The following is a 112924-nucleotide window of genomic DNA, read 5'->3' on the forward strand; positions in this document are numbered from 1 at the left end:
ACTTGCATGTGTTAAGCCTGCCGCCAGCGTTCGTTCTGAGCCAGGATCAAACTCTCAAGTTTAATCATGACTATTGTCGCTAGATGCACGTTTGCGTTTTGACGAGGACACACATCAAATTGCGCTAAAAAGCGCTAAAAGAGTGTACCTCTAGAAACGTGCACCCATCGAAGTCTTGTATAACTTCCACCGGAGTAAACCCCAGCTTCCGTTCGCAAGAACCTCGCCGTCCACGTTTCTCTTTCTTCAATCTTCACAATGTCAAAGAGCTGACCCATCGGCTACAAACCGGACACGTCATTTTGGAAGCAAAACTTCCGGAGTTCTTAGAGACAAAGCTTTTTGCGCCGTTACCGGCTAAACTGCCTGATCTTTCAGATATCTGTGCCGCTAGAACTCAGTGCCGGAAGGCGCTGTGCTCTGCAGCGATGACCGGGTTATAGGGGCAGCCCCTTTCCCCGTCAACAGGGTCTACGGAAATTTCGGCAGAAAAATCACCGCCGTGAGAACCCGTTGTGGATTACTCCCGTCAAACCCGCGGCGCATAAGGGCTCGCGGCTATGAGGGATAAATAGGAGATTCCGCGCGGCACGCAAGACCTTATGGTTAATTTTTCTTTGAGACCGCCGCAATCACCACTGCGCAGGCGCTTTCCGGGGTGAAATACTCCTAGTTTGGCCGCATTTAGACATGATGAGTGCTCAAGCATTGATCTCAGGGCCAGCTCTGACTAGGTTAACGCGCGTTAGGGAATGCAAATGCCGGCTCATTGGGCGCGGCTCTCCCCACGCGTTTGAATAAACTAAGGATGGTGCGTTGAACGCAGCGCAAAGACGACGTCAGGTTTCGCTTCTCCGCTCCGCTGGCTTTGAAGACAGCCCGGCCTTAACGGTACAATCGACCGACGGCGACATTCCGCAAGGACGTGAACTCAGCTTTGCCTGGCTGAGCGGCACAGTGCTGACTGGCCTGACCAGCGTCCTCGTCATGGGTGCGGCTTTGTTCGTCTCCTTCCAAGGACAAGATACATTCTCGACGGCCTATGCCGCGCTGAAACTCGCGGCACCGCGCATTAATCAGCCGGTTGCGACCGATTTCGTTTCCAAAACCTCCCGTCAGCGCCCCGTGGCTGCGACGCGTTCGGATAAAGAAGTCATTGAAGCCTCTACCCGCCAAGTGGTGGACGGCCGTGAGGTGATCCGCAATCAGCCGTTCATTCGCATTCGCGCGACCCTGGCCACGACAGCCACGCAGCTGTCTGCCGGTGTCCCCGATTATGATCCAGTGGCTATTCTCAATAAGACCCAGCCCCTGCAGACCGCCGTTCTCGATTTGGCTAAGGACATCTACGGCACCGATATTGAAGGCGAAGTCGCGGTCCAACAGGCCGCCCTACCCGACAATCTGGTCCCCGCACCCGCCATCAGCGATGAACTGGCCGCCGATTTCGTGCGCGGCATCACCCAGTTGAGCGTCAGCGGCGACGACTTTGTCCCCGCCCTCGCCTATGCCTCCATCGCCCCATCGGTGCAGAGCTTGGCAACGCCCGGCGCGACCTCCGAAAACATCGTAACCGGCATTGCCGAAAACGTCACCGCTGTGCCCAAGACTACGCTGGGCAGCGACAGCGAAGCTGGCCGCACCGAGCGTTTCTTGACGGTGCGCGCTGTGGGTCCATTGGCAGACACTCTCGTGCGTAATGGTTTCACCCGCAGCCAAGTGGCCATGGTTGAGCAAACTGTCGCCAATCTCATTCCCTCCGGTGGCCTTCCGGCAGGCATTCGTCTGCGCATTCTTTATGGCCCATTGTCAAACGAAGCTTCCAGCCTCGTGCCCTATCGCATGTCCATCTACATGCCGGATGGTGCGCCGGGCGACCGACACGTCGCCACCGTGGCGCTGTCGGACAATGGAAAATATGTGGTCGGCCTGCAGCCTGACTGGGTGGAGTTCCCCAAGGAAGACGTCGAACAGATCAACGTGGGCAATCTGCCCACCGTTTATCGCTCTATTTGGGAAACCGGCCGCAAACACGATTTGGACGACGAAACCATCGAACGCATCATCGGCATGTATGCCTATGATATCGATATGACCCGTCGCATCACGGCCGGCGATACGATTGAAATCCTCAAAACCGGGGAAACCGCCGAAACCAAGCCAGAGCTGCTGTATGTGGCGCTGAATTTGGGGGGCAGCAAGCGCGAGTTCTATCGCTTCACCTCGCCAGAAGGCGCCAATGATTTCTACGATCCCAATGGCGAAACGGGTAAGCGCTTCCTCAATCGCCGTCCGCTCGAAGGCGGCGGCACGCTACGTTCGCGCTTTGGCTATCGCATCCACCCGATCTTTAAGACCCGCCGTCTGCATACCGGCGTTGACCTCGCCGCGCGGACGGGTACGCCAATTTATGCCGGTGGCGATGGCGTCATCACCTATTACAAATGGCAGTCCGGCTATGGCAATAAGATCGAAATTCAGCACGTTAACGGCTATGAGACCGCTTACGGCCACCTTTCGCGCTTTGTCGATGGGCTTAGTGCCGGCAGCAAGGTGCGTCAGGGGCAGGTCATTGGCTATGTTGGCTCAACCGGTCAGTCGACTGGGCCCCACCTGCACTACGAAATCTCGATCAACGGCAATCTTGTCGATCCTCTGAGCGTGAAACTGCCTAAGGATAATGTTCTGCCAGAACGCAACAAGTCGGACTTTGAGCAGACCATCGCTCAGATCAATGAGCTGATGCTGCGCGAACCAGCTGCCGTGTCAGTGGCGCAAGCCCAATAGTCTTTGGTGTTGAGCGCCGGTTAGAGGCGCTCAACGAACACCGCCAATTCGCAGCCGCCCGGCTCCCGAAAATGAAACCGTCGCCCGCCTGGAAAATCAAACTGCGGTCTGGTGATAACACCACCCGCTGCCAGAACGCGCGCCTGAGCGGCATCCAGATCGTCGGTTTGAACAATTGCCAGCGGCGCTGAAACGCGATCACTCGAAGCATCGATCCCAGTGTCGATCCCAGCCTGATCAAGCCCTTCGTAAGCAGGGCCATAGCTGATCCGCCCCCATCCAAACGCCTGTTCAAAGAACGCCCCGCTCGCATCGCGGTCGGCGCTTGGAAATTCGATATAGGTGATTTTGTCCGGCATTCTCGCCTCCCACTCTCAAGCCCATGTCGGGCGGAAGTGTGCGGTAGCGCAAGACAGAAAAAAGGCCAGCCCCTGCGGACTGGCCTTTTATGGTCACTCGATCGGCGTTTTAGTGCACCGAACCCCCATTGGGGGTGATGACAATGCCGGTGTGGTTCGCGTCAATCAACACGCGCGCCCCGTCGCTGACGGCTCCAGTGAGAATGGCGTCAGCCAGTTCATCCTGAACCGCACGCTGAATGACGCGCTTGAGTGGACGCGCACCATAGGCAGGGTCATACCCTTCGTTCGCCAACCACGTCCGAGCGGCATCGGTCAGCTCGAGGGTAATGTCGCGATCAGTAAGAAGCTTTTCCAAGCGTCCGAACTGAATGTCGACAATCGCGCCCATGTGCTCACGACCAAGGCGATGGAACAGCAAAATCTCGTCGATGCGGTTGAGGAATTCTGGACGGAAGGCAGACTTCACCATGTCCAGAACCTTGCCCCGCGCCAATTCGACAGACTCGCCGTCCTTCAGTTCAACCAGGAACTCAGCCCCAATATTGGAGGTCAGAATGATCACCGTATTGCGGAAATCAACCGTGCGCCCCTGGCCATCGGTCAAACGCCCATCGTCGAGCACCTGCAACAGCACGTTGAAGACATCGGGATGCGCCTTTTCGATTTCGTCGAAAAGGATCACCTGATAGGGCCGACGCCGCACAGCTTCGGTGAGCACGCCGCCTTCATCGTAACCGACATAGCCCGGAGGCGCGCCGATCAGACGAGCGACAGAGTGCTTTTCCATGAACTCCGACATATCGAGGCGGACCATTGCCGTCTCATCGTCGAAGAGGAATTGCGCCAAAGCTTTGGTCAGCTCGGTCTTGCCCACGCCGGTTGGCCCGAGGAACATGAACGAGCCAATTGGACGGTGTGGATCCTGCAGACCGGCGCGCGACCGCCGCACGGCTTTGGAAACCGCCCGCACAGCTTCGGCCTGCCCGATCACACGTCCACCCAGCGAGGCCTCCATGTGCAGCAGTTTTTCCTTTTCGCCCTCGAGCATGCGATCAACAGGAATGCCGGTCCAGCGGCTCACCACGCCAGCAATGTCGCTCGCGTCCACGGTTTCCTTCGCCATCAAGGGCGCAGCGCCGCCATCGCCAGCTTCGGCAGCGCCAAGGCGCTTTTCGAGATCCGGAATAACGCCATAGGCAAGCTCGCCCGCTTTGGCGAGATCGCCCTGTCGCTGAGCAATTTCCAGCTGACCGCGTGCGGTATCGAGCGCTTCCTTGAGCTTGGTCGACCCCTGCAAACGCTCTTTTTCCGCCAGCCATTTGGCCGACAGCGTTTGCGCTTCTTCTTCGAGCCCGGCCAAATCCTGCTCAAGCCGCACAAGGCGGGTCTTCGAGCCGTCATCGGTTTCCTTTTTGAGCGCTTCGCGTTCAATCTTGAGCTGCATGATCTTGCGATCCAGCTCATCGAGCGCTTCCGGCTTGCTATCGACAGCCATACGCAAGCGCGCTGCCGCCTCGTCCATCAGATCGATGGCCTTATCGGGCAGAAAGCGGTCGGTGATATAGCGGTTCGAGAGCGTTGCCGCGCTCACAAGAGCCGAGTCCGAAATGCGGATACCGTGATGCAGCTCGTATTTCTCCTTGAGCCCGCGCAGGATCGAAATCGTATCTTCCACCGTCGGCTCGGAGACGAACACGGGCTGGAAACGACGGGCGAGCGCGGGGTCTTTTTCCACGTGCTTGCGGTATTCGTCGAGCGTCGTCGCGCCAACGCAATGCAGCTCACCGCGCGCCAAGGCTGGCTTGAGCAAGTTGGACGCATCCATTGCCCCCTCGCCCTTACCCGCTCCGACGAGCGTGTGCATTTCGTCGATGAACAAAATGATCTGTCCATCAGCCGCGGTCACTTCGTTGAGCACGCCTTTGAGGCGCTCTTCAAACTCACCACGATATTTCGCGCCCGCGATCAACGAGCCCATGTCCAACGCCAGAAGGCTCTTGTTCTTGAGGCTTTCGGGCACGTCGCCATTGACGATGCGAATAGCCAAGCCTTCGGCGATCGCGGTTTTACCCACGCCAGGCTCACCAATCAGCACCGGATTGTTCTTGGTGCGACGGCTCAGCACTTGGATGGTGCGGCGAATTTCTTCGTCACGACCGATGACCGGATCGAGCTTGCCTTCGCGCACATCGGCGGTCAGATCGCGCGCATATTTCTTAAGCGCATCATAGGCGTTTTCAGCCGAAGCGCTGTCTGCCGTGCGACCCTTGCGAATGTCTTCGATAGCTTGGTTCATGCCAGCAGCGGTGACGCCGGCAGCCGACAGCACCTTGCCCGCATCGGTGTCTTTTTCGATCACCAGTGCCAACAGCAGTCGTTCCACGGTGACGAAACTATCGCCAGCCTTGGTCGCCGCCTGCTCGGCGGTTTCAAAGACGCGCGCCAGTTCGCGGCCCATGTAGAGCTGACCATTGTCGCCCGAAACGACCGGGATCTTTTTAAGAGCAGCTTCAACGCCTGCGCGCGCTTGCTTAGGGTTGCCCCCGGCGCGTTCGATCAGGCCATTGGCCATGCCCTGGTCATCATCGAGCAGAACTTTGAGCAGGTGGAGCGGCGAAAACTGCTGATGGCCCATGCCCAGCGCGCCAGTCTGCGCACTCTGAATGAAGCCGCGCGCACGCTCGGTATATTTTTCAATATTCATTCAACTCTCCTGTTCTCACCCGCACCCCGGCCCAATTGGCACCGCAGCTACGGAGGAAGCGTCGTTTTGTTGGATGCCCATACGCGGCGCACCCTTCGAATGGAGATGTAGGGTGTTTTGATCCGATCAAAAGGGACTGATACGCAATATTTTTAGCCAACCATCAAACCACTGATATTGAGCCAGGCGCGCACCAAACGAAAAATGCCGGACCATCGGCCCGGCATTTCAAAACTCTATTCTGCTGAGAGCCGGAGCTTATTCAGCGCTGGCTGGTGCGCCAGTCAGAAAGGCTGGCAGTTCACTACCATCGGCAACGCCTGCATCCTTCGGCGCAGCATCACCTTCACCGGCAACCGGACGACGGCGACGTGGGCGACGCTCACGCGGCTTGCGCTGTGCGGCTTCCCCGTCCTGCTCAACTGGAGCTGCCGCCGCTTCCGCGGGTGCAGAACCAGCGTCGCCACGAGGCTGTTCGCTCGAGGTGTCAGCAACAGCTTCAGCTTCGCTTTCTGGCTGATGCACGGGCTGAACCGGCTGCGGCGAGGCGAAGCGCGAATTCAATTCGCTGACGTCATCGTCGTAGTCGTTATAGTCGCCGTTCTGCCCGTCACGCGTGCCCTGCAGGGCCTGCTGTGCAGAAGAAACGATGCGGAAATAGTGCTCAGCATGCTGCAGATAATTTTCAGCCATGACGGAGTCACCGGAGGACTGCGCATCGCGGGCCAACTGCAGATACTTTTCGGCGATATGGGCGGCGTTACCGCGCACCTTAACGTCCGGACCGGTGCTTTCGTAATTGCGCGAGAGCGGATTAACGTGCTTGCGTCCGCCGTTACGGCCACGCTGCCGGTTCTTGTTGTTCTGGTTGTTAGGTCTCATCGGGTCGCTATGTCTAACTCTAAAAGTTAAGCGTCACATCATGGGGCGGATTGGCTAACCGCTCTGGCCCCTACCCCACGGTGACAAATAGCGCACCGAACGGGATCAAAACTGGCTTCATGAAGACCGGGCGCTTTCGGCAACGATCCAACGGAAATCCGTAAAACTCCCTCGCGTCGCTCTGATCACCAGAGCCGCGCTGTCTTAAGACAGCTTCGCGTTTTGGAACTTTTGAGATCGCTGCGGCGCCCATGATGCGCCATTGACAGCACGCTCAAACTATCCGGTTCCCGGCGCTTTGGCCAGCAGAAAATCGCATCTCATGCCCAAAGCGCCTGCTTGTTCAGGCTTTATGATGCGCTTCCACAACACGATCCAGCCCACCATAGTCCTTGTGGACCCGCACCTGAGAGAACCCTGCATTGGCAAAAAGTGCGGACACTTCATTGGCTTGGTCGTAGCCGATCTCGACCAGAATCACACCATCTGCCTTCAGATAACCGCCCGCCTGCGCCGCAAGAATACGATAAGGCGCAACACCATCAGGGCCCCCATCGAGCGCTAACATCGGGTCAAAATTCTTCACTTCGTCCGCCAGCGTGTTGATAACTTCGCTCACAATATAGGGCGGATTGGAAACAATGAGGTCAAATCGCGCCGCGCGATCCAGCCCCTCAAGCGCCTCAAACCAACTCCCGGCCGAAAAGCTCAGCCGCTCCGAAACGCCATTGGCACGCGCATTCTCTTGCGCCATCGCCAAGGCCTCAGGATTGATGTCGGAGGCATGTCCACGCCCGTCTGGGCGATTGGCGAGAATGGAGATTGGAATGCAGCCCGTGCCAGTCCCCAAATCGAGCAAACGCCCGCCCTTCGGCAACGCTTTGATCGCCAGATCGACAAGCAGTTCAGTGTCCGGGCGCGGCTCAAGCGTGGCCGCGCTCAGCTTGAAATTGAGCCCGTAAAACTCGCGATAGCCAATAATCCGCGCAACAGATTCCCCGGTCAGGCGACGTGAGATCGTCGCGTTAATCGCCTCGCGCTGCGCCTCGCTGACACCGTCCATCTCGCGCGTCATCAGCCCGAGCGCATCAAGCCCCAGCGCGTGCCCCACAAGCAATTTGGCGTCGAGCGTTGCTGTGGCCACATCATGCTTGGCCAGTACGTCACGACAAGCGCGCCAAACAGCGCCGATGGAAAGCGGCGCTGTCAGTTCGACTGCTCCATAGCCGCCAGCTGTGCCGCCTGATTTTCGGTGATCAGCGCATCGATCAGCTCATCCACAGCTTCCCCGGAGATCACCTTGTCGAGCTTATAAAGCGTCAGATTGATCCGGTGATCGGTCACGCGCCCCTGGGGGAAGTTGTAGGTGCGGATACGCTCGGAACGATCGCCCGACCCCACCTGCCCCTTACGCTCTGCCGAACGGGCGCTGTCGCGCTCTTCGCGCTGCATTTCATAAAGGCGCGAGCGCAGAACAATCATCGCCTGCGCGCGGTTCTGGTGCTGCGATTTCATCGCTGACGTCACCACCAGCCCGCTTGGAATATGGGTAATACGCACCGCCGAGTCGGTCGTATTCACGTGCTGACCACCCGCGCCCGAGGCGCGCATGGTGTCGATACGAATATCCTCATTGCGGATTTCAATATCGATGTCTTCCACTTCAGGCAGCACCGCAACTGTCGCCGCCGACGTGTGGATGCGGCCCGAACCTTCGGTCGCCGGCACACGTTGAACGCGGTGCACGCCGGACTCATACTTCATGCGCGCATAGGCGCCTTTGCCCGAAACATTGGCGATGATTTCTTTAAAGCCGCCCATTTCGCCGGGGCTTTCTTCCATCACCGTGACTTTCCAGCCTCGATTCGCGGCATAGCGCTCATACATGCGGAAAAGGTCACCCGCGAAGAGGGCAGCTTCGTCGCCACCCGTACCGCCACGGATTTCCAGAATAATCGACTTTTCGTCGGCCTCGTCCTTGGGCAGCAGCAGGATACGGATCGACTGCTCATAGGCTTCGATCTTTTCGTCCAGCTCGGAGATTTCCATCTCCGCCATTTCGGCCATTTCCTTGTCGCCGCTTTTCAGCAGCGTTTGAGCTTCGGCTCGGTCGCGCAGCGCTTTTTTATAAGCCGTGATCTCGCCAACGATGGGCGCGAGATCGAAGTGCTCTTTCGAGAGCTTAGCCAACTCGTCAGGGCTCGCTCCTCCGGAGAGCGCAGCTTCAATATATTGAAACCGCGTTTCCAGAACGTCGAGCTTATCCTGGGGCAAAGATGGCATGGGCAAGGTCTTCCGTATGGTCGGTGCAGACAATCATTGGTGCCCTGCCGTACCTGTTGAATGGGGTTTTCGGCAAGAGCCAAGCGCAAATGTGGCAAGGAAACGCACACCCTGCCCGCCCCGATCCGTCCAGACTTAGCCCACTGGGATGTTTTGTCTCTCGACCCAGGCGGTCAAAAGCTGACGCACGGTCAGCCCGTTCGCACCGACACTGAGCGCCTCTGCGATCTCGTCCTGAATAGGCTTGAGATCCAGATTGAGGATCATCTCTTTGATCGGCCCGATCGAGGCCGGGCCCATCGACAAACGATCCATCCCGACCGCCATCAAGGCCAGCGCTTCAATCGGCTTGCCCGCCAACTCCCCACACATAGTCACCGGCTTGCCATGACGCTTACCCGCTTCCACCACAAGGCGAATAGCGCGCAATCGCGGCAGCGCAATTGGATCGTAAGCCTTCGAGACACGCGGGTTGGCGCGGTCCGCTGCGGTCAGGAACTGCACCAGATCGTTCGAACCAATGGAGACGAAATCGGCTTCCGGCAACAGCTGGTCAAGTTCGAACAGCAGCGATGGCACTTCCACCATCGCGCCCACTTCGATCTGTGTCGACACCGGAATACCGGCCCGCTTTACGCGGTCGATTTCCTTGGCGATCACCCGCTTGGTCTGCAAAAACTCAAACGTCTCTGTCACCATTGGCACAAGGATTTTGAGTGGCCGCCCATTGGCCGCCTGCAACAGCGCGCGAACTTGCGTGCGCAACAATCCTGGACGATCCAGCCCCAATCGAATGGAGCGATAGCCCATGGCCGGGTTCTCTTCCACGCTTGAGCGTAGATAGGGCACGACCTTGTCGCCACCGATGTCGAGCAGGCGGAATACGATGGGTCGCTCGCCCGCAATGGCCATGGCCTCTGCGTAAAGCTCAATTTGCTCAGACAAACGCGGCAAGCGGCTCGCAATCATAAACTGCAGCTCGGTCCGGAAGAGACCAACGCCACTGGCTCCCGTGTCGTCGAGCATCGGCAGATCAGCCACCAGCCCCGAATTGTGCAGCAGGGTGATTTCCACCCCGTCCTTGGTCACACTGGCCTTGTTGCGCAGAGCCGCATAGTGCGCGCGACGCCGCGCCGAAACCCGGACCTTGTCGATATAGGTCTGCTCAACTTCGGGCGTGGGGCGCAAATGCACCTGCCCAGCGGGACCATCTATAATGATGTCGTCGCCGGTTTCGCACATCGAGGCGATGGATTCCGCCTGGCCGACAGCCACGATCCCGAGCGAGCGCGCCACGATGGCGACGTGCGCTGTCGCGCCGCCTTCTTCGAGAACAATGCCGCGCAGCTTGTTGCGGTCATATTCCAAGAGTTCGGCCGGACCCATATTGCGCGCCACGAGCACGGCATTGTCCGGCAAGTCACGCTGCGCATGGAGGCCCGAATTGGTTAGCACCCGCAACAACCGGTTCGCCAGATCATCGAGATCATGCAGACGATCACGAATATAGGGGTCGGTCTGGCGCATCATGCGCGCGCGGGTGTCATTCTGAACCCGCTCCACCGCCGCTTCCGCAGAAAGACCATTGTCGATGGCCTCGGTCATCCGGTTCACCCAACCACGGTCGTTGGCGAACATGCGGTAGGTTTCGAGAATTTCGCGATGATCCGACCCGGTGAGCATATCGCCCCGGTCGAGCATGGCGTCGATAGACACGCGCATGCTGGCCAGCGCCGCGTCCAGACGCGCCTTTTCCACCTCGGTGTCTTCAGCAATAAAATTGCTCACGACGACGCGCGGATCGTGGAGCACCACAGTCCCTAAAGCGATACCGTCGGAAAGACTGACACCAGAAAACATACGTGGCCGCCGCAGATCGATATCCGATCCAGGCTTGATCAGATTGTCGAAATCGGAGGTAGCCACCATCTCGGCCAAAATCGTGGCAGTGGTCAGCATCGCCTCGATTTCATCTTCCCCGTAGTGGCGGTGATTGGCGTTTTGCACAACCAAGACGCCCAGCGTCTGGCCCGAGCGCAACACCGGCACCCCAAGAAACGAGCTATAGCGTTCTTCGCCCGTTTCCGGACGGTACGCGAAAGAGGGATGGCTGGGGGCGTCTTCTAGGCTCAGCGGAACAGCTTCCGCAGCGATCAGGCCAACAAGGCCTTCGCCGAGCCGAAGCGTGGTCATGTGGACCGATTCGGCTTTCAGGCCATGGGTGGCGAAAAGTTCGAGCGCGCCGTCGTCGCGCAAAACGTAAAATGAGCAGACGTCGGCCTGCATATTGTCGGCGATGAGGGATACGATTTTGTCTAAGCGATCTTGCGAAGCCAGCGGCTCCGCCATTGTTTCGCGCAACTGCCGCAGCAGCCCACGTGCGCTGCTTGAGATCGTAACCATTGCCTCACCTGGATAGCCCCGGGCTACCCCCCTGCATGGAGGAGCCCGAAGCTTCAGGACAAAGCGATCAGGCTTCCTTCTTGTCCAAACCGTAATATGTGTGCAGAGCGCGAACCGCAAGCTCGGCATACTCTTCATCGATCAGAACCGAAGTCTTGATTTCTGAAGTGGTGATCAGCTGGATGTTGATGCCCTTGTCAGCAAGAGCCTTAAACATGGAGGATGCAACGCCTGCGTGGCTACGCATGCCTACGCCCACGACCGAGACCTTTGCGCCGCCCTTCGAGCCAGAGAGACGGTCATATTCAAAGCGACCGCCGTTATTTTCCAGCGCCTTAACAGCCTTATCATATTCGCTGTCAGGAACGGTGAAGGTGATGTCGGTGGTCGCGCCATCATCGGCGATGTTCTGCACGATCATGTCGACGATAATGCCTTCGTCGGCCAGCGTGCCAAAGATCGAAGCGGCAACGCCTGGGTTGTCCTTGACCTTGCGCAGCGTGATCTTGGCTTCTGCCTTAGCGAGCGTCACGCCCGAAACGATCTGCTTTTCCATGATCTCATCCTCATCGCATACGAGCGTGCCGGGTACACCGACAGAACCGTCAGGCGCGATCTGGGGCGCATTCGGGTCATCAAAACTAGAACGAACGGTCAGGCGCACCTTATGCGCCATCGCCATTTCAACCGAACGGATCATCAGCACCTTGGCGCCGAGCGAAGCCATCTCCAGCATTTCTTCAAAAGAAATTTTGGTCAGGCGCTGCGCCTTTGGCACGATGCGCGGATCGGTCGTGTAAACACCGTCAACGTCGGTGTAGATATCGCAACGGTCGGCGCCAACAGCGGCGGCAACGGCCACTGCCGATGTGTCCGAGCCACCGCGGCCAAGCGTGGTGATGCGGTTATGGGGCGAGATGCCCTGGAAGCCGGTAATGACCGGAACCCAGCCACTGGACATGCGCTCGTTGAGCTCTGTCGGGTCGATTTCGACGATACGCGCAGCGGCATGGGAATCATCGGTGCGGATTGGCACCTGCCAGCCGGCGTAAGAGCGCGACTGAATACCCATTTCCGAAAGCACGACAGCCATCAGGCCAGCGGTCACCTGCTCACCAGACGCCACAACAGCGTCGTATTCACGCGCGTCATGGAATTTTGAGGCTTCATTCACCCAGCCGACCAATTCATTGGTCTTGCCAGACATAGCGGACACGACAACAGCGACTTCGTTCCCTGCTTCCACTTCACGCTTCACATGCAGTGCGGCGTTACGGATGCGTTCTACGGTCGCGACGGAGGTGCCACCAAATTTAACGACGATGCGGGCCAATTGCTTCCCCGGTCATCCGCCGAACCCGGCGGTACGCTTAATGATTGGCCCGGAAATGCCACAAACTACGCTGCGGATCAATGGGAAAGACCCAGGCCCTACCCAAAGCCGAGGCTGAGTGTCCGTACTGCTTCACCTTGCCCACACGGCCCTCTCTGTTGCATAGGTGCTGTAATGGAGTGCCCGATATGACCAACACCACCGTCAACGATGCTGAAATCGCAAAATTCACGGCCATGGCGGAAGAATGGTGGGACCCAACGGGCAAGTTTAAGCCGCTGCACAAATTCAATCCTGTGCGCCTCTCCTATATTCGCGACAAGCTGGTCGCCCGCTTTGGCCGCGATGCAAATTCCATCCGTCCGTTTGAAGGCATCCGCATTCTCGATGTCGGCTGTGGTGGCGGCCTGTTGTGCGAACCGCTCACTCGGCTCGGCGCCACCGTAACCGGGGTCGACGCGGCCGAGCGCAACATTGCCATCGCCAAGATCCACGCCGAGCAAGGCGGCCTCGACATCGATTACCGCGCGACCACATCGGAAGCGCTGGTTGCCGCCGGCGAAAGCTATGACGTGGTCCTCAATATGGAAGTTGTCGAGCACGTCGATAACGTCCCGCTCTATATGAAGAGCTGCGCCGATCTCGTCGCGCCGGGCGGTCTGATGTTCACCGCAACGCTCAACCGCACTGCCCGCGCGCTGGCGCTCGCCGTCATTGGCGCAGAATACGTGCTGCGCTGGTTGCCGCGCGGCACCCATGATTGGAACAAGTTCCTTACGCCCGAGGAAATCATCGCCGAGCTGCGCCGCAACGGCCTCAATGTCACCGACCAATCAGGGGTCAGCTACAATCCATTGAGCGGCGAGTGGCGTCTGTCGCGCGACATGGCCGTCAACTACATGGTTGTCGCTGAACGTCAGAAATAGTGGCCACTATTTCGGTTTCAGTGAACGCGCAATTTGGGGAATTGCTCGGGCCAGTGCGCCCCACGTTCTAGCACCACATAAAGTGTTTCAGGCACCGGCTTAACGCCCATCAGCCGCACAATAACCCGCATTAAGTCATTGGGGTCCGGACGGGGCGAAACACTGCGCTCCATCCGCCCATCATGTCGGCGGGTCAGTGTGCCCGCGCACAAATTTCCATCTTGAACGAAGAGGAGCAACGCAGCGTGTCCGGCTGGCAAGCGGGTCTCACTGACTTGAACATATTCGGTCATTCTGAAAATCACCTAAGAAACCACTAGGTAATTATACGCAGGAGCCAGCACAGAGGTTCCCGGTCTCCCCTGGGCGACCGGATACAATCTCGGCCCTATGCTTAACTCTTCCTCTACCACGCACTGTCGCCCTAACGATCACGCATTCGTGGTCCACTGCAACTTCAGACTTCGCTGTTCATTGATCCGGTGTCGTTCTCCCAACGACCGCCAATGAATTGATGAACTGAAGCAATGCGCGTTAGCTCCAAGCCGAGGCGCAAGAAAGTGCTATGATGCGTCTGCGTACCGTCCTGCCCGTCACCGCCGTGATTATGATCACCGCGTCGCCGCTCAATGCTGCCGAAACTGCAGCTCTCTCGCCGGTACCCGATCAAACAGTCTTCGCTTTTGCCGGCGTCATGCACGCGGGCCATTTCAGCGACAGCTTAGAGTTTTGGAACGGCCCCTATGAAGCCAATGTTGCGATTGGCGCGGGCTACCAAAACTTCTTTTATTCTTATGGCAGTTTCGGCCTCGGCGTCGAAGTTGGCGCTGCCCTCAGAACTGGCGAAAGCACATCCGGAGAAATCTGGGCCGGTGGTGTTGCGCGCCTCACGACCTTCGAAGTTGGTCCCCTCAACATTACGCCATCGCTGACCGCAGGCTTTTCGGTCGTCACTGATCCAATTGGGGTAGAAGCCGTCCGGGCGCGCGAGAATAGCGCCTCGCCCTATTTCCTCTACTACCTGTCCCCCGAGATTGCCGTCTCCCACGACAACGCGCCCGAGATTGAAGTTTTTGGGCGGATCCACCACCGCTCTGGAGGCTTTGGCACGATCGCCCATCTCGATGGCTCAAACGCTGCTGTCGTCGGCATCCGCTATCGCTTCTAATCGCGCTTTCATTACGCTGTCTGTGCGGAATGCCTCGCTATGTGCAACCAAGCGCGTGTAAGAGTATTTCTATCATTTGAGGCGCCTTCCGCCGCACACGCACTGGCACTGGCACTGTGACGCCAATCCTTTTCCGATCCAGCGAGACGCAATGAGCTTAATTTTCGGCCTAATCCTTATCCTTCTGCTCATTGCTATCAGCGTCTACATCGCTCTGTCGGAAATTGCCTTTGCTGCCGCCCGTGAGATCCGCATCCGCGCCCTAGCCGAGGCTGGCGATAAGCGCGCCCTTCGCTTTATTAACTTACGAGCCAAATCCGGAACAGTGATCACGGCGCTCCAGATCAGCACCAACGCTGTCTCCATCCTTGCCGGTATCGTCGGCTCTGGCGCCCTCGGCCCTCTCATCGCCTCGGGTTTGAGCACAGTCCTGCCCACCGACGTCGCCACCATCACCGCTGACATCGTCGCCTTTATTATCATCACCTCGGCCTTCGTCATGTTCGGCGATCTCGTGCCGCGCCGTGTCGCCATGATGATCCCCGAGCGCTCAGCGCTTTTGGTCGTCGGCTTTGTCGAAATGCAAATCCGCCTCCTGCGCCCCATCGTCATGGTGTTTTCGAGCATTTCGGAATGGATCATTTCTTTGCTGCGCATCGAGCCTGATCGCAGTGACGAGATCACGACCGAAGATTTCCGCATGATCCTAGCCGGTGGCGAAGCCTCGGGCGCTTTGATGAAGCGTGAGCATCAGCTCATCAACAATGTTCTGGCCCTAGAGCTGCGCTCCGTCACCTCAGTCATGACCGTGCGTGACGACATCGTCTTTCTCGACATCAACGACAGCCGCGAGACGCAGCGCGAGAAGGTCAAGTACCATCCGTTTTCGCGCTATCCACTATGCGATGGTGGTCTCGACAATGTCATTGGCAGCGTGCGTGCCGAAGACGTCCTTGCCGACGCTTTCGATACCGCCAGCGAGCTCGAACTCAAGAAAATCCGCCGCGAAATGGCCTCCGTCCCAGACAGTCTCAACGTCTGGGAAGTTCTGGCCGAATTCCAGGCACAGGACACCGGCGTGGCGTTGGTGGTTTCCGAATACGCCAATGTTGTCGGCATCGTGACCTTCAAAGACCTCATGGCCCCTCTGGTTTTGGGTCTCGCCAATCCCTTTGAAGAACGCCAAATCATGCAACGCGATGACCAGTCTTGGCTGGTCGATGGCGTCACTCCAATTGTTGACGTTATGTCGGCGCTGAGCCTACATCACATCGGCTTTGAAGGCTCGTTTGAAACCATCGGCGGCTTCGTCGTCCATCGCCTGCGCCGCGCCGCCCGCAAGGGGGATCGCGTTGAGGCCGAAGGCTACCGCTTTGAAGTCGTGGACGCAGACAAGATGCGGCTCAACCAATTGCTGGTGACGAAAATCCCTGCCGCCAAAGCGCACACCAGCTCCAAAACCCCAACAGACGCCTAAGCCGCAGCGCAAACGCCTGACAGTCTATGGTTTTCCACCAAGCAAGCTAGCAAGAAACCCAAGACAAAAATCTGCGCCGCAACCGTACCCATCGGTACGGTTTCTAGTTGTCCGCCGCCGCTAATGGGTTTATTGACAGGGGAGATATCAAACCGGCCCCAACCGGCTTCCCTGTTCGAGGATGTGCCAAATGCCTGCCTATCGTTCCCGTACCAGTACCCATGGCCGTAACATGGCCGGCGCGCGCGGCCTCTGGCGCGCCACCGGTATGAAAGACGGTGACTTCGGCAAGCCGATCATCGCGGTCGTCAACTCCTTCACCCAGTTCGTGCCTGGCCACGTACACCTTAAGGACCTCGGCCAGCTCGTCGCGCGCGAGATCGAGAAGGCTGGCGGCGTCGCCAAGGAATTCAACACTATTGCCGTGGACGATGGCATCGCCATGGGCCACGACGGCATGCTCTATTCGCTTCCAAGTCGCGACATCATCGCTGACTCGGTCGAGTACATGGTCAACGCCCACTGCGCCGACGCCATGGTCTGCATTTCCAACTGCGATAAGATCACCCCCGGCATGCTGAACGCTGCGATGCGTCTCAACATTCCTGTGGTCTTCGTCTCCGGCGGCCCGATGGAAGCTGGCAAGGCCATGATCAAGGGTCAGTTGCAGGCGCTCGATCTCGTCGACGCCATGGTTATGGCGGCTGACGACAATTACACCGACGAAGAAGTCGAACTCGTAGAGCAGAACGCCTGCCCAACCTGTGGCTCGTGCTCGGGCATGTTCACCGCCAATTCGATGAACTGCCTCACCGAAGCCCTCGGCCTATCCCTGCCGGGCAATGGCTCGACCCTTGCCACCCACTCCGATCGCCAGCGCCTCTTTGAGCAGGCCGGTCACGTCGTTGTTGATCTCTGCCGTCGCTATTACGAGCAGGAAGACGAAAGCGTTCTTCCGCGCTCCATCGCCACCAAGGCGGCGTTTGAAAACGCCATGGCGCTCGACATTGCTATGGGCGGCTCGACCAACACGGTTCTGCACATTCTTGCCGCTGCCCACGAAGGCGGCGTCGATTTCACCATGGACGATATCGACGCGCTCTCCCGCCGCGTTCCAGTTCTGTCCAAGGTCGCTCCAGCCAAGAACGACGTCCATATGGAAGACGTTCACCGTGCAGGCGGCATCATGGCCATCCTGGGCCAGCTCGACCGCGCGGGTCTGATCAACCGCGACGAGCCGACCATCCACGCCCCATCCATGGCGCATGCGCTCGACAAGTGGGACATCTCCCGTACCAATTCCGAAGAAGTACGCGAGTTCTTCAAGGCAGCGCCGGGCGGCGTCCGCACCACACAGGCCTTCTCCCAGTCCAACCGCTGGAACGACCTCGACCTCGACCGTCAGAACGGCGTCATCCGTTCAGCCGAAACCCCCTTCTCCAAGGATGGTGGTCTGGCGGTTCTCAAGGGCAATATCGCTCTCGACGGCTGCATCGTCAAAACCGCAGGCGTTGACGAGTCGATCCTGAAATTCAGCGGCCCAGCCCGTGTCTTTGAAAGCCAAGACGCGACCGTTAAGGCCATTCTGTCCAACGAGATCAAGCCTGGCGACGTCCTCGTCATCCGCTACGAAGGCCCACGTGGCGGTCCGGGCATGCAGGAAATGCTCTACCCAACGAGCTACCTCAAGTCCAAGGGCTTGGGCAAATCCTGTGCTCTGCTGACCGACGGTCGCTTCTCGGGCGGCACCTCAGGCCTTTCCATCGGCCACGCCTCGCCGGAAGCGGCCGAAGGCGGCGCTATCGGCTTGGTGCGCGAAGGCGACATCATCGAAATCGACATCCCGAACCGCACCGTCAACGTGTTGGTCAACGATGCCGAAATGGCTGCCCGCCGCGTCGAACAGGACAAGCTCGGCTGGAAGCCAGCTGAAAAGCGCAAGCGCAAGGTCACGACAGCCCTCAAGGCTTACGCCATGCTCGTCACCTCCGCCTCCACCGGCGCCGTCCGCGACGTCAGCAAGCTCGAAGACTAAGTCTTCACGCCATAATGTGACAAAGCCCCGGTCTCACCACCGGGGCTTTTTTTGTGTCTCTGAGCAGGATAAAAGCTGTGTCTAGCTCTCCGGCCTACAGCAAGTCGTTCGTTGGAGCCTGCATTTCCGATCAGATACTGGCAGTGTTCGTGTGAAAATCTACTACATTAACCTCGACCACCGTAGCGACCGGCGCGAGGCTATGGAGCGCAAACTTGCCGCTCTTTGCCTAACAGGCACTCGCATCCAAGCGGTTACGCCCGCTAACATCGCGCACGACCTGGTTATCAGCCATACAAATTTGGCCAATGTCGAGCATGTGCGCATCACCGAGCTGGCCTGCGCGCTCAGCCACCATCGCGCGCTGGAAGCGTTTTTGGCGACCAATGACACCTACGCGCTCATCCTCGAAGATGACGTGTTGCTCTCAAACGCAGTCGCCGATCTGCTGCAAACGCCCCTCTCCGGTTTCGACATACTGCGACTTGAAACCTATTTGGACCCGCAGCACTTCTTCAGCACAAAACCGCTCCAATTAGGCGCGTTCGAGGCCCACGAAATCGCCAGTCGCTGTGCAGGGACCGCGGCCTACATCGTCAATCGCGATGCCGCCAAGGCAATTTTGGCAGAGCGATCGGCGCTATCGCGCCCTTATGACTTTGTGCTGTACTTCCCATTCCGTAAACCCGGTACCATGTTTCGTGCCATGCAACTGGTGCCGGCGCTCGCTATCCAAGAAGATCGCTTCTTTGGCACGCCTTATCAAGGCGATGTTCAAGTTGGTAACGGCAAGATGGGCATGAAGCCGCGTCACCTCGCAGTGCCGCACGCGATCGCTTACTTCTGGCTCAGCGATGCGCAGATCAACCTCATTAAATTCTGGCGACGTCTCTGGGGTAAAACACGTCGTGCCTTTGTGGAACCGGATGCGCTTTTGGCGCGCCAAAAGAACGACTAAAAACTGCCGGGGGGCACATGCTGAGCTACTACATTAACCTCGACCGCCGCACCGACCGGCGCGAGGCGATGGAAAAACGTTTTGCTGATCTAAAGATCAACGCAACCCGCATCTCCGCCTTCACGCTTGACGACATCACTCCAGAACTGGACGCAAAATATTGCGCACCCCATCTGTTTGAGCCCATGTTGCGCGTTGAATTGGCCTGCACCTCAAGCCACTTCCGGGCCATGCGCGCCTTTCTCGCGTCCGACGCCCCTGTCGCCGCCATTTTCGAAGACGACGCCATTCTAGCGCCGCAGCTGAGCGCGCTGTTCGAGCATATCGACGCCCATGGCCTACCTTGCGATCTGCTGCGCTTGGAAACCTTCCTCGACCCCAAAAGCCAGATTTCTGTTACGCCAGTTGGCTCCCTCGGCGGATACACTCTGCATGACATGCAGCACTTTACGTGGGGGGCGGCAGGCTATGTCCTCACCCGCAAAGCCGCCGAGCGCTACCTTGCCAACCACACACTGCATCACACCATCGTTGACCGGGTGATTTGGCGCGACCTGCCTGACACCACCAATTTGACCATACGCCAGCTCGTTCCCGCGCTTGTCGTCCAGGAAGATCGTCTCAATCCGACCTTGCGTGTGGGGTCAGACCTCCACGGCGAACGCGCACATGCCGCCCAGCATATTCACACACAAAAGCGCTCGCTCGCTTACGAACTCCGCCGCTTCTGGCGCTATGAGGTCAAAGTCGCCCTTCCAGCCCTTATCCACCGCACGCTCAAACTGTCGCACCGTACAATTGTGCCTTTCGCCGGTTCAGGGGTTGCGCCGAAGAGCAACAAGGCTTAGACCCACATTCAGCTACTCAACGGCCTGCCAAGGTTGTTGTTTGGTTAGGTTCGATAGCGGGGATTCCACCCTCCCTATCGGACCGACCTAAAAAACCTTCCCAACATCGTCGGTAATGCCCAGCTCCAAGCGTAGCTTCTTGGGCAGCCCTTTGGCGACCAGCGTGTAGGATTGGCGCGCATAAGCGAGCAGATCGTCTTCGCTCAACGGCGCTGTGTCAAAGACCTGCACCCAGGCGCGTTTGGCGAAATACGGCGCTTGGCTGATCCCCTCTAGGCCGGTCAGCATCTCAAAGCTCATCTCGCTCACTTTGACGACGATCCGCGGCGAGCCATCGCTCAACAGGCAAAATACCTTGCCGCCCACCTTGGCGATGTGACTGTCCCACTGATCGACAAAAGTCACGCCCGGCCAAGAGCCCAAAAGCTCATCGAATTTTTCGCGCTGAAACATGGTCATGCCTGCCCTCACTCCGACAAGCCTTAGCACAGTATGGGCCAAAATCTGTCAGCAGCTACACCCCCGCTTCAGCGCGGCAGACAACTACGTTTTCCAGCATCATACACGAAGCGACAGAAACCGCCCTTCAGTCCGCTACAGTTTTGCCGTCCACCACCTTGATCTGGCGTTTGCACGAGGCAGCGATCTTTTCGTCATGCGTTGAGATGAGGAAGGTGGTCTTCTCATTCTCATTGATCTCGTGAATCAGCTCCATCACCTGACTTGCCGATTCCCGATCCAAATTTCCGGTCGGTTCGTCCGCGAGAATAAGCTCGGGCTGGTTCATCAGCGCCCGTGCAATCGCCACGCGCTGCTTCTGCCCGCCAGAAAGCTGGGTGGCCCGGAAATCCATGCGATGGCCGAGACCAACGCGTTCCAGCAGCTCGGCCGCGCGCTTCTTGTCCTTGGCCGTTTCCCGCCCCGCGCCGAGCGCCGCCGGGAACACCACATTCTCCAGCGCCGTGAAATCGGGCAGCAAATGGTGGAACTGAAAGACAAAACCGATGTGCTTGTTGCGAAACTCGGTCAGCTCCGCATCCTTAGCCGTACTGAGGTTCTCCCCCAGCATAAAATGCTCGCCGCTCGTCGGCTGCATCAGCGTGCCCAAAATCGTCAGAAGAGTGCTCTTGCCCGAACCCGATGGGCCTAGCAGCGCCGCTAGATCCCCTTCGGCAAGCTCCATATTGAGCCCCTTGAGCACGCGCGTTTCCGCCTCGCCCTCGCCATAGGTCTTGATCAGATTGCGAATTTCAACCAGCGCACTCATTGGCCAATCACCGAAACAGGGTCCACCTTCGCCGCTGCTCGCGCCGGCAGAATGGACGCCAAAATCGCCCCCAGCGCCGTCAGCGCGATGGCAAGCCCATAGGCCCCCTGCCGCACGTCAATCGGCAGACCGCCCGAGGTGGCCTCTTCCGGAACAGGGAAGGGCGATAGCGTCAAATACCCCAGCCCAGCCCCGATCAACGCACCTAGCACACCAATCAGCGTGCCCTGAATAACAAACACCGCCACCACAAAGCCGCGGCTGGCGCCAAAGGCCCGCATAATCCCGATCTCCGGACGGCGACGATAGGTCGAGAGCAACAGCGCCGATGCCACCCCAATAACGATCGTCACCAGAGCAAAGCCCTTAATCAGATTGCCCGAATTGGCCTGCGCCTTAAGCCCATCGAGCAAGCTGGCATTGCCCTCCGTCCAAGACGTCGCCTTAAGTCCAGTGTCCGCACCCAATTGGCGGGCATAGGCGTCCGCTTGATTGAGATCGAATAGCTTCACCTCAACCTTGCTCACCCCCTGCGGCAGCTCCATCAACACCCGCGCCGTCGCAGTGCTCACATAAGCCGCCCGCGCATCAATCGCCTCAACGCCAAGCTCGAAAATCCCGCCGATCACCAGCGAGCGTTCAACATTGCGGTCCGATTGCAGCCGGATCACCTGCCCGACACTCACCCCGAGGTCGTTGGCGAGGGTCCGTCCCACCAATACGCTGGCGTTGGATAACAGCGTCGTCCCCGCCACCAGTGCCGACTCAATATCGGCGATAGAGGACACCTTGTCCGCATCCAGACCGGTGATGGAAACCGGGGCACGCGATTGCCCCCGAATGACAAAGCCATTGCCCACGATCTGCGGCGACACCGCGCGCACACCCGGCATGGCCTCAATGGAGGGCAAAAACGCGTCAGCGGTGCGCAAGGTCTCGCGCTGCCCCGTCGCCTTTTGCTGCACGACCTGGGCTTGCGCGTCTTCCGGCAGTAGAAGCCCCGCGTCGCGGCTTGGCACTTCCAGCGTCACATGGGCGATATTGCCCACTGTCCGCTGCACCAGATAGCTCCCGAGCCCACCGATCAGCGCACTCATAAAGATGAACACGAAGACGCCAACCGCCACACCGGCGATCAGCAACCCCGTCTGGGTTTTGTTAGAGGTCAGATAGCGCCAGGCGATTTTAAAGCCATAAACCATGGCGCTATTCCGCGACCAATGTGCCAGCCTCAACCTTGGCCGGATCGAGGATCACCACATCGCCCTGGTTCAGCCCGCTGGTGACAATCACCCGCTCCGCTGGCCAATCATTGAACTCAATGGGCCGGGCCTCTGCGACGCCAGCATTGGCCACCATCACATGGCTCTGCGCGCCTTCGGTGATAATCGCGCGGCGCGGCACCGAAAGCGCGCCACTCACCTCTTCAACAATCACATTGGCATTGACCGTCAGCCCAACGGGCAGATCCACCGCCTCATCAAAACCAATCTTGATCGCCCGACCACCGGTGGATGCATCCACAGTCGGCGCTGCGAAGGTAACAGTGCCATGCTGGGCGACGCTCGCCCCCACAGGCTTGAGCAAAACCTTCAGCCCTTCCGCAACGCGCGAGGAATAAAGCTCGTCGACATCGGTCTCAACCACGAGGTCGGAGAGATCGGCGATGCTGAAGAGCTCGCCTTGCGTATCCACCAACTGCCCCAAATCAACACCACGGCTGAGCACCACGCCCGAGATCGGCGCAGTAATCGTATATTGCTTGAGCTGCGCATCGGCCTGTTCCAGCGCTGCCTGCAGGCGCGCCGTCTCAGCAATTGCTGCCGACAATGAAAGTTCGGCGTCTTCGCGCGTCGAGCGCGAGGCATTTTCGCCCAAGGCCTGCGCCCGCTCAGCGGTCGCCTTGGCTTGGCTTTCTTTCACCTTTTGCGCATCGAGCGCAGCCCGGGACTGCTGCCACTGCGCATCGGCCAGTGCCTTATCGAGTTCGACCAGCACCTGGCCCTTTTCCACCGTATCGCCGGTGTCCGCCGCCACAGTCAGCGCCTTAGCCGAAACCGCCGCGCGCACCGTCACCGAGTTTTTTGCCGCGACGCGCCCGTTGACCGCCAACACTTGCGAAATATCCTGCGGCGCGATGGTTTCCAGCGCCACTTGCACACGCTTGGGCTCCCAGGGGCGAGCAATGGCTCCATAAGCCCCAAGCCCCACCAGCGCCACCAAACCGAAAATCAGCATCCCTTTAGGACGCTTCCGCTTCGTCTTCTGTTCCGAGTTGGGCTTGGCCACTGGTCTCATCCTAATGCGGTTTCTGCCTAAACGCCGGCAGAGGCGGAAAGAGTTCAAATAAACGCGAGCATGAATTCAAACGCGCTATTTAACCTTGATATTACGATAAAAGGCCACCAGCAGATCACTGGCGGCCTTTGAAAAATTCAACACGCTGAAGCGTAAAGCCTCAGTTCTCCTCGCCCACATCAGGCAGGGGCAGAAACTCAACACCCTCGTCGACCAGCGCTGCGACCTCATCCTTGGTCGCTTCGCCATAAATCCCGCGCGGTGCAACTTCCTCGAAGTGGATTTTGCGCGCTTCCTCGGCAAATTTATCGCCAACATAGTCCGCTTCGTTGACCACCTTCTGGCGGTACTGGCGCAAAAATTCGCGAACCTTGGCCGCTTCCGGATGAGCAGCGGACAGCGACACACGTTCACTATCCTTGCGCGCCACAGCGGGCGCCATCATCGCTTTTTCTACGGAGCGTCCGCCACAGATCGCGCACAGCACAATGCCACGCGCTTTCTGCTCGTCATAAGCCGCTGCGCTCTTAAACCAAGCGTCGTAGCTATGCCCTTCGGCACAACGCAATGAATACTGGATCACGGTTCAAATCGTTCTTGCAGGGGCAGTTTTGGTGCCATCCCGGTCATATAGGGGGTTTTACCCCTCATGCAAAGCCGGAGCGGCAAAGCTGCGGGCATTGGCCAAGGCCGGCACACGTTGGCGCGCCTCGCCCACCGCCGCCAAATCAATATCAGCGATCAACACGCCGGGCCGATCATGGTCCAACTCCGCAATAACTTTCCCCCAAGGATCGATGATCAGCGAATGCCCATAAGTGGCACGACCATTGGGGTGATGCCCGCCTTGCGCCGCCGCAATCACATAAGAGCCAGTTTCAATCGCCCGCGCGCGCAAAAGCACATGCCAATGCGCCTGCCCTGTCGGCACCGTAAACGCGGCTGGCACAGCCATGAGCTGCGCTCCGGCATTAGCCAGCGTGTTGAACAGTTTTGGGAAGCGCATGTCGTAGCAAATGGCAAGCCCAAGAGTGAACGCATCCACCTGTGCCACCACTGCCTCTTCGCCCGCCTTATAGGTGGCGCTCTCGCGATAGGCGTTGAGCCCGGCAATATCGGCATCGAACAGGTGGATCTTATCGTAGATTTTCACCTGCTGCCCATCGGACCCAAACAGCACCGAGCGATTGGCAAAGCGCCCATCCTCAAGCGGAATCGGGAGCGAACCAATATGCACATACATGCTGTGCTGCTTGGCCAGTTCCCCGACGCGCTGGAGCTGTGGGTGCCCTTCAAAATTCGCCGCCACCGAGCGCAGCTGATCCCGGTTTTCCGGGAACAACAATGCAACCTCCGGGGTCTGCGCATACCGCACCCCAGCGGCCGAAGCCTCCGCCAACATGGGCTCCAGCGCGGCCAGATTGGCCTGCGGATCAAGCCCGGAACACATTTGAATGGCGGCGATCTTCATGGTGAAACGCTCAGCTCGGCTAAATTGGGGTCCGCTTAGTTCGCCAACAGCGGATCGAGCCCGCCCTGGCGATCAAGCGCCGACATATCGTCATAGCCCCCGACATGGGTTTCGCCGATGAAGATTTGCGGCACGGTGCGACGACCATGAGCGCGTTCCATCATCAGCTCGCGCACCGCCGGGTCCACAACACTGATTTCCTCAAAGGCAACGCCCTTTTCAGTGAGCAGCGCCTTAGCGGCGTGGCAGTAGGGGCATGTCGGGGTCGTATAGATTTCGACCTTAGCCATTTGAATTCTCCGTCACTATTGTGCCTCTTATATGGGGTTGTCGTCGCCAATGACAACGCGGGCAAAGCTAAGCACGTCAATCTTCTCAACACCCGCCCGCTTGAGCACGCGCGTCACCGCCTTAACCGTCGCGCCTGTGGTGTAAACATCGTCAACAATCACCACCCCGCGCCCTTTCAACCGCTCCAAAGCATGTGGATGCGTGGCAAAGGCTCCCTGCACATTTCTCAGCCGCCGATCGCCACTGAGCCCAACTTGCTGCGCGGTTTTGCGTTTGCGCCTCACAACGAACGCATCAACTTCTAGCCCCACCAAGCGCGCAATTTCCTGCGCCAGCATCATGGATTGATTGTAGCGCCGAAACCGCAAGCGGCTGGCATGCAGCGGCACCGGCACCAACACCGGTTTTGCGCTCCAAAACTCTCTCCCCGCGCCAACCATCAACCGCGCGCACAGCTTCGCCAGCTCCGGCCGGTCGCCATATTTGAGCTTGGCGACCAGCGCCCCCGCCATCTCATTGTAGTGAACGCTGGCTCGGGCGCGCGCAAAGGGCGGCGGGTCCGCAATCGCCTCAGCGGACAGAAAGTCTCCCCCTTCCGCTTCCACTGGTATGCCCATTACCGAACAGAGCGGGGCGGTGATCGGGCGCAGCTTTGCAAAACACGCCCCACATAACCCTTGAGCCTCGGCCAATGGCGCCCCGCAACCGCCGCAACAGGGCGGATACAACTGGTCGAGCACAGAAGCGCCCGCCCACGCGAGCCCCTCGCGCACACGCCTCAATGCTCCGGCTTTGACTTCGCTTCCGCCCCTCTTCATAAGAGACATTCTGTCACAGCCCCGATTTGGCGAAAGCCCCTCTTATGTCTGCCCCGCCCCGCCTCTTCGACGCCGCCCAGATCGCCCGTAATTTGGCGCGCCGCGCCACAAGCGAAAACTTCGTCCGCGATCTGGTGCTGGAAGATTTGGCGGAACGCCTCAGTGCCTATAAGCGCAACTTTTCCCGCGCCATCATCATCGCGCCCGACGCCTCGACGCTTCCGACAACCCTCTTCACCGCCGATGGCCCCGTCCCTGTCACGCCCATCGAAGCCTATTCTGGGGCCGAATTTCCCGACCTGCCCGAAGGCGAGCAAGACCTCATCATCTCGCTTCTCCATCTCCACACCATTGATGATGTGCCCGGCCACCTCGTTCGTCTCCGCCGCCGTCTCAAACCCGATGGTCTTTTCATGGCGGCCTTTTTGGGCGGCGATACGCTCACCGAACTGCGCGAAGCTTTTCTCTCCGCCGACCTCACAATTTCGGGTGGCTCCTCGCCGCGCGTTGCTCCGATGGCGCAAGTGCGTGATGCGGGCGGTCTTTTGCAACGCGCCGGCTTTGCCCTGCCCGTTGCCGACGTCGAAACCCATCGCGTCCGCTATTCATCTCCCTTCGCGCTCATGGTCGAAGTGAAAGCCTTGGGCGCATCCAACCCCTTGCTCGAGCGCCCCAAACGCTTTGCCACCCGCACGCTCCTCGCCGAGGCGGCACAAGCCTATGCGAACCGCGACGCCGACCCCGACGGCCGCATCCGCGCCACTTTAGAAATCATCTGGCTGGCCGGCTGGGTCCCCCACGAAAGCCAACAAAAACCCCTAAAACCCGGCAGCGCCAAAGTCTCAATGACCCAGCTTTTGGGTGACAAGGCCTAAGCCTTCCCACAGCCCCCCAAAAAACACCGCTCCGCCTCCCTCCCCTTTGAGGGGAGGGATTGAGGGTGGGGGGGCATCACCCAATGTTTACGACCAAATCAAAGCACTTCTTCACCTCTCCCTCCGGAGGAGAGGTCGACGCGCAGCGGCGGGTGAGGAGGCCCTCCCACAGCCCCCTAGCATACCACCCCATACTCTACCCACACCGTCATCCCGCTGGACGGCCGGGCCGATCTCCCAAGCCCCCCAAAAAACACTAGTCCGCCTTCCTCCCCCTCGATGGGAGGGATTGAGGGTGGGGCAACATCCCCAAAGCCAAAACAGCAAAAATCCCAAAACCAAAAAGGGCCGGTGTTACCACCGACCCTTTTAATCTCAATGCGTCGTCGAAACTTACGCGGCAGCTTCTTCGTCGCTATCAGCGTCCGCGGCATCAGCCTTGGTGCGCTTCGGGCTCTTGGCGAGCTGCTTTTCGATCAGCTGCACAGCTTCGGTCAGGGTCAGCTTACGCACCGAACCGATTTCACGGCTCATGCGATCCATTGCCTGTTCAAACAGCTGGCGTTCCGAATAGGACTGCTCTGGCTGTTCTTCAGAACGATAGAGGTCACGAACAACTTCCGAAATAGCGATCAGATCGCCCGAGTTGATCTTGGCTTCGTATTCCTGAGCGCGGCGCGACCACATGGTGCGCTTGACGCGAGCGCGACCGGTAACGGTGTCGAGCGCCTTCTTCACTTCTTCGTCTTCGGCCAGCTTACGCATGCCAACAGACTTGATCTTTGCTGTAGGGACGCGCAGTGTCAGCTTGTCTTGTTCAAAGCTGATAACGAACAGCTCAAGGGTTAGCCCGGCGACTTCCTGCTCTTCGATCGACACGATCACGCCGACGCCATGTGCTGGGTAGACGACAAATTCGCCCGTCTTGAACCCAAGCCGCTGCTGCTGCTTCTTGGCTACCATATGCTGGAACTCCTTGTTGACGCCCCACAATGGCCGGTTCCTTGCGGCAAGGACCTGCCATAGATACTCAATTACTCAAACGCCGAAGCGTTTCAGGCAGCAGAGCTTCACGGTCGCCCGGATCCGCTTTCCGTGCGCCATTCACCAGATGATGTGTGTCAAAAAAATCGTGCCTAAAGGCACGGTGCTGACGGGCTCAACTGCTTATGGGAGTACCATAGCATAAAATTTCGGCAGAATCAAAAGGTACTAATCAAAGCGCGAATACTGCGCAAGCGCGCGCGCGTCACAGTTTAGCCCTTTCCCAACAAACCCTTGCGCCGCCGAGAAAAACCGGCGGCGGCAAGTTGTGTACGCAGCTTTAGTCGCCTTCGCCGGGCGTCTCAGAGAAGTACTTTTCGAGCTTACCTTCTTCGCCATCACGTTCCTTTGCTTCCGCCAAAGGATCGCGACGTTCGGTCAAATTAGGCCAAGCGGCTGCATACTTCCGATTCAGTTCAAGCCATGAGTCGAGGCCTGGCTCGGTATCGGGCTTGATCGCTTCGGCCGGGCATTCTGGTTCACACACACCGCAGTCGATGCACTCGTCCGGGTGAATGACCAGCATGTTCTCGCCTTCGTAGAAGCAGTCTACAGGACAAACTTCAACGCAGTCGGTGTACTTGCAGGAGATGCAGTTGTCGGTGACAATGTAAGTCATATTTGCAGGATTTCCCGTGGGGAAGCGACCCTAGCCTTGGGCAGGACCGGGCCAATCTCAACTGGGTTTGGTGCTAACGTGTTTTTGCCGAGGCCGCAAGGCTAGCAAGGGAGACTGTTTGGCGCAGAACAGCTCTTGGTGAATACGTTATTCTATTCCTCGAACCCATCGCGCAGACGATCGGTGTCGCGCCGCTCTTTTTTCGTCGGACGCCCTGCCCCCGGTGCCCGCTCGGCAATCGCCGCCTCATAGGGGCTTTTCTCGGATTTCGGCAGAGGTGGGGGTGAGAGATCCTCATAGAGCCCTTGGGCTTCGGCTGCCGGTCCCCGCCTTACGCCCGGATCAACAATGCGCCAGACGAGCACGCGATTGTGCAGCGCCATCGTCAGCACATCGCCTGCGCCGACCTTATGGTCACTTTTATCGGTCTTTTCGGAATTGACCCGGATGGCGCCGGTTTCGATGATCTTTTGCGCCAGAGTGCGTGACTTTACGGCACGCGAGAAAAAGAGGAACCGGTCGAGCCGCTCCTTGCGGAGCGGAACCTCGCCCGGTCTCAATTTGTCTTACTCGGACTTGCCGCGCAGCGCGGCAAGCTTTGCGAACGGGCTGTTCGGATCGAAGGCCACCTTGCGCTCTTCGCGCTGAGGAGGACGGCGATTCTCCGGACGTTCGGTCTTTTCTGGGCGAGTCTTGCCAGCCGGACGCGTATTGCGCTCTTCGCCTTCAGGACGACGTGGGCCCTTATTGCGCGGACGCTCGTTCGGACGACGTTCCTGCTGCTGCGCACCTTCGCCTTCTGGGCGACGACCACGGCCTTCAGGACGACGATTCTGGTTGTTCTCATTGTGGCGACGGCCACCTGGGAACCACACTTCGTCAAACTCAGGCTCTGCTGGAGCAGCCGGTGCAGCCACTTCTGCTTCAGCAGCAGGCGCTGCCCCTTCGGTAGCAACCGCGTCAGCAGCATCAGCCGCTGGTGCATCCGCGACGACTTCAACCGGCGCCGCAACCTTTACGGTCTTGCGCAGGCGATAGCCCAGCGATGAGAGAATCGAGGCGAAATCTTCGCCCGAGCAACCCAGCAGCGAGGTCATCTCGACCGTGACGCGGAAGCCATTGGCTTCGGCAGCACCCACTGGCAGCTCACCCTGGTATGGGCGCGATGCGTCGAGCGCGATCAGCGGACGAATGATATCGGCAAGGCGTTCGAGAATATCGATACGCACAGCGCGCTTACCGGCAACCTTAAAGCCTGCAACCTCATAAAGGCGCGTATCGACTTCAGGATCGACGAGGAAGGAGGTGCGGCCCGACAGCACGATGTGCGGAATATCGGTCACGCCTGCCTGACGCACGCCACCGTTCTTCAAAGCGAAGAGAATCAGTGCCAGCTCGCGAGGCGCGGGCTTGAGCGATAGCGGCAGGTAGATGTGGTAAGCACCAAATTTGATGCCCAGCTTACGCAGCTTGCCGCGCTCGTCCTGATCCAAACCCTTTACATCGTCGGCCATTGCCGCGCGTGGCATGACGCCAAGGTTTTCGAACAGGCGATAGGCGATGCCGCGAGCGGTGCCTTCAACGTCGGCCGGCGCTTCCAGGCTCATCACCTGCTCAAGCACGGTGTTGATGTGGTGGCGGAGCCAGAGCGACAGACGATCCTGCACGCGGTCCAAATCAGGACCGGTCAGGCTTTCGTCAGCCAGAGTGATGATACGCGGACGATAGAGGCTATCGCCTTCTGCTAGTTCCGCCACAACTTCACCGCGCCAGCGCAGACGGCCATCGGTCGTCAGCACAAATTCTTCGTTCGGCGCACCCGCGAGCCGGTCGGCTCGGTGGTGAATCTCCGGCGCGACCACAGACTCGGCCGCGGTACGAACGCCCTTGGCGTCAGTGTCGCCTTCTGTTCGGGCAAGGGTGAAGCGGAAGCCTTCGAGCGTGCCGATGAGGTGGCCTTCCAGCCGCACTTCGCCACGTTCATTGATCTCGGGAGATACCATACGTTTGTCTTTCAGATGGCGGAGCAGTACGCTGGTGCGCCTGTCGACGAACCTCTGTGTGAGCCGTTCATGTAGAGCGTCACTCAGTCGATCCTCTATGTCTCGCGTCTTTTCGCGCCAATGAATTGGGTCTTCAAGCCAGTTTTTACGATTTGCGACAAAGGTCCAAGTCCGGATTTGCTTAATCCGGTTGCTCAGAGTGTCAATGTCGCCCTCTGCATTGTCGCAAAAGCGCACCTGCTCGGCAATCCAGTCTGCGTTGACAGAACCTTTTCGCCTTAAGTCCGAGTAAATGCGCGTTACGATCTCACCATGCGCAGCAGGTGAGATGCCCTGATAATCAGGTATCTGACAACATTCCCAGAGGAGTTTGACGCTATTCTGGCCTTTTACGAGGCTTGCCGCCTCATTTCTGGCCAGAAATTCTAGTGCCAATTGGTCTGTAGCCACAGGAACTCTGGTTAAAGTTCTGTCGCTAGGCGCTTTTTCTAGTGATGCATGCAGACGCTCTAGAGATGAAAAATCTAGCGCGCTGTTGCGCCATTGCACCACTTTTATCGGCTCGAAGTCGTGTGTTTCGAGCGCAATAACCAATTCTTCGTCGAATCCCTCGGTCCCACCGGTCACGCCAAACGTGCCGTCACGCTTGTGACGACCGGCGCGGCCCGCGATTTGCCCGAGTTCGGACGGCGTCAATGGACGGCTCTGCCGCCCATCAAATTTGCTATCGTCGGCAAAAGCGACGTGCCCAATATCCAAATTGAGCCCCATGCCGATGGCGTCAGTCGCCACGAGGAAATCCACATCCCCGTTTTGATAGAGCTCCACCTGTGCATTACGCGTGCGGGGCGATAGCGCCCCCATCACCACCGCCGCGCCACCGCGTTCGCGGCGCATCAATTCGGCAATGGCGTAAACCTGCCGCGCCGAAAACGCGACAATGGCCGAACGCGCTGGCAAGCGGCTCATCTTCTTTGAGCCCGAGTAAGTCAGCTGCGAAAAGCGCGAACGCTCGATAATCTCGACATGCGGCACGAGCTTGTAGATCACCCCGGCCATGGTCAGCGACCCCAGCAGCAAGGTTTCCTGCAAGCCGCGCGTATGCAAAATGCGGTCGGTGAACACATGCCCGCGGTCAAAGTCGATCGCGGTTTGGATTTCGTCGATACACACGCAATCGACGTGAATATCGGTGGGCATGGCTTCAACCGTCGCCACCCAATAGCGCGGCTTTTCCGGCACGATGCGTTCTTCGCCCGTTACCAGCGCCACCGCCTGCACGCCCACACGCTCGACCACGCGCTGATAGACCTCGCGCGCCAGCAAGCGCAGCGGCAGACCAATCATCCCGGTGGGATGGGCCAACATGCGTTCGATGGCGAAGTAGGTCTTGCCAGTGTTTGTTGGGCCAAGGATTGCCTTGACCGGGGCGTTAGGACGGAAACTCATTAGGGCCTATGTAGTCCGTCCTTGCGGCAGTTGCGAGTACCTTCCGCACGCGTCTCGGAAAAGCACACTGTCTTCCCTGTGATCGCTGGCATTTTAACGCTCAGAACAAAATTGGAACGAAGCAGCACCGAATCGACGCCAACGCATAAATCCGCTTTTGTTCACGGCTATATATAGCGATTTTATCCCCGCAACACACAAGCGCCTGTCCACAGCGCCCCTCAATCTCCCCGCAATCCCCAAAACCCGTTCAGCTTGGTGAAAACTTCGTTAATCTTTGGGGTTTGGTAAGACTTCTGACCAAGAGGTAAACTGCACAGTCGCCAAACTATTTTAGCCCTTCACACCGTCAAACGAGGGATTGCAGGCGTCTCAGGTTTGAAATTGATAAAACAGCCCATTGACGTTCCAAAACGGGACGCCTCTCCACAGCTCTCCACCAACACCGCTCTTCCTCCCTCCCCCTGGAGGGGAGGGACTGAGGGTGGGGGGCAACAAGCCCAAGCCTCTTCACCTCGCCCCCACGGGGAGAGGTCGACGCGCAGCGTCGGGTGAGGGGGCCTTCCACCAAGCCAGAGTCATTGCCCGCTGAGTGGGGCCACCGCTCAAAACCGACTTACCCCCGGCTTTCAGCCTGCAGTTTCTTCCACCGCTCAAGGCGCTCTGGATCAAGCTCGCCAGCGGCGACTGCCGCCCGCACGGCGCATCCGGGCTCATGGTCATGGCTACAGTTGCGGAATTTGCACGAGGGCGCGAGTTCGGTGATCTCGGCAAAGAGCGTATCGAGGCCCTGCGCCACATCCTTGAGGTGCAAGCTCCGGACGCCCGGCGTGTCGATCACCCAACCACCGCCTGCCATGGCATGGAGTGATCGCGAGGTCGTCGTGTGGCGGCCTTTATCATCGCCCTGCCGGACCGCGCCGGTTAGCTGGGGGTGTCCCCCGTCAGAACCAACAAGGGTATTCACGAGCGTAGACTTGCCCACCCCCGATGAACCGACGAGCGCTACGGTTGCGCCCGGTCCGCACCAGGGGCGCAGCTTGGCCGCGGCGTCTTCTTCGCGCGCATTGAGCGAGATGACAGCCAGGCCACGCTGTAGCGCCGAGGCTTGCTGTTCCAGTGCCGCGACATCCTCTGCCAGATCGGCCTTGGTCAGCACGACGACAGGCTCTGCGCCCGCCTCATTGGCAAAGGCCAAATAGCGTTCGAGGCGCGCGAGGTTAAAGTCCGCATTGCACGAGGCAACGATGAGCAGCGTGTCGACATTGGCCGCCACCAGCTGCATCGGCTTACGCCCTTCAGCGCTGCGCTCCAGCACGGTTTTGCGATCGAGCCTGCGCACGAGGAGAGAGGTAATGGGCTCGGCCAACACCCAATCGCCCACTGCAAAATCACCAGTATTGGTGTGCGGCGGCAGCTCGAGCTGGATCTGACCGGCGGCTGACAACCCCGTCAATCGCCGGCGATGCACGCCATCGATCCGCAATGGCACAAGGTCATGCTCATCGCCCGCGAGCTGATCTTGGAAAAACGCTGACCAGCCCAAGTGGTTCAAGACCTCAGCTCCATCGTTTTCGATCTGGCTCATCATTGCCCCATCCAATGGCAAAACAGCACCAAAACAGCGCACATACTGATTTCGACGCCCTTCACTCTCAAGCGGACGCTTCGTCGGAAGCCACCGTCTCGTCGGCCTCGACCACAGGCTTGAGCTTGGCTTGCGCCTTTTCAGCCTTCTTAAGCGATTTGAGCCGGTCGCGTTCTTGACGTTCGAAATTGTAGTTTGGAGTGCGGGCCATGGGTCCTCGTCTAATGTGAACCCAAGTTCCTGATCCTTTTTGCCTTCAAACGCAAGCCGCTGCGCCGATCTCTCTGCCGCGCACGCCGTCATGCACTGGACCGACAAATTCTCTCCCTACCCAGCGACGGGTCGCCCGGGGCAATCTTTCGATTATAGTTTTAGAATTCGTCGCCTTAATGAAATTTGGACCGTTCAGCGCCGAATTATCCGACAAACGCTAGAAATAAATCCCAAAAAACATTCGTCATTGTGCTTTCTGGGCGTATCTGATATACACCTATTTACTCGTTTTCAGCCCAAGTCGGCTGCCGTTCCCCGGTGTAAACTGGGCCTTGGCTTTCTGATCAACTTTGCGAACGTTTACAACTCCATTGCATGTCGCGATGGGGTAATAGCTCGTTTTGTAGTGATCTCGAGCACTAAGGATATTCCCATGACCCGTTTGAACGGTACCGTAAAATTCTTCAACGCCACCAAGGGCTTTGGCTTCATCACGCCAGACAATGGCGGCAAGGATCATTTCGTACATATCTCCGCAGTTCAGAACTCCGGCGTTGATGGTCTGTATGAAAATGACAAGGTCAGCTACGAAGCTGAAACAGGCCGTGACGGTCGCGAGTCCGCGATCAATCTCGTTCTGGACAAGTAAGCCTTATACGGCACTTGAGGGTCGCCTACGGGCGGCCTTTTTATTTATCTGGCCCACACCAGCGCTGACCATCGGGCTCAAGCAGTCTGCCGATGCAAGCGGCCCCTCTCGCGACCAGCACCAGCGCGCAATGACGGGCAAACGCCGTCACCTAATCTGCCGCGCAGGCGTCCGTCGCCAGGCCGAAGCGTTAAGCCGATGACTGCATAAAATCTTGGAGATCTGCCATGTTGCACCGATATAAAGTCGGCGATTTGCTCGATATGCGAACCGATCTGCGCCGGAGCAATCGCCCCGCCGGAACCTGCGAAGTTTTGACATGCTTGCCGCACGAAAAAGGGCCACTCATGTATCGAGTGAAGTCCGTGAGTGAGCGGAACGAACGTGTGATGGAAGAGGCAGATTTGTCCCCGAGCGACAGCGCCAAGTCCCTCCATGAAGCCAATGAGAGCATCTTCAGCATTGCCGTGTCCAAGCGCTAATCTGAACCCGCGCAAACCCACGTCTTCGCGTCCAAACCGGGCTGATCGAGCTCTCACCAGCCCGAGCCCCCGCGCCGCCTAACGCGCATAGGCGTTAAACGGATTATCGTGCGTCAGAGCCCGCAGCGCCTCCGCGCTCACCCCGTGCTCGCCCAATTGCGGCATCATCACATCGCTCAAATGCGTATAGGGCCGCTGCTTGCCCCCGCGCGGCTGGGCGGGGTCATACCAGCCAAGGTCATGACTGACCAAAAGCTGGTCCCATTGCCCCTTTTCGTGGGCTCGCAAAATGAGCGCTCGCACCGCATCGTCCGGGTCACGCCCGACGTGGTCATATTCAATCCAAGCGCCGCGAGCGACCGCTTCATCATGCAGGCCGAGATCAGCCTCACTCTGCGTATGGATCCAGATAAAGCGATCGGCCGAATACCCTTCCTCCTCGATAATATCGATCTGCTGCAGGGCCACGCGCCCGCGAATAGTGTGGCTGCCAATAATGGCCCCGGTGCGCGCCCCTGCCCGCGCCGCGGCCCGCAAGATCCGCTCTTCGAGTGGCGAAATCCCATCGTCCCCCGCGCTGATCTTAATCCACCCGGCGCGGAAATCGGCTTCCTCCAGCCGAATAGTCAACTCCGCGACCATCCATGCTTCCAGCGCCGCATCATCGGCCGAGGCGACAAAGGGCGTGATCCAGGGCTCGCGATAACTGCCTGTCGGCACCACGATGGGGAATTGGGTCGCCTGTGAAACCGCCAGATCCAAATCCCCGCGACGCCCAACCCCTGTGGTCGAACATTCCACCAAGGCCGTCACGCCACGCTGCTTGATAGCCTCAATTTGCGGGGCCATCACCGCAACGACCTCACCTGCCTCAGCCTGCGCATAGCCCGGTTGATCAGGCGTCCGTAAATCAACAAAGACATGTTCGTGGGGCAAGATCATCCCCAGCTGCTCGCGCCGCATCGGCCCCATGCTCGTATAAAGCAAGCGCTCGCTCTGCGTGTTTCCGTGCGACGATCCGCTCATGTGCTTCTGAACTCCCCCCAAGTGACCCAAGACTAGCCGCCTGCGCCGCTTTACGCCAAATCCGCAAACGGCTCTTTCCAAGCCGGAACATCCAACAGCTGATCATGCCAGCGCCGGATATGGCTATAGTCTTCCAGCGGCAGCTTGCCCTGCACGGCAAAAGGCAGCGCGGAAGCGACGCGAAAATCGGCATAGCTCATGCGTCCGCCCACCAGCCATTCCCGTTGGCTCAGTTCGGCGTCTAAAATCGACGCAAAGCGGTGAAAATCAACCACCAGTTCCTCGACCACCTTAGGGTCGGGCTCCCCCTGCCAAGCCACTGCCGTATAATTGTAAAAGACAATATCGCCCGCAACTCTGGTAAAATGGTGCGCACTCCAGCTCACCCATTTCATCATCTCAACGTTGTGCTCATCCGGCCAGAAATCGCTGCCGGTCAGCTCAATAAGCCGCAACGCAATAGCGTCTGTCTCCCACAGCGCCACGCCATCCTCCACCAAAAGCGGCGCGAGCGAATTGGGATTGAGCCCCAAAAACGCGTCTTTGTCTGCCCCCATTGGCGCATAGCGCTTGTATTGGACCTGTGCATTGAGATGCCGCGCGACAGCCACCGCCACGCGCGGGTTCAAATTCGGCGTATAATACAAAACCCTCTCTGCCATCGTCTCCTCCCAAGGACTATCCGGCGATCCTCACCCCATCTTCCACGAAAAGCAAAACAATGCTTCCCAACGCCCCGTGGCCACCCGCGCGATGAGCCAACGGCCCCACAGTTTTCAAAACTGACCACGAGCCCCTATCCACCCTCCTGTCGTGGCGCTTAAACTGACCGTCCACCGCCCCGCGCGCAGGAGCGCCCAATGCCCACCATCACAGCCTTTAAAAACGCGCCGGATAAGGGCGCAGGATTGGCGCGAGACATGCGGGTGCGCTGGGCCCTCGAAGAGGTCGGGCAGCGCTATGATGTGCGCTTGCTAACCTTCGCCGAATTAAAGCAAGCGCCTCACCTCGCCCTGCAGCCCTTCGGGCAAATCCCGAGCTTTGAAGACGGCGATATTGCCCTTTTTGAAACAGGTGCGATTGTTCTGCACATCGCCCAGCATCACCCCGGCCTGCTGCCCGAAACCCCTGCCGAGCGCGCCAAGGCCATAAGCTGGATGTTTGCGGCATTGAGCACCATAGAGCCGCCCATTCTCGAACGGGAAAGCGCCAAATTCTTTGAGGCAGACAAAGACTGGCAGGCCGAACATTTTGCGCTCATCGACGCCCGCATCACGACGCGCCTTACCCAACTCGCCGCCGCTCTTGGCGATGCCCCGTGGCTGGTGGGCATTTTCAGCGCCGCCGATATTTTAATGGTGCATACCCTTAGCCGCTTAGGCAGCTCGGGCCTGCTCGAAAACCACCCATCTCTGGTTTCCTACATCGCCCGCGCCAAATCCCGCCCAGCTTACCAACGCGCCTTCGCCGCCCAATACGAAGTTTTCGCCAGCCTATCCAATTAACCGGTCCCTCTTCGCCTCCCTCCCCTTGAGGGGAGGGATTGAGGGTGAGGTGACGACCGAGCCCCTATATCGGGCAAAAGCACTCCCCACGCCGCTCTATAGGACATGAGGAAGCCCCCCCCCGATGCGGCAGCGCACTCAGTAAGCAGCGGTGAAGCGCTCGCGGCTGTGCTTGTGCTGTTCGAGTTCATCGACCATCGCAATGGCATAGTCAGCAAAACTGATCTTGCTCACCCCTGCTTCATCCGTGACCAGCGTATTGCCCCCCAGTCGGTAGTGTCCGAGGCGCGGACCGGCGAAAAAGTCCGCCGCCGGGGAGAAGAAGATCCAGTCGATCTCTGTGTCCCCCTTAAGATCCTCAAGGAAGGTAATCCCGCCCTGCACAAAGGGTCTGGCTTCATCAGGAAAGCCGGGGGCATCGATGAGCCGGACCCCTGGCGCAACCTCAAGGCTCCCCGCGCCACCGGTAAACAGAACCCGCCCTATGCCAGCCTGCTTGGCCGCCGCCAACAGCGTGGCTGCGGGCACGTCAAAGCGTAACGCGCTAATCACCACGTCACAGCCTTCAATCAGCTTGGAAAGTGCCGCAGCGTCGAATGCATCCCCCTTAACCGGCGTGACGCCCGGCGCCGTGAGGACGGTGTCGGGATTTGTGTCGACCGCCAGAACAACATGCCCCCGGCGAGCCAGTTCTTTGGTGATTTCCGAGCCAGCGCGGCCGCTCGCGCCCAACATTGCAACTTTCATATTTGATCTCCGATGGTTTCTATGGGAGACCTAGTGCTCGATAGGAACCAACCATGCAAGACGGCACTTTCACCCCACCAGGTTACCCCGAGGGAACCCGCCCCGCACGCGGCCGCGTCTTTGACAGTGATTGCCCGACCCGCAAATTGCTCGATCGGATCGGCGACAAATGGAGCGTGTTGATTCTTCTGGTGCTCGGCGATGAGGACACACGCTTTAATGATCTGAAGCGTCAGATCGGCGGGATTTCGCAAAAAATGCTGAGCCAAACGCTGCAGTCTCTCAAGCGGGACGGCCTTATCACCCGCGCCGTCGAGCCAACGACGCCGGTCACCGTCACCTATTCGATCACGCCCCTAGGACGCGAATTGCTGGCTGCATTGCGCTTCATGATTGATTGGGCCGAAGTTCGGCTGCCGGACGTAGAAAAAGCCCAGCGCCTTCATGACGCTGCCCTAGCCACCGATTGACTGCGCCAAGCTACAAAAATCGCTCTGCCCCATCGTCCCTTGCCTCCCTCCCCTTGAGGGGGAGAGATTGAGGGTGGGGTGACGACCGCGCCCCAACATCGGGCGAAAAGCACTCCACACCCCGCCTCGAGCAGACGTGTACAACCCAACCCGGCACCGCCGCCGTGACATTACGCCATGCGGTTACAGTCGACGACGGCTCACGCCGCAGCCGTATGTGTGATGAACGCAAATGCTTCGCTCGCGGGGAGTGGTTTGGAGACGAAATAGCCCTGAATGGTCTCGCAGCCTGTCTCCAACAAAAACTTCATCTGCGCTTCGGTCTCTACGCCCTCTGCCACGATCTGCAGGCCCAATTTATGGGCGATCGCAATGATCGCCGAAGTTAAGGCCTCACCATCACTATCGTGCGGGATGTCAGCAATGAATGACCGGTCAATCTTAAGCTTCGAAACAGGAAAACGTTTCAGCGCGGTCAAGCCGGAGTAGCCCGTCCCGAAGTCGTCAATGGCTAAGGTGACACCCATGGCCCCAAGTTGCCGCATCAATTCAAGCGCCAGCGGCAAATCTGGCATCATCAGGCTTTCAGTAATCTCGAGTTCGAGATTGTGCGGGCTCAAACCAGCCTCTGCGAGCGCGTCTTGCACGTCACTCAGGACAGTGCGCTCTTTGAACTGTCGTGGAGAGACATTCACGCAGACCTTAAAATCAGGCCCGAGCGTATCGACCCATTGTTTACACTGGCGACACGCCTCGCCGAGCACCCAGCGCCCCAGCGCGACGATCAAACCATTGTCTTCGGCAAGCGGTATAAAATGCGCTGGTGCGATCAAGCCGTGCACTGGGTGGTTCCAGCGGACCAAAGCCTCGACACAATTGATCTGTCCGGTGCGCTGATTGAACTGGGGCTGATAGTGCAAAACGAATTCGTTTTCACGCAAAGCACGCCGCAGTTCCTCGGTTTTTGCGAGCTTTTGCTTACTGCTATCCAGGATGTCTTGGGAAAACACCATCAAGCTGTCGCGACCGGATTCCTTGGCGTGATACATCGCGGCATCAGCATGGGCCAATAGTGTGGTGGCGTCAGACCCGTGTTCCGGATGCATGGCGACACCCACGCTGGACGTCATTTCGAGCATCATGTCATGAACGGGGATCGGCTCCGCGACCGCCGCCCGCAAGGCTTCCAGCCGGTCGATCACATTCTCTTTCAGCTTGCTCATCAGGATGACAAACTCGTCGCCGCCAACGCGAGCGACGATGCCGTCTTCCCCCACTTCGCGCTCAAGCCGCATCGCGATAACCTTGAGCAGCTCATCACCCGTGGCATGACCAAGCGTGTCATTGACGTGCTTAAAATTGTCGAGGTCTAGGAAGGCCAAAGCGAGCTGACCACCGACGTCTTTTGCCGACGCAAGGGTCACCTCAAAGGCTAGCTCCATGGAGCCGCGGTTTAATAGCCCGGTCAATCCGTCATGCGTGGCCAAAAAGCGAACGCGTTCTTCCGTTTGTCGGCGTTCGATGGCGATACCGGCAAGATGGGCCGCGATCCCGATCAATTCGTTGAGTTTAGCGTCAGGGGGGCCGCGCTCTGGCGAGTACAAGGCAAAGGTCCCCAAAACCTCCCCGTGGGAGGAGCGGATTGGGGTAGACCAGCAGGCTTGGTAACTCACGCCTTCAACCAGATGGAGGAAGTTGCTCCACCGGTAATCACTGGCAATATCGGACACGACAACTTGTTCATTGAACCATGCCGCGGTGCCACAGCTGCCAACCTCGGGGCCGATTGGCACGCTTTGGATGCGTTGCTTGTAGATCTCCGGCATGGACGGACCTGACGCCAGCAATAGGCTCTGCCCGTCCTCCGACCGGATCATCACCGAGCCCGAGACATTCACGGTCTGGGTCTCGATCATCAAAATCAGTTCGTCGAGAACTCTGTCGAGTTCAACACCTGTCGCCACGAGTTCAAGGAGGCGCGCCTGCGCCTGCACCAATTGCTCGGCCATTTTGCGAGAAGTGATGTCGCGCGACATGCCAATGACGCCGACCGTGTGACCGTGCTTATCCCGCAAAGGGGCTCGCGACATCATCAACCAACGGTCGCCATTGCCGCCAAGAGAAATCTCCTCGATCCCGAGATCGGGTACTCCCGTCGCGATCACCCGGGTCTCCACATCGGTAATTTTCTTTGCATCAGCGTAGGGATGCAGATCAAAATCTGTTTTCCCAAGGATTTGGTCGATGTTGTCCAGCCCATTAGCGCGAACGACCGCCTCGTTGGCGAAGAGTAAGCGCCCGTCCAGATCCTTTATATAGATGTAATCTGGAAACTGGTTGATCATCGCTTCCAGCCACTCATACCTGCCATGGTCGGTCGACAGTTGAAGCCTTTGACTGGTCCGGCGAAGTTGGTCTGACATGTTCGTTCGGTTCCGACCGAGGCCTTAAGTCGGCCTATTGGGGTCATACTCTCTTGGACTAACCCCAGTATACAACCAGCGACCCGCTAAATCGAAGTTAAGAAGCTCGGCACTTTCTGAACTAGGACCAGTGCCCAACGCCCTCAAAATCCCTGAGCGCCATTGCTTTGGACAGCGCCGGAAACGCCTCGTCGTAACGGGCATTGGAACCAGAGCGGTGCAATTTTTCGTCAACACAACCAAAGTCTTTCGCCCCGACGCCTCGCTCAAATGTCCCCTCCCCGCACCCGCCACTAATCCCCGCACCGGAAACGTCACGCATCATCTCAACAGCCACGCCCGTGCGCGCTTCTCGCCCCTCCCAAAAAAACGCAGCCACCTTTGATGGTGCAAAGTTTTTCGCCCTCGCGTCACGACCCCGCGCCCGAAAAGGCCACGCCCATGCCCACGCTGGCGCCCAAAAGTGCCAGCGTCATGCCCAAGATGGGCCAATCCGCGCCCATAAAAAAAATCGGGGCCAAAGCCCCGATACTTTCGATGATCACAATGCCGTGAGTTTTACGCCTAATCAGGACTGCATCTGAGTGAGAACCATCGACAGATCGCCCATGCTGGTGCCGACGATCACGCGGTAGGGAATAAAGTACCCGCTGTCCGCCAGCGGCGCATACCAGATGATGATGCGCGAGCTGTCAGCTAAATAGCTTGTCATTTCCGAGCTGGTGAAATGGCCGGACACTGGCTGATATTCCAGCGAACAGGCCACCAGCGGCCCCTGATAGCCGGTGCGCGGCGAGGTCGCTTCATCCTGCTTGAGATAGCCGGTCTTGATGTTGAAGCGCTCCACCCCAGTAAAAATGGGGAGCGTCTGGTTACACAAGGATTGATCGAGCGCCGTACCCTTGAGCACGAACGACGACAGAAAGTCTTGCACACCAGTAAGATGGCGGCGCTCTACAGCAACGCGATCATAGCTATCGAGCACAGGTGGCTCGACAGTGAAGGCCGTTACATTGCGATTGGCATAGTCCACATTGACATTAAACCGCTCGCCATTGGCGCGGGTCTCTAGCTGGAAACTGTCGCTCAGCAGACGCTGCCCATTGGACGGGCCACGCGACTGCGCTGTCGCCGTACCGCTGGCGACAACGGAGCCAAGCCCTGTCACATTTGCTGCGAGATCAAGATTATAGCGCGCGCCATCGTCCTTGAGTTTAACGTCGAGCAAGGCCACATTGATCCCGCCAACGGTGATCACATAGCTGGCTTTGGCCTCGACGGGCGCTGCGGAAATTGGCAGTGCCGTCATAGGGATAAGGGCAGCCAGCAGGGCAAAGGCAGGACGGATCATGGGTTTCTCGGCCACACTAACCCGCCGGTAATGCTGCCGGACGGGACGAATCAGGGATATCATCCAACCTGCCGTTCCGATGAGTCCTAAGCAAGGCGCTCACGACGCTTTACCCCGGCCTCGCCTTGACGCAGCCAGACTCTTTGTCTAAAGACCGCGCTATATCTCTTCACAAACGAGGCCCGTTGCAGGCAAGCCTGCCACGAAGGACCTTTACACAAACAGGATATTGAATATGGCACGTCGCTGCGAACTCACCGGTAAGGGCGTTATGGTTGGCAACAGCGTTTCGCACGCTCTCAACCGCACCCGTCGTCGTTTCCTCCCGAACCTGGTCAACGTGACCCTGCTTTCCGACGCGCTGAGCCGCCCGGTTAAGCTGCGCATTTCTGCTGCAGCTCTCCGTACCGTTGAGCACCGCGGTGGTCTCGATGCCTTCCTGCTCAAGCAGGCTGACGCTGACCTCTCCCCACTCGCTCTGGGCATCAAGAAGGAAATCCGCGCCACTCTCGCTGGCTAAGCGGTTTCTGTTCTGACAAGTTTTGACCGCGTGGGGCTCAACCAGTTCCGCGCGGTTTTTTATTCCGCCTCGGCCGATTGCCGATCAGTGGATCACATAAGGATAGTCTGATGCTGTCTCGCTTTTTGGTGGCTATTGCCGCCATGGTGGCCTGTGTGGCCGCCTCGAATATTCTCGTCCAGTTTCCGGTAAACGCCTCTATTGGCAGTGTAAACTTGGGTGACCTCCTCACATGGGGTGCCTTCACCTACCCAATTGCCTTCCTCGTTACCGATCTGTCCAACCGCGCCTTTGGCCCCGAAAAAACCCGGCTCGTCGTGGTCGCCGGCTTCTGCGTTGCGGTTGTTCTCTCCATCTGGCTCGCGACCCCGCGTATTGCTATTGCCTCGGGCTCGGCCTTCCTCGTCGCTCAACTGCTCGACGTCTCGATCTTCCATCGCCTACGCAATAGCGCTTGGTGGAAAGCACCTGTTTTCTCATCGCTTTTCAGCTCGGCGCTCGACACGATCATCTTCTTCTCCCTTGCCATGGCCCCCGCCTTTGCCGGAATTGATGCCTTCTTCGGCATGGAAGATTCCTCGCTCGCCTTCCCGGCCCCTCTCCTCGGTGTCGGTTCCGAGGTCGAGCTCTGGCAGTCGCTGGCTTTAGGCGACTTCCTCGTCAAGCTATTGATGGTTGTACTGCTCCTCGCCCCCTACAAGGCGATCCGCGATCTCGTCTTGCGCCGCATGCCGGTCGCTGCCTAACGAGCGCTAATCTCTCATAAAATGCTTCTGCCGGGGATCACTCCGGCAGAGCAAATTCCAGCAGCAGCGTGCGCTGCCAATCGTTGAAATTATTGTCCGAGCCGATGACAATTCGGGTTTCCCCATTGGGGGCCTGATGGACGAGCAAGCTCTCCATATTGTCGATCTCGCCGCCCTGCGCCGAGAGCAACACCTCGCCCCCCATCAGATTTCCGGCCTGCACATCCTCCGCTTTCACACGCGTTAAGCGCATGACAAAGCTGATCAATTGCACACCCCGCTCAAGCACCAGCAAATCGCCATTGGGCAGGAATTTGCAATCGGTTGGGTTCACGACTGGCGAGTTGACATAGCTCACATCACCCTTGTCGCGATTGCCCAAAATGGTGCCGCGGTGATTACCGTCGCCGTCGAGAACATCTTCCATCAGCCACAGGGTCGAGCCCCCAATCGGGGAGGCTGGAGGAGCCACACAGATGGCCTCCAGCGACCGATTGGTTCGTGCTTGGCTGACCCACTCAGGAACGGCCACTTCCCGTGCGGCCCCGCCCGGACGGCCATCAGTGATAGCAAAATCGGCGACCCGCGTCAGGTTCTCAAAGCCCACCCGAACGGCCGATGGCACACCATCGCGCCAGACCGTGTCGACGCCTTCGGCATCGCGCGCAAACTGGCGCGGCAGCACCTCGCCTTTGGAGTTGCGCATGGGCTCTATGCTCACGCCAATAAAGCCAAAAAGACGATTGCTTTGGTCGTAAGCCAGCTGACCAGAAACGAAATTGCCCCGGTCTGAGACGAAGGCAACGCGCTGGTTCGCGCCCGTCAGCGTCAGGCCCGATAGGCCGCCAAAAGTGTCGTCTTGGCTTTGCAGCGTTACCCCGCCGCGAAAGATCAGCCCATCAACCCATTGGTCAACGTCTACCCCTTTGAACCGCAACACCGGCGCTGCCGAAACCGTCACATCCACTGCGCTGACCGGCATGGTCAAAGCAAGGATAACAGCAGCAGCGCCTAGGCTTCGGATCATCGGCGTGTCCGTCTCCGCGCTTGGGCGGGGAGCTCTTCATCAAACAGCGAGGCCAATTCGTCGGTCAGCGCGCCTGCCAGCTCTTCAGCATCGAGCAGGGTGACCGCCCGGCGATAGTAACGGGTCACATCGTGACCGATACCCACCGCCACCAGCTGAATGGGCGAGCGTGTTTCAATATCTTCAATCACTTGGCGCAAATGCGCTTCGAGGTAATTGCCAGCGTTCACCGACTGGGTGGAGTCATCGACCGGCGCACCGTCTGAAATCACCATCAGAATGCGACGCTGTTCAGGGCGCGCCATCAGCCGCTTGCGGGCCCATTCCAGTGCTTCCCCGTCGATATTTTCCTTGAGCAGGCCTTCGCGCATCATCAGGCCAAGGTTGCGGCGCGCATGACGCCACGGCTCATCGGCCGCCTTGTAGATAATGTGGCGGATGTCGTTGACGCGACCCGGGTTCTGCGGACGATTGGCCTCAAGCCAAGCCTCACGGCTCTTGCCGCCCTTCCAGGCGCGGGTGGTGAAACCAAGGATCTCAACCTTGACGCCGCAACGCTCCAGCGTCCGCGCTAAGATATCACCACAGATCGCCGCAATGGTGATCGGGCGACCGCGCATCGAGCCAGAATTGTCGATGAGCAGAGTGACAACCGTATCGCGGAAGTCAGTGTCGTTTTCGACCTTAAAGCTCAGCGCCTGCATTGGGTCAGTGACAACACGGGTCAGCCGCGCGCTATCCAGCAGGCCTTCTTCGAGGTCAAACTGCCAGGAGCGGTTCTGCTTGGCCATAAGGCGGCGCTGCAGCTTATTGGCGAGGCGCGCAACGGCACCAGCAAGATTTTCCAGCTGTTTGTCGAGCAGCGCCCGTAGCTGATCAAGCTCATCAGGCGGGCACAGCTCGGCCGCCTTGACGATCTCGTCATACTTGGTCGTAAACACCTTGTAATTGAAGGTGTTGGAGAGCTTGGTGTCAGCGTCCTTAGCGGGCGGCGGCATCGGCGCGTCTTCGCCCGACTCCGCTTCGGCGTCTTCGTCCACGTCAGCCATATCGGCTTCCATGCCTTCAACGTCGCCGGTCTCTTCGCTTTCCCCGCTCTGCTGATCCTGATCGGAATTCTGCTCTTCGTTTTCCCCTTCGCCGTCTTCTGGCGATTGGTCTGAACCCTGCGCCTGCTCGGGCTGGTTCTCGTCAGCATTGTCCTCGTCGTTTTCCGAAGGATCGTCCAGCTCGCCCTCGGCCAGCAGGTTGAGATCGCGCAGCACGGAGCGCGCAGCCTTCGAGAACGCGTCTTGGTCTTCGTAGGTGTTCAGCAGCGCCTCAATAGAGGTGCCAGCCTTAGCTTCGATTTCCCCACGCCAGAGATCAACCAGCGCATGGCCTGACGGCGGCACAGGCACGCCCGCAAGCTTTTCACGCAGCATCAGGCCCAAGGCCTCGGCGAGCGGCGCATCGCTTTGCTCGGACACCTCTGCAAAATTGGCACGGAACAGGCGGTCTTCCAACATTTCGTGGATGTTGTGCCCCATCCCCTCCATGCGGATACAGCCTAGAGATTCAACGCGGGCTTGTTCGAGCGCATCAAAAGCGGCGCGGGCCTGCGGGTCCATGGGGACGCGTTTGCGGTGCGTTTCGGGGTTGTGGCTGGCCAGACGCATCGCCATGGCGTCGCCCTGCCCACGGGCAATAGCAATATCGCGCTTGCTCGGCAGTCGCGGCAGATTGGCAATCCGCGCCTTATCCGAAGTCAGAAGGGGACGGTCAGCGGTGAAGGTGACTTCCAGCTCAGCAGTGCCAGCAATGGCGCGCACAGTCGCGCCCATGGCGCTTTTGAACACCTGCGTGTGGTCTGGCTTATTGGCTTTGCTGCGAGGAGGAGTTGCCATGGTTTCATCCGGTGTGCGGACGCCGACGCACCGTTCTATTCCGGCGTCATTCCTGCCAGTGGGCAAGAACCTCGTTCCATGACCTTTTTAGAACACCGCTCTTGAGGAGACCCCCAAGAGCGGCGTTTCAAAAATTAGGCCGACACTGCCAGGTTGGCAGAGCTTTCCGGCAGATCTTCGCCGAAGACGCGCTGATAAAACTCAGCCACAACCGGGCGTTCAAGCTCATCGCACTTGTTGAGGAAGGTGAGACGGAAGGCAAAGCCAACATCGCCACCAAAGATCTGCGCGTTTTCAGCCCAGGTGATCACGCCACGGGGGCTCATCACGGTCGAGATATCGCCATTGATGAAGCCGGAACGGGTGAGATCGGCCAAGCGAACCATGTTCGACACGGTCTTCTTGCCCTTTTCAGTTTCGGCATAGACCTTGTTCTTGGCCAGAACGATGCCGACTTCCTTGTCGTGTGGCAGGTAGTTCAGCGTGGTGACGATCGACCAACGGTCCATCTGACCTTGGTTGATCTGCTGCGTGCCGTGATAAAGGCCCGAAGTATCGCCCAGACCAATGGTGTTGGTGGTAGAGAACAGGCGGAACGCCGGATGCGGAACAATAACGCGGTTCTGGTCGAGTAGGGTCAAACGACCCGACTGTTCCAGAACGCGCTGGATCACGAACATCACGTCCGGTCGACCAGCATCGTATTCGTCGAACACCAGAGCGACATTGTTCTGCACCGCCCACGGCAAAATACCGTCGCGGAATTCGGTGATTTGCTTGCCGTCCTTGAGCACGATCGCGTCCTTACCGACGAGATCGATACGCGACACGTGGCTGTCGAGGTTAACGCGCACCAGCGGCCAATTCAGACGCGCTGCAACCTGCTCAACGTGGGTCGACTTACCCGTGCCATGATAGCCCTGCACCATCACGCGGCGGTTGTAGGCAAAGCCTGCAAGGATCGCCAGCGTGGTGTTGCGGTCGAACAGATAATCGGGATCGAGCGGCGGCACATGATCGGTGCGCTCTTTATAGCCCATGACCTTCATATCGGTGTCGATACCGAAGAGTTCCCGCGCGCTGTATTCAGTGTCGGGCAGGTTGGCAAATTCAGTCATGGTCTGGGCTCGTCGATTATCTGAACTGGCAAATTAGGCACAGCGTCTATAGCAGCTTCGTCTCTGGGCGGGTAGGTGTTGGATCACCCCTATTTGCCCCTAGACTTAGCGCACCACCAGACCTGATTTCTTGAGTTGAGAATAGGCTGCAATAACCGCACGAAGACGCTCTTCAGACGAAGAGTCGCCGCCGTTAACGTCCGGGTGGTGCAGCTTTACAAGGTTCTTGTAAGCGGTCTTAATCTCGTCAGAACTTGCACGGGCGGCAAAGCCCATGGTTTCCAGCGCACGACGATCAAGCTCGCTCAGCGGCTTAACGCGTTCCGAGGCTGGCTTCTTGCTCTGCTGATAGCGGTAGCGAGCGAAGACACCAAACGGATCGCCATATTTGTCGCCTGGGCGGCCCGGCATCTGTGTGCTCGCAGCGCGTGCAGCCCCCGGATTGCCTGTAGCAAAGGTCGAACGGCTTTCCGCCTTGGGCGGCGTATGTAGCGCTTCGTCGAGCTCTTCCGGGCTCATGCCAGCAAAATAGTTGAACGCCTTGTTGTAGTGACGGACGTGTTCGAGACAGAAGGTATGGTACTGACCTTCAGAGCGCGGGCCCTTTGGAGCCTTATATTCGCCGGCCTCTTGGCAGCCTTCCCAATCACACGTGATCTCGATCGCGGCAGGCTTGTCATCCTGACGCTTACTAATGCGGATACTATCGAAGAGCTTAGATTGCGGTTTCATTGCACTCATTTGTTGCATCGGGGCGGTTGAAAAGCGGTTTCCCTCTTTCAACCCGATGCTCTAGTTACGTCTTCAAACCAAAGCGGAGCCGACCCAATGTCCATGGTGGACACCATTCGAGCCAAGCTCACAGAACAATTCGACCCCACCCATCTTGAGGTCATCGATGAATCTCACCACCACGCGGGCCACGCCGGCTGGCGCGAAGGCGGTGAAACTCATTTTCGTGTCAGAATCGCGACCCGCAATTTTGACGGGATGACACGCATTGCGCAACACCGCGCTGTTATGGGAGCACTTAACGATGAGTTGAAGACGCAAATCCATGCGCTCAACATCCAAGTGCTGAAATCCGAGTGACGCCTAAGCGCGCATCTCGTTGAGATAATCTCTGACCGCCGTGGGGTCGACATTCTTTTCTATGAAAGAGCGTCCGATCCCGCGGGTCAGAATGAATGTCAGAGCACCCCGGCTCACCTTTTTGTCCTGCGCGATGGCGGCCATCAACGTCTCGGTCGAACCGAGAGGTCCGGGAATATCTGCCAATGTGGTAGGCAAGCCGACGGCCTTCAAGTGCGCCTCTACCCGGGTTTTGTCCTGCCCCGGCGCCAAGCCGAGCTTGGTCGAAAACCCATGAGCCAAGACCATGCCGATGGCAACGCCTTCGCCATGCAGCAGCCGGTCGGAATAGCCAGTGTCCTTTTCCAACGCATGGCCAAAGGTGTGCCCAAGATTGAGCAAGGCGCGCACGCCGATTTCTTTTTCGTCTTCGATGACGACCCGCGCCTTATGCGCACAGCACCGCGCAATGGCTTCGCCACGGGCGACGCCGCCATTGAAAATCTCCACCCGGTTAGCGTCCAACCAATCGAAGAACTCAGGGTCATCGATGAGGCCGTATTTGACCACTTCGGCATAACCCGCCGCGAACTGGCGCGCATCAAGCGTATCGAGTGTCGAGAGATCGGCCAGCACCAGCTTTGGCTGATGGAAAGCGCCGACAAGGTTTTTGCCATGCGGGGAGTTGATCCCGGTCTTGCCGCCCACCGACGAATCGACCTGCGCCAGAAGCGATGTTGGCATCTGGATGAAATCCATGCCGCGACGGGTGATCGAGGCTGCAAAGCCTGCCAGATCACCAATCACGCCGCCACCGAGCGCAATGACGAGGTCGCCGCGTTCCAACTTCGCCGACAGCAATCCCTCGACCACATCTTCGAGCACCGCATAGCACTTGCTGGCTTCCCCGGCAGGAACAACCACTGTGCTGTACGACAGGCCCGCGTCTTCTAGGCTTTTGACGAGACGCGGCAGCTGCGCCCGAGCCACGTTTTCATCGGTGACGATGCCATAGCGACGCCCCGGAAATTTTTCTGCCAGAACAGCACCCGCATCATCCAGAAGGCCCGGCCCGATGAGGATGTCATAGGCGCGCTCGCCCAGCGCGACATGCACGGTGTGGTCGATTTGAGCCATTATTTCTTTGTCCTGAGGTAGTCGAGAACCGCCGACACGATGTCTGTCGCAACAGTTTCTTGCGGCACATCACGGCTCATCACCGTCACGTCAGCCGCTTCATAAATCGGGTAGCGCTCAGCAATGAGCTTCTCAAGCGTTCCTCTTGGGTCCTGCGTCTGCAAAAGCGGACGATTGGAGCGGCGCGAGACGCGCTCAAACAACACATCCGCATCAGCCTTGAGCCAGACAGAAAGGCCTTCATCCTTGATCGCCGCGCGTGTTTCGGGCTGCACAAAAGCACCGCCACCGGTCGCCAGGATAATGTCTTTTTCTTTGAGAAGACGCGAGATAACGCGCAGCTCGCCAGCGCGAAACTCGACTTCGCCCCTTTGAGCGAAAATCTCGGGAATGGTCATTTGCGCCGCGCGTTCGATCTCTTCGTCGCTATCGACAAAGAGGCGCCCCATGCGATTGGCCAAGCGCCGCCCAACGGTCGTTTTGCCCGCGCCCATCATGCCCACGAGCACAATCGGCTTGCCCCCAAGTCTGTTCACCAGGGCCTTCGCCCGGCCTTGCTTCGCACCGCCGCCGTCGCCGTTTTTCACCTGAGGCCCTCTGCATTCACTCTCGCTTTCAACCGATCAGCGCGCAAGCTGTCAAGCGAAGCCTTGGACCAGTTGATTAAACAGCGTGAAATCGGTCAGATTGACCACAGAAACACATCAGCAGATTTTGCGCACTCATCAGGCCGGGCGCGCGGCGCGAAGGACCAAAATGCCTACACTATTCCGGATGCTCATCACGCTGATTTTCCTTGGCGGCTTGGTCTATGCTGGCATGTTCGCCCTCATCAGCTTTGTCGAGCCAACCCCGAAAGAGGTTAGCCAGCGCGTGCCGACGCGTGACCTTCTCGGGCCAACCGGCGCAGGCACAAACGGCGGCACGGGCGCAGGGTCGATGCTGCCGCAGCCCAATGTTACCAGCCAGCCAGCTGCCCAATGAGTGGGACCCATCTCGTCGGCGCTTTTCTTGAAATGATGAGCGCCGAACGCGGCGCGGCGGCCAATACACTCGATGCCTACCGCCGCGATCTCAATGACTATGCCGATTTCGTTGCCGACCGCAGCGAGACCCTACTCACCTGCACGCGCGACAGTGTGACGGCCTATCTCGATTGGCTGCATGCCACAGGCCTGTCGGCCTCCTCCGCCGCGCGCCGCCTATCGGCCATTCGCCAGTTCCACAAATTCCTCTGCGCCGACAATCTGCGCGGCGATAATCCAACACGCATTGTCGCCTCTCCGCGCACGGCGCGCGCCTTACCCAAAGTGCTCTCTGTGGAAGAAGTGGATAAACTGCTCTCGCTCGCCGAAGAGGAAGCAAACGCCTCCCAGGAGCCGGCAAAACAGCTCAATGCCCAGCGCCTTTATGTGCTGCTCGAACTGCTCTACGCCACCGGGCTGCGCGTTTCTGAGCTGGTCAGTCTGCGCCGTGCTGCGGTACTGCGCGAAGCCGCCTACATCACCGTCGTGGGCAAGGGCAAAAAAGAGCGCGTTGTTCCTATGAACGACCGTGCACGAGATGCTGTGCGCTCTTGGCTTACGCAACTGCCGCCCGGTCCTTGGCTTTTTCCAGCCAAGGGTGAGGATGGCTATTTGGCCCGTCAGGTCTTTGGCCGCGATTTGAAAGCGCTGGCGGCCCGATCCGGCATTTCCGCAAACCGAGTCGCACCCCACGTTCTCCGCCACGCCTTCGCCAGCCATCTGCTCGCCGGTGGGGCAGATTTGCGCATTGTCCAAACGCTGCTTGGCCACGCCGATATTTCGACAACCCAGATTTACACCCATGTTCTGGACGAAAAACTGCGCGATCTGGTCGAAACGCATCACCCTTTGGCCAACTCGTGATGCTCCATCCTCACGAAATTGGAACCAATTCTCTCGCTAAGCTTGACTCTGCGTTGCGTCGCCGCCACTTTCCGGCCACTTTAAGGCGCAACAGCAGCGCAGGCGCTTTTGCGTTTAAACAATGACCCCTACGGGCGGTGGGATGCAGTCTTATCTCGATTTCGAAAAGCCAGTCGCCGATCTGGAAGCAAAGATCGCTGAACTCAAATCCTTGGCGCAGACCGATCAGGCTGTCTCCATTGATGAGGAAGTGACGCGACTCTCCCAACGCGCCGACGAAGCGCTGGTGGAGATTTATCGCAAGCTCACCCCTTGGCAGAAGACACAGGTCGCGCGTCACCCACAGCGTCCGCATTTTTCTGACTATGTGCGCACCCTCATTACCGAATGGACCCCGCTCGCCGGAGACCGCAAGTTCGGTGAAGACGCAGCTTTGCAAGCAGGCTTCGGCCGTTTCAACGGTGTTCCCGTGGCCATCCTTGGCCAGGAAAAGGGCAACTCCACCGAGACACGCCTCAAGCACAATTTTGGCATGGCCAATCCGGAAGGCTATCGTAAAGCCGTTCGCATCATGGACATGGCCGATCGTTTCTCGGTTCCGGTTCTGTCCTTCGTTGACACTGCAGGCGCTTATCCTGGCATCGGCGCTGAAGAGCGCGGTCAGGCAGAAGCCATTGCCCGTTCGACCGAAAAGGGCCTTGAGCTGGGCGTTCCAAACCTTGCGATCATCATCGGTGAAGGTGGTTCTGGTGGCGCTATCGCCATTGCCACAGCCAACCGCGTGCTGATGCTCGAAAACGCCATCTATTCGGTCATCTCGCCAGAAGCGGGTGCATCGATTCTGTTCCGCGACGCAGCCCGCGCTCAGGACATGGCAACCGCGCAGAAGATCACCGCACAGGACCTCTTGGGCTTTGGCGTCATCGACGGCATTATCACCGAACCCACTGGCGGCGCCCATCGCCACCATCCGGCGATCATGGAATCGACCCGCCGCGCTATTGCGACCTTCCTCAAGGATTTCGATGGCAAGTCGCGCCTCGAAACCCGCGAACACCGCCGCGAGAAATTCCTCGCCATTGGGACCAACCTCTAAGGTCTGGCACCGATCACGAATTAAAAACGCCTCGGATTTCCGGGGCGTTTTTTTTGTGCCTGTGCCCTCCTACACAGTATCGTGAGCCAAAAGCGAAGCGCGTAGAATTGGCGCCTTGATAAGGCTTCGTTCACCGCGACAAGTCATAATGCGCTAACCTTGTGCGCTGTCTCCGGCGCTTCTAACTAGAGCTGACAATTGTCCACCTTCTTCAACCGTCTTGGCGCTTTCGTTGTCTTGTCGCTTGTGACTTTAGCGCTGGCGGCGTGCTCAAGCTTTGTCAAAGGTGGCGATAATCGCCACAATATTCCGCTCACCGGAGAAATGGTCCAGGCGCTGCGCAACATCAGCTCGTCGCCCAGCGACGGCATGGTCATCCGTATCTTCAAGGAAGAAGAAATTCTTGAGGTTTGGAAGAAGTCTGCCAACGGCACATATCGCCTCTTCAAGACCTATGAGATCTGCTCCTATTCGGGCGATCTCGGCCCGAAATTCAAGGAAGGTGATCGTCAGAGCCCCGAAGGTTTTTACACCATCTCGCCTGGCCTGATGCATCCCAAGTCCAACTATTATCTCGCGTTCAACACCGGTTTCCCGAACAAATTTGACCGCGCCCACGGCCGCACCGGCTCGAACCTGATGGTCCACGGCGATTGTAAATCGGTCGGCTGCTATGCCATGACCGACGAGGGCATCGCTGAAATTTATGCGCTGGCCCGCGAAAGCTTTAAGGGTGGCAACCCCACCTTCCAGCTGCAAATCTATCCGTTCCGCATGACAACGGCCAATATGGCCAAGCATGCCACCAGCCCGCATCTTGAGTTCTGGAAGAACATCAAGGTCGGCTACGAAGCTTTCGACATCAACAAAGTTCCACCCACTTGGGACGTTTGCGAAGGCCGCTACATCTTCAACCCAAAAAGCTCTGGCCCACTCGACGCCATGGGTGCCTGCCCGCCGACAAGCTTGAGCGACGCTGTAAAGTCGAAGGTGGCCGCTGACGAAGCCGCGCTGCAAAAGCTGATGGACGCTCAAATGACCGCCGCCCAACGCGCCGCTGCCACCGAGGCCGCCCTCAAGCAGCGCAGCGAAGCCATCACCGGCTTTGTTTCCGGCATCGGCAGCGCCATTGGTCTTGGCAACCCCGGCCAGAACCCAAACATTCCACCGGTCTTCACCGGCAAGCCTGCTACACTGCCCACCTCTGCAGCCCAACGCCCATAACACGCGTTGGTGCCGCATTCCGGCCCCACTATGCTGCAATGGCAGGGGACCTTAGGAGACAGACGTGGACGAGAAAAAAGCCGATACGCCGGATCGCCGAGACGAGGACATCCGTGTTGAGCCCGATATTTCGTCCACACTGATCGATGAAACCATCGTTCCAGCCGAAGACTTTGCGTCCGAGGATCACCAGCCTCCTGTGGCGCGGCCGTCCAAAATTCCGATTGTTCTCTCGATTGCCAGCATGATCGTGGCCATTGGCGTAGCCGGCGCAGCAGCGACGCTGCACCTCGCCAATCAAAACGAGATTATGCGCCTCTCGACCGAGTTGGCGCAGCTCCGCGTCAGCCTTGATCTTTACGCCCGTGGCAGCAATTCAAATTCCGGCTCCCAGCAGCTCAGCGCCCTCACGGAACGCCTTACCGCTCTCGAAGAGCGCCAAACAAGCGCCCCAGAGCCTACTCCAGCGTCGCCGCTTACAACAGCGCCTGTGCCCGCTCCCCTGACCACCCCAGCGCCCACAGCAGGCGTGAGCGATGATTGCTTACCCGCAGGCATGCGCCTCCTCGTCACCACTGGCGACAGCTACCCCATCTGCGATCAGCCCGCCACGATCGACGTCAGCCTTGTCGACAGCGGCTACATCACCCTTGTGGACGGAACAATTGTCCCCTCTGGCGTCGCGGTCCCACTGCCCAATTCGACCTGCACCGTTTCGGTCACCTCCTCGGGCGACGAAGGCCTCACCGGCTACGCTGAAATACGCGTCACCTGCTAACCCCCCAATAAAAAAGGCCCGGATCGCTCCGGGCCTTTTCAATTCTGGATGCCGTTCGCTTAAGCGAAGGCACCATGGCAGTGCTTGAACTTCTTGCCCGAACCGCATGGGCAATCCGCATTGCGCGAAACGCCGACGAGCAGAGCCGGATCAATTGGCGCCAAGGGTTCGCGAGCCACTTGCGGAGCCAGCGCAGCAGACGCTGCGGCGGCCGCTGCAAGACCCTGCGCAGCCTGCGCTTGCTGCTGCGCAAGAGCCTGTTCTTGTTCAGGCGAGCGCACCTGCAACTCAACGTGGGAGAGCTGCGTCGTCACCAATTCACGCAGGTTCGCCAGCAGCGACTGGAACAGCTCATAGGCTTCCTGCTTGTATTCGGTCAGCGGGTCGCGCTGCGCAATACCGCGCCAGCCGACAACCTTGGAGAGGTGGTCAAGCATCACGAGGTGTTCGCGCCAGAGACCATCGAGCGACTGCAGCAGGATCGTCTTTTCGACCTGCTTCATCACTTCGCCCGAGTATTTCTCGTGCTTGGCCGCAATGACAGCGTCTGCCGCCTCGCGGATACGCTCTTCAACAACCTCGGCTTCAATGCCTTCTTCCGCAGCCCATTCAGCGATAGGCGCGTCAACATTGAGATAGGTCTTGGTCGCAGCGGTCAGCTGCTCAATGTTCCACTGATCGGGATAAGAGCGCGGCGGAATGGCCTTGCCCACCACATTGCTCACCACCTCGTGGCGCATTTCTGTGATGGTTTCAGATACGTCTTCCGCATCCATGAACTCGAGACGCTGTTCGAAGATCACCTTACGCTGATCGTTCATAACGTCGTCGTACTTCAGGATATTCTTACGAATATCGAAGTTGCGGGCTTCAACCTTGCCCTGCGCGCGTTCAATCGCCTTGGTAACCCAAGGGTGCGTGATGCTTTCGCCCTGCTCAAGACCAAGCTTGCCGAGCATGGAATCCATGCTGTCGACAGGGAAAATACGCATCAGATCGTCCTGCAGCGACAGGAAGAACTTTGAGTGACCGGGGTCACCCTGACGGCCCGAACGACCACGCAGCTGATTGTCGATACGACGCGACTCATGGCGTTCCGTGCCGATAACCATCAGCCCGCCTGCCGCCAGTGCCTTGGCCTTGTCATCGGCGATCTTGGCCTTGATCTCTTCGATCTTGGCATCGCGCGCAGCACCCTCAAGACCTTCCGCATCCCGCTGGATGCGCATCTCAAGGTTACCACCGAGCTGAATGTCGGTACCGCGACCAGCCATGTTGGTCGCAATAGTGATGGCGCCCGGCAGACCCGCGTCCGCAACGATAAACGCTTCCTGCTCGTGGTGACGAGCATTGAGCACGTTCATCGTACCAACGTTCTTCTTGCGCAGAAGGTCAGCGAGCATTTCCGACTTTTCAATCGAGGTCGTGCCCACCAGAACCGGCTGACCACGATCCTGACATTCCTTGATCAGGTCGGCGATGGCATTGAACTTTTCGTCTGCCGTACGGAAAATCGCATCGTCTTCGTCGATACGCTGAACCGGCAGATTGGTCGGAACAGTGATCACGCCGAGACGGTAGATGTCCGCAAATTCTTCCGCTTCCGTCGCCGCCGTACCGGTCATGCCAGCAAGCTTCTTGTAGAGACGGAAATAGTTCTGGAAGGTGATCGAGGCCAGCGTCTGGTTTTCTGGCTGGATCTTGACACCTTCCTTGGCTTCAAGCGCCTGATGCAGGCCTTCCGAATACCTGCGGCCCGCCATCATGCGGCCCGAGAACTCGTCGATGATCACGACTTCATCGTTACGAACGATGTAGTCCTTGTCGCGACGGAACATTTTGTGGGCGCGCAGAGCCGAGTTGGCGTGGTGAACCAGCGCCACGTTCTCAACGTCATACATGGACGAGCTCTTGAGCAGGCCTTCGGCCGCCAGTGCTTCTTCCAGCTTTTCCGTGCCCTGATCGGTCAGCGTCACCGAACGCTGCTTTTCATCATGCTCGAAATCGCCCTCGCCGATGATCGCCATCAGCTTGTCGATTTTCACATAAAGATCAGAACGATCTTCCGACGGACCCGAAATGATCAGAGGGGTCCGCGCTTCGTCGACCAGAATCGAGTCCACTTCGTCGACGATCGCAAATTCATGCCCGCGCTGCACCATCTGGGCGCGCGAGTATTTCATGTTGTCGCGAAGATAATCGAACCCGAGCTCATTATTGGTGCCGTAGGTAATATCGGCCGCATAAGCCGCCTTACGCTCGGTGTCCGAAATGCCTGGCACCACAACGCCATAGTTGAGGCCGAGGAAATTATAGAGCTGACCCATCCACTGCGCGTCGCGACGCACAAGGTAGTCGTTCACGGTCACCAGATGCGCGCCCTTACCGGTCAGCGCATTGAGATACATTGGCAAAGTCGCAACCAGCGTCTTGCCTTCACCGGTGCGCATTTCAGCGATAGCGCGGTCATTCATGACCATGCCGCCGATCATCTGCGTATCGAAGTGGCGCATGCCCAAGGCACGCTTACCGGCTTCACGCACGGTCGCAAAAGCGGGGATAAGCAAATCATCGAGCGAAGCGCCCTGCTCAAGCTTTTGCTTGAACTCAGTGGTGCGTGCGCGCAATTGCTCGTCAGTAAGCTTGACCAGTTCCGGTTCCAGCGCGTTGATCGCCGCTACCTTGCTCTGATACCGCTTCACCTGTCGATCGGACGGTGACCCGAAGATTTTCCGGGCAAGAGCAGTAAGTGCCATGTGTTCTGGTCCTTTTTAATTCGGAGTCATAACGAGTTAAGGACAGCGCCTATGGCGTCTCTCAACTCATCGCGACTCATCAGAAAAAGCCTAATCAGCTTCTCTGAGCGAAGTCTTGCATGTCCACTGCGCGATTTTGGTTGGGCGCGACAGCGGGCCCATGCTTTTGGAAAAGCGGGTGAGATGTAAGAGTGAGGGGTGGTCTTGTCAACGTATCCGAAATCAGCCACACCACAGCAAGCCTCTGACTTTCCGGGCGTTGCGATAGATTTATAGTGCCAGACACAACGGAGTGCACGGCACATTTTAGCCGTCATGTCGTGCGAGCCGGAAAGAACAAAGATTCGGTAGTGCCGATCCGACATCGGCAAAGGAGAGACCTAATCCCTATGCAGAACCCTGCCTTGCGCCTGCTGCGCGCTGCTAGCCTCGCGACAGTCCTGCTCGCGGTTCCTGCTCTTGCCACCTACGCGCAAGACGCCGCTCCTGCAGCACCTGATCAGAATGCGGTCGTTGCCACCATTGGCGCGCACTCCATTACCGAAGCTGACCTGACCTTCGCCGCCGAAGACATGGCACAGGATCTGGCACAGCTCCCGCCCGACGAACGTCGCGCGTTTCTCGTGCGCATCCTCATCGACATGAAGGTGATGGCTGAAGCGGCTCGCGAAGCGGGTATGGACAAGACCGAGACCTTCGCTCAGCGCCTTGATTACCTCGAAGAACGCGCTCTGCGTCGCGCCTATTTCAACGAACAGATCGTTGCGAGCGTGACCGAAGAAGCCGCCCGCGCCGAGTACGACAAGTTCGTTGCCGAATACACTCCGGAAGACGAAGTTCACGCCCGCCACATCCTCGTTGAAGAGGAAGCAAAGGCCAATGAACTCAAGGCCGAGCTCGACAAGGGTGCAGATTTCGCCAAGCTCGCGGCTGAAAACTCCATTGATCCAGGTGCCGCCAACGGTGGTGATCTTGGTTTCTTTGGCAAGGGCATGATGGTCGCTCCATTCGAAGAAGCGGCCTTCGCGCTTGAAAACACCGGCGACATTTCGGCGCCAGTTCAGTCCCAGTTCGGCTGGCACATCATCAAGCTTGAAGAAAAGCGCCAGTCGGCTCCGCCAACCTTTGAACAGGTTGCAGGCCAAATCCAGCAGCAGCTGATGATGACCACGTTCAACGACAAGGTCACCACACTGATGGATGGCTTGGACATCACCATTAACGACGAGGCCCTCAAGGCCAAGTTCGACGAACAGGAAGCCGCAGAAGCGGAAGCGGCTACCCCCGCTCAATAATCCTCGTCACACTGTACGAAGAAAGCCCGGTCTCGCACCGGGCTTTTTTTTATCTTGTGGTGCTGTTCAACGCGCCGCGCAGCACGCTATCGACGACGGCCTCGATTGTCCCCATGGCCGCCTCGACCCGCCCAAGCAAAAGCTGGTGCCATGCGTAGGAGACGATGAGATCAACGATCAACTCGGAATTGACCTCGGGCGCGCACTCCCCACGCAGCTTGGCCTTTTCGATGATTTCAATAACCACAGCTTTGCGGCCTTCCTGATACGCATAAAGCGCATCGGCCGCCGCTTGATCGGTCTGCGCCTCGGCAATCAGCGCGCGATAGACCGTGGCGGCGAGGCTGTTGTGCCAGAACCCGAGCAGCTGATTGTCGAGGAATGCGACAAGGTCCGCGCGCAAGCTACCCGTGTCGGGAAACGGGCGTTCGTTTTTAAACCGCCGGTAGACGTCGAGCATTAGCGCGGTCCTGTTTGGCCACCAGCGATAGATGGTTGGCTTACCAGCACGGGCCTTTTTAGCGACCGCTTCAATCGAAAACCCAGCCACGCCGCCTTCTTTTAGCACGGCTTCCGCCGCATCCAGAATGGCTTCTTGGCTCGCCGGATTGCGGCGCGCGCCGATTGATTTTCGCGTCACAGCGCCGGTGGGGTCAGCTTGAGAGTCTTTGTGGTCCATCCCCCGAATATGCCTGAGGCGGCACTCGAAGAAAAGACTTGAACGAAACGGCCCGTTTCATTACATACGAAACGTATCGTTTCATTAGAGATCCCAGACATGCCTATCCCCGCCCGCGTCAGACTGGCCCTCCTCCTCACCATTGCCGTTTATCCCCTCGTCACTCTTGGGCTCTACGCACTTGGCCCGCTGACCCAAACTTGGGAACTTTGGCAAAGAACTTTGATTTTAGTGCCAGTGGTCAGCTCAAGCCTTGCCATACTCATCTCGCCTTTCATCAACCGCCGGTTTGCAAAATTCATCACCGGGCGTAAGCCTATTGGTTAAAAACACCGCACTGCAGTTACACTCCTTCTGCTCTGCCTTGCGTCCGTCACACCTTTGAGGCAAACCGGAAAGCAATCGATTTGCCTTTGAGGTTTCGCCCATGGCCGCAATTCCGGTATCACCGCTCGCGCCGAAGACTTTCCCCGAGCTCCCAGCGATTGAAGGCGTTCGCTTCGCCACTGCCGAAGCTGGCATTAAGTACAAGAACCGCACCGACGTTCTGTTGATGGCGTTTGATGAAGGCACCTCCGTTGCTGGTGTTCTCACGCGCTCGCTGTGCTCGTCGGCCGCTGTCGAGTTGTGCCGCGAAAACCTGCCCGGCGGCATCGCCCGTGGCCTCGTCGTCAACTCGGGCAATTCCAATGCCTTCACCGGCATGAAGGGCCGCGAAAGCGTCAAGCACATCGCCGCAACCGCTGCCAAGGCGCTCGGCTGTTCCCCTTCGGAAGTGTTCATCGCTCAGACCGGCGTTATCGGTGAGCTGATCGATGCGTCCAAGTTTGATGGCGTTCTCGACGAAACCGCGACCCGCATGAACCTCATGCCGTGGATCGAGCCTGCCAAGGCCATCATGACCACGGACACCTATCCAAAGCTCTCCGGCGCTGTCCTGGACATTGACGGCACTGAGATCAAGATCAACGGTATTGCCAAGGGTTCGGGCATGATTGCGCCGGACATGGCGACCATGCTGAGCTTTGTCGTCACCGACATGCCGATCGCAGCACCGGTTCTGCAGGCGCTCCTCAGCCGTCACGTCCAGACCACCTTCAACGCCATCACCGTTGATAGCGACACCTCCACCTCCGATACGCTGCTGGTTTTCGCCACCAATAAGGCCGCTGTCGAGCCGATTGCATCGCTCGATGATCCGCGCGCAGAAATCTTCGGCCAGGCCTTGGCTGACGTGCTGTTCGAATTGGCTATCCTCACTGTCCGCGATGGCGAAGGCGCCACCAAGCAAGTGTCCGTCCACGTCGAAGGCGCAGTCTCTGACGAAAGCGCCTTCCGCATCGGCAAGGCCATTGCTGATAGCCCATTGGTCAAGACCGCCATTGCCGGCGAAGACGCCAATTGGGGCCGCGTGGTTATGGCCGTCGGCAAGGCCGGCGAGCCAGCGGACCGCGATAAGCTCTCCATCCGCTTCGGCGATTTCGTCGTCGCCAAGGATGGCGAGCGCGCTCATGGTTATGATGAAGCCGCCACCAGCGCTTACATGAAGGGCGAAGAGCTTGAGCTCACCGTATCGCTCGGCATGGGCGAAGGCCGCGCCACCATCTACACCTGCGATCTGACCCACGGTTACATCACCATCAACGGCGACTACCGGAGCTAATTCGGTCGTCACGCGGAGTACCACAATGAGCATCCCAGACGTCGAAGCGATTGAACGCGCCGGGCTATCCGCCTGGCCCGGCATCGAAGAAAAATGGGATGGCTCTTGGGTACGACGCGCATCAGGTGGCTACACCAAACGCGCCAACTCAACCCAGTGCTTTGACCCTGATGATTTCGAAGACGCCGATCTTCGCATCATCTCGGCCAGCACGTGGATGATCATTCGCAAAACCAAGCCAGTTTTCCGCATCACCCCGCTCGCGGCTCCTGAAGTGTCCGCCACGCTCGACGAGTCGGGCTGGCAAACCATTGATCTCAGCCATGTCTATGCGATGGACCTAGGCGATCATGAAGCAGACGCCGAGGCGCATTTCCTCAGCGTCACGGACCCCAAATTTGTCGCAGCTCAGCAGCAGCTTCAGTCTTATGACGACACGACGCTGACCGGGTTCACAAATCTGATGGCGGTTTTGAAGGTGCCCGCCACCGGCGTGGTGCTCACGCGTGATGGGCAAGCCGTGGCCTCAGGCCTCATGGCCATTGCCGATGGCATTGTCATCACCGGCAATGTCATCACTGACACCCAACGTCGCCGTCAGGGGCTCGCCAAGTCCATGATGAACTCGGGCCTGGCTTGGGCCAAAAAACAGGGCGCCAAATTTGCCGCCCTCAATGTCCAAGGCGACAATCCGGCCGCTATCGCGCTCTATTCAGAGCTCGGCTACACCCATCAATATGATTATCACTACCGCATCCCCGGAGCCCCCAAGTGAGCGATAAGCCTATTCTCCTTGTTGTCGCCTGCGCTCTTGTCGATGCCGACCGTCGCGTGCTGATCGCCCAGCGCCCCGAGGGCAAGAACATGGCGGGTCTGTGGGAGTTCCCCGGTGGGAAGGTCGAACCCGGCGAAACGCCAGAGGCAGCCCTTATCCGCGAACTGCGCGAAGAACTGGGTATTGAAACCAAGGAGGCCTGCCTCGCACCGGTTTCATTTGCATCCCATTCTTACGATAATATTCACCTGTTGATGCCACTTTACGCCTGTCGGAAGTGGCAAGGCACGCCGCAAACCAACGAGCACCAGGCCCTCAAATGGGTCCGCCCGCAGGCTCTGCGAGATTACCCCATGCCCCCAGCCGATGAACCGCTCATCGCGGCCCTGTGCGATCTGCTTTGAGGAGAGCGGCATAGGGCAAGTTTGGAGGCCCTATGCTGAGCACAACATTTTCGCGCTTTATACGTGACACCAGTGGCGCCACAGCGATCGAATATGTGCTCATTGCCGCGCTTCTCAGCCTGACGGCCCTAGCTTCAGCCTCTGTGCTCGGCCCCAGCATTGAAAATCTGCTCAAATACGGGAACGCGGCCAATATTTTTGCTGAAAAAGCCGCCAACCTCTAAGCGCTACTGCACCGCCACGATTTTATAGCGCTGACCGGCTCTGAGCTCATCGCCCGGATAGAGGTTGTTCAAGATAAAGAACAGGTCGCGTCCGGCCGGAATATTGGCCATCTGCGCTGCCAAATTATTGGCCGTATCCCCAGCCTTAGCCGTCACCAAACGAATAGAGGTTTTCCGGATCGGGGCCAGATCGGCCGCCGTCGTGCGACGGAAGCTTTGGAGCGTTGTATCAAAGCCCTGCGCAAAACGCTGACTGTCAGCCTTGGCCGCAAAGATAAAGCGATACACTTCGCCATCCATACGCATCACCGCCACGCGGAAGAACCACTGGTCCGTCTGCGCGAGGCCCGACGCCATCTCAATGCCGTTGTAATTCAGCGCCTGAACGGTGTCGGCCTTCAGGCCCGCTATCCAGCCGGACTTGAGGTACGCCGTCAGCTCCATATTGCCTTGGACCTGCGCGCTATCAAAGCGCACCGCTTCCCCATCGCCCGCTACGCCCACAACCGCGCTCTGCGCATTTTGCAGCGCATAGTTTTGCGGCACGGCAAAGGTGAACTTGCGCGCCGGATTAACGAAGCGCTGGCCCACAATACTGCCCTGCGCCGGACTATCGCCAAAGGTCATGCCAGAGATGGCCGCCAGATACCCCTCGCGATCGGTCTCACCAACAGCACCCGCACCAAACAAGCGTGCCGAGCTCAACGCGGTCTCAACGCGCGCTGGCGTCGATGGGTGCGATGACAAGAAACCATCGCCCTTAGCAGCACCGGCCGAGAAGGCCGCAAACCGGCTCATAACGCCCAAGAAGCGCGCCGCAGCGGTTGGATCATAGCCAGCCTTACCGGCAAACTTGATCCCTTCACGATCCGCCTCAAGCTCTTGGTTCTGGCTAAAGGCCGCCAAGGATTGACGCGTCCGATCGGCAGCGGCATCGCTCGATTTATCCCCACCGAAAATCCCTGTGACCACGCGGTCCACAATTTGTGTGGTCCGGGTCTTGTCGGTGCGCGCGCGCGCATGGCGCAGCGTCACGTGGGCAATTTCGTGCGCGAGAACGGCCGCCAGCTCGCTCGTATCCGAGGCCAGCGCCAAAATCCCGCGGGTCACATAAATATAGCCGCCCGGGAGCGCAAAAGCGTTCACTTCCGAGGTGTCGAGGATCGTCACTTGGAACTGCACATTGGGCTGGTTTGCGGCAGCCAACAGGCGGCCCACAATCCGCGCAACCATGATCTCGGCTTGGCGGTCTTCATAGACCCCACCATAGGTTGCAACAATGCGCGGATGCTCGCGACGGCCAATGGCATCGTCGCCCGTGAGCGTTTCCTGCGACACTGAAGGCGCAGGATTGTCCCCGGTCCGGCCAACGCTGATGTTGGAGCCCGTAATCGAGGAGCAAGCCGTTATAGCAAACACGCTAACCGCCAAGGCGGAGGCACGAAGGGCAAATTTTTTAGGAAGCGTGGTCATTGCCGCCCAAGTACCTCGATCTGTTCGGGATGGGTCACCTCGATGCGTGGACCGTCCCGATCGTCCACCCATCCACGCACTCGCACCAGCGCACCCTCCAGCGCCAGCAAATCAATACTATCGTCATCAAAGAGCCGTTGAGCCGGCCCCTCGATCACCACAGTGAAGTCTTCTTTATAGAAACGGCCAAAATTGAGATAAACACGTGCTCCGCTCTTTTCGGCGGTTAACACTCTGCCCTCAACCAGTTCGTAGTCGCCGACGCGATCTGTGAGCATCTCGGGCCGGTCTGCTTGTCGCACTCGATAATAGGAGTTGGCCCAAATGCCAAGGCCTTCGACGCGCGCGCGCGCTTCGGCGGCCAAAAGCGGGCCGAGGCATTTGCGATTATCGGGGAAAGAATAGACCCGCGCCAAGCCGTTCGCGACCATATGCAGTTGCGACCAGATCAGCGTCTCGCCGTCTTCGACAAACACATGGGCGAGCGAGCGGTCATAGCGGTCGATCTCTTGCCCACCATAACCCAATTGGACGCGCTTATTGAGCGCTAGTGCTTCAAGCTGCGCCTTCGCCTCTTCGGCGAGCGGCCAGGTTGGAAACCCTTCCCGACCCAATGGCAATTTTGGCGCTTGTGTCCCGATCATCCGCACCGTGATCCCACTATCGAGCACGATGGTATCGCCGTCGGTGACCTGCACCACCAGCCCGCCTTTGACCATGCGCAATTCGGCACAGCTTTCCGCCGCCGCCGGACTGACCGCCGCCAAAATTCCTGCACTGATTGAGGCCAGAGTGACGCTGCGCAATACCACCACCTTAGATCAATACTTTGTTCACCATGCACCACAACTGGGCAAAAAAGGATTACCGGCCTGCACCAGCTTAAGGCCAATCGCATCAACTTTCGTCCGCTGCGATCACAATTTCGCGCGCGACATTGCCCTATGCTTGTGGCGAAATAAGGCACACACAACAAACTTGCGCTTTGTCTGGGTTTTGACATGAATACGGGCTATGCGCCTGCCACCTAATCGCGTCAGCAGAGAAAACTAAATGGCTCGTCCGTTCGAACGAATTGCCGCCGGGATCGCCTTTATCCTAGGCCTCGCCACCATTCTGGGAGCCCTCGGCTCCCAATACATCGGCGGTCTCCAGCCCTGCGACCTCTGCCTGCAACAGCGCATGCCCTATTATTGGGGCCTCCCCCTCTTGGCCCTGATTCTGGTGCTTTGGGGCCGCCTACCCAAGCAGGTCAAAATCGCCGGCATGGCGATTGTTGCGGCGCTGTTTGCCTATGGCGCTTATCTTGGCGCGTTCCACTCTGGCGTCGAATGGGGCTTCTGGCCCGGCCCGACCACATGCTCTGGCCTTGGCGAAAGCCTCTCGCTCGATTCGCTCAATGACCTGAAGCCGGTTATCGGCTGCGACGTGGTGCAGTTCCGCTTCCTGGGCATTTCCATGGCTGGCTATAACGCCATCATCTCTCTGGCAATCGCGGGCCTGCTGACCCTGTCCATCCTGCGCACATCGCGTCAGCGCTAAAGCCTAGGGCTCAAGCTCGATGTCCCAATAGAGATAATCGAGCCAGCTCTTATGCAGATGATTGGGCGGGAAAGACCGCCCATTATTGTGCAGGTCATGCACACTTGGCGCAAAAGGCGTCTGCCGAGGAAACATCTTGATCTCACTCGGCAGGCGGTTGGCTTTGCGCAGATTGCACGGCGCGCACGCCGCCACCACATTCTCCCAAGTCGTCAGCCCGCCCTTAGAGCGCGGAATAACGTGGTCGAAGGTCAGATCGTGCGGATTGCCGCAATACTGGCATTGGAAGCGGTCGCGCAGGAACACATTAAAGCGCGTGAAAGCCGGGAAACGCACCGGCTGCACATAGTCTTTCAGCGCCACAACACTGGGCAGACGCATATCGAAACTGGGAGAATGGATCACCGTGTCGTAGTGCGACACGATGTTGACCCGATCCAGATACACCGCCTTAATCGCATCCTGCCACGACCATAAAGACAGTGGGTAGTAACTGAGCGGCCGGTAGTCGGCGTTCAGTACCAGTGCGGGACAAGTCTCAGGCGACACATGGATAGTCACTTGAGTCTCCCGAAACGGGAATCGTGTAAGGCCATAGCGCAGTAATACTACGCCGTTTGTGTCGCCTGTGTGAAGCAGATGCCGGATTTATTTTTGGCTGACTGCCGAAATAAAATTCGTCATGAAATCAAGACCATCGGGTGCAATTCCATGACCGACGCCACGGCTCACGTGATAGTGCACGTCAAATTTTTCATCGCGCAGAATGCGGTCAGCGTCGGCGCTGTGATTGGGGTCGACAACCTCATCCATATCGCCATGCACGAGGCATACCGGCGGCTTGGCCAGCGCGTCCGAGCCAAACTGTTCTGGCGGCAGGAAAGCGCCGGAGACTCCGATTACCCCCATCAGCTGCTGGGACTTAGGCAGGGCCAATCCCGTGTGCAGCGCCATCATCGCGCCTTGGCTAAAGCCCCCCAAAATTGTGCGCTCGGGCAAAATCCCAGTCTGGCTCCACAGATCGTTGAGAAACTCTTCCAAAACCGGACGGGCCGTCACCACGCCCGTCTGGCGATTAGCAAGGCGGTCCGCGCTCGGGTCCCAATCAATAGGGAACCACTGAAAACCAGCGCTGAATTGACCAACCGGTTGCGGCGCGTTCGGCGAGATAAACAGCGCACCGGGCAGCAGATGCTGCCAATGGCTCGCCAGACCAATCAGATCATTGCCGTCGCTGCCATAACCATGGAGCAAAATCACTGCACTATCGGGTGCTTGGCCATTTGCCGGAGCCACCATCGGGCCAGAGAGTTTGGTCACAGCAGGCTTCCTTCTCGATTCTTCATGGCGGCAAAATAACGCCAAAATAAAATAGCCGCGGCGGATCGGTGCGGCGACCAGTCCTGGGCAATGCCAATCATTTCTTTGATCGTCGGGCGAGCGTCAAGACCAAGCCCGGAATGGGCGGCCTTGAGCAAGGCCAAATCCCCGGCTGGAAAAATATCCGGATGCCCGGCGCAGAACAGCAGATACACCTCGGCCGTCCAGGGGCCGATCCCCTTCAACTGCACCAGTCTGGCCACCGCCTCTTCAGCAGGCAAAACCTCCACCGCCGCCAAATCGATCTCACCCGCGCTAATCGCTTCGGCGACGCCGCGCATGGTCGCATATTTGCTGCGCGAGAACCCGGCCCCGCGAATGTCGTCCTCAGACACGCCAAGATAGCCATCGGGCTCAAGTGCGCCCGGAAGCGCCGAATACCGCGCCCATATTGCTGCTGCGCTTTGCACTGAAACCTGTTGCCCACAGACAACCTTCCCGAGCCCGGCAAAGCCCTTGGGATTGACCCGCGGCTCAACAACGCCCGCCACCGCCCGCATTGGTGCCAGCTGGGGCCAAAACCCCACGAGCTGGTCCACATGCCAGGCCAGTCCCTCGGGGTGATCAATGCGCGGTGTTGCAAGGGCCAAATCTTTGGTAAGTCTCTGCGCCATGTCTCAGCCGATCCTTCGCTTCGCTCCCAGCCCCAATGGCTATCTCCATCTGGGCCACGCCCTCTCCGCCTTCCTCACTTGGGAGGCGGCCGAAAAGCTGGGCGGCACTGCTCATCTGCGCATCGAAGACATCGACCTCAACCGCTGTAAACCCGAATTTACCCAAGCGATCTTTGAAGACCTAGCTTGGCTGGGCTTGTGCTGGCCTCAACCGGTGCTGATCCAGTCCGAACGGCTCGAGCTTTATGCCGATGCGGCCAATGTTTTGCGCGACCAAGCGCTGATCTACCCGTGCTTTTGCACCCGCGCTGAAAGCGCCGAACACGCCACCGAAACCGATCCAGACGGTGCGCCAATCTATCCCGGCACCTGCCGCCACCTCTCCAATGCCGAGCGCATCGAGCGCTTGGAGCGGGGCGACGCCGTTCAGTTCCGCCTCGATACCGAAGCGACACGCGACCGCGTTGGCATGCTGACCTATACCGTCGTCGGCCCCACTGTGCTCGACCGGCCGCAAGTGCGCTACGCCCGGCCCGAACGTTGGGGCGATGTGGTGCTGCAACGCAAAGACACGCCCACGAGCTACCACCTCTCTGTTGTTGTCGACGACGCCGCAGAGGGTGTTACCCATGTCACCCGTGGCCGCGATCTCGAGGCGGCAACCGATATTCACGTTCTCTTGCAAGCCATATTGGGCCTTAAGAGCCCGATCTATCACTTCCACCGCCTGCTCAAGGACGAGACGGGAGCAAAGCTCTCCAAATCGCGCAATTCCAAAAGCCTGCGCGATTTGCGGGCTGAGGGGCTCACCCCAAACGATGTGCGTCGGTTGATTGGTCTGCCTGAACGCTGAGCTTGTCCCGTCCAATCCGGCCAAGGTGCGTCACCCCAAAAGCCAGTCGCGACTTGAGGCCATAGCCCAACATGCGGTCAAATCCCGTGTGAGCGAGCAGCAGCAGCCCAATTGCGCAAAGAAACGGGGCGGACAGCATCGCGCCAAGAGCGAAGACACCCGCGCCCAATCCATAATTGTGGACGCTATTATAGATCCACGCCCCCATGCGCGGGCCCAAGACATAGCCCAAAAAGCTCAGATCGGGCGCAAAGAACACCACAATTGCCGCCCAAACTGGCAAGCCATAATCCCCGCTCAGCATAACACCGAGCGCCACGGCAAACAGCACCGCCCCCTCGACCCGCTGCCATCGCTGTGTAAACCGCTCGTCCATCGCCGCCGTCCTCAATCTTGTTCGATTGAGGAATGGCCGATACAGTTCTGAATAGAAATCCGCCAAAACTGGACGATTAATATTCAAAAATGAATAGAGAGCCCGATTGGAATTTTTGGCGCAGTTTTGCCGCCGTGGTCGAGCACGGCTCGCTCTCTGGCGCCGCTCGGGCGCTGTCGATCAGCCAGCCCACCATTGGTCGCCATATTGAGGCGCTTGAGTTAGCGCTCGCGCTCAAACTCTTTGATCGCACCCTGTCGGGCCTCAAACCCAACGCCACCGCCCTCCGGCTATACGAGCCCATTCGCACCGCGCAAGCGGCAATCGCTGAGGCCAACATCCGCGCCACAGGGGCGCAGGACACGCTCTTAGGCACCGTCCGCATTACCGCCAGCCTCATCATTTCTCACCACGTCCTGCCGGCCATTTTAGCGCCGATCCGCCTCGCCTATCCCAATATTGCCCTGGAGATCATTCCCTCGGACACCAGTGAAAACCTGCTGCTCAATGACGCCGACATCGCCCTGCGCATGTTTCGTCCGACCCAGCTGGAGTTGATCAGCCGTCACTTGGGCTCCACGGATATTGTCGCCCTCGCTCATGAGACTTATTTGGCGCGCCGCGGCACGCCCCGAACGCTGGACGAGCTTTTTCAGCATGATCTCATCGGATTTTCTGGCTCCACCGCCTTGATCGACCACGCCAAAACGCTCGGCTACACTCTCACCGACGACAATTTTGCTATTCGTTCGGCCGATCAGGCCTATCTCTGGGAAGCGATCAAAGCCGGACTCGGCATAGGGTTTGGGCAGAAAGTTCTTGCCCAAACGACATCAGGACTTGTTGTCCTCCCCATCGACATCAAAGCCCCGCCTTTGCCTTTCTGGCTCACCACCCACGAGCACTTGTTCACCTCACCCCGAATCCGTGCCATTTATGACGCACTCGCCAATGGGATAACCGCCTATATAAGAGGCGAACCCAAGACCCCATCGATCGGTTAGGTCCAAATGGAAACCCTTCTCAATATCGCCATCGGCCTCGTCATGCTGTTCGTGGTCATCGTTCTGGGCATGGGCCTGTGGAACATGCTCAAGGGCGGCTCCGGCAACACCAGCCAGAAGCTCATGCGCTTGCGCGTCATCGGTCAGGGCGTCGCCCTGCTGCTGCTGCTCATTGCCTTGGCCCTCTTCGGCGGCAGCCGCTGATCCATGGTCAAGCTCAACGCCATCTACACCAAGACCGGTGACAACGGCACCACGGGTCTGGTGCGCGGTCCCCGTCGCCCCAAGCACGATCTGTGCATCGACGCCTTCGGCACGGTCGACGAAACCAATGCCTTCATCGGTCAGGCGCGTCTTCACACCGCAGATTTTCCGGCCATTGATGCCGTGCTCGGCCGCATTCAGAACGATCTCTTCGATCTCGGCTGCGATCTTGCGACACCCGGCGCCGATAGCCCGGAAGATCCCTATCCAAGCCTGCGCATTCGCCCGGTACAGACCGCCTATCTCGAAGAGCAGATCGATCTCTACAATGCCGATCTCGCCCCGCTGACGAGCTTTATCCTGCCCGGCGGCTCGCCTCTGGCGGCCCTGCTCCACGTGATCCGCACCGTCGCGCGTCGTGCCGAACGGCTGGTTGCCGAACTTCTTGAAGTCGAACCGGAAACCAGCGCCGAAACCCTGCGTTATCTTAATCGCCTCTCGGACCTTATGTTCGTCCTCTCGCGCACCACCAATGGCAATGGCGCAAAGGATGTCTTGTGGGTTCCGGGCAATTATGGTGACATCTCAAAAGGCTGACAGGCACAGCCGATCTTTTTTGGAGACCGGCTCTGTTCGTTCCTTTGCATGATAGAAACGCCATCCGTCACGTTCGTTTCCCCTATGTGACCTATGGGCTGATGGCGTTCACCATCCTCGTCTTCTGCTTTCAGGCGATTTTGCCGCCAGCCGATTTCGATCAAGCCACCATCAATTTCGGCATGATCCCGATTGTGGTGCGCGATCTCTATCCCCAGCCTGTGCCGTGGCTGCCCGATTGGGCGACGCTCTTCACCTACGCGTTTTTACACGCCGATTGGCTGCATCTGTTGAGCAACATGCTCTTCCTCTGGGTGTTCGGCGACAATGTCGAAGACGCCTTTGGGCACGTGCGCTATTTTCTGTTTTATGGGGCCTGCGCCATCCTCGCCGCCCTCTTCCACCTCGCCTTCAACCTCGATGGCAATGGGCCATTGATCGGCGCCTCTGGTGCTGTGGCCGGGGTGATGGGCGCCTATATCCTCTTGTATCCGCACGCCCGCGTCTTTGTGCTCGCCAAAATCGTCATCCCCATTCCCGTGCCAGTTCCGGCCTTCTGGATGCTCGGGTTCTGGATCGCCATGCAGTTGTTTTACGCCATTCTCGGCTCGCCCGACGCAGTGGCATGGTGGGCGCATTTGGGCGGCTTCGTCGCGGGCATGGCATTAACGCCAATTTTCAAACGACGTGACGTGCCTTTGTTCGGTGGACGGTAAGCTTGTTTTAAGCACTAGGGCCTAGCTTTGGCCCACCATACAAGAGGTCTCAGGATGAGCGCCGAACTGGCATCGACAGCCCTAGGCATGCGTCAGCAGCACATGCAGCAACAAATCAGCGTCGCGCTGGTGAAAAAAGCTCATGACATGCAGACGGAAACGCTCGAGATGCTGATGCAGGTGGCGCTCAATGCGCCACCGCCCGGTCAAGGCATCTCGGTCGACAAGATCGCCTAAATCAGCTGCGCAGGCTCAAAAGCGCCTTCACAACATTCTTGCCATCTTCGGTCTGCCACTCGGCAGGGCCCTGCAACACGGCCAGCTCGCACCCTTCTGGGTCGAGCAAGAGCGTCGCTGGCAGGCCAATCGCCACCGCCTGACGCTTCAACCGCTCGAACGCTGCAAACGTGTTGTCGGCATAAAGCGGCAAGTTCTGGAACTGCCCTTCATCCAAAAACTGCTGCGCCTTACCCAAACCGTCCGAACCAATATCGAGATTGATCGGCAAAACCATAAAGCTGTCGGAATTGAACTCGGTCGCAATCGCGTCGAGCGCCGGCATTTCCTCGCGGCACGGCACACACCAACTCGCCCAGAAATTGACCAGCAGCGACTTTCCATTGAACGAGGCAATGCTCATATCCGTGCCGTCAATGTCCTTAAAGGCCATATCGGCATAGCCGCGACCTTCGCCGGTGCCGTTCAAAGCGGCCAATTCACCCACCGCCGCGCCATCAATAATCTGTGCTGCAGCGGCCTGAACTGGACATTCATTCGCTTCCCCGGCATTGCCGAGCATCAGCCATGCCGCTATAGACCCACCAACCACCACAAGTCCCGCCGCAGCTGGCATGATCCAGCGCATCGCGGTTGAGGATCGATCTGAGCGGATATTGGCCATGGTGTCTCCGGACAAGTCTTCGAGCAATAAGATGTGGGGCGGTCGGTTTGCCGAGGCGCCCGATGCGATTATGGAAGAGATCAACGCCTCGATCGGCTTTGATCAGCGCCTCTTCCGTCAAGATATTGCCGGTTCTAAGGCACACGCGACAATGTTGGAAGCCACGGGCATTTTGACGCGCGAAGATCGCGACGCCATTTTGACCGGACTCGACGAAGTTTTGGGCGAAATCGAGAGCGGCGAGTTCAAATTCTCCCGTGCGCTCGAAGACATCCACATGAACGTAGAGTCACGTTTGCGTGAGAAGATCGGCGATGCTGCAGGCCGTTTGCACACTGCCCGCTCGCGCAATGATCAGGTCGCGACCGACTTCAAGCTCTATGTGCGCGATTACATCGACCACCTGGTCGCCCAGATTAAAAAGCTCCAGTTCGCTTTGGTGCTGCGCGCCGAAGACGAAGCCGAAACCATTCTACCGGGCTTCACCCATCTGCAAAATGCCCAGCCGGTGACCTTTGGCCACCATCTGCTCGCTTATGTCGAAATGCTCGGCCGCGACGCAGGTCGCCTGGAAGACGCGCGCAAGCGTCTCAATGAAAACCCATTGGGTTCGGCAGCCCTCGCTGGCACGCCTTATCCGATCAACCGCGAAATGACCGCTTCGGCGCTCGGCTTTGATCGCCCAACCGCCAATTCGCTCGACGCTGTGTCTGACCGCGATTTCATCCTCGAAACCCTTGCAGCAGCGGCCATCTGCGCCATGCACCTGTCGCGTTTCGCTGAGGAAATGGTCATCTGGTCTTCGGCCCAGTTCAGCTTCGTAAAGCTCTCGGACAAGTTCACCACCGGCTCGTCCATCATGCCGCAGAAGCGCAATCCCGATGCTGCCGAATTGGTTCGCGCCAAGATCGGTCGCATTATGGGCTCGCTCAATTCCCTGCTCGTCGTCATGAAGGGGCTGCCTTTGGCCTATTCCAAGGACATGCAGGAAGACAAGGAAGTGGCGTTTGACGCGCTCGACGCGCTCTCGCTCTCCCTTGCTGCCATGACCGGCATGGTTGGCGACATGCAGCCAAACCGCGACAAGATGCATGCCTCGGCTTCGGCTGGCTTCTCGACCGCCACCGACGTTGCCGATTGGCTGGTGAAAGAGCTGAACATTCCGTTCCGCGATGCCCACCACATCACCGGCGCTATTGTTTCGGCGGCAGAGAAAAAGGGCTGCGATCTCGAAGGTCTGACCATCGAAGACTTTAAGGCGGTCGACGAGCGTATCGACAGCCGCATCCATAAGGTCATCACTGTGGAAGCCTCTGTTGCCGCCCGCAAATCTTACGGCGGCACCGCCCCGAGCAATGTCGTGGCACAGGCCGCGCGTTGGAAATCCTTGCTCACCGGGGAGACCCACGAACCGCGTGCGCTAAAAGCCAAAAAGTCTGGCCACGGCGACGGCGGCATCGAATAAGCCAAAACAAAAAAGCCCTCCTCTGGAGGGCTTTATTTTTTGATGACAGACTGTTCACGCCAGCGGTCTTGCAAATCGAGGCCAGAACCATAGCTTGAGCATATCCAAAAGCTTATACGGTCGCGTAACATGCTCTCTCGTACCCGACAGATGCGCCTGACCCCGCGTCACGTGGCCCATCTCCAGCCCACGACCATTGATGTCGCCCTACCCAAGCCTCCGGTAGGTATGCGCGAAGCCACGCAGGCCGATTATGATGCCGCCATCGCCCATCTGTTCTCCGAAGCGGACCACCACGAGGAAACCTGGGTCTTTGCCTATGGGTCTCTCATCTGGCGACCGGCTTGCGACTATGTCGAGGTGCGAACTGGTCGACTGCATGGTTGGCACCGTCGCTTCTGCTTGGGCTGGAACACTGGCTTTCGCGGCAGCCCGGAAAATCCCGGCCTGATGCTGGCGCTCGATCGCGGCGGCGCCTGCAATGGCGCGCTCTATCGCCTGCCCCCCGACACGCGAGACGAGAACGTCCAAAAGCTGCTGGAGCGGGAGATGAGCTGGCTCCCGAGCTCTTTTCCACCGCGCTGGGTCAAGGTCAAATCCGGCGACCGCACTGTGCGCGCCCTAACGTTTTGCATTGATCGCCATTCGGGGCGCTATGTTGCGGGCCTGAGCGAAGAGCAAATCGCCGACATGCTGGCCACCGCCACAGGCACCCGCGGCTCAATGGCAGACTACCTCTATTCCACCGTCAGCCATCTCGAAGACATGGGCATTCACGATCCCCATATGTGGCGGCTGCAACACATGGTCGCTGAGCGGATTGAGGCGGTTTACGAGCGCTAGAGCACACGGCCGCTTCCGTTTTCTGCGAGCTTGCCGTAGAGGTTTTCCAAACTACCGCCTTTGGGGAACTATCGTGGTCCACCACTTCCATCACCGCAACGACACCCTCTTTGCCGAGGACGTCAATCTCAACGAACTCGCGGCGGAGGTCGGCACTCCCTTCTACGTTTATTCCAGCGCCACTCTGCGCCGCCACGTCGCTGTGGTTCAGAAGGCGTTTGAAGGCATTCCCACGACCCTGGCCTATGCCATGAAGGCCAATTCCAATCAGGCCGTTCTCAAGCTCATGGCCGCCGAAGGCTGTGGCGCCGACGTTGTCTCGCTTGGCGAACTGGAACGCGCGCTCGCCGCTGGCATCCCGGCCAACAAGATCGTCTTTTCTGGCGTCGCCAAAACCATTGCGGATATGCGTCGCGGCCTAGAAGCGGGCATCAAGTGCTTCAACGTAGAGAGCGAGCCCGAGCTTGAGCGCCTGTCCATGGTCGCCTCTGATCTTGGCCTCACCGCTCGCGTTTCCGTGCGCGTCAACCCAGACGTTGATGCCCGCACCCACGCCAAAATCTCGACCGGTAAGTCCGAAAACAAATTCGGCATTCCCTACAAGCGCGCTCGTGAAGTGTATAACCGCATCGCTGCGCTATCCAATGTTCAGGCTGTTGGCGTCGACATGCACATTGGCAGCCAGATCACCGACCTAGAACCCTTCGGCAATGCCTTTGGCCTCATGGCTGAGCTGGTCAAAGCTTTGCGCGAAGACGGTCACACCATTGAGCATGTCGACGTCGGTGGCGGCCTCGGCATCCCCTATTCGGCCGATGGCGAACTGCCGCCTCATCCAGATGCTTACGCCGCTGTCGTACGAGACAAGGTCGGCCAGCTCGGCTGCTCCCTCGTTATTGAGCCGGGCCGTCTGCTCGTCGGCAATGCCGGTATTCTGGTCACCAAGGTGGAATATGTGAAGCGCGGCGAAAAGGACTTCGTCATTGTCGATGCGGCGATGAACGACCTCATCCGCCCCACGCTTTATGAAGCCCACCACGACATCGTCCCGGTCAACCACTCCAACCTCGCCCCAATCACGGGCGACATCGTTGGCCCCGTGTGCGAAACCGGCGATTACCTCGCGACCAACCGCACCATTCCGGGCGTCGTCGAAGGCGACCTTTTGGCCGTGATGAGTGCGGGAGCTTATGGCGCTGTTATGGCCTCAACCTATAACTCGCGCCCGCTTGTGCCCGAGGTCCTGGTTGATGGCAGCCGCTGGCACGTCATCCGTCCACGCAAGAGCATTGATGAGCTGCTCGCGCTCGATAGCGTGCCAGACTGGCTGTAATCAGTTTGGGAGTTAGATCGCTTGGGCCCTTTGGCCCAGCGACATGACCTCAACGGGAACACCCGCCAAGGCATCATCAACCTTCGCCAAAAGGTCGACGAGCGTAAACGGCTTTGGAATCACATCGTAGATCAGCGCCTCAAGCCCACGGCTGCGCTCGCGCTGATCTGCAAATCCTGTCATCAACAAAATCGTCAGCTCAGGATAGCTCGCCCCTGCGCGCTGCGCCAAGGCAATGCCGTCCAACACCGGCATCTTGATATCTGACAGCAGCAGGTCGAACGCGCCATTTTCGGCGTCCAGCGTTTCCGCCGCCAGCTCACCATCTTCCTCAGCCACAACCTCGTGGCCTCTCATTTTCAGAGCAGCTTCGACGAAGGCGCGGACCGATGGATCGTCCTCTGCAACAAGAATGCGTGCCATGCTGTTCTTTACCTCGTTGCCGAAATGCCGGCATGAGCAATAGGTTGAACCACTTGCGGCACGGCCGCCTGTGATGTCTGGTCTGTCCCCGGACGGACAGCGCTCCCTGTGGAGGCAAAGCTCAAGCGCACGCGTTGCGCATCAGCGGGTGGCAGCGTTAGTCGCGTATCAAACGTCGCTGTTTCACCAGCCATAAGGTCGGGCACGCGCGGATTGACACTCCACTCATAGATAGCGCGTCCACTGCTATCCAAGAGACTGACCACCACCGGAGGCACCGGGACAGGTTTTCGGCCAATTCCTACAATTTGCGCCGAGACTGAGAGAACGTCCTTACCCTGCGAAAGGCTCCGCAGCGTCTGCAACTTGGTAAATTCCAAACCAACAGTGTTCACGCCCAGCCCGATGCTGGAATAAAGGCCAGCCAGTTCCGGGTACCGTTCAACCAATTGCACGCGCGCAAAATAGCCCGTGCACAGCACGGCACAGAGCAGCAGAACACTCGTCATGCGCGCACCACGGCGCACGCGGGCAAGCGGCAGGCGAGAACTTAAAGCACTTTGGCGGCGAGAAAATTCCGCCTGTCGTTGTTTTAATTCGGCGGCATTTGGCGGGGGCATAGTCAGGTCTACAGTCGTCTCACCGACAGATTCGTCGGGCATAACAGGAGCAACGGGCTCGGCAATCGCCTCAACCAATGCGGTGGTCTTTCGCCTGCTGCGCATTTTGGCCGCCTCGGCCATGGCCTCATCGAACAGGTCTTCAGCCAGATCAGTGAGCTTGATTCCCTCAGGAATTGCAGGGGCTTCATTGACTGGCACTTGATCCCAAGCTTGCCGACAATGGGCACACTTTACCTTACGGCCAGCCGACCCTATGGCGTCAAACGCCACCTGGTATTTGGTCTGGCAATGCGGACAAGAAATAATCATCGCGCCGAGTGGCTTTCACATGGAGTCGCATTGACCCTAATGCCCACTTGTTAAAACTCCTCAAACCTCGCTAAAGCGACGTCATCACCACAATTGTGCCGTTTCCCCCGTCGAAACACTTGCCTAACACCGCGTCGGCTACACGACGCTGCTATGATGGCCGAAAGGCTGATTCGCCTTTTTGGCACCACCGGACCAGCTGGGGAGCATCCGTTCTTGATCGAGTTTTCCGATGTGGGTCTGCGCTACGGCCATGGCCCGGAGATCCTGAAAGACCTGTCGTTCTCCATCGAGCCAGGCTCGTTTCACTTTCTCACGGGCCCTTCGGGCTCTGGCAAGACCAGCCTCTTGCGCCTCTTGCTGCTGTCGCTGAAGCCGTCGCGCGGCAAAGTCACCATGTTTGGCGAAGACGTGGGCAATCTCGATCAGGATAGTCTTTTGCAAATGCGCCGCCATATCGGCATCGTGTTTCAAGAGTTCCGCCTGCTCGATCATTTGACCACGTTCGAAAACGTGGCCCTGCCGCTGCGCGTTCTCGGCCAGCCCGAAAGCGAATACCGCCCCAATGTGACCGAGCTGCTCGAATGGGTTGGTCTGGGCGAGCGCATGCACGCGCACCCCACGCTTCTTTCAGGCGGCGAAAAGCAACGCGCCGCCATTGCCCGCGCCGTGATCGCCCGCCCCAAAATTCTTCTGGCAGACGAGCCGACCGGTAACGTCGATCCCGAACTCTCGAGCCGCCTCGTACACCTGTTCGCCGAGCTCAATCGCACCCTGGGCATGACCATTATTCTGGCCACCCACGAATTGCCCCTGCTCGATCGCTTCTCCTATCCGCGCATGGTTCTCAACAAGGGGGAGCTGGCCATCCATGGTTAAGCAACTTCTGCGCTTCGTTCCGCGCCGCACCGGTGCCGCTCCAATCGTGCCGGAAAAATCCGTCGCTGGGCGCACCCTCCTTCTGCTCATCACCATCATGGCCTTCCTTTCGGCCGTGACCCTGGGTGGCGTCGTGCTGGTGCAAAAATCGGCCATTGCCTGGTCCGCCGATGTTGGCCGCGAACTGACCATCCAGATCCGCCCGGTTGAGGGCGAGGTGATGGACAGCAATCTGCGCACCGCCGTGTCGCTGGCCCAATCCACCCCCGGCGTTGCCAATGCCCGCGCGCTGACCCTTGCCGAGAGCGAGGCCCTCCTCACCCCTTGGCTGGGCGCAGGGCTCGACCTGTCGACCATCGCCATCCCGCGTCTCGTGGTGGTTCAGCTCTCTGATCCAAACTTGGCCGACGTCGAACAGCTTTCGCGCAATCTGCAAGCCATCAATGGCGCAAGCCTCGATACCCACGCCGCTTGGCGTCAACAGCTCAACACCATGGCCGGAACGGTTGTGTTCTCAGGCCTTCTGGTGCTTGGCCTCATTGGCGTTGCGACGGTTCTAGCCATTGTCTTTGCCACCCGCGGCGCCATGGCGACAAACCGCGAAATCGTCGACGTGCTGCATTTTATCGGCGCATCGAATCGCTTCATCGCTGGCGAGTTCCAGGGACGCTTCCTCTCCATTGGCCTGCAAGGCGGCCTCTTGGGCGCGCTTCTCGCGATCGTCTTCTTCCTCCTCGTGGGCACAGCCGCCAGCTCGGTTCTGCCTTCCGAAGCGACAGCGCAGATGGATGCTCTGTTTGGCCAATTCATCCTCGGCCTTGATGGCATTGGCTGGGTCATTGCCGTGGTACCGGTCATTGCCGTCCTCACAGCCATCACCTCGCGCATCACCGTTCGTCGCTATCTGAGCGAAGCGTCCTAATCCAAATGCCTCGCCAAGTGCTGCCCGTCACGCTATGACGAGGCAGCACCAGCCGTTGACAAGGCAACCCACATGTCGATCAGAACCGCGATCCAGGCCCTCCGAACCGCCCTGTTTTATGTGGTGTTTTTGGGTCAAACCGTAGTTCTGGCGCTGATCTTGGGCACCATTGCAGTCATCGCCGGGCGCACGCGCGCCGGCACTGCCATTGCCCGTTTCTGGTGCGCGTCCAACCTCGTTTATCTGCGCACCATCGTCGGCGTTAAAACCGAGGTTGAGGGCGCTGAAAACATCCCCCCCGGCGGCTGCATCATCGCCTCCAAGCACCAATCCGATTGGGATATTTTCGGGCTATTCCCCCACATCACGCGGCCGGCCTTCATCGCCAAAAAAGAGCTGATGCGGATCCCCTTCTTCGGCTGGGCCGCACGCTCCATCGACTGCATCGAGGTCGACCGTCAGCGCGGCGCCGAATCCATTCCCCTCATGCTGCAAGATTCGCGCGCAGCCATCGAGCGCGGCTGCCAGATCGTCATCTACCCCGAAGGCACGCGCAAAGCGCCCCTCGCCCCGCCGGACTACCGGCAAGGCATCGTGCGCATGTACACCCAGCTCAATGTCCCCGTCGTGCCCGTCGCCCTCAATTCCGGCCTCTATTGGGGCCGCAATAGCCTCCTCATCTGGCCCGGTACGGCCAAAGCCCGTTTTCTCGCGCCGATTGAGCCCGGCCTCAGTCCCGATGTGTTCATGGAGCGCCTGCGCTCTGCCATTGAGGCAGAAACCAATCGTTTGATCCTCGAAGCGGAAGCTGAAGGGCTCAACCGTCCCCTCGATGGTCAGCTCAAACAACGATTAGCAGCACTCTACAACGCAAAAAACACTACATCTTGATTTCAATCCGGAAGCGGACCATATAGGTAGACACATCGCAGAACATGCTTTGACTTTGCGTCAAATTTGTTCTACTTTTGTTCCGTGAGTTTGTATGGGTTCGCGAAATGGCGTGTGTTGATAGGAACGAGCAAGACAAAGCGACCGTCACACATTGGCTTGGCCGGTCCGGCCGAGACTATGGCCTCGTTCCCGAAAATCTCTCAAGCTTCAGCCTCAATACCGCCGCGCTCTATGTTCTAGCCGAAGGCTCGGTCATTGCTTGGGCTGGAACGGCCGATGATTTGATCGTCGATACCTCAAGCCGCGCCAAATTCCGTCAGGCACTCGAAAACGCTACCGACGCCTTTTCCATGGATTGCCCAGACAATGCGCAAGCCGTGGTGTGGGATCTTGTCGGCACGCCGGGGCCTGCCCACCAACACGCCGCCTAGCTTACGCCGCAGCGCTATTGGCCTCTTGCAGCTGGCGAACAATGTCCGCCAAACGCTTATCGCGTATCCCCAGCTGGCTCAGCATATTGGCGGTGTTGATCACATAGTCCACATTGCGGCCCGAAATTCCGACACCCGCGCGGATGATCGCCAATTGCTCCGCAACCGGCAAGCTGCCCGCAAACTGCTCATGCGCCTCATCCACCACATAGGCTAAAGCGCTCACCCGCCGCCCATCAGCCAGCGTCACTGGCCGCCATACGTCCCGATAAACCGAGGTGACGAGCTCCCGCGCATCAAGATAGGCCCGCACCTCATCCCATACCGCCTCACTGACCTCAAAGGCCATGCCCCGGCAGGACCCACCCCGCGCCAGCCCAAACACAAGTCCGGGCACATCCGGCGTTCCGCGATGATGATGCGAGATGATAGAGAGCGAGCGATGCGCTCCGCGAAGCATGCCCAGCTGCGACGACACGAAAGAAAAACCAGGGTTCCAAATCAGCGAACCATAGCCAAAGACCCATCGTGTTTGCATTCAGTCGAACTACCATGCTTGAACTGACCATCATGGTAATCCAGACCCGCCAGCGACACAAATGCAGTGCAAGCATCACAGTGATGCAAGCGCCGTCAGCGCCAGATAAGAAGAAGATATGAAGAAGCGAATCATCATTCTCGGCAGCGTTGTCCTGCTCGTCCTGCTGGCTTGGACCGGCGTCTGGTTCTACATTTCGGGCCAACTGCGCGAGCAGATCGGCCTGCTCGCCTATAATGATGGCGAGACCGCGCCGCAGCTGGTGTGCGAATCGCTCGACATCACGGGTTTCCCGTCCAGCTTTGCCATTGATTGCCGCAATGCCAGTGTCGTCACCGGCGACGTGTTGACCAAAATTCCGGCCGTCCGCGCCACAGCCTTTGTCTATAGCCCAACCAATGCCCGCGTCTCAGCGCTTGGCCCGGCCACAATTTCCGATGCCTTTACTGGCTCTGAGCAGAGCCTTGCTTGGTCAGGCCTTGAGGCCAGCATTCGCCTCAAGGATTGGCGAATTGGCCGCATTTCGCTGATAGCCGACGATCTCGTTTGGGCCGATCAGCTCTTTGGCGATCGCACCATAGCCACCAGCTCCAAAGCCGAGCTGCATCTTCTCGATATTCCCGAAGCGCACAACACCGAAACCAAGCGCGCCTCGGTCGCCACCTATCTGCGCTTTGCCGATATTGAAGCCCCCGGCTTTAACGTCACCCAGACCAATGCCGAATTGGAAGCCGAACTCTCGGCCCTGCCCGATGATCTGCGCAATCTCGGCGCCGTCCCCTTCCTGCCCGATTGGCAGCAGGCTGGCGGCACGCTTAAGCTCGTTGGCCTTCGCGCCAGCGATCCACAGGGCGACCTCAACGCCACGGGCGAGCTGACGCTGGACACTGCAGGCTATCCAACAGGCTCGATCACCATTGATTCTGAAGGTGTGGCGCAGCGCTTGGGCGTGATGCTGGAAGAACCTGTTCGCACTTTGGTTCTGGGTGTGCCGGGCGAAAACGGCCGACACACCAATGTTCTAACCTTTGCCAATGGCGGCATGTCGGCAGGGCTTGTGCCTGTCGCCGCCATCCCGCCGCTGTTTTAAGCCTTATCGTCGGTTTTGGGCGCGGCCTCATGGGCGCGCCCAAAATCGGCAGCGGCCGTTTCCTGGCCCGCATTGATGATCGACCGGCGAATGGCCCGCGTGCGGGTAAAGAGCGCTTCCAGTGAGGCCCCATCGCCGGTGCGAACGGCACGCTGAAGCGCCGACAAATCTTCTGAAAAACGCCCGAGCATTTCCAAAACCGCGTCACGGTTGGTCAGGAAAATATCGCGCCACATCACCGGATCAGACGCCGCGATACGGGTAAAATCGCGAAAACCCGACGCAGAGAACTTGATCACCTCGGACTTGGTGGAGGCCTCAAGGTCGGCCACCGTGCCCACAATATTGTAAGCGATCAAATGCGGAATATGGCTGGTAATCGCCAGCACCATGTCGTGGTGAGCCGCGTCCATGCATTCCACATTGGAACCCATGCCCTGCCAAAAACCGATGAGCTTGTCGACTTCTGCCTGTGGCACTTCCTCGCCCGGCGTCAACACGCACCAACGGCCAACAAAGAGCTCCGCAAAGCCAGCCGATGGCCCCGAGTGTTCAGTACCCGCAAGCGGATGTCCCGGAATAAAATGCACTGTGTCGGGCAGGTATGGTCCCACCGCATTGAGAACGTGCTCTTTGACCGAACCAACGTCCGAAATAATCGCGCCCGGCTCTAGGTGTGGCGCAATAGTTTCGGCCAGCTTGGCATAGGTGCCAACCGGCGCGCACAAAATAACGAGGTCTGCGCCCTTCACGGCCTCGGCGCTGTCGAGCGTATAGATATCGCCAAGGTTCAGCGCCTTGGCCTCATCCAGCGTCTCTTGCTTGCGGGTTGCAATCGCAATGGTATCGACCAGGCCATGACGGCGGGCCGCCAGCGCGATGGAAGAGCCGATCAAGCCAATGCCGATCAACGCGAGCTTTTTAAACTGCGCCGCCATTACGCCCCCTTAAACTCTTTAAGCACCTGCGCTACCGCGCGCATCGCCTCTTCCGAGCCGATAGAAATGCGGATGCCGTTCCAAATATCGTAGGATTTGCCCACTTCACGCACGACATAGCCTGCAGCCAGCAGCGTCTCAAACGCCGCCGCGGCCTCTTCCTTGGTATCGAACAGCACCAGAATGAAATTGGCCTGGCTTGGCAACACGCGCATGGAATTGCCGCTCAGTTCAGCGGTCAACCAGTCGCGCCACTTGGCATTGTGCGCATTGAGCTGGGCGGTAAACGCAACGTCGCGCATCGCTGCGGCCCCGGCCATTTGCGCGGGCAGATTGACGTTAAACGGACCACGAACGCGGTGCATGGCGTCGATGACATGGTCAGGACCAACCATCCAGCCAATACGCGCCGCAGCCAGCCCCATTTTCGAGAAGGTGCGCACCATCACGACATTGTCGAATTCACGCACCAGCTCGATCCCAACCGAATAGTCGGCGGCCGTCGCATACTCGGCGTAAGCACTGTCGATAACGAGCAAAATGTCGGGACGCAGACCCGCATGCAGGCGGCGCACTTCAGCGTCGGTGAGATAGGTGCCGGTCGGGTTGTTCGGATTGGCGAGCCAAATCACCTTTGTGCGCTCTGTCACTGCGGCAAGGATTAGATCGACGTCAGCCGTATAATCGGTTTCCTCGACCATTACGATCTGCGCGCCGGTCGCCTTGGTGATGATCGGATAGACCGAAAAACCATAGCGGTTCATCACCGCTTCATCGCCCTCGCCAAGGTAGATCTGCGCCAACAGGTGCAAAATATCGTCCGAGCCATTGCCGCAGACAATTGCCTCTGGGTCGATGCCATGCACTTCACCAATCGCCTCGCGCAAAATCTTGGACGAGCCTTCAGGATAAATCGCCAGCTTGTCGGCCATAGCGGCAAAGGCTTCGATAGCCTTTGGGCTGGCGCCGAGCGGGGATTCATTGGCAGAAAGCTTGATCGCATGGCTCCCCGGCGCACCGGACTTGCCGGGCAAATAGGGGGCAATGTCGAGAATGCCGGCTTGCGGCGTCGGGCGCTTATTTTCGGACATATTGGTCATCTGATTAGGCAGGAAAGCCGCGCGGACCATATGCAAACACAGAGCCAAAGGCAAAGCCTCTGTGGCACAATCCTGCAATCATCCCGAGCGTGCGGTTGCCGTCTTTAAGTTAGGCACGCGCACATAGCGCGTTTCTTTGATGCGGCGCGGCACAGCTGGAAAAGCCTCCTTACGCGCCCGCACGCAAATCACCCCACTCATGGCCGAACCGACGACGCGCCCCGCCCCTTCCCAAAAACGCGTTGAGCGCATCATCAGCTTAGAATTAATCGGGGGAACGAACAGCGCATCCCGCCAGGCCACTGGCACAAAGCTATGGTCACGCAGCAGCTTTTCAATCTGCCCACCCGAATACGGATTTCCCTGACCAAAGGGCGTGTTGTCCCTTTGCGCCCACATGCCCCGTCGCCTTGGCACGACCAAAATGAGATGCCCGTTCGGCGCTGTGATCCGCCACAGCTCGCGCATCAATTCTTCAGCGTCCGCCACATGCTCAAGGGCGTGAATGCCAATGGTCAAATCAATGGCAGCATCGTTCAGCGGCATTTCGAGCGGATCGCACAACACCGTGCGAGATGGGCCTTCGCGCGGCCAGGATGAAGCACCCTGCCGCGCCGGCATAAAGGCCAGAACCCGCTCGGCAGGCTCGAGAGCAAAGCGCATATAGGGTGTGGCAAAGCCAAGCCCCAACACGCGTTTCCCCTTCACGTCGCCAGCCAAAGCCACAACATGCTCGCGCACGAGTGCGCGCGAAAGCCGCCCCAAAGGCGATTTATAATAAGCGATAAGGCGAGCGACATCCGAACTCATGCGTTAAACTTAGGAAACACGCGCGCTCTTGTCCAATCCCAGTTGTCATCGTGACCACGACTTCCTAGCGTGCGGCCAGTCAAATTAGGAGTTCGCAATGGCTTTGATCGTGGATGTCTTCCCCGCCCGTGACGATAATTACGGCTATCTCGTGCATGACGAGGCCACAGGTCGCACTGCAGCCATCGACGCGCCTGAAACCGCCGCCATCGAAAAGGCGCTCAAGGCACGCGGCTGGACCCTCACCGATATTCTCATCACCCACCACCACATCGACCACGTCGAAGCTATCGCCGATCTCAAGGCTAGTTATGGCGCGCGCGTCGTCGGCCCAAAGGCCGAAGCTGACAAGATCGAGGGCCTCGATGAACTCGTCGGCGAAGGCGACATTGTTTCGGTCGGCGATGCCAAGCTCGAGGTTTTCGCCACCCCCGGCCATACGCTCGGTCACATCGTCTTCTACAATGCCGAAGGCGGTCACCTCTTCTCTGCCGACGCCCTCTTCTCGCTCGGCGTAGGCCGCATGTTTGAAGGCACCCCTGGCCCAATGTGGGACGGCGTTAAGCGCCTGCGCGATCTGCCCGACGCAACGCTCGTTTATTGCGGCCATGAATACACCGCCTCGAACGCGCGCTTCGCGCTCTCGATCGACCCCAACAATGCGGCGCTTCAGGCCCGCGCTGCCGAAGTCACCGCTCTGCGCGACGCTGGCAAGCCAACCATTCCGTTCAACCTCGGCGAAGATAAGAAGGCCAACCCGTTCTTACGCGCCGATGCTCCAGAACTGGCGCAGTTCTATGGCCTTTCGGGCGCAGATGCAGGCGAAGTCTTTGGCGCCATCCGCAAGGGCAAAGACACTTTCTAATCAAACTAGATTTAGGCCGGTGCAATCCACCGGCCTATTTTTCTGTCCATACGGCGCACAAAGACAGTTTTAAGCGGTTTTTAGCGAACTCCCGTCTAGCTAATTCGTAACAAATCGTTACCATCTGGCACAGCACTTGCCCCTAACTGGGTAAGGCACGCGTAAGAATGTTCCAAAATGGAACAGCGGGCCCAAAATGGAGCGATTTATGCCCGGACTGCCCGAATTCGATACAGATACGCCGGTGGTTTACTCTTTCCAGAGTGAGCTGAGCGCCCGTTCGTCTTCACCGCACTGCGCGCCAACCCCCGAATTTGTCTCGCAGCTGATCGCAGCGCGTGATCGTTTGCCGCCTCAGCGCCATCGCCGCACCAATACGGCAGAAGGCGCCGTCGGTGCCTATGGTCGCGGCATGAGCATGGCCGACCGCCGCATGCCGCTCGGCTATCGCAAGACTGTCGTCGCTTAAACATCCCCGCCCCACAGACAAAAATGGCGCCCTGAGGCGCCAGTTTCGTCCAATCTGTGTCGCCGTGGATTAGTGCATTTCCACGTCGCGGCTGGCGCTGGTGATCGAAACGGTAAATCCGGCGACCACGTCGATCAGGCTCATAACCATGAGCAGGAAGAACACCGAGCTCGCCGCCGCTCCGACCAGCAAAAACTCCACCAAAAACAAAATGAACAGCGCCATTGAGAGCATGTGCTCAACGATGGAAGCCTGCGCCGTGCGCGTGGATTTCAGCACCTCAAAGAACAGCAGCAAAATCCCGATTACCGCTAGAAAGTCGCCGGCGGTTATCGCCCAAGGCATGCCCGAAGGCATGGGCAGCGAAAACAGCCCAAAATTCCAATTGGCCGGGTTCCCGCCAAAGAAAATGAACACAACAATATTGTAGAGCACAAAGGGGACGACCAGCAGTGGCGGAATAAACCGTCCCTTATGCGCCCGCACCGAACGGCTTGGCATCATCACTGTTTCGCTCATCTCGCTCTCCGCGCCTTGATAGTCTTCCCTAGCAAACGCCGCGCGGCTGGAAAAGGCTTCCCACGCCGCTCAGCGATGAGGATTGATCAGACCCCTCCCAGAAACCGAGTGACCAAGCCAAAAATCTTCTGCTAGCCTACAAACGCCATTCCGGCAGGAGGAGACGACAATGACGACTCCAAAAAATACTGTCTGCATCTGGTACGATACCGAGGCAGAGCAAGCGGCCCAATTTTATGCGGCCACCTTCCCCGACACCCATATCCACGCCGTCCGCAGTGCCCCCGGCGACAATCCATCGACCAAAGCCGGTGCCGTTCTCACCGTCGAGTTTACGGTCATGGGTATTCCCTGCATCGGCATCAATGGCGGGTCCACCTTCAAGCACTCGGAAGCCTTTTCCATGCAAGTGTCCACCAAGGACCAGGAAGAGACTGACCGCTATTGGAATGCAATCACCAGCAATGGCGGCGAGGAGAGCATGTGCGGCTGGTGCAAGGATCGTTGGGGCGTCTCTTGGCAGATCACGCCCGACACCCTCACCCAAGCCATGCAAGCGGGCGGGGACGAAGCCCGCCGCGCCTTTGAAGCCATGATGACCATGAAGAAAATCGACGTCGCCGCCATCGACGCCGCCCGTCGCGGTTAGCACGCACAAAAAAGCGGAAGGGACACCATGCCCCTCCCGCCAAAAGCCTTAGAGCTTGATCGGCTGGCCGGTCCGCACGCTCTCGTCTGCAGCAATGCAGATGTTGAGCGAAGCCACCGCGTCATTCATATGGCGCGTCAGATCATAGTCTTCCGTGATCGCGCGATAGAGATAATCCTGCTCGCGATCACACAGCCCCTGATGGTCCGGCTCCCCATGCATATCGAGCCACTCGTCGGCCTTGAGCGGCTTGTTGTCCGCATCGAGCCCTGCGTGATGCACCAAAATGCGCGAGGTCTGGGTGTGCGCATTGATATCGGCCGAGGCCGCGCCCTGATCCATGACGATGGACACCGAGCCATTGGCCGAGATCACGTCTTTCACAAAGAACGCGGTTTCCGACATCATCGGGCCCCAGCCCGCCTCATACCAGCCCACGCTCCCATCATCGAACAGCACCTGGAAGTGGCCGTAATTATACATGCCTTCCGGCAGACCCTTGGCCAGCGGCACGCCCATGCCACGCACCTCCACCGGGGTGGCATCGGTGATCTGGCACATGACGTCGACATAGTGCACGCCACAATCAACGATGGGCGACGTGGTCTGCATGATGGAACGGTGAATGTCCCAAGCCGCCCCACTCGACTGCTGGTTGAGGTTCATGCGGAACACATAAGGCCCACCGAGCTTGCGGGCCTGCTCGATCAGCGTCGTCCACGACGGGTGGTGACGCAGAATATAGCCCACCACCAGCTTGCGCTTGTACTGCTCGGCCGCCGCCACCACGCGACGCGCATCCGCGACCGTTGCCGCCAGCGGCTTTTCCACGAACACATGCGCGCCCGCTGCCATCGCCGCTACGGCATAGTCAGCATGGGTATTGGTATGCGTTGCAATCGAAACGACGTCCGGCTTGAACTCAGCCAGTGCCGCTGCGTAGTCGGTACGCAGCGGATAAGAGGCCAGCTCCTCCGGCAGATTGCTCGGCGCCGAGCGGTTCACCAGTCCCACAATCTCAAAGCCCTCGTGGCTATGATAGGCCAATGCATGGCTACGACCCATTTGGCCTAGTCCAACCACCAGTACTTTAAGCGGTGTTGCGGTCATGAAGGGTCTCCCGAAAAGTTAAAGCGTGCGACGAGCGGCAGCAATCTGACGCGCGCCCAAAGTGGACAGCGCCACCGAGTACAATGTGGGGTTGGTTGCGGTCATGGTTGGGATCACGCCATTGCCCGCGACATAGAGATTGTCAAAATCCCACACCTTGCTGGTGGCGTCGCAAACGCTGGTACCGTCATTGGCCTCGCCCATGCGGATCGTGCCCTGATAGTGCAGCGAGCTGCCCACTGGCAGTTGGATGGTGGCAAAGCCCGGCGCTGGACGACCAATGATATTGGCAATGCGCAAGGCGGTTTCCTTGGCATATTCGATACGCGCCAGATCCGCTGCCGATTGCTGCCACTTGATCGAGATCGACGGCAGGCCGTGCCAATCGAGATTGTTCTCGTCAAACTCAATGCGATTGTTCGCGTCGACATCGGCCGGCACAAACACGCCCATGCCCACTGGATAGCCCGAAAACTCTTCATTGACCGGCATGCTGCTCAGGCTGGTCTGGGCAATCGTCACCGAGAAGGGGAAATCCTTGGTCGCTGGGATCCAGTTCATCGCCCGCATAGGCTCTTTGCTCTGGAACTCAGCAATCTGGGAGATCATGTAGTGGTCGTTGATATAGCGCCCCAGCGCCGCTGGGCGAATGCCCGAGGCAAAAAGGATCTGCGGCGTGTGCAGCGAATCGGCGGCAACCACCACGGTGGCGGCCGTGATAACGAAGCTTTCGCTCTCGCCAGCGCGGACCAATTCAACGCCAGTTGCGTGGCCATTTTCATGAATGACGCGGCGGCAAATGGTTTCCGCCAAAATCTGGAAGCGTTCCTTTGGCTCTTTAACCAGATCGCCAAGGATCACATCGGTGCCGTGGTAGAACAGATCGCCGTCCTTTGGCGTTGCCGCCAGCGGCATTGGGCGCACGGTGCGGTCTTCGTTCCGGCCCGGATTAAATTCCGCCCCCAGGCGCTCGCGCAGCTGCGCAGCAACTGCGTCGCCAGCGCGCGGGTCCTTATTGGTGCCCAGCAGCATTTCAGCGTCGGCGACAGCCGCGTCAAACACATCGTTCGCAATGAACGGGACGCGTTCTGCCTCCGATGGCGTTGGTGTGCCGGTCGACCACTTTGTGCCCATGCCACCGACGTTTGCCGCCGAAAAGCCTGCGAACAGGCCCTGACCATCATCGCCCTCATTGGCGATGAACAGGCCCGAGCGGCGCAGCAGCGAGGCATCGAAACCACCCGCGCGACGGGCTTCCCATTCTTCCTTGGAAATCGACAGGCGACGGCTGCGATCGGCGCCCTGCGCCAGCGTTTCCAGCTCAGCGCGCTTTTCCAAATCCAGCACGTTGTCGAGGTGCCCGCCCACTTCCGGAAGGATTTGAGGGCCAGCCTCCACCATCACGATGCGGGCTTCAGGCCAATTGTTGCGGATCACGCGCGCATAGGCGCTCCCATTGGGGCCGCTACCGATGATGACGACGTCGGTGGAGAAAGAAGACATGAAACGAATTCCATCAAAACGCTGGTATGAAATTGGTATCAATTGTGCAAACTCGATGTAAAGTAGCCAACTGAAACTAATGCGATAATTTCTATTCCCGGAGCGCGCTGATGAAGATCGGTATGTCCTCTTATAGCTTCCTCCCCCTGCTCGCGAACGGCAGCATAAGCGTCGATGGCCTGTTCGATTGGCTCAGCGCAAATGGCGCCGAGCACCTGGAAATCGCAACCTTCAGCTTTGCACCACCCGGCGAAGGCTCGACCTATGATCTTGCCAGCGATGAAAAAACCCTTCGCGAACTGGAAGCCGCCGTTGAGCGCACCGGCATTCCGATCTCCGGCTTCTGCCTCGGCGCAGACATGTTGGGCGAAAATCGCGCCGAGGAGATCGCCAAAGTAAAACGCTACGTTGATCTTTGCGCGCGGTTCGGCGTCAACTATTTGCGCCATGACATCGTCATTTGGGGCAATCGTCTGGCCGACACTCAGGCCATTGAAGATGCCTATCCCATCCTCGCCGAGGCCTGCCGCGAGATTGCCGAATATGGCGCCAGCAAAAATGTCGTCACCAGCGTTGAAAACCATGGCTTCGTCATGGTTTCAGCCGAGCGCCTGACGCGTCTCCATCATCTGGTCAACCACCCCAATTTCAAGCTCACCGTCGATGTCGGCAATTTCCTTTGCGTTGACGACAATCCCTATGTCGCCACCAACCGCACCTTGCCCCTCGCCAGCTTCGTCCACTTCAAAGATTTCTATATGCGCCAAGCCGAGCCCGGTCCGGGTTGGCTGAAAACAGCGGGCGGCGAGTTCATACGCGGCTCTGTTCTGGGCTATGGCGATCTCGACATTCAGGCCCTTGCCGACGCGGTCATCGCCTCCGGCTATGATGGTTTTGTCTCGCTTGAATATGAAGGGGGCGATCCAACCCTGTTTGGCTGCGAGCATGGCCTCAACAATCTCAAACGCTTCCTCAGCAAAGCCACTGCCGCCTAAAACAAGGCCACTGCCGCCTAAAACAAAACCCCGCCACGACAGCGGGGTTTTCTTTTTGAGAGGCCAGCGATTAAAGCGTGATCAGGCGATCAAACCGTGCCTTCATATCGGCGAGATGGTTGCGGTCGCCGCCCGGCATTTCAACCGAAGCCCAGCCGGAATAACCGATCTTGGCAAGGCTGGCGTTCACCGCCGCCCAATCCACATCACCCTCGCCCAGCTCCACCTCAAAGCCCTTCCACGGGCCTTCGGCGTTCATCTTGGCAAGGCTATATTCCTTGACATCGAGGCGCATGATGCGTGTGCCGAGCGCTTCAATCCAGTCGCATGGATTGCCATAGCGCAGCACATTGCCGATATCGAAATACCAGCCCAGATGGTCGTTCTCAAAACCATCAATCAGATGTGCGGCTTCGAGCGGGCTCAAAAGGAAATTGTTCCAGACGTTTTCAAGCGCGATCTTGATGCCGATCTCTTCGGCATGCGGCAGAAGGCGATCAATGCCTTCAACAGCGCGGTCATAAGCGGCCGCATAGCTGGTCTTGTCATTGACCACGCCGGGCACCAGCAACATGGTTTCCGCGCCATAGGCCTTGGCCTGCTTCATGCCTTCAATGCTCGCTGCAACGCAGGCGTCACGCACCGCAGGATCAGGGTCGGTAAGCGGGGTCGGCCAATGGGCCGAATTGATCACGCCCGGAATGGCCACGCCGGTCGCATCGCGTCCTGCCAGCACTTCCGCCTGCGGCAGATCATTGGGCGCGTCCAGCTCAACCCCATCAAAACCAAGATCAGCGACCAGACGGAACTTGTCTGCAATCGAAAGATCTTCTTCGATCATCGACCATTTGAGGCTGGTCTTGGCCATAGGGCGGGAAGAGGGAGTGGTCATAGCAACAAACTCTGGTTCTGCGTCGCCCTAACCCTAATGCGCTCTGACTGAGGTCTGAAAGCCCGAAACCGCACTTACCGTCTCCTTCCCCAATTGGAACGGCTCCTTCAAACAGTGCGCTCTTGTCGCAGGCTGAGCTCTCTTGTCCTCGCTCCCCCGCCCGGCCATATCGCAGTTTCAATCCCCCTATCCTTCTATCCGATCTCCTGAACGGACGAGTTTTTTGTCGCTTAATCTTAAAATCATCATCGGCAGCACCCGCCCCGGTCGTGTCTGCCCCAAAATTGCTGCTTGGGTTGCTGAAAGCGCCATTGCCCACGGCCAATTCAATGTCGAGATTGTCGATCTGGCTGAAGTGAACCTGCCGTTCCTCGATGAAGCCACCCACCCGCGCGTGCAGACCTACGCCTTCGAGCACACCAAGAACTGGTCGGCCATCGTCGGCTCGGCCGATGCCTTCATTTTCGTGACCCCGGAATATGATTTCTTCACCCCCGCGGTCACCATCAACGCCATTCAGGTGCTGATGAACGAGTGGGCCTATAAATGCGCGGGCGTGGTCAGCTATGGCGGCGTTTCTGCCGGTCTGCGCTCAGCACAGACCCTGCGCACCCTCCTGAGCAACGTCAATGTGCACGCCATCCCGCAGGTGGTGCCCGTGCCGATGTTCCCGCAGTTCATGCAGGATGGCGTGTTTACGCCAAACCAGCCCATGATTGATGGGATGACGCTTCAGCTCAACGAACTGGCCAAATGGGCCGCAGCGCTCAAGCCAATGCGCGCCTAAACTGAACGATGCCGCCTCCGGGCGGCATTTTTGTTTGCGTGACAACTTGCGTTTACCGCCCTAGCATCACGCATCCAAACCAAGCTGAGGAGGCCAGAATGCCTCACTTTCTAGCAGTCTACACGATGACTCCAGAAGACCTCGATCGCTTCCGCGAACGCCCTGAGGAAGAGCAGAACGCCGTGGACGATCAGGGGCTCCCGGCGTGGGAAGCTTGGGAGAAGACCCATGCGGCCATGATCGTTGATAAGGGCGGCATGGTGGGAGGCACCCTGCGGGCGTCCGGCTCCGGCATTGCTCCGGCCAAAAATGACATCTGCGGCTATATCGTTGTCGAGGCCGAAACGATTGATGCCGCCGCAGCCATTTTTGCTGACCACCCGCATTTTGCCATCTTCCCCGGCAGTGGCGTCGACATCATGCCCTTCGTCACGCCCTACCCCATGCCCTAAATACAAAATGCCGCCCCTTACGGAGCGGCATTTTTTCGATCCCCCACATCCGGATGCTTGTGCAAGCCCGGATGCAAAAATCTAAAAGTCAGCGCTTGAGCGGGCCGACCATCTGTTCTGGCTTCACTTCAGCGTCGAACTCTTCGCCGGTGAGCAGACCCAGTTCAATCGCGGTTTCACGTAGGGTGGAGCCGTTCTTGTGGGCGGTCTTGGCGATCTTGGCCGCATTGTCATAGCCAATCTTGCGATTGAGCGCTGTCACCAGCATCAGCGACTGATCAACCAGCTGCTTGATGCGCTTGTGATCTGGCTCAATGCCGATGGCGCAATTGTCGTTGAACGACTTGGCCGCATCCGCCAGCAGACGCACCGACTGCAGGAAGTTGTAAGCGATCACGGGCTTAAAGACGTTGAGCTCGAAATTGCCCTGCGAAGCCGCAAAGCCAATCGCCGCGTCATTGCCCATCACCTGCGCCACAACCATGGTCATGGCTTCCGACTGAGTCGGGTTCACCTTGCCTGGCATGATCGAGGAGCCTGGCTCGTTCTCTGGAATGGTGATTTCACCAAGACCCGAGCGTGGACCCGAAGCCAACCAACGCACGTCATTGGCGATCTTCATGAAGGCGACAGCCAGCTGCTTGAGCGCGCCAGAGGTGCCAACAAAAGCGTCGTGCCCCGCGAGCAACGCGAACTTGTTCGGGCCAGTGACAAAGTCATGCCCGGTCAGCGTCGCGATTTCCGCCGCCACCGTCACGGCATAGTCTGGATGGGCGTTAAGCCCGGTCCCAACAGCGGTCCCGCCCAGCGCCAGCTCCTTGAGCTGCGGCATGGTCTTCTTGATGGCGTCGAGCGCATAGTCGATCTGCGCCACCCAGCCCGAGATTTCCTGACCCAGCGTCAGCGGGGTCGCGTCCTGCAAGTGCGTGCGGCCGATCTTGACCACATCCATGAACTCTTCAGACTTGGCATTGAGCGTGTTGCGCAGCAGTTCGACGCGTTCGTAGAGATAGTTCTCAACCGCTTCCACCGCCGCGATATGCATGGCAGTTGGATAGGTGTCGTTCGAGCTCTGGCTCATATTGACGTGATCGTTCGGGTGCACAGGCTTCTTGGAGCCCATGACGCCGCCCGCCATTTCAATGGCGCGGTTCGAGATCACTTCATTGACGTTCATATTGGACTGCGTGCCCGAGCCGGTCTGCCAGACAACGAGCGGGAAGTGGTCCGCGAGCTTGCCTTCGATCACTTCATCGGCAGCAGCAACCACGAGGTCGCGCGTTGCTTCATCCATCAAGCCCAGCTTGTGGTTGGCCAGCGCCGCCGCCTTTTTCAGAATGCCGAAGGCGCGGATGATCTCGACGGGCATCTTTTCCCCGCCGATATCGAAGTTCATCAGGCTACGCGCCGTCTGTGCCCCATAATACTTATCGGTCGGAACCTCGATTGTGCCCATGGTGTCCGATTCGACGCGCGTGCTCATTTGCCTTCTCCAAACTGTTTGCAAACACCGCTTCTTGTGGCGGTGGGGGTAAACAAAAACGGCCGACCCATCACTGGATCGACCGTTTAATATCAAATCTAGCGCATCTGCGCCAAACCGCCTTTCGGCTTAGCCCTTGACCGCGAGGATCTGGCGACCGCGGTACATGCCGGTCTTGAGATCAACGTGGTGCGGACGGCGAAGCTCGCCCGAATCCTTGTCTTCGACATAGGTTGGGTTTGCAATCGCGTCATGCGAGCGGCGGAAACCGCGCTTCATTGGCGAAGTTTTGCGTTTTGGCACTGCCATGGTCGGAACTCCGAATTCAATATCGTTGTGCCGCCAACTAGCGGCCCAGAGAGATTATCTCTGTCAGGATTGGTGCGGTCTATAGATCAGAAAACCACCCTTGGCTAGGGGTTTCTGACTCAAAACACGGGCCTTTGCACTAAAGTGAGAGCTGCCCGCCCTGCCCCACACAGGACGCCCGGGCCCCATAGTCTTGGGCACGTTGCTGCACAATCCCCGCCACACGGCTGAGTCCGCGATTGGGATTGGCCGGATTGCGCACGATCGGATTGGGCAGTGTCACCGCCAAAAGGCTCGCCGTCCGCCAGTCCAGATTCTGCGGCTCCCGCCCAAAAGCCCGGTTAGCGCCCGCTGCCACACCAAATTCCCCGTCCGGTCCCCATTCGGCGATATTGAGATAGATCTCCATGATCCGCTTTTTGGGCATGACCAGATCGATATACATCGCCAGCGGCACCTCGAGCGCTTTGCGCACCGCGCTCTGCCCATTCCAAAGGAAGAGATTGCGCGCCACCTGCATGGTCAGCGTCGAAGCGCCGCGGGTGGGTTTGCCAGCAAAGTAGTTGTCGATCTCGATTCTCAGCGCGCTCATGTCGACCCCCCAGTGCCGACAGAACTGCCCGTCCTCGGACAGGATCACCGCGGCCTTCAAGCGGTCCGAAATATCGTCGATATCGCGCCACACCCGCGTCACCGGTTGCCCCGTCACCCCGCGCACCATCATCGGCACCGAAATGGGCGGCACCACCAGATAGATCGGCGTCATCACCACGGGAATGGCGATCAACACCCCGAGAATGATCATCGGTATTTTGAGGGCTCTAAAGAGTGATTTGATGCCTTTGGACATTCCCCCTCTTTAAAAGAACCTCTCGGTCCTGCAAACCCGTGCCATCCCGGCCTCTTGCTGTATTTTCCCCTTCGGGCTAGCAACGAGCCATGTACGATTTTTCTGCCGATAGCGCTGATTGCGCCCGCGCCGTTGAAGCCGGCCTCTCGCAATATCTAACGGCCACTCAGCTGAGTGGACCGGGTATTCCTGCCGATCGCCTGGTTGAGGCCATGCGCCACGGCGCGCTTGAAGGCGGTAAGCGTCTGCGCCCGCTGCTGGTGCGTCAGGCCGCAGCCATTTTCTCCGTGCCCAAAGAGGCGACGCTGAGCACCGGTCTCGCTGTTGAAATGATCCATTGCTATTCGCTGATCCACGACGATCTGCCCGCCATGGACAATGACGACATGCGTCGCGGCCGCCCCACCGTCCACAAGGCCTATGACGACGCCACAGCGATTCTGGCGGGCGACGCGCTCCTCACCCACGCCTTTTCTATGCTCGCCGATGAAGCCTGCCACGCAGACCCCACGGTGCGTATTCGCCTTGTCACCGAGCTCGCCTCCGGCGCTGGCGCTGGCGGCATGGTCGGCGGCCAAATGCGCGACATCGAAGGGGAAAAGGGCGGCTTTACCCCGGATGAGATTTCCACCATGCAGGCGATGAAGACCGGCGCGCTTATTCGCGCCTCCGTCCGCATGGGCGCGATTCTCGGTGGTGCTGAACCGCGCGCCCTCTCCGCCCTCACAGCCTATGCCGAAGCGGCCGGCCGTGCCTTCCAGCTGGCCGACGACATTTTAGACGTCACAGCCACCGCTGAAACCATGGGCAAAGCCACGGGCAAGGACGCCGATAAGAATAAGCAAACCCTCGTCGCTCGTCTGGGCGTCGATGGCGCGCGCGAGGCGCTGGCGCAAATCGTCAATGAAGCGGTTGGGTGCCTCCGCACCTTTGGCCCCAAGGCCGACGGCCTACGCGCCACCGCCCGCTATTTTGCCTCACGGGAGAAATAACTTGGCTCAGCTCCTCAGCGTCAATGTCGGCGTCCCGCGCAACATTCCCAGCACCCAGACGCTGACGGGCATTTATAAGCTTCCGGTCGAAGGCCCCGTCGCCATCACCCGCGAAGGCATTGCCACAGACATCATCGCCGACCGCCGCCACCACGGCGGCGCCGATCAGGCGATCTACGTCTATTTCCAGGAAGACTATATTTTCTGGGAAAGCCAAGGCGTCGCCACCGCGCCCGGCCTCTTTGGCGAAAACTTCACCCTCTCGGGCACCGAAAGCCTCACCTGTGCCATTGGCGATCGGTTCACCATTGGCGAGCTCGTTCTTGAGGTGACCTATTACCGCAAGCCTTGCCGCACCTTTTCGGCCCGCATGGGCAATCCCGCTTGGGTCAAACGCTTCCAAAAAGCCCTACGCTCCGGCGCTTATTGCCGTGTGATCACCCCGGGAACCGTGCAAGCAGGCATGGATGTGACCATCACCCCCTACTCTGGCGAAAGAATCACCACCGCCGAAATCATGGGTTATGATGGTGTTGCCCTCATCCCCGACGAATTCATGCGCCGCGCTCTCACCACGCCACTGCGGGAAAAGACGCGCGAAAAATACGAAACCAATTTGAACCGACTATTCTGAGTTTTCCATGAGCCTTGAATCTGTCCAAGCGGACCTCGCCGCCCGCGCCCCAGACCTTGCCGTCATCGTCACCGAAGACTCCACTGCAACCGTTCAGCTAGCCGCCGAAGTCCATGGCGTTGAACCCGGACAGATCGCCAAAACGCTCTGCATCAAAGTCAAAGACGAAGAGTTCTTGCTGGTCACGCGCGGCGATGCCCGTCTCGACAACCAAAAGTCCAAAACCGCCTTTGGCGGCCGTCCGCGCATGTTGGGTGCTGAAGACGTGCTTCGTCTCACCTCCCATCAGGTTGGCGGCGTTTGCCCCTTTGGCCTGCCCGCGCCACTCAAAATCTATCTCGATACCTCGCTCAAGATTTATGACGTGGTCATCCCCGCAGGCGGCAGCACCCATTCCTCGGTGCGCCTGACCGTCGAACGCCTCGCCGAGCTCTGCGGCAGCAATTGGGTCGATGCGGCCCAATTGCCCGAGTAACGCGATGAGCCCAGAGCAGTTCATTGCGCAAAAGCTTCCGCTTCAGCCTTTGAGCCTCTGGCCCGACATTGTTCTGCATCAAGCCAATGCCCATAGCGGCCTCGCCGCTTGGCTTGAGGCCTATGGCCACCCAGCCGCACCCTATTGGGCCTATGCATGGGCTGGCGGGGCCGCGCTGGCCCTCCATCTCAAAGCCCATCCGGAGTTGGTTGCCGGTAAAACGGTTCTCGATCTCGGCTCGGGCTCAGGCCTTGTGGGCATAGCCGCCGCCAAGCTGGGCGCCGCTGCGGTCTTCGCCTTAGACCCCGATCCTTTGGCGCAAGTGGCAACCACGCTCAACGCCGAGGCCAATGGCGTTGCCCTCACCCTCGTCCCAACGCTGCTCCACACCGACATCGTCGTCGCGGGCGATGTCTTTTATGATGAGGACAGCGCCACAGCCGTCCTGCCGCTCCTCAAAGCCCTTGCTCAAACCGGCACGCAAGTTCTGATCGGCGATCCTTATCGATCCACCCGCCCCTCTGAAGCCATGCGCGAGATCGCGCGCTATTCTGTGCCCGACATGGGCGCAAAATCCCCTGTCCCATCGGGCATTTTCGCGCTCATCGAGCCCCTATAAGAAGGTTCCCTCCCCCACGCGCATATCGGCTTTGCCCGGCCAAAACTTGCCAATATGTCGCAATTCTCCTATATCGGGAGCTCAAGAGGACGACCTCTTCCAGTTTGGTTTGTGTACCGGGACGGCCCGGATAACCATGGGGTCATCCATGCGCACCACACGTGATCGTATCCGCCACGCCATCTCTTTCGAGCTCATCGGCATTTTGCTCGCGACCCCGCTCGCGGCCTTCGCTTTCCATTTGGAGGGCGGCGATTCGATGGTCATTGTTATCGCCAGCGCCACCGTCGCTATGCTGTGGAACTACATCTATAATTTGATGTTCGACCACGGCATGCAGCGCTTCCGGGGCACTACCGAAAAGACCAAGCTGATCCGCGTCTTTCACGCGATCTTCTTTGAAGTCGGCCTGCTCGCGATCATGCTGCCACCCATCGCTTGGTATCTGCAGATTTCGCTACTCGACGCCTTCATCATGGATCTGGCCCTCGCCATTTTCTACATGATCTACGCGCTGGTCTTTAACTGGGCCTATGACCGCATTTTCCCGCTCCCCGAGTGGACTGAAGGTAACGCGTAATTTCTCGATCAAACTGTCGCAGCATCTGGCTGAACACAGATTAATCACCTACCTATGCTGCGCCGTCTAAGGACGGCGTAGTTCTGGGTTAGGTATCAAATGAAGCTGTTTTATACGCCAGGCGCTTGCTCGCTGGCTTCGCATATTGTTCTGAACGAAATCGGCGGCACTTTCAGCATTGAAAAGGTCGACCTGCGCGCCAAGACAACCGAAAGCGGCGCTGATTTTCTCGCGCTGAACCCACGTGGTGCTGTTCCGGCGCTCGAAGTGGCTCCAGGCACCGTTATTTCGCAGGGCCCTGCAATTCTGCAGTATCTGGGCGACAACTCCGACATCGCCGCTTTCAAGCCTGCTTACGGCTCGATCGAACGCGCGCGTCTCCAAGAAGCGCTCGGCATCATTGGCGACACGCACAAGGCTTTCGGTGGCCTGTTCAAGCCAAATCTCTCGGACGAAGAAAAGGCCGCCGTTATCGGTGAAATCAACCGTCGTGTTGGCCAGATCGAAGCAACGCTCACCGACGCCAGCCCATATTTCCTCGGTGACTTCACCCAGGCTGACGCTTATGCCTTCACAGTCATCAACTGGGGCCGCCAGTTCCTCGACTTTGCAGCCTTCCCACGCGTTGGCGCACTGATGGCCGCCGTTGGTGCCCGCCCAGCCGTTCTGGCAACGCTCAAGGCCGAAGGCCTGATCTAAGCGAAACGCCAAGCCAAACAAACAAAAGGGGCGCTCAGCGCCCCTTTTTCAATTCAAATGCCCGGTGAATTTTAAAGCGCTGAGCACGATGATCAGCATGGCGAACCAGAACAGTCGCCGTACATTGCGTTCACTCATTCAGCCGCATCCTGACGGCCTGTGCCGAACTTCTTTTCAATGTAATCAGCGACCATGGCCTTAAACTGATCGGCCACATCGGCGCCGCGCAGCGTTGCCACCTTCGCGCCATCGACAAAAACCGGCGCTGCTGGCGTTTCCCCGGTACCGGGCAGCGAAATACCAATATTGGCGTGCTTGCTCTCGCCCGGACCATTGACGATGCAGCCCATCACCGCGACCGAAAGCGTTTCCACACCGGGATAGCGCTCGCGCCACGCAGGCATAGAGTCGTTAAGGTGGGTCTGAATTTCCATGGCAAGGGTCTGGAAGGTCGAAGACGTGGTGCGTCCGCACCCCGGACACGCCGCCACCACCGGCAAGAATTGACGGAAACCCATGGTCTGGAGCAGTTCCTGCGCCACCTTCACTTCCGTCGTCCGATCGCCACCCGGCTCCGGCGTCAGCGAAATGCGAATGGTGTCGCCAATCCCCTGCTGCAGCAAAATCCCGAGGGCCGCCGAGGAAGCCACAATGCCCTTAGAGCCCATACCGGCCTCTGTCAGACCAAGGTGCAAGGCATAGTCGCAGCGTGCCGCCAAATCCTGATAGACCGCGATCAGATGCTGCACATCCGACACCTTGGTCGAGAGCAAGATCTTATTGCGCGGCATGCCGAGCTCTTCGGCCCGCGCCGCAGAAAGCAGAGCAGACTGGATGATCGCCTCGCGCTGCACAGCTGCAGCCGAGATCGGCTGAGCCGAATTGGCGTTATCATCCATCAACCGCGTCAGCAGCTCTTCGTCCAGCGAGCCCCAATTGACGCCGATGCGCACCGGCTTGTCGTATTTATTCGCGATCTCAATCAGTGTGGCAAACTGGGTATCGCGCTTGGCTTTGAAACCCACATTGCCCGGATTGATACGATATTTCGCCAAAGCCTCCGCACAGGCGGGGTGATCGGTGAGGAGCTTATGGCCGATATAGTGAAAATCCCCGACCAGCGGCACGTCATAGCCCATGGTCAGAAGACGATCGCGAATTTCAGGAACCGCAGCCGCGCTCTCGTCGCGATCCACGGTGATGCGCACGATCTCAGAGCCAGCGCGTGCCAGCTGCATGACCTGCTTTACGGTCGCATCGATGTCGGCCGTATCGGTGTTGGTCATGGATTGGACCACGACGGGAGCCCCGCCGCCAACCATAACGCCACCGACATTGACACCAACAGACTGCCTACGCGGCGCTGGACCGGACATATTCTTCCCCGAAGATACTCTTGCCTACGCAAATAGGCCTTCCACCATGCACTGGCAACTCAACAATGGCGTGACGCTCAACGCAAGTGTGCAACCGTGCCTCTCGAGGGGCACGATACGCCGCTATGCCAAGGCCGCGCCCAATGAGCCGCCCAGAAGTGCCAGCCAAGTGCCACAAAAAGGCCAATAGCGGCCAAAACGCCAAAACCGTGCGTATCGGTAGAAATTTGCGTTATAAATCAGCGCTCAAGAACCCGTGAATTTTGTGATCACCGACAAGTCTTGAACGGGAGCAATCATCCCCCATTTATGGGTCATGATGAACCTCCTCCTCCCCCGTCTGATCCTGTTCCGCAAAGAAGTCGCGCAGCTCTGGAAAGCATTCTGGGCACGCGAGACCCCGCTTTATCTCAAAGCGGCAACGCTGTTTACAGCCTTCTACCTCATCAACCCCTTTGACATCATCCCCGATGTCCTGCCCTTTATCGGCTGGGTGGACGATTTTATCCTTATCCCTCTGATGGTTAGTTGGATCGTCTCGCGCATGCCAGTCCCTGCAAAGGTCTATGCCGGCAAGCATGGCCCGACCATCGACGGGACTGCCAAGCGCCGATAAATCGAAGGCATAGTCCAGCAGAGTTACAAGTTTAGTTTTTTGCCGTGACAGGAAGCACATAATCCGCGTAAGAATAATTTATGCGTGAAATGGTGCTCCTGATGGATCGACAGATTACGAATTTTACTTTTAGCCTTGCTGGACCTGCTACACTTTCGGCTTTTGCCGTTATTTTTTTAGTTCTCTACTTTCAAAATCGACAGCATATACATCTGCTGATATTTGCTGCCACCGCTGGCACGTTCAGCCTTGGCATGCTCACCCAAATCATTGATGCGCTTAACGAAACAGAGACCGGCCTCCCGGCCAATATTCTCTACGTCATAGCGGGCTTCCTGTTCTGCGCAGGACTTGCCAAGCGCATCGGTCGGCAGCCGCCCTACCGCGTTATGATCCCCGTGCTGATCATACTTGCCCTGCAAACGTGGTACTTCACCTCGGTGAATCCGAACCAGTTGGCGCGCATCTATCTTCTCAATTTCTCGGCCGGGCTGATCCTGATCATTATGGCCTTAACTGCCATGCCCGCTCGCCATGCAGTGTTCACCGAAAAGCTGCTGTTCTGGAGCTTACTGCTTTTCGGACTTCACTTTTTCCCGCGCACTATTCTGACTGCGGGCTTCGGGCTACAGATGGAGCCGGACGATTTCATGATCTCGTCCTATTGGTTCACCTTGCAATTGTGCCTTGCGGCCTTTGGATCAGCGGTTGCCATCGCAGTGCTGTGCGCCTGTATCTACGACACCGTGAATTACATGACCGATGATCGCGACAGAGACCGGCTGACACGGGTCCTCTCACGCCGCGCCTTCCATCAGCAATCCGAGGAAATGCTCAAGCAGAGCACAGGTTTACCCAGCTGTTTGGCGATCTTTGACATCGATAACTTCCGCCGCTTCAACCAACGCCAAGGTTATGAAGAGGGCGACAGGATACTCGCGGATTTCGGCTACGTCCTCGCCCGTAATATCCGTCGCACCAATCTCACGGGCCGCTTTGACGGTGAAGAATTTTTAATTCTCCTCCCCCGAACCAAACTGGCAATTGGGATCGACACGCTGAAAGATTTCAAAGCGACGCTGCGCGACCACAACTTCTGCAGCGACGATGATCTCGGCGCCATGACCATCAGTGTGGGTATTATAGAAATCGGGGCGGACGAAACCTACACCCAAGCTTTGATGCGCGCCCAGCAGGCCCTCAAGAGCGCCGAGGCGACTGGTCCGGATTCGTTGCTGGCGGGCACAGCGCCAACAGCTGAACAAAAAGAAAGCCCCGCGTTAAGCGGGGCCTTCCAAGCTTAGTCGAGGCGAACCAGAAGGTCCTTAGCGTCAATCTGGTCACCCGGCTTAATCAGAAGCTCAGCGACAACCCCATCCACTTCAGCGTGGATGGCGGTTTCCATCTTCATCGCTTCGATCGAGCAGAGAACGTCACCAGCCGAAACCTTCTGACCTTCCTTAACCGCTAGCGTCGAGATCACGCCCGGCATCGGAGCGCCAACCTGCTTCGGATCACCGGCAACAGCCTTAGCGCGAACCTTGATTTCACCGGCCTTCAGACGATCCGGTACGGTGATGGTACGCGGCTGACCGTTGAGGTCGAAGAACACACGTACTTCGCCCTTTTCGTTGGTCTCCGCACGGCCCTGATAGTTCACAACGAGGGTCTTGCCCTGTTCGATGTCAATCAGCAGCTCATCGCCTTCGTTCAGACCGTAGAAGTAAACCGGGGTCGGCAGAACTTCAGTTGGACCATAACGATCCTGGGTCTTTTCAAAGTCCGAATAGACCTTTGGATACATGAGGTAAGAGGCAAGACGGAAGTCATCGATCGGCATGCCGACCTCTTCCGAAACCTTCTTACGCTCGGCTTCCAGATCAACATCCTTGAGGTAGGAACCCGGACGCTCGGTGAGCGCGGTCTTGCCCTTGAGAACCTTCTTCTGCAGTGCCTGCGGGAACCCGCCAGGAGGCTGACCAAGGTCACCAGCAAAGAAGCCGACAACGGAATCCGGGAAGGCGATGTCCTTGTCTGGATTTTCGACGTCTGACCGCGAAATACCAGCCGAAACCATAGCCAGAGCCATATCGCCGACAACCTTGGAAGATGGCGTCACCTTCACAATGTCACCGAACATCTGGTTCACGTCAGCATAGGTCTGCGCCACTTCGTGCCAGCGGGTTTCAAGACCAAGCGAACGCGCCTGTTCCTTGAGGTTGGTGAACTGACCGCCCGGCATTTCGTGCAGATAGACTTCCGAAGCGCCGCCCTTGAGATCGCTCTCGAAGGCACGGTACTGCGTGCGCACGGCTTCCCAGTAGAAGGAAAGCTGACGGATCGCCTTAGCGTCGAGCTGCGGATCCTTGTCGGTATCAGCAAGCGCGGCAACCAGCGAACCAAGGGTCGGCTGCGAGGTCGTGCCCGAAAGGGCGTCCATCGCCGCGTCAACCGCGTCAACACCCGCATCTACAGCTGCCAGAACGGTTGCGGAGGCCGCGCCCGAAGTGTCGTGAGTATGCAGGTGGATCGGCAGACCGATTTCTTCCTTCAGCGTTGCAATCAGCTTCTTGGCTGCTGCCGGACGCAGGAGGCCCGCCATGTCCTTCAAACCAAGAACATGGGCGCCAGCGGCTTCCAATTCCTTGGCCAGATTGACGTAATACTTAAGGTCGTACTTCGCGCGATCTGGATCGAGCATATCGCCGGTGTAGCAAATAACGCCTTCACAGACCTTATTGGCTTCCAGCACCGCATCCATCGACACGCGCATGTTTTCGACCCAGTTGAGGCAATCGAAGACGCGGAAGATATCAACGCCGCCCTTAGCCGCCTGCGCGACGAAGAACTTTACGACGTTGTCTGGATAGTTGGTGTAGCCAACGCCGTTGCTGCCGCGCAGCAGCATCTGGGTTAGAATGTTCGGCGCACCGGCGCGAACCTTGGCCAGACGCTCCCACGGATCTTCGTTGAGGAAGCGCATCGACACGTCGAATGTCGCGCCACCCCAGCATTCAAGCGAGAACAGGTTTGGCAAGCCACGCGAATAGGCTTCAGCAATACGCGTGATGTCAAAGCTGCGCATACGCGTTGCCAGCAAGCTCTGGTGCGCGTCACGCATGGTCGTGTCGGTGAAGAGAACCCGCTTCTGATCCTTCATCCACTGGGCAAGACCAGCCGGGCCATCGCGATCAAGAACCTGACGCGAGCCTTCGATTGCAGTCAGTTCCGGGAATTCGGGCACAAACGGCGCCGCCGCAGCAGCAGGCGGACGCGGACGATCACGCACTTCCGGGTGACCATTGACCGTCACATCGGCGATGTAGGTCAAAAGCTTGGTCGCACGGTCCTTGCGCGGCTTGAAATTGAACAGATCCGGCGTCGTATCGATGAAGCGCGTGGTGTAGCGGTTCTCGACGAAGTCGGTGTGGGTGATGATGTTCTCGAGGAAGGCCAGGTTGGTCGACACGCCACGAATACGGAACTCGCGCAACGCGCGGTGCATACGGGCAATGGCTTCATCTGCGGACGGTGCCCAGCAGGTGACCTTTTCCAAGAGCGGATCATAATAGCGGGTGATGATCGCGCCAGCATAGGCCGTACCACCATCCAAACGCACACCAAAACCGGTCGCACCGCGGTATGCAGTGATGCGGCCATAGTCTGGAATAAAGTTCTGTTCTGGATCTTCAGTGGTAACGCGGCACTGGATGGCATTGCCGTTAAGACGAATGTCTTCCTGCAGCGGCACACCCGATTCTGGCGTACCGATCACAGCGCCATCGAGCAGATGGATCTGCGCCTTGACGATGTCGATTCCGGTCACTTCTTCAGTGACAGTGTGCTCGACTTGGATGCGTGGGTTCACTTCAATGAAGTAGAACTTGTTGGTGTCGGCATCCATAAGGAATTCGACTGTACCGGCACCACGATAGTTCGCTTCATTGCCGAGGCGCACAGCCGCACCAGTCAGCTCGGCACGAACTTCTTCCGAAAGATATGGTGCAGGAGCGCGCTCCACAACCTTCTGGTTGCGGCGCTGCACCGAGCAGTCGCGCTCGTAAAGATGCACAAGATTGCCGTGATCGTCACCGATCAGCTGAACTTCGACGTGACGCGCACGCTCGATCAGCTTTTCGAGATACATCTCATCCTTGCCGAACGCGGCCTTGGCTTCGCGCTTGCCTTCCGAGACTTCAGCAATAAGGGTGCTTTCGTCCATGATGCGGCGCATGCCGCGACCACCGCCACCCCACGACGCCTTAAGCATCAGCGGGTAGCCGATCTCGGCCGCCATACGCTTTACTTCGTCCATATCGTCTGGAAGCGCGTCAGTGGCCGGGACAACCGGAACATTGGCCTTGATCGCCATATTGCGCGCGGCGACCTTATTGCCGAGATCGCGCATGGTCTGCGCGCGCGGGCCAATAAAGGTAATGCCAGCGGCTTCGCAAGCGTCAACGAATTCTGGGCTTTCCGAGAGAAGACCATAACCGGGGTGGATTGCATCCGCACCCGAGGCCTTAGCGACACGAATATACTCGTCGATCTGCAGATAGGCCTCAACCGGGCCTTTCCCCTTACCGATCAGATAGGCTTCGTCAGCCTTGAACCGGTGCAGCGCGAGTTTATCCTCTTCGGCATAGACCGCGACGGTCTTAAGCCCAAGTTCGTTTGCCGCGCGGAACACACGGATTGCAATCTCGCTGCGATTGGCGACGAGGATCTTCTTGATTGGCATCGATTTAAACCCGAGCTAGAGGGGCGTATTCCTCACGGTGAGGTCGGCTCAGTAATCGACGGAATGAACGGTTGCCCGCCCAACCGTCGTAAGTTTCTAAGATTGGCTGAGGTAACCAGCCAGATGGCTCATGTCATAGCCTGCTTCTGCTGCCTGAGCGATGATCTCTTCGGCTGGCTCCTCACCAGCGCGCGAAAGAGCCCAGAGCGTTGTAGAACGCGTACCCGAGCGGCAGAAACAGAATACCTTGCCTTCGCTCCCCTCAAGCGCAGACTTGGTGTTTTCGATCAGTTCCGGGCTTACCCCGTCACGGCCGAGTGGAATAGAAACATAGGTGAGCCCGGCAGCATTTGCGGCTGCTTCGATTTCAGCTCCAGCCGGTTGATCCGGCGATTCCCCATCTGGACGATTGTTGATAATCGTCGTGAAACCAAGGCTTTTCAGCGTCGTCACGTCTTCCGGCTGTATCTGTCCCGATACACTGACGTGATCGTTAATACGCTTCAATTCCAAGGCTCGTCTCCCTAAACCAGCACTAGCGACGGTTGGTTATAATCGGTGTACGCACCGGTACGCAACTAGCACAAAAGGCGAAGCTGTCATGCAACTGTCATTTGCCGCGATTAGCGGATCTCTTCCGGGCTAACCCAAGCACGCCATATCGATTGATTTCGCTCGACAAACTGCGCTGCGACAGCTTCCTCGCTTGCCCCAGGCTGGCTCAACTCGGCCAACATTGCGTCCATTTCTTTCAATGAGAGCGTCGCTCTTTGAAAATATCCCGCAATAAGGGGCGAATTCACCACGAGATTTTCAGAAAGCGCAATAACAACTGTCTCGGGCGCGAAGGCGGATGGCTTTGGCAGCGCACAGTTCAATGACGCCAGACATTTAGCCGCAGCCTCGTCATATGCCCCCATATCCACAGGGGTGAAATCGAGCTGAGCCAGAACCGGATTTGGCTGCCAGTAGTAAAAGAGAAAAGCATCGCGTTTGTTCACCGCTTCAGCGATCAACTTATCCATTTCGAACCGATTGGCGGGCTCCACCACCTCGACCAGTGATCCAAGCCCAAGCGCCTCAATCAGATTGCGATTGATGATCGAGCACGCCCAGTCAACCGGGCACGAGATAAACGGGATTTTTTCGCCGGAGGACAAAAGCGGGATCGCTTCTGCCAGATTGGCAAGATTGGGGGCGCCAGTGAACAACTGCGCCGTTTGGGTCGGCATAAACCAGCCTTCAAAGCTCTGCGTGTCGTAGCTGGGCGCTGCCGAACGCACCAATTGGCTGTCCATTGCGCTGTTCCACACCTCGGCAATACGGCTGACCCACATCTCGGGAGCAACTGTTGGCAAAGCTGCTGCGCCCATGCTGGAGGCCGTCGCTGCTAAATCGCCCTGAACAAACTGCACATCGCAGTCATATGCCTCCCGCAAAATATTGGCATGAACCTCAGCCAAAAGTGCAGCAGAGGGCCAACCCATTTTAGCCATGGCGATCGGCTGGGTGCCGCAGGCAGGAAGCGCCACACTCTCCGCCGTTGACGGGGTCGCTTCACTGGGCGCGGCCCCATCGTTCAACACGCTAAACTGAGCCTGCGCCGAGATCGTCATCGCCGCCAAGAATAGCCCCGTTATCGCCTGTCTATGCATAGCGGCCTGTACTCCGTCTTGTAAGGCTCAACTTATGCCGAACGGGGCCACGTTAAGCAACCGAACGAGCTTATGAAATGCTCGTCTAAATACCGGTGACTTTTCCCTCAGTTCTATGCAAGACTTTACTCAGCGGGGCGTATGACGCGCCCCCTAAAGGTGCCGCGCCGTAGGGAGGGACTGATGCAAAGGTCTCTGGCGCAACCATAAGAGGGATAACAATGCTGAAAAAATCTTTGAGCCTGGCAGTCGCTGCCGCCACCTTGCTTGCCGCCGCGCCAGTTTTGGCAGACGACGTGAAGATCGGCTTCCTAGCAGACATCACAGGCCCGATCGCCGGCTTTGCACCGGGCATGGTTGATGCTGCCAATCTGGCCATCACAAACGTAAATGATCAGGGCGGCATTCTGGGTGGCGACACTCTGGTGTCGGTGCTCGCAGACTCCGCATGTGACGGTGGCGCGGCTGGTCCTGCCGCCGACCGCTTGGTCAACGCGGAAAACGTCGTCGCCATCTTCGGTGGCTTCTGCTCCGGCGCAACGATTGCTGGTGCAAATGGCTCGGCAATTCCAGGCAATGTCGTCATGATTTCGCCAGCGTCGACTGCACCTGCGGTCGCAGAGCTCGACGACAATGATCTGGTGTTCCGTGACGTTGTCCCGGATAGCATCCAAGGCGTGAAGGCCGCAGAGCTTCTGCTGGCACAGGGCACCAAGGAAGTAGGCCTCACCTACGTCAACAACGATTACGGCTCGGGTCTTGCTGGCGCATTCGCTGACGCGTTCGTTGCTGGTGGCGGCAAGGTTCTGTCCAATGTCGCTCACGAAGACGGCAAGGCCGACTACCGTCCAGAAATCGGTCAGATTGAAGCCTCGGGCGCGACCACTTTGGTCATCTACGGCTACGAAAATGCTGGCGGCGGCGCGATCCTCAACCAGGCAATCGAAGCTGGCTCCTTCACCCAGTTCATGGGTGGCGACGGCATGGCCGGTGAAGCGCTGCTGTCTTCGCGCAACGCAGCAGATCTCGAAGGCATGATCCTGACGCAGGCTGCCGCTGCGGCTGGTCCATCGTTTGACGCACTTGATGCAATCACCAAGGCTGCAGGACAGGACGTCAACGGCACCTATGTGACCAACTCCTATGACGCCGTCTTCCTGCTGGCACTGGCCATTGAAAAGTCGGGCGCAGCTGATCGTAACGGCATCTCCGCTGCCCTGCGCGATGTCGCAAACGCTCCAGGCGAAGTCATCCTGCCGGGCGAATGGGCCAAGGCTAAGGAACTGATCGCAGCGGGTACCGACATCAACTACGAAGGTGCATCCGGCACTGTTGAGTTCGACGCTGTTGGTGACGTAGCCGGCGCTATCAACTACTTCGTGGTTGAAGGCGGCGCAGTGGTCAACAAGGGCCTAGTTGAGTAATCCTCACACCAAGGCACTGTATCCAGCCCGGGCTAACGCTCGGGCTGTTTCTTTTTGGGTAGCCCAATGGCCGACAATAACACGTTAGATTTCTATGCAGCGAATGCTGCCGACTATGTGGAACATGGGCAGGACGAGCCCTCGTCGCATTTGCGTGCCTTTGCTCAACTTCTGCCCCCGCAGGCCAAAATTCTCGAATTGGGGACGGGCAGCGGCCGGGATGCTGAATACTTGCTTCAACGAGGGTTTGATGTCACGCCGACGGACGCCTCTGCGGAGTTGGCCGCCCATGCAGAGGCGCGCCTCAACCACCCGGTCCGCATTTTGGCCTTCGACGCGCTTGAGGATGTCTCTCATTACGACGCAGTGTGGGCATGCGCTTGTCTTTTGCATGCACCAGCCTCGGAGCTCACCGACGACCTATCGCGCATTCATCGCGCACTGAAGCCCGGCGGCCTGTTCGTTGCCAGCTTCAAAGCGGGCAATGGCGAGGGGCGCGATAGCTTCGGGCGCTATTACAACTATCCGAGCGCAGACACCCTGCTCGCTCATTATCGCGATGCCGCGTCTTGGGCCGATCTTCAGCTGCTGTCAGAAGTTGGAAGCGGCTACGACAATCTGCCAACGCAATGGCTCTGGGTGACGGCGCGGCGCTAGGCGCAAAAGAAAGGCCCGGCAGTTTTCTGCCGAGCCTTTCTTGGCCACCATGTCTCAACGCTAACTGCGTTTGACCACTTCGGGGATCAACCCCTTGGGCGCGTAGCGCAGCGCGACAGTGATCACCACACCCAAGACAAACACGCGCATTTGCAAGGCTCGGCTGTCGATTTCTGGGATAGCGCCCCACCCCATCTGCTCTGTAATGACCGAGAGATTGAGAAAGATCATCTGCGCGAGCGGGTCCGAGATGATCCAAATGATGTAGATCAGGAACGCGCCAAGCACGACGCCCCAGTTATTTCCGGCCCCGCCAACGATCACCATCACCCACACCATGAACGTGTGGTTGATCGGCTGGTAACCTGAGGGGTCAAAGATCTGGGTGAACGTTGCGAGCATAGCGCCACCGATGCCCATCAGGATGGAGCCGAAGACGAACAGCTCCAACTGGCGTCCAGTGACATCCTTGCCCATGGAGCCCGCAGAAATGTGGTTGTCGCGGATTGCCCGCATCATCCGGCCCCACGGGCCACCATAGGCACGCTGCACGAGGAAGAACGCGCCAATCAAGATGGCGACGCAGACAACGAGGAACATAACGCGCGCGTAGATAAAGCTTTCCGGGATCGACGCGCCTGCCGCCTGCAACTGTTGTGGCAGTGGGGTTGGCCAAGGCATGGGCGACACGGTCATCGTGCCACGGGTTAGCCAATCCATATTTTTGATCAGCGCCCGGATGATTTCGGAAATGCCGATCGTGGCAATCGCGAGGTAGTCGGTCCGCAGACCAAGGCTGATCTTGCCAACATAGAAGGCAATAACCGCCGACACCACACCACCGAAAGCCCAACCTAAGATGGGGTGCAGACCCAAGCCCCCCACAAAGCCAGCGGTCGATTCTATATAGGCCGCAGCGGGGTCAATTTGGGTCCGATAGATAATGTAGCCGACGAACCATGCCAGGGCGACAATTGCGGTGCGTGCTTTACCGGTAATGCCAAGACGATCCACTTTTCGCGCCGCCCACACCAGCGCAACGGCAATGAGGAACGCGAGCACAGCGCGGCCCAACATGAGTGGGCCGTCACTTTCCCAAAACGCCATGTTGACGGGATAGGAAAGAAACACGGTCGAGGCACCACCGACCATGAGAAAGCCCATGATGGCGAAATTGAACAATCCGCCATAGCCCCACTGAATATTAAGGCCCAGTGCGATCAGGGCAAAGGCGGTCGCCTGCGTTAAAATCAGCAGGATAGACGCGGTCCCCTGAACAAGGCCCACGAGCAACACCAAGACGAACATTGCCGCAAACAAGGCAATGCCACGCAGTACCGGATCTTCCCAAATTTTGGATAGTGAAGAGGGCGACGCGCTCATGTCGATGCTCCCTTAAAAATACCGGTCGGGCGCACGAGCAGCGTAATCACCAAAATCACAAAAGCGACTGTGAGCTTATATTCGGTTGGGACGAGGGCCAGGTTTGACGGCAGCTCCATGCCTTCGGGCAAGAAGGCGTTGAGAGGCCGCAAAACAGCAGTCCAGTTGAACACTGCCAGCGTTTCGGCAAAAGCAATCAAGAACCCGCCCACGATTGCCCCATAGGCGTGGCCGAGCCCGCCAACGATCGCCGCCGCAAAGATAGGCAACACAATATTGAAAGCGAGGTCCGGCATAAGGGCGACGTCGAGTGCCAGCATGGTTCCAGCAACACACGCGAGCGAGCCCGCAATCACCCAAGTAACGCGAACAACAAGGGCGGTATTGATTCCAGAAACCTGCGCAAGGTCTGCATTATCCGCCATCGCGCGCATCGCCTTACCCAGTCGCGAGCGGGTTAGGAAGAAATGCAGGGCGACAACGATCAAGGCTGTAACCACAAACATGATGATCTGCGGCTCGGTGATGCTGATGGGGCGCGTGCCCCCGGCCCAGCTCATATCGAAGCGGAAGATATCTTTGGTTTCGCCTTCCACATACAATTGGCGCGTGCTCGACCCGAAGATGAGACGCACAAGGCCTTGAATCATCAGCGTCACGCCGATGGATGCGATAAGCAGCGTCACCGGCTTTGCCCCGCGGGCGCGCAAAGGCGCGTAAAAGCCTTTATCGATCCCCAGCGCCAAGAACGCTGTGATGACCATAGCCACCGGCAAAACAATGAACGCCATCGGCAATGGCAAGATAATGCCCATCGCCGCCATGGCCGATGCCAATAAGAAGGCGATAAAAGCCCCCATGGTCATCATGTCGCCATGGGCGAAGTGCG

General features: G+C 58.4%; 116 protein-coding genes, 1 rRNA gene and 2 pseudogenes (1 of these 119 cut by a window edge). 57 read left to right on the forward strand and 62 right to left on the reverse strand.

The features are described from left to right. Positions 1 to 62 (reverse strand): 16S ribosomal RNA (locus HKD40_RS09235); the annotation flags it as partial. A gap of 754 nt (positions 63 to 816) precedes the next feature. On the opposite strand from HKD40_RS09235, the gene HKD40_RS09240 reads away from it, so the two are divergent. After that, positions 817 to 2787 carry a M23 family metallopeptidase gene (locus HKD40_RS09240; protein WP_169195459.1) on the forward strand — a complete coding sequence of 657 codons (1971 nt, stop codon included), beginning with the start codon at positions 817 to 819 and terminating at the stop codon, positions 2785 to 2787. A 20-nt stretch (positions 2788 to 2807) separates the two neighbouring features. Here HKD40_RS09240 and HKD40_RS09245 read toward each other — a convergent pair whose 3' ends face one another. The 7 genes from HKD40_RS09245 to HKD40_RS09275 form a co-directional block, all read right to left on the reverse strand. Continuing rightward, a complete protein-coding gene (locus HKD40_RS09245) occupies positions 2808 to 3146 on the reverse strand; it encodes a VOC family protein (RefSeq protein WP_169195460.1) in 339 nt (112 codons plus the stop codon). Between the two features lie 109 nt (positions 3147 to 3255). Continuing rightward, positions 3256 to 5853, reverse strand: coding sequence for an ATP-dependent chaperone ClpB (clpB, locus tag HKD40_RS09250; RefSeq protein ID WP_169195461.1), 2598 nt, complete (start codon positions 5851 to 5853; stop codon positions 3256 to 3258). Between the two features lie 258 nt (positions 5854 to 6111). Then, positions 6112 to 6735, reverse strand: coding sequence for a DUF4167 domain-containing protein (locus tag HKD40_RS09255; RefSeq protein ID WP_169195462.1), 624 nt, complete (start codon positions 6733 to 6735; stop codon positions 6112 to 6114). A 343-nt stretch (positions 6736 to 7078) separates the two neighbouring features. Beyond that, a complete protein-coding gene (gene prmC / locus HKD40_RS09260) occupies positions 7079 to 7945 on the reverse strand; it encodes a peptide chain release factor N(5)-glutamine methyltransferase (RefSeq protein ID WP_282567843.1) in 867 nt (288 codons plus the stop codon). Continuing rightward, entirely contained in the window at positions 7942 to 9018 is a 1077-nt protein-coding gene (prfA, locus tag HKD40_RS09265; RefSeq protein WP_169195464.1) for a peptide chain release factor 1, read from the reverse strand. Before prfA ends, prmC begins: the two co-directional genes overlap by 4 nt. A gap of 135 nt (positions 9019 to 9153) precedes the next feature. After that, the gene (ptsP, locus tag HKD40_RS09270) at positions 9154 to 11421 is read right to left on the reverse strand and encodes a phosphoenolpyruvate--protein phosphotransferase (protein ID WP_169195465.1); all 2268 of its coding nucleotides are present in this window, start codon (positions 11419 to 11421) and stop codon (positions 9154 to 9156) included. A 67-nt stretch (positions 11422 to 11488) separates the two neighbouring features. Further along, positions 11489 to 12754, reverse strand: a complete 1266-nt coding sequence (locus HKD40_RS09275) for an aspartate kinase (protein ID WP_169195466.1) — start codon at positions 12752 to 12754, stop codon at positions 11489 to 11491. Between the two features lie 188 nt (positions 12755 to 12942). On the opposite strand from HKD40_RS09275, the gene ubiG reads away from it, so the two are divergent. Then, on the forward strand, positions 12943 to 13680 hold the full coding sequence (ubiG, locus tag HKD40_RS09280; RefSeq protein ID WP_182394414.1) for a bifunctional 2-polyprenyl-6-hydroxyphenol methylase/3-demethylubiquinol 3-O-methyltransferase UbiG: 738 nt from the start codon (positions 12943 to 12945) through the stop codon (positions 13678 to 13680). Positions 13681 to 13697: 17 nt separating this feature from the next. Here the strand turns inward: ubiG and HKD40_RS09285 are convergent, their stop codons facing one another. Then, the gene (locus HKD40_RS09285; RefSeq protein ID WP_169195468.1) at positions 13698 to 13973 is read right to left on the reverse strand and encodes a hypothetical protein; all 276 of its coding nucleotides are present in this window, start codon (positions 13971 to 13973) and stop codon (positions 13698 to 13700) included. A gap of 272 nt (positions 13974 to 14245) precedes the next feature. Here HKD40_RS09285 and HKD40_RS09290 point away from each other — a divergent pair, with 272 nt between their 5' ends. The 5 genes from HKD40_RS09290 to HKD40_RS09310 all read left to right on the forward strand — a co-directional run bounded on the left by HKD40_RS09290 (position 14246) and on the right by HKD40_RS09310 (position 20166). Next, positions 14246 to 14848 (forward strand): hypothetical protein, encoded by a 603-nt coding sequence (locus HKD40_RS09290; RefSeq protein WP_169195469.1) that lies wholly within the window; start codon positions 14246 to 14248, stop codon positions 14846 to 14848. A 151-nt stretch (positions 14849 to 14999) separates the two neighbouring features. Further along, entirely contained in the window at positions 15000 to 16325 is a 1326-nt protein-coding gene (locus HKD40_RS09295) for a hemolysin family protein (RefSeq protein WP_169195470.1), read from the forward strand. Positions 16326 to 16515: 190 nt separating this feature from the next. Beyond that, complete coding sequence (ilvD, locus tag HKD40_RS09300) at positions 16516 to 18360, forward strand: dihydroxy-acid dehydratase (protein ID WP_169195471.1); 1845 nt, start codon at positions 16516 to 16518, stop codon at positions 18358 to 18360. A gap of 151 nt (positions 18361 to 18511) precedes the next feature. Beyond that, entirely contained in the window at positions 18512 to 19318 is an 807-nt protein-coding gene (locus HKD40_RS09305; protein WP_169195472.1) for a glycosyltransferase family 25 protein, read from the forward strand. Between the two features lie 17 nt (positions 19319 to 19335). Continuing rightward, positions 19336 to 20166, forward strand: a complete 831-nt coding sequence (locus HKD40_RS09310) for a glycosyltransferase family 25 protein (protein ID WP_169195473.1) — start codon at positions 19336 to 19338, stop codon at positions 20164 to 20166. 87 nt (positions 20167 to 20253) lie between these two features. Here the strand turns inward: HKD40_RS09310 and HKD40_RS09315 are convergent, their stop codons facing one another. The 8 genes from HKD40_RS09315 to HKD40_RS09350 form a co-directional block, all read right to left on the reverse strand. Further along, positions 20254 to 20625, reverse strand: coding sequence for an MmcQ/YjbR family DNA-binding protein (locus HKD40_RS09315; RefSeq protein ID WP_169195474.1), 372 nt, complete (start codon positions 20623 to 20625; stop codon positions 20254 to 20256). A gap of 127 nt (positions 20626 to 20752) precedes the next feature. Then, positions 20753 to 21433: an ABC transporter ATP-binding protein gene (locus HKD40_RS09320; RefSeq protein WP_169195475.1), complete on the reverse strand. Its 681-nt coding sequence runs from the start codon at positions 21431 to 21433 to the stop codon at positions 20753 to 20755. Further along, positions 21430 to 22635, reverse strand: a complete 1206-nt coding sequence (locus tag HKD40_RS09325; protein WP_169195476.1) for an FtsX-like permease family protein — start codon at positions 22633 to 22635, stop codon at positions 21430 to 21432. Before HKD40_RS09325 ends, HKD40_RS09320 begins: the two co-directional genes overlap by 4 nt. 4 nt (positions 22636 to 22639) lie before the next feature. Continuing rightward, complete coding sequence (locus HKD40_RS09330) at positions 22640 to 23722, reverse strand: efflux RND transporter periplasmic adaptor subunit (protein ID WP_169195477.1); 1083 nt, start codon at positions 23720 to 23722, stop codon at positions 22640 to 22642. 169 nt (positions 23723 to 23891) lie between these two features. Then, entirely contained in the window at positions 23892 to 24314 is a 423-nt protein-coding gene (locus HKD40_RS09335; protein WP_169195478.1) for a DUF1178 family protein, read from the reverse strand. A 57-nt stretch (positions 24315 to 24371) separates the two neighbouring features. Next, positions 24372 to 25202 carry a carbon-nitrogen hydrolase family protein gene (locus HKD40_RS09340; RefSeq protein WP_169195479.1) on the reverse strand — a complete coding sequence of 277 codons (831 nt, stop codon included), beginning with the start codon at positions 25200 to 25202 and terminating at the stop codon, positions 24372 to 24374. 35 nt (positions 25203 to 25237) lie between these two features. Further along, entirely contained in the window at positions 25238 to 25492 is a 255-nt protein-coding gene (gene grxC, locus HKD40_RS09345; RefSeq protein ID WP_169195480.1) for a glutaredoxin 3, read from the reverse strand. 27 nt (positions 25493 to 25519) lie between these two features. After that, a complete protein-coding gene (locus HKD40_RS09350) occupies positions 25520 to 26320 on the reverse strand; it encodes a ComF family protein (RefSeq protein WP_349236801.1) in 801 nt (266 codons plus the stop codon). Positions 26321 to 26355: 35 nt separating this feature from the next. Here HKD40_RS09350 and HKD40_RS09355 point away from each other — a divergent pair, with 35 nt between their 5' ends. Beyond that, the gene (locus HKD40_RS09355; RefSeq protein ID WP_169195481.1) at positions 26356 to 27186 is read left to right on the forward strand and encodes an SAM-dependent methyltransferase; all 831 of its coding nucleotides are present in this window, start codon (positions 26356 to 26358) and stop codon (positions 27184 to 27186) included. Between the two features lie 393 nt (positions 27187 to 27579). Here the strand turns inward: HKD40_RS09355 and HKD40_RS09360 are convergent, their stop codons facing one another. The 6 genes from HKD40_RS09360 to HKD40_RS09385 form a co-directional block, all read right to left on the reverse strand. Next, positions 27580 to 28149, reverse strand: coding sequence for a CarD family transcriptional regulator (locus tag HKD40_RS09360; protein WP_169195482.1), 570 nt, complete (start codon positions 28147 to 28149; stop codon positions 27580 to 27582). 361 nt (positions 28150 to 28510) lie between these two features. Beyond that, positions 28511 to 28849, reverse strand: a complete 339-nt coding sequence (gene fdxA / locus HKD40_RS09365; protein WP_169195483.1) for a ferredoxin FdxA — start codon at positions 28847 to 28849, stop codon at positions 28511 to 28513. A 152-nt stretch (positions 28850 to 29001) separates the two neighbouring features. Then, positions 29002 to 29409: an RNA-binding S4 domain-containing protein gene (locus HKD40_RS09370; RefSeq protein ID WP_169195484.1), complete on the reverse strand. Its 408-nt coding sequence runs from the start codon at positions 29407 to 29409 to the stop codon at positions 29002 to 29004. Between the two features lie 6 nt (positions 29410 to 29415). After that, the gene (locus HKD40_RS09375) at positions 29416 to 32301 is read right to left on the reverse strand and encodes a helicase-related protein (protein ID WP_169195485.1); all 2886 of its coding nucleotides are present in this window, start codon (positions 32299 to 32301) and stop codon (positions 29416 to 29418) included. A 616-nt stretch (positions 32302 to 32917) separates the two neighbouring features. After that, positions 32918 to 33889 (reverse strand): ribosome small subunit-dependent GTPase A, encoded by a 972-nt coding sequence (rsgA, locus tag HKD40_RS09380; protein WP_169195611.1) that lies wholly within the window; start codon positions 33887 to 33889, stop codon positions 32918 to 32920. A gap of 67 nt (positions 33890 to 33956) precedes the next feature. Then, on the reverse strand, positions 33957 to 34100 hold the full coding sequence (locus HKD40_RS09385; protein ID WP_169195486.1) for a hypothetical protein: 144 nt from the start codon (positions 34098 to 34100) through the stop codon (positions 33957 to 33959). Between the two features lie 435 nt (positions 34101 to 34535). On the opposite strand from HKD40_RS09385, the gene HKD40_RS09390 reads away from it, so the two are divergent. Together HKD40_RS09390 and HKD40_RS09395 are read left to right on the forward strand one after the other, a co-directional pair. Beyond that, positions 34536 to 34751 carry a cold-shock protein gene (locus HKD40_RS09390; RefSeq protein ID WP_169195487.1) on the forward strand — a complete coding sequence of 72 codons (216 nt, stop codon included), beginning with the start codon at positions 34536 to 34538 and terminating at the stop codon, positions 34749 to 34751. 227 nt (positions 34752 to 34978) lie between these two features. Then, positions 34979 to 35233, forward strand: a complete 255-nt coding sequence (locus HKD40_RS09395) for a hypothetical protein (protein WP_169195488.1) — start codon at positions 34979 to 34981, stop codon at positions 35231 to 35233. A gap of 78 nt (positions 35234 to 35311) precedes the next feature. Here the strand turns inward: HKD40_RS09395 and HKD40_RS09400 are convergent, their stop codons facing one another. Continuing rightward, positions 35312 to 36259: an esterase gene (locus HKD40_RS09400; protein ID WP_248305993.1), complete on the reverse strand. Its 948-nt coding sequence runs from the start codon at positions 36257 to 36259 to the stop codon at positions 35312 to 35314. Between the two features lie 50 nt (positions 36260 to 36309). Continuing rightward, positions 36310 to 36921, reverse strand: a complete 612-nt coding sequence (locus tag HKD40_RS09405) for a glutathione S-transferase family protein (RefSeq protein WP_169195489.1) — start codon at positions 36919 to 36921, stop codon at positions 36310 to 36312. A gap of 198 nt (positions 36922 to 37119) precedes the next feature. On the opposite strand from HKD40_RS09405, the gene HKD40_RS09410 reads away from it, so the two are divergent. Beyond that, positions 37120 to 37764, forward strand: a complete 645-nt coding sequence (locus tag HKD40_RS09410) for a glutathione S-transferase family protein (RefSeq protein WP_169195490.1) — start codon at positions 37120 to 37122, stop codon at positions 37762 to 37764. A gap of 138 nt (positions 37765 to 37902) precedes the next feature. On the opposite strand, the gene HKD40_RS09415 is transcribed toward HKD40_RS09410, so the two are convergent. Beyond that, positions 37903 to 38511, reverse strand: coding sequence for an NAD(P)H-binding protein (locus tag HKD40_RS09415; protein WP_169195491.1), 609 nt, complete (start codon positions 38509 to 38511; stop codon positions 37903 to 37905). Between the two features lie 53 nt (positions 38512 to 38564). On the opposite strand from HKD40_RS09415, the gene HKD40_RS09420 reads away from it, so the two are divergent. After that, complete coding sequence (locus tag HKD40_RS09420; protein ID WP_169195492.1) at positions 38565 to 38981, forward strand: helix-turn-helix domain-containing protein; 417 nt, start codon at positions 38565 to 38567, stop codon at positions 38979 to 38981. A gap of 200 nt (positions 38982 to 39181) precedes the next feature. On the opposite strand, the gene HKD40_RS09425 is transcribed toward HKD40_RS09420, so the two are convergent. Beyond that, on the reverse strand, positions 39182 to 41404 hold the full coding sequence (locus HKD40_RS09425; RefSeq protein ID WP_169195493.1) for an EAL domain-containing protein: 2223 nt from the start codon (positions 41402 to 41404) through the stop codon (positions 39182 to 39184). Between the two features lie 568 nt (positions 41405 to 41972). Then, positions 41973 to 42755: a DUF3108 domain-containing protein gene (locus HKD40_RS09430; protein WP_169195494.1), complete on the reverse strand. Its 783-nt coding sequence runs from the start codon at positions 42753 to 42755 to the stop codon at positions 41973 to 41975. Between the two features lie 235 nt (positions 42756 to 42990). Between HKD40_RS09430 and rpmB the strand changes: the two genes are divergently transcribed. Further along, entirely contained in the window at positions 42991 to 43275 is a 285-nt protein-coding gene (gene rpmB / locus HKD40_RS09435) for a 50S ribosomal protein L28 (protein ID WP_169195495.1), read from the forward strand. 110 nt (positions 43276 to 43385) lie between these two features. Beyond that, a complete protein-coding gene (locus HKD40_RS09440) occupies positions 43386 to 44021 on the forward strand; it encodes a queuosine precursor transporter (RefSeq protein WP_169195496.1) in 636 nt (211 codons plus the stop codon). A gap of 37 nt (positions 44022 to 44058) precedes the next feature. On the opposite strand, the gene HKD40_RS09445 is transcribed toward HKD40_RS09440, so the two are convergent. The 4 genes from HKD40_RS09445 to HKD40_RS09460 form a co-directional block, all read right to left on the reverse strand. Further along, on the reverse strand, positions 44059 to 45048 hold the full coding sequence (locus HKD40_RS09445; RefSeq protein ID WP_169195497.1) for an esterase-like activity of phytase family protein: 990 nt from the start codon (positions 45046 to 45048) through the stop codon (positions 44059 to 44061). Beyond that, a complete protein-coding gene (cobT, locus tag HKD40_RS09450; protein WP_169195498.1) occupies positions 45045 to 46934 on the reverse strand; it encodes a cobaltochelatase subunit CobT in 1890 nt (629 codons plus the stop codon). Before cobT ends, HKD40_RS09445 begins: the two co-directional genes overlap by 4 nt. Positions 46935 to 47068: 134 nt before the next feature. Beyond that, the gene (cobS, locus tag HKD40_RS09455) at positions 47069 to 48052 is read right to left on the reverse strand and encodes a cobaltochelatase subunit CobS (protein WP_169195499.1); all 984 of its coding nucleotides are present in this window, start codon (positions 48050 to 48052) and stop codon (positions 47069 to 47071) included. Positions 48053 to 48157: 105 nt separating this feature from the next. Then, complete coding sequence (locus HKD40_RS09460) at positions 48158 to 48784, reverse strand: DnaJ domain-containing protein (RefSeq protein WP_169195500.1); 627 nt, start codon at positions 48782 to 48784, stop codon at positions 48158 to 48160. A gap of 96 nt (positions 48785 to 48880) precedes the next feature. Here HKD40_RS09460 and HKD40_RS09465 point away from each other — a divergent pair, with 96 nt between their 5' ends. Continuing rightward, positions 48881 to 49144 carry a BolA family protein gene (locus HKD40_RS09465; protein ID WP_169195501.1) on the forward strand — a complete coding sequence of 88 codons (264 nt, stop codon included), beginning with the start codon at positions 48881 to 48883 and terminating at the stop codon, positions 49142 to 49144. Between the two features lie 3 nt (positions 49145 to 49147). On the opposite strand, the gene aroB is transcribed toward HKD40_RS09465, so the two are convergent. Together aroB and HKD40_RS09475 are read right to left on the reverse strand one after the other, a co-directional pair. After that, the gene (aroB, locus tag HKD40_RS09470) at positions 49148 to 50260 is read right to left on the reverse strand and encodes a 3-dehydroquinate synthase (RefSeq protein ID WP_169195502.1); all 1113 of its coding nucleotides are present in this window, start codon (positions 50258 to 50260) and stop codon (positions 49148 to 49150) included. Then, positions 50260 to 50847, reverse strand: a complete 588-nt coding sequence (locus tag HKD40_RS09475; protein WP_169195503.1) for a shikimate kinase — start codon at positions 50845 to 50847, stop codon at positions 50260 to 50262. The genes aroB and HKD40_RS09475 overlap by 1 nt, the downstream gene beginning before the upstream one ends. A gap of 169 nt (positions 50848 to 51016) precedes the next feature. On the opposite strand from HKD40_RS09475, the pseudogene HKD40_RS09480 reads away from it, so the two are divergent. The 5 genes and pseudogenes from HKD40_RS09480 to HKD40_RS18060 form a co-directional block, all read left to right on the forward strand. Further along, positions 51017 to 51139: pseudogene (locus tag HKD40_RS09480) on the forward strand (histidine kinase); the annotation flags it as partial. 101 nt (positions 51140 to 51240) lie between these two features. Further along, positions 51241 to 52149 carry a site-specific tyrosine recombinase XerD gene (locus HKD40_RS09485; RefSeq protein ID WP_169195504.1) on the forward strand — a complete coding sequence of 303 codons (909 nt, stop codon included), beginning with the start codon at positions 51241 to 51243 and terminating at the stop codon, positions 52147 to 52149. 142 nt (positions 52150 to 52291) lie between these two features. Next, positions 52292 to 53245 carry an acetyl-CoA carboxylase carboxyltransferase subunit alpha gene (locus HKD40_RS09490; RefSeq protein WP_169195505.1) on the forward strand — a complete coding sequence of 318 codons (954 nt, stop codon included), beginning with the start codon at positions 52292 to 52294 and terminating at the stop codon, positions 53243 to 53245. 369 nt (positions 53246 to 53614) lie between these two features. Beyond that, positions 53615 to 54226 (forward strand): annotated as a pseudogene (locus HKD40_RS18180) (murein L,D-transpeptidase family protein); the annotation flags it as partial. A gap of 307 nt (positions 54227 to 54533) precedes the next feature. After that, the gene (locus tag HKD40_RS18060; RefSeq protein WP_169195506.1) at positions 54534 to 55247 is read left to right on the forward strand and encodes a hypothetical protein; all 714 of its coding nucleotides are present in this window, start codon (positions 54534 to 54536) and stop codon (positions 55245 to 55247) included. A 59-nt stretch (positions 55248 to 55306) separates the two neighbouring features. On the opposite strand, the gene secA is transcribed toward HKD40_RS18060, so the two are convergent. After that, positions 55307 to 58003: a preprotein translocase subunit SecA gene (gene secA / locus HKD40_RS09505; RefSeq protein WP_169195507.1), complete on the reverse strand. Its 2697-nt coding sequence runs from the start codon at positions 58001 to 58003 to the stop codon at positions 55307 to 55309. 389 nt (positions 58004 to 58392) lie between these two features. Here secA and HKD40_RS09510 point away from each other — a divergent pair, with 389 nt between their 5' ends. After that, positions 58393 to 59298, forward strand: coding sequence for a peptidylprolyl isomerase (locus HKD40_RS09510; RefSeq protein ID WP_169195508.1), 906 nt, complete (start codon positions 58393 to 58395; stop codon positions 59296 to 59298). A gap of 49 nt (positions 59299 to 59347) precedes the next feature. Here HKD40_RS09510 and HKD40_RS09515 read toward each other — a convergent pair whose 3' ends face one another. Beyond that, positions 59348 to 59977 (reverse strand): TetR/AcrR family transcriptional regulator, encoded by a 630-nt coding sequence (locus HKD40_RS09515; protein ID WP_169195509.1) that lies wholly within the window; start codon positions 59975 to 59977, stop codon positions 59348 to 59350. Between the two features lie 99 nt (positions 59978 to 60076). Between HKD40_RS09515 and HKD40_RS09520 the strand changes: the two genes are divergently transcribed. From HKD40_RS09520 to HKD40_RS09540, 5 genes are all read left to right on the forward strand, one after another. Further along, positions 60077 to 60304, forward strand: coding sequence for a hypothetical protein (locus tag HKD40_RS09520; protein WP_169195510.1), 228 nt, complete (start codon positions 60077 to 60079; stop codon positions 60302 to 60304). A 100-nt stretch (positions 60305 to 60404) separates the two neighbouring features. Then, positions 60405 to 61640, forward strand: coding sequence for a bifunctional glutamate N-acetyltransferase/amino-acid acetyltransferase ArgJ (gene argJ, locus HKD40_RS09525; protein ID WP_169195511.1), 1236 nt, complete (start codon positions 60405 to 60407; stop codon positions 61638 to 61640). A gap of 25 nt (positions 61641 to 61665) precedes the next feature. Then, a complete protein-coding gene (locus tag HKD40_RS09530) occupies positions 61666 to 62415 on the forward strand; it encodes a GNAT family N-acetyltransferase (RefSeq protein ID WP_169195512.1) in 750 nt (249 codons plus the stop codon). Beyond that, positions 62412 to 62819: an 8-oxo-dGTP diphosphatase MutT gene (gene mutT / locus HKD40_RS09535; protein ID WP_169195513.1), complete on the forward strand. Its 408-nt coding sequence runs from the start codon at positions 62412 to 62414 to the stop codon at positions 62817 to 62819. Before HKD40_RS09530 ends, mutT begins: the two co-directional genes overlap by 4 nt. 32 nt (positions 62820 to 62851) lie before the next feature. Further along, entirely contained in the window at positions 62852 to 63043 is a 192-nt protein-coding gene (locus HKD40_RS09540) for a Flp family type IVb pilin (RefSeq protein WP_349236464.1), read from the forward strand. 3 nt (positions 63044 to 63046) lie between these two features. On the opposite strand, the gene HKD40_RS09545 is transcribed toward HKD40_RS09540, so the two are convergent. Both HKD40_RS09545 and HKD40_RS09550 read right to left on the reverse strand, forming a co-directional pair. Continuing rightward, positions 63047 to 64516 (reverse strand): M48 family metalloprotease, encoded by a 1470-nt coding sequence (locus HKD40_RS09545; protein WP_169195514.1) that lies wholly within the window; start codon positions 64514 to 64516, stop codon positions 63047 to 63049. Further along, entirely contained in the window at positions 64513 to 65322 is an 810-nt protein-coding gene (locus HKD40_RS09550) for a thermonuclease family protein (protein WP_248305994.1), read from the reverse strand. The genes HKD40_RS09545 and HKD40_RS09550 overlap by 4 nt, the downstream gene beginning before the upstream one ends. 247 nt (positions 65323 to 65569) lie before the next feature. Here HKD40_RS09550 and HKD40_RS09555 point away from each other — a divergent pair, with 247 nt between their 5' ends. Then, positions 65570 to 66058: a disulfide bond formation protein B gene (locus HKD40_RS09555; RefSeq protein WP_169195515.1), complete on the forward strand. Its 489-nt coding sequence runs from the start codon at positions 65570 to 65572 to the stop codon at positions 66056 to 66058. A gap of 3 nt (positions 66059 to 66061) precedes the next feature. Here the strand turns inward: HKD40_RS09555 and HKD40_RS09560 are convergent, their stop codons facing one another. The 3 genes from HKD40_RS09560 to HKD40_RS09570 all read right to left on the reverse strand — a co-directional run bounded on the left by HKD40_RS09560 (position 66062) and on the right by HKD40_RS09570 (position 68052). Beyond that, positions 66062 to 66619, reverse strand: a complete 558-nt coding sequence (locus HKD40_RS09560) for an HNH endonuclease (RefSeq protein WP_169195516.1) — start codon at positions 66617 to 66619, stop codon at positions 66062 to 66064. Positions 66620 to 66706: 87 nt separating this feature from the next. Further along, positions 66707 to 67378: a prolyl oligopeptidase family serine peptidase gene (locus HKD40_RS09565; protein WP_169195517.1), complete on the reverse strand. Its 672-nt coding sequence runs from the start codon at positions 67376 to 67378 to the stop codon at positions 66707 to 66709. Beyond that, positions 67375 to 68052 (reverse strand): DNA-3-methyladenine glycosylase 2 family protein, encoded by a 678-nt coding sequence (locus HKD40_RS09570; RefSeq protein ID WP_169195518.1) that lies wholly within the window; start codon positions 68050 to 68052, stop codon positions 67375 to 67377. Before HKD40_RS09570 ends, HKD40_RS09565 begins: the two co-directional genes overlap by 4 nt. Here HKD40_RS09570 and gluQRS point away from each other — a divergent pair. Beyond that, complete coding sequence (gene gluQRS / locus HKD40_RS09575; RefSeq protein ID WP_169195519.1) at positions 68051 to 68905, forward strand: tRNA glutamyl-Q(34) synthetase GluQRS; 855 nt, start codon at positions 68051 to 68053, stop codon at positions 68903 to 68905. The two genes, HKD40_RS09570 and gluQRS, sit on opposite strands and share 2 nt — an antisense overlap. On the opposite strand, the gene HKD40_RS09580 is transcribed toward gluQRS, so the two are convergent. Next, positions 68859 to 69281, reverse strand: a complete 423-nt coding sequence (locus tag HKD40_RS09580) for a DUF4260 domain-containing protein (protein ID WP_169195520.1) — start codon at positions 69279 to 69281, stop codon at positions 68859 to 68861. The genes gluQRS and HKD40_RS09580 overlap by 47 nt on opposite strands. Before the next feature lie 89 nt (positions 69282 to 69370). On the opposite strand from HKD40_RS09580, the gene HKD40_RS09585 reads away from it, so the two are divergent. Genes HKD40_RS09585 through HKD40_RS09605 form a run of 5 tightly spaced genes read left to right on the forward strand, consistent with a single transcriptional unit; the run spans position 69371 to position 72039 of the window. Then, positions 69371 to 70285 (forward strand): LysR family transcriptional regulator, encoded by a 915-nt coding sequence (locus tag HKD40_RS09585; RefSeq protein WP_169195521.1) that lies wholly within the window; start codon positions 69371 to 69373, stop codon positions 70283 to 70285. A 6-nt stretch (positions 70286 to 70291) separates the two neighbouring features. Continuing rightward, a complete protein-coding gene (locus tag HKD40_RS09590) occupies positions 70292 to 70489 on the forward strand; it encodes a twin transmembrane helix small protein (protein WP_169195522.1) in 198 nt (65 codons plus the stop codon). Positions 70490 to 70492: 3 nt separating this feature from the next. After that, positions 70493 to 71086, forward strand: coding sequence for a cob(I)yrinic acid a,c-diamide adenosyltransferase (locus tag HKD40_RS09595; protein WP_169195523.1), 594 nt, complete (start codon positions 70493 to 70495; stop codon positions 71084 to 71086). Between the two features lie 44 nt (positions 71087 to 71130). After that, positions 71131 to 71802 carry a rhomboid family intramembrane serine protease gene (locus tag HKD40_RS09600; protein WP_169195524.1) on the forward strand — a complete coding sequence of 224 codons (672 nt, stop codon included), beginning with the start codon at positions 71131 to 71133 and terminating at the stop codon, positions 71800 to 71802. A 54-nt stretch (positions 71803 to 71856) separates the two neighbouring features. Next, on the forward strand, positions 71857 to 72039 hold the full coding sequence (locus tag HKD40_RS09605; protein WP_169195525.1) for a putative motility protein: 183 nt from the start codon (positions 71857 to 71859) through the stop codon (positions 72037 to 72039). A gap of 1 nt (position 72040) precedes the next feature. Here the strand turns inward: HKD40_RS09605 and HKD40_RS09610 are convergent, their stop codons facing one another. Further along, positions 72041 to 72703 (reverse strand): TlpA disulfide reductase family protein, encoded by a 663-nt coding sequence (locus tag HKD40_RS09610; RefSeq protein WP_248305995.1) that lies wholly within the window; start codon positions 72701 to 72703, stop codon positions 72041 to 72043. On the opposite strand from HKD40_RS09610, the gene argH reads away from it, so the two are divergent. From argH to lysA, 3 genes are all read left to right on the forward strand, one after another. Continuing rightward, positions 72702 to 74168, forward strand: a complete 1467-nt coding sequence (gene argH / locus HKD40_RS09615) for an argininosuccinate lyase (RefSeq protein ID WP_211198468.1) — start codon at positions 72702 to 72704, stop codon at positions 74166 to 74168. The genes HKD40_RS09610 and argH overlap by 2 nt on opposite strands. A 129-nt stretch (positions 74169 to 74297) precedes the next feature. Further along, a complete protein-coding gene (locus HKD40_RS09620) occupies positions 74298 to 75011 on the forward strand; it encodes a gamma-glutamylcyclotransferase (RefSeq protein ID WP_169195526.1) in 714 nt (237 codons plus the stop codon). A 73-nt stretch (positions 75012 to 75084) separates the two neighbouring features. After that, the gene (gene lysA, locus HKD40_RS09625; RefSeq protein WP_169195527.1) at positions 75085 to 76344 is read left to right on the forward strand and encodes a diaminopimelate decarboxylase; all 1260 of its coding nucleotides are present in this window, start codon (positions 75085 to 75087) and stop codon (positions 76342 to 76344) included. Positions 76345 to 76356: 12 nt separating this feature from the next. Here lysA and HKD40_RS09630 read toward each other — a convergent pair whose 3' ends face one another. Beyond that, positions 76357 to 76767 (reverse strand): response regulator, encoded by a 411-nt coding sequence (locus HKD40_RS09630; RefSeq protein ID WP_169195528.1) that lies wholly within the window; start codon positions 76765 to 76767, stop codon positions 76357 to 76359. A gap of 8 nt (positions 76768 to 76775) precedes the next feature. Continuing rightward, positions 76776 to 77588 (reverse strand): DUF3426 domain-containing protein, encoded by an 813-nt coding sequence (locus HKD40_RS18185; protein WP_169195458.1) that lies wholly within the window; start codon positions 77586 to 77588, stop codon positions 76776 to 76778. A gap of 327 nt (positions 77589 to 77915) precedes the next feature. Here HKD40_RS18185 and ftsE point away from each other — a divergent pair, with 327 nt between their 5' ends. The 4 genes from ftsE to HKD40_RS09660 all read left to right on the forward strand — a co-directional run bounded on the left by ftsE (position 77916) and on the right by HKD40_RS09660 (position 80825). Further along, positions 77916 to 78578, forward strand: coding sequence for a cell division ATP-binding protein FtsE (ftsE, locus tag HKD40_RS09645; RefSeq protein ID WP_169195529.1), 663 nt, complete (start codon positions 77916 to 77918; stop codon positions 78576 to 78578). Further along, positions 78571 to 79500, forward strand: coding sequence for an ABC transporter permease (locus HKD40_RS09650; RefSeq protein WP_169195530.1), 930 nt, complete (start codon positions 78571 to 78573; stop codon positions 79498 to 79500). Before ftsE ends, HKD40_RS09650 begins: the two co-directional genes overlap by 8 nt. A gap of 72 nt (positions 79501 to 79572) precedes the next feature. After that, positions 79573 to 80391 (forward strand): 1-acyl-sn-glycerol-3-phosphate acyltransferase, encoded by an 819-nt coding sequence (locus tag HKD40_RS09655; protein ID WP_169195531.1) that lies wholly within the window; start codon positions 79573 to 79575, stop codon positions 80389 to 80391. A 107-nt stretch (positions 80392 to 80498) separates the two neighbouring features. Further along, the gene (locus HKD40_RS09660; RefSeq protein ID WP_169195532.1) at positions 80499 to 80825 is read left to right on the forward strand and encodes a hypothetical protein; all 327 of its coding nucleotides are present in this window, start codon (positions 80499 to 80501) and stop codon (positions 80823 to 80825) included. A 1-nt stretch (position 80826) separates the two neighbouring features. Here HKD40_RS09660 and HKD40_RS09665 read toward each other — a convergent pair whose 3' ends face one another. After that, entirely contained in the window at positions 80827 to 81363 is a 537-nt protein-coding gene (locus HKD40_RS09665) for a gamma-glutamylcyclotransferase (RefSeq protein ID WP_169195533.1), read from the reverse strand. A 118-nt stretch (positions 81364 to 81481) separates the two neighbouring features. Between HKD40_RS09665 and HKD40_RS09670 the strand changes: the two genes are divergently transcribed. Then, positions 81482 to 82453, forward strand: coding sequence for a DUF2125 domain-containing protein (locus HKD40_RS09670; RefSeq protein WP_169195534.1), 972 nt, complete (start codon positions 81482 to 81484; stop codon positions 82451 to 82453). On the opposite strand, the gene HKD40_RS09675 is transcribed toward HKD40_RS09670, so the two are convergent. The 3 genes from HKD40_RS09675 to HKD40_RS09685 all read right to left on the reverse strand — a co-directional run bounded on the left by HKD40_RS09675 (position 82450) and on the right by HKD40_RS09685 (position 85301). Next, positions 82450 to 83391, reverse strand: a complete 942-nt coding sequence (locus HKD40_RS09675; protein ID WP_169195535.1) for a prephenate/arogenate dehydrogenase family protein — start codon at positions 83389 to 83391, stop codon at positions 82450 to 82452. The genes HKD40_RS09670 and HKD40_RS09675 overlap by 4 nt on opposite strands. Next, entirely contained in the window at positions 83391 to 84482 is a 1092-nt protein-coding gene (hisC, locus tag HKD40_RS09680) for a histidinol-phosphate transaminase (RefSeq protein ID WP_169195536.1), read from the reverse strand. The genes HKD40_RS09675 and hisC overlap by 1 nt, the downstream gene beginning before the upstream one ends. Positions 84483 to 84569: 87 nt before the next feature. Then, positions 84570 to 85301 (reverse strand): methyltransferase domain-containing protein, encoded by a 732-nt coding sequence (locus HKD40_RS09685; protein ID WP_169195537.1) that lies wholly within the window; start codon positions 85299 to 85301, stop codon positions 84570 to 84572. A 97-nt stretch (positions 85302 to 85398) separates the two neighbouring features. Between HKD40_RS09685 and gloB the strand changes: the two genes are divergently transcribed. Both gloB and HKD40_RS09695 read left to right on the forward strand, forming a co-directional pair. Then, positions 85399 to 86166, forward strand: coding sequence for a hydroxyacylglutathione hydrolase (gloB, locus tag HKD40_RS09690; RefSeq protein ID WP_169195538.1), 768 nt, complete (start codon positions 85399 to 85401; stop codon positions 86164 to 86166). A gap of 208 nt (positions 86167 to 86374) precedes the next feature. Continuing rightward, entirely contained in the window at positions 86375 to 86635 is a 261-nt protein-coding gene (locus HKD40_RS09695) for a hypothetical protein (protein ID WP_169195539.1), read from the forward strand. Positions 86636 to 86704: 69 nt separating this feature from the next. Here HKD40_RS09695 and HKD40_RS09700 read toward each other — a convergent pair whose 3' ends face one another. Further along, positions 86705 to 87154, reverse strand: a complete 450-nt coding sequence (locus HKD40_RS09700) for a hypothetical protein (RefSeq protein WP_349236465.1) — start codon at positions 87152 to 87154, stop codon at positions 86705 to 86707. 169 nt (positions 87155 to 87323) lie between these two features. On the opposite strand from HKD40_RS09700, the gene HKD40_RS09705 reads away from it, so the two are divergent. Beyond that, positions 87324 to 87803 carry a VOC family protein gene (locus tag HKD40_RS09705; RefSeq protein WP_169195540.1) on the forward strand — a complete coding sequence of 160 codons (480 nt, stop codon included), beginning with the start codon at positions 87324 to 87326 and terminating at the stop codon, positions 87801 to 87803. 48 nt (positions 87804 to 87851) lie between these two features. Here HKD40_RS09705 and HKD40_RS09710 read toward each other — a convergent pair whose 3' ends face one another. Then, positions 87852 to 88913, reverse strand: a complete 1062-nt coding sequence (locus HKD40_RS09710) for a Gfo/Idh/MocA family oxidoreductase (protein WP_169195541.1) — start codon at positions 88911 to 88913, stop codon at positions 87852 to 87854. An 18-nt stretch (positions 88914 to 88931) separates the two neighbouring features. After that, the gene (locus HKD40_RS09715) at positions 88932 to 90416 is read right to left on the reverse strand and encodes a GMC oxidoreductase (protein ID WP_169195542.1); all 1485 of its coding nucleotides are present in this window, start codon (positions 90414 to 90416) and stop codon (positions 88932 to 88934) included. A 110-nt stretch (positions 90417 to 90526) separates the two neighbouring features. On the opposite strand from HKD40_RS09715, the gene HKD40_RS09720 reads away from it, so the two are divergent. Beyond that, positions 90527 to 91411 (forward strand): sugar phosphate isomerase/epimerase family protein, encoded by an 885-nt coding sequence (locus HKD40_RS09720; RefSeq protein ID WP_169195543.1) that lies wholly within the window; start codon positions 90527 to 90529, stop codon positions 91409 to 91411. 70 nt (positions 91412 to 91481) lie between these two features. Here the strand turns inward: HKD40_RS09720 and HKD40_RS09725 are convergent, their stop codons facing one another. Next, entirely contained in the window at positions 91482 to 92303 is an 822-nt protein-coding gene (locus HKD40_RS09725; RefSeq protein ID WP_248305996.1) for a sugar phosphate isomerase/epimerase family protein, read from the reverse strand. 223 nt (positions 92304 to 92526) lie between these two features. Between HKD40_RS09725 and HKD40_RS09730 the strand changes: the two genes are divergently transcribed. Together HKD40_RS09730 and HKD40_RS09735 are read left to right on the forward strand one after the other, a co-directional pair. Continuing rightward, entirely contained in the window at positions 92527 to 93090 is a 564-nt protein-coding gene (locus HKD40_RS09730; RefSeq protein ID WP_169195544.1) for an NAD(P)H-dependent oxidoreductase, read from the forward strand. 98 nt (positions 93091 to 93188) lie between these two features. After that, positions 93189 to 93542 (forward strand): hypothetical protein, encoded by a 354-nt coding sequence (locus tag HKD40_RS09735; RefSeq protein ID WP_169195545.1) that lies wholly within the window; start codon positions 93189 to 93191, stop codon positions 93540 to 93542. Between the two features lie 88 nt (positions 93543 to 93630). Here the strand turns inward: HKD40_RS09735 and fumC are convergent, their stop codons facing one another. From fumC to HKD40_RS09750, 3 genes are all read right to left on the reverse strand, one after another. Then, complete coding sequence (gene fumC, locus HKD40_RS09740) at positions 93631 to 95025, reverse strand: class II fumarate hydratase (protein WP_169195546.1); 1395 nt, start codon at positions 95023 to 95025, stop codon at positions 93631 to 93633. 129 nt (positions 95026 to 95154) lie between these two features. Continuing rightward, positions 95155 to 95334, reverse strand: coding sequence for a 50S ribosomal protein L32 (rpmF, locus tag HKD40_RS09745; RefSeq protein WP_169195547.1), 180 nt, complete (start codon positions 95332 to 95334; stop codon positions 95155 to 95157). 139 nt (positions 95335 to 95473) lie between these two features. Next, on the reverse strand, positions 95474 to 96184 hold the full coding sequence (locus tag HKD40_RS09750; RefSeq protein WP_169195548.1) for a transglycosylase domain-containing protein: 711 nt from the start codon (positions 96182 to 96184) through the stop codon (positions 95474 to 95476). 89 nt (positions 96185 to 96273) lie between these two features. Here HKD40_RS09750 and HKD40_RS09755 point away from each other — a divergent pair, with 89 nt between their 5' ends. The 6 genes from HKD40_RS09755 to HKD40_RS09780 all read left to right on the forward strand — a co-directional run bounded on the left by HKD40_RS09755 (position 96274) and on the right by HKD40_RS09780 (position 100183). Next, a complete protein-coding gene (locus HKD40_RS09755) occupies positions 96274 to 97176 on the forward strand; it encodes a polyprenyl synthetase family protein (RefSeq protein ID WP_169195549.1) in 903 nt (300 codons plus the stop codon). A gap of 1 nt (position 97177) precedes the next feature. Next, positions 97178 to 97810, forward strand: a complete 633-nt coding sequence (locus HKD40_RS09760; protein ID WP_169195550.1) for an MOSC domain-containing protein — start codon at positions 97178 to 97180, stop codon at positions 97808 to 97810. 7 nt (positions 97811 to 97817) lie between these two features. Further along, a complete protein-coding gene (locus HKD40_RS09765) occupies positions 97818 to 98285 on the forward strand; it encodes a YbaK/EbsC family protein (RefSeq protein WP_169195551.1) in 468 nt (155 codons plus the stop codon). A 4-nt stretch (positions 98286 to 98289) separates the two neighbouring features. Continuing rightward, positions 98290 to 98904 (forward strand): 50S ribosomal protein L11 methyltransferase, encoded by a 615-nt coding sequence (locus HKD40_RS09770; RefSeq protein ID WP_169195552.1) that lies wholly within the window; start codon positions 98290 to 98292, stop codon positions 98902 to 98904. Between the two features lie 148 nt (positions 98905 to 99052). After that, positions 99053 to 99484 (forward strand): PACE efflux transporter, encoded by a 432-nt coding sequence (locus HKD40_RS09775; RefSeq protein ID WP_169195553.1) that lies wholly within the window; start codon positions 99053 to 99055, stop codon positions 99482 to 99484. Between the two features lie 99 nt (positions 99485 to 99583). Then, positions 99584 to 100183 (forward strand): glutathione binding-like protein, encoded by a 600-nt coding sequence (locus HKD40_RS09780; protein ID WP_169195554.1) that lies wholly within the window; start codon positions 99584 to 99586, stop codon positions 100181 to 100183. 134 nt (positions 100184 to 100317) lie between these two features. Here HKD40_RS09780 and ispG read toward each other — a convergent pair whose 3' ends face one another. After that, complete coding sequence (gene ispG / locus HKD40_RS09785; RefSeq protein ID WP_169195555.1) at positions 100318 to 101559, reverse strand: flavodoxin-dependent (E)-4-hydroxy-3-methylbut-2-enyl-diphosphate synthase; 1242 nt, start codon at positions 101557 to 101559, stop codon at positions 100318 to 100320. Positions 101560 to 101878: 319 nt separating this feature from the next. Here ispG and HKD40_RS09790 point away from each other — a divergent pair, with 319 nt between their 5' ends. Next, positions 101879 to 102175, forward strand: coding sequence for a DUF1232 domain-containing protein (locus HKD40_RS09790; protein ID WP_169195556.1), 297 nt, complete (start codon positions 101879 to 101881; stop codon positions 102173 to 102175). Positions 102176 to 102255: 80 nt separating this feature from the next. After that, positions 102256 to 103479 (forward strand): GGDEF domain-containing protein, encoded by a 1224-nt coding sequence (locus HKD40_RS09795; RefSeq protein WP_169195557.1) that lies wholly within the window; start codon positions 102256 to 102258, stop codon positions 103477 to 103479. Here HKD40_RS09795 and pyc read toward each other — a convergent pair. The 3 genes from pyc to HKD40_RS09810 all read right to left on the reverse strand — a co-directional run bounded on the left by pyc (position 103476) and on the right by HKD40_RS09810 (position 108571). Beyond that, entirely contained in the window at positions 103476 to 106916 is a 3441-nt protein-coding gene (gene pyc / locus HKD40_RS09800; protein WP_169195558.1) for a pyruvate carboxylase, read from the reverse strand. The two genes, HKD40_RS09795 and pyc, sit on opposite strands and share 4 nt — an antisense overlap. Before the next feature lie 96 nt (positions 106917 to 107012). Next, complete coding sequence (locus HKD40_RS09805) at positions 107013 to 107429, reverse strand: TIGR01244 family sulfur transferase (RefSeq protein WP_169195559.1); 417 nt, start codon at positions 107427 to 107429, stop codon at positions 107013 to 107015. Between the two features lie 110 nt (positions 107430 to 107539). Next, positions 107540 to 108571, reverse strand: a complete 1032-nt coding sequence (locus HKD40_RS09810) for a glycine betaine ABC transporter substrate-binding protein (protein WP_169195560.1) — start codon at positions 108569 to 108571, stop codon at positions 107540 to 107542. Between the two features lie 221 nt (positions 108572 to 108792). Between HKD40_RS09810 and HKD40_RS09815 the strand changes: the two genes are divergently transcribed. Both HKD40_RS09815 and HKD40_RS09820 read left to right on the forward strand, forming a co-directional pair. Then, entirely contained in the window at positions 108793 to 109995 is a 1203-nt protein-coding gene (locus tag HKD40_RS09815; RefSeq protein WP_169195561.1) for an ABC transporter substrate-binding protein, read from the forward strand. 66 nt (positions 109996 to 110061) lie between these two features. After that, the gene (locus tag HKD40_RS09820) at positions 110062 to 110652 is read left to right on the forward strand and encodes a class I SAM-dependent methyltransferase (RefSeq protein ID WP_169195562.1); all 591 of its coding nucleotides are present in this window, start codon (positions 110062 to 110064) and stop codon (positions 110650 to 110652) included. Positions 110653 to 110712: 60 nt separating this feature from the next. Here the strand turns inward: HKD40_RS09820 and HKD40_RS09825 are convergent, their stop codons facing one another. Then, positions 110713 to 112035: a branched-chain amino acid ABC transporter permease gene (locus HKD40_RS09825; protein ID WP_169195563.1), complete on the reverse strand. Its 1323-nt coding sequence runs from the start codon at positions 112033 to 112035 to the stop codon at positions 110713 to 110715. Continuing rightward, positions 112032 to 112924, reverse strand: partial view of a branched-chain amino acid ABC transporter permease gene (locus tag HKD40_RS09830; protein WP_169195564.1) — the 3' portion only. The gene runs 115 nt beyond the window's last position; only the last 893 of its 1008 coding nucleotides appear in the window; the start codon falls outside the window, past its right edge; its stop codon occupies positions 112032 to 112034. The genes HKD40_RS09825 and HKD40_RS09830 overlap by 4 nt, the downstream gene beginning before the upstream one ends.

Origin of the sequence: Devosia sp. MC1541 (assembly GCF_012847305.1) — a bacterium.
Lineage (GTDB): Bacteria > Pseudomonadota > Alphaproteobacteria > Rhizobiales > Devosiaceae > Devosia.

Coding starts and splice junctions, on each gene's coding strand:
- HKD40_RS09245 (WP_169195460.1), bottom strand. CDS start 3,146: ATGCCGGACAAAATCACCTATATCGAATTTCCAAGCGCCGACCGCGAT.
- clpB (WP_169195461.1), bottom strand. CDS start 5,853: ATGAATATTGAAAAATATACCGAGCGTGCGCGCGGCTTCATTCAGAGT.
- HKD40_RS09255 (WP_169195462.1), bottom strand. CDS start 6,735: ATGAGACCTAACAACCAGAACAACAAGAACCGGCAGCGTGGCCGTAAC.
- prfA (WP_169195464.1), bottom strand. CDS start 9,018: ATGCCATCTTTGCCCCAGGATAAGCTCGACGTTCTGGAAACGCGGTTT.
- ptsP (WP_169195465.1), bottom strand. CDS start 11,421: ATGGTTACGATCTCAAGCAGCGCACGTGGGCTGCTGCGGCAGTTGCGC.
- ubiG (WP_182394414.1), top strand. CDS start 12,943: ATGACCAACACCACCGTCAACGATGCTGAAATCGCAAAATTCACGGCC.
- HKD40_RS09285 (WP_169195468.1), bottom strand. CDS start 13,973: ATGACCGAATATGTTCAAGTCAGTGAGACCCGCTTGCCAGCCGGACAC.
- HKD40_RS09290 (WP_169195469.1), top strand. CDS start 14,246: ATGATGCGTCTGCGTACCGTCCTGCCCGTCACCGCCGTGATTATGATC.
- HKD40_RS09295 (WP_169195470.1), top strand. CDS start 15,000: ATGAGCTTAATTTTCGGCCTAATCCTTATCCTTCTGCTCATTGCTATC.
- ilvD (WP_169195471.1), top strand. CDS start 16,516: ATGCCTGCCTATCGTTCCCGTACCAGTACCCATGGCCGTAACATGGCC.
- HKD40_RS09310 (WP_169195473.1), top strand. CDS start 19,336: ATGCTGAGCTACTACATTAACCTCGACCGCCGCACCGACCGGCGCGAG.
- HKD40_RS09315 (WP_169195474.1), bottom strand. CDS start 20,625: ATGACCATGTTTCAGCGCGAAAAATTCGATGAGCTTTTGGGCTCTTGG.
- HKD40_RS09320 (WP_169195475.1), bottom strand. CDS start 21,433: ATGAGTGCGCTGGTTGAAATTCGCAATCTGATCAAGACCTATGGCGAG.
- HKD40_RS09325 (WP_169195476.1), bottom strand. CDS start 22,635: ATGGTTTATGGCTTTAAAATCGCCTGGCGCTATCTGACCTCTAACAAA.
- HKD40_RS09340 (WP_169195479.1), bottom strand. CDS start 25,202: ATGAAGATCGCCGCCATTCAAATGTGTTCCGGGCTTGATCCGCAGGCC.
- grxC (WP_169195480.1), bottom strand. CDS start 25,492: ATGGCTAAGGTCGAAATCTATACGACCCCGACATGCCCCTACTGCCAC.
- HKD40_RS09350 (WP_349236801.1), bottom strand. CDS start 26,320: ATGTCTCTTATGAAGAGGGGCGGAAGCGAAGTCAAAGCCGGAGCATTG.
- HKD40_RS09355 (WP_169195481.1), top strand. CDS start 26,356: ATGTCTGCCCCGCCCCGCCTCTTCGACGCCGCCCAGATCGCCCGTAAT.
- HKD40_RS09360 (WP_169195482.1), bottom strand. CDS start 28,149: ATGGTAGCCAAGAAGCAGCAGCAGCGGCTTGGGTTCAAGACGGGCGAA.
- fdxA (WP_169195483.1), bottom strand. CDS start 28,849: ATGACTTACATTGTCACCGACAACTGCATCTCCTGCAAGTACACCGAC.
- HKD40_RS09375 (WP_169195485.1), bottom strand. CDS start 32,301: ATGAGTTTCCGTCCTAACGCCCCGGTCAAGGCAATCCTTGGCCCAACA.
- rsgA (WP_169195611.1), bottom strand. CDS start 33,889: ATGAGCCAGATCGAAAACGATGGAGCTGAGGTCTTGAACCACTTGGGC.
- HKD40_RS09385 (WP_169195486.1), bottom strand. CDS start 34,100: ATGGCCCGCACTCCAAACTACAATTTCGAACGTCAAGAACGCGACCGG.
- HKD40_RS09390 (WP_169195487.1), top strand. CDS start 34,536: ATGACCCGTTTGAACGGTACCGTAAAATTCTTCAACGCCACCAAGGGC.
- HKD40_RS09395 (WP_169195488.1), top strand. CDS start 34,979: ATGTTGCACCGATATAAAGTCGGCGATTTGCTCGATATGCGAACCGAT.
- HKD40_RS09400 (WP_248305993.1), bottom strand. CDS start 36,259: ATGAGCGGATCGTCGCACGGAAACACGCAGAGCGAGCGCTTGCTTTAT.
- HKD40_RS09405 (WP_169195489.1), bottom strand. CDS start 36,921: ATGGCAGAGAGGGTTTTGTATTATACGCCGAATTTGAACCCGCGCGTG.
- HKD40_RS09410 (WP_169195490.1), top strand. CDS start 37,120: ATGCCCACCATCACAGCCTTTAAAAACGCGCCGGATAAGGGCGCAGGA.
- HKD40_RS09415 (WP_169195491.1), bottom strand. CDS start 38,511: ATGAAAGTTGCAATGTTGGGCGCGAGCGGCCGCGCTGGCTCGGAAATC.
- HKD40_RS09420 (WP_169195492.1), top strand. CDS start 38,565: ATGCAAGACGGCACTTTCACCCCACCAGGTTACCCCGAGGGAACCCGC.
- HKD40_RS09425 (WP_169195493.1), bottom strand. CDS start 41,404: ATGTCAGACCAACTTCGCCGGACCAGTCAAAGGCTTCAACTGTCGACC.
- HKD40_RS09430 (WP_169195494.1), bottom strand. CDS start 42,755: ATGATCCGTCCTGCCTTTGCCCTGCTGGCTGCCCTTATCCCTATGACG.
- rpmB (WP_169195495.1), top strand. CDS start 42,991: ATGGCACGTCGCTGCGAACTCACCGGTAAGGGCGTTATGGTTGGCAAC.
- HKD40_RS09440 (WP_169195496.1), top strand. CDS start 43,386: ATGCTGTCTCGCTTTTTGGTGGCTATTGCCGCCATGGTGGCCTGTGTG.
- HKD40_RS09445 (WP_169195497.1), bottom strand. CDS start 45,048: ATGATCCGAAGCCTAGGCGCTGCTGCTGTTATCCTTGCTTTGACCATG.
- cobT (WP_169195498.1), bottom strand. CDS start 46,934: ATGGCAACTCCTCCTCGCAGCAAAGCCAATAAGCCAGACCACACGCAG.
- cobS (WP_169195499.1), bottom strand. CDS start 48,052: ATGACTGAATTTGCCAACCTGCCCGACACTGAATACAGCGCGCGGGAA.
- HKD40_RS09460 (WP_169195500.1), bottom strand. CDS start 48,784: ATGAAACCGCAATCTAAGCTCTTCGATAGTATCCGCATTAGTAAGCGT.
- HKD40_RS09465 (WP_169195501.1), top strand. CDS start 48,881: ATGTCCATGGTGGACACCATTCGAGCCAAGCTCACAGAACAATTCGAC.
- aroB (WP_169195502.1), bottom strand. CDS start 50,260: ATGGCTCAAATCGACCACACCGTGCATGTCGCGCTGGGCGAGCGCGCC.
- HKD40_RS09485 (WP_169195504.1), top strand. CDS start 51,241: ATGAGTGGGACCCATCTCGTCGGCGCTTTTCTTGAAATGATGAGCGCC.
- HKD40_RS09490 (WP_169195505.1), top strand. CDS start 52,292: ATGCAGTCTTATCTCGATTTCGAAAAGCCAGTCGCCGATCTGGAAGCA.
- secA (WP_169195507.1), bottom strand. CDS start 58,003: ATGGCACTTACTGCTCTTGCCCGGAAAATCTTCGGGTCACCGTCCGAT.
- HKD40_RS09510 (WP_169195508.1), top strand. CDS start 58,393: ATGCAGAACCCTGCCTTGCGCCTGCTGCGCGCTGCTAGCCTCGCGACA.
- HKD40_RS09515 (WP_169195509.1), bottom strand. CDS start 59,977: ATGGACCACAAAGACTCTCAAGCTGACCCCACCGGCGCTGTGACGCGA.
- HKD40_RS09520 (WP_169195510.1), top strand. CDS start 60,077: ATGCCTATCCCCGCCCGCGTCAGACTGGCCCTCCTCCTCACCATTGCC.
- argJ (WP_169195511.1), top strand. CDS start 60,405: ATGGCCGCAATTCCGGTATCACCGCTCGCGCCGAAGACTTTCCCCGAG.
- HKD40_RS09530 (WP_169195512.1), top strand. CDS start 61,666: ATGAGCATCCCAGACGTCGAAGCGATTGAACGCGCCGGGCTATCCGCC.
- HKD40_RS09540 (WP_349236464.1), top strand. CDS start 62,852: ATGCTGAGCACAACATTTTCGCGCTTTATACGTGACACCAGTGGCGCC.
- HKD40_RS09545 (WP_169195514.1), bottom strand. CDS start 64,516: ATGACCACGCTTCCTAAAAAATTTGCCCTTCGTGCCTCCGCCTTGGCG.
- HKD40_RS09555 (WP_169195515.1), top strand. CDS start 65,570: ATGGCTCGTCCGTTCGAACGAATTGCCGCCGGGATCGCCTTTATCCTA.
- gluQRS (WP_169195519.1), top strand. CDS start 68,051: ATGTCTCAGCCGATCCTTCGCTTCGCTCCCAGCCCCAATGGCTATCTC.
- HKD40_RS09570 (WP_169195518.1), bottom strand. CDS start 68,052: ATGGCGCAGAGACTTACCAAAGATTTGGCCCTTGCAACACCGCGCATT.
- HKD40_RS09580 (WP_169195520.1), bottom strand. CDS start 69,281: ATGGACGAGCGGTTTACACAGCGATGGCAGCGGGTCGAGGGGGCGGTG.
- HKD40_RS09585 (WP_169195521.1), top strand. CDS start 69,371: ATGAATAGAGAGCCCGATTGGAATTTTTGGCGCAGTTTTGCCGCCGTG.
- HKD40_RS09590 (WP_169195522.1), top strand. CDS start 70,292: ATGGAAACCCTTCTCAATATCGCCATCGGCCTCGTCATGCTGTTCGTG.
- HKD40_RS09595 (WP_169195523.1), top strand. CDS start 70,493: ATGGTCAAGCTCAACGCCATCTACACCAAGACCGGTGACAACGGCACC.
- HKD40_RS09605 (WP_169195525.1), top strand. CDS start 71,857: ATGAGCGCCGAACTGGCATCGACAGCCCTAGGCATGCGTCAGCAGCAC.
- argH (WP_211198468.1), top strand. CDS start 72,702: ATGGTGTCTCCGGACAAGTCTTCGAGCAATAAGATGTGGGGCGGTCGG.
- HKD40_RS09610 (WP_248305995.1), bottom strand. CDS start 72,703: ATGGCCAATATCCGCTCAGATCGATCCTCAACCGCGATGCGCTGGATC.
- HKD40_RS09620 (WP_169195526.1), top strand. CDS start 74,298: ATGCTCTCTCGTACCCGACAGATGCGCCTGACCCCGCGTCACGTGGCC.
- HKD40_RS09630 (WP_169195528.1), bottom strand. CDS start 76,767: ATGGCACGCATTCTTGTTGCAGAGGACGATCCATCGGTCCGCGCCTTC.
- HKD40_RS09650 (WP_169195530.1), top strand. CDS start 78,571: ATGGTTAAGCAACTTCTGCGCTTCGTTCCGCGCCGCACCGGTGCCGCT.
- HKD40_RS09655 (WP_169195531.1), top strand. CDS start 79,573: ATGTCGATCAGAACCGCGATCCAGGCCCTCCGAACCGCCCTGTTTTAT.
- HKD40_RS09660 (WP_169195532.1), top strand. CDS start 80,499: ATGGCGTGTGTTGATAGGAACGAGCAAGACAAAGCGACCGTCACACAT.
- HKD40_RS09665 (WP_169195533.1), bottom strand. CDS start 81,363: ATGCAAACACGATGGGTCTTTGGCTATGGTTCGCTGATTTGGAACCCT.
- HKD40_RS09670 (WP_169195534.1), top strand. CDS start 81,482: ATGAAGAAGCGAATCATCATTCTCGGCAGCGTTGTCCTGCTCGTCCTG.
- HKD40_RS09675 (WP_169195535.1), bottom strand. CDS start 83,391: ATGGCGGCGCAGTTTAAAAAGCTCGCGTTGATCGGCATTGGCTTGATC.
- hisC (WP_169195536.1), bottom strand. CDS start 84,482: ATGTCCGAAAATAAGCGCCCGACGCCGCAAGCCGGCATTCTCGACATT.
- HKD40_RS09685 (WP_169195537.1), bottom strand. CDS start 85,301: ATGAGTTCGGATGTCGCTCGCCTTATCGCTTATTATAAATCGCCTTTG.
- gloB (WP_169195538.1), top strand. CDS start 85,399: ATGGCTTTGATCGTGGATGTCTTCCCCGCCCGTGACGATAATTACGGC.
- HKD40_RS09695 (WP_169195539.1), top strand. CDS start 86,375: ATGCCCGGACTGCCCGAATTCGATACAGATACGCCGGTGGTTTACTCT.
- HKD40_RS09700 (WP_349236465.1), bottom strand. CDS start 87,154: ATGAGCGAAACAGTGATGATGCCAAGCCGTTCGGTGCGGGCGCATAAG.
- HKD40_RS09705 (WP_169195540.1), top strand. CDS start 87,324: ATGACGACTCCAAAAAATACTGTCTGCATCTGGTACGATACCGAGGCA.
- HKD40_RS09710 (WP_169195541.1), bottom strand. CDS start 88,913: ATGACCGCAACACCGCTTAAAGTACTGGTGGTTGGACTAGGCCAAATG.
- HKD40_RS09715 (WP_169195542.1), bottom strand. CDS start 90,416: ATGTCTTCTTTCTCCACCGACGTCGTCATCATCGGTAGCGGCCCCAAT.
- HKD40_RS09720 (WP_169195543.1), top strand. CDS start 90,527: ATGAAGATCGGTATGTCCTCTTATAGCTTCCTCCCCCTGCTCGCGAAC.
- HKD40_RS09725 (WP_248305996.1), bottom strand. CDS start 92,303: ATGACCACTCCCTCTTCCCGCCCTATGGCCAAGACCAGCCTCAAATGG.
- HKD40_RS09735 (WP_169195545.1), top strand. CDS start 93,189: ATGCCTCACTTTCTAGCAGTCTACACGATGACTCCAGAAGACCTCGAT.
- fumC (WP_169195546.1), bottom strand. CDS start 95,025: ATGAGCACGCGCGTCGAATCGGACACCATGGGCACAATCGAGGTTCCG.
- rpmF (WP_169195547.1), bottom strand. CDS start 95,334: ATGGCAGTGCCAAAACGCAAAACTTCGCCAATGAAGCGCGGTTTCCGC.
- HKD40_RS09750 (WP_169195548.1), bottom strand. CDS start 96,184: ATGTCCAAAGGCATCAAATCACTCTTTAGAGCCCTCAAAATACCGATG.
- HKD40_RS09755 (WP_169195549.1), top strand. CDS start 96,274: ATGTACGATTTTTCTGCCGATAGCGCTGATTGCGCCCGCGCCGTTGAA.
- HKD40_RS09765 (WP_169195551.1), top strand. CDS start 97,818: ATGAGCCTTGAATCTGTCCAAGCGGACCTCGCCGCCCGCGCCCCAGAC.
- HKD40_RS09770 (WP_169195552.1), top strand. CDS start 98,290: ATGAGCCCAGAGCAGTTCATTGCGCAAAAGCTTCCGCTTCAGCCTTTG.
- HKD40_RS09775 (WP_169195553.1), top strand. CDS start 99,053: ATGCGCACCACACGTGATCGTATCCGCCACGCCATCTCTTTCGAGCTC.
- HKD40_RS09780 (WP_169195554.1), top strand. CDS start 99,584: ATGAAGCTGTTTTATACGCCAGGCGCTTGCTCGCTGGCTTCGCATATT.
- ispG (WP_169195555.1), bottom strand. CDS start 101,559: ATGTCCGGTCCAGCGCCGCGTAGGCAGTCTGTTGGTGTCAATGTCGGT.
- HKD40_RS09790 (WP_169195556.1), top strand. CDS start 101,879: ATGAACCTCCTCCTCCCCCGTCTGATCCTGTTCCGCAAAGAAGTCGCG.
- HKD40_RS09795 (WP_169195557.1), top strand. CDS start 102,256: ATGCGTGAAATGGTGCTCCTGATGGATCGACAGATTACGAATTTTACT.
- pyc (WP_169195558.1), bottom strand. CDS start 106,916: ATGCCAATCAAGAAGATCCTCGTCGCCAATCGCAGCGAGATTGCAATC.
- HKD40_RS09810 (WP_169195560.1), bottom strand. CDS start 108,571: ATGCATAGACAGGCGATAACGGGGCTATTCTTGGCGGCGATGACGATC.
- HKD40_RS09815 (WP_169195561.1), top strand. CDS start 108,793: ATGCTGAAAAAATCTTTGAGCCTGGCAGTCGCTGCCGCCACCTTGCTT.
- HKD40_RS09820 (WP_169195562.1), top strand. CDS start 110,062: ATGGCCGACAATAACACGTTAGATTTCTATGCAGCGAATGCTGCCGAC.
- HKD40_RS09825 (WP_169195563.1), bottom strand. CDS start 112,035: ATGAGCGCGTCGCCCTCTTCACTATCCAAAATTTGGGAAGATCCGGTA.